The organism is Ruegeria sp. BHSB172 (assembly GCF_059613165.1).
Genome location: NZ_JBXWRZ010000004.1, coordinates 55,879 through 167,476 on the forward strand (window position 1 = coordinate 55,879; position 111,598 = coordinate 167,476).

Below are 111,598 nucleotides of genomic sequence, written 5' to 3' on the forward strand. Positions count from 1 at the left end.
AAATGGAACGAAGAGCGCGGGCATTACGATTTTACTCAGCCCGACTGGTCGGAATTCTTCGACGTGATCAAGGGCAACGGCCCCTGCAACACCGACCGCCTGGCCGCCCGCAACAAGGCCTGGGACGACGGCAAATGGGTGCGTGACGGTCTGCTGGAACATTCCCGCAAGAAACGCGCCCGCAAGGTCGCAGCCGAATAACCCACCCGATAGGAGGACACCTGATGAAAAACGAATGGCCCCTGTGGGAAATCTTCATCCGCGGCCAGCACGGCATGAGCCACCGCCATGTCGGCTCGCTCCACGCGCCCGACGCCGAAATGGCGATCAAGAACGCCCGCGACGTCTATACCCGCCGCAACGAGGGCGTCTCGATCTGGGTGGTCGAGGCAAACAACATCACCGCCAGTTCGCCCAGCGACAAGGGTCCGCTGTACGAGCCCAGCGAAAGCAAGGTCTATCGTCACCCGACCTTTTTCGACATCCCCGAAGAAGTGGGGGCGATGTGATGGCACGCGACGAGGCATTCCTGCAATTCCTGCTGCGGATGGGCGACAACACGCTGATCCTGGGCCATCGCGTCAGCGAATGGTGCGGCCACGCGCCGGTGCTGGAGGAAGACATCGCGCTGGCCAACACCGCGCTGGACCTGATCGGCCAGACGCAGATGTGGCTGGGCCTGGCCGGAGAGGTTCAGGGCGAAGGCAAGTCTGCCGACGATCTGGCCTTTCTGCGCGACGCCTGGGATTTCCGCAACGTGCTGCTGGTCGAGGTGCCCAACGGCGATTTCGGCCGCACCCTGATGCGCCAGTTCCTGTTTGATGCGTGGCACTCGATCATGCTGGGTCGGCTGATGAAATCGTCTGACGACCGGGTCGCGGCGATTGCCGAGAAGGCCAGCAAAGAGGTCGCCTATCACCTGGAAAGGTCCAGCGACACGGTGGTCGGACTGGGCGACGGGACCGAGGAAAGCCACAGGCGCATGCAAGAGGCGCTGGATTACCTCTGGCCCTATGTCGGCGAGATGTTCGCCAGCGACGAGGTTGATGCCGAGATGGCCGCCGCGGGTATCGCACCCGACCCGGCCGGCCTACGCGAGGAATACGACGCGCTGGTTCAGCGCGTACTGACCGAAGCCACCCTGACCATTCCCGACAGCCGCTTTTCCCACAAGGGCGGCCGCGACGGGCGCATGCATACCGAACATCTGGGCCACCTGTTGACCCAGATGCAATGGCTGCAGCGGGCCTATCCGGGCGCAACCTGGTAAAGGCCGATGGATCGCGCCACCGTAGAGCAGGTCTGGGAATGGCTCGACGCCGTGCCCGACCCCGAGATCCCCGTGATCTCGGTCGTCGATCTGGGCATCGTGCGCGATGTGACATGGGAGGGCGACACGCTGAAGGTTGCCGTGACGCCCACCTATTCCGGCTGCCCGGCGACCTCGGTCATTGCTATGGACATCGAAACCGCCCTGCGCGACCACGGCATCGACAAGATCAAGCTGGAGACTCGAATCTCTCCGGCCTGGACGACCGATTGGCTCAGCGACAAGGGCCGCGCGAAGCTCGAAGAATACGGCATCGCACCGCCCCAGCCCGCAGGCGGACCCGACCGCTGCCCGCATTGCGGCAGCACGGCAGTGGAAAAGGTCAGCCAGTTCGGCTCGACCCCGTGCAAGGCGCACTGGCGCTGCACCGAATGCCTGGAACCTTTCGACTATTTCAAGTGCATCTGAGGAGGACCGGATGGCACGTTTTCACGATCTGGAAGTCACCGACATCCACAAGACCATCCGCGACGCGGTCGTGGTCACTCTGAAGCCGGTGAACGGCGCGGCCGAGGCGTTCGACTTTGTCCAGGGCCAGTACCTGACCTTCCGCCGCGAATTTGACGGGGAAGAGCTGCGCCGATCCTACTCGATCTGCGCCGGCAAGGATGACGGGGTGTTGCAGGTGGGCATCAAACGGGTCGAGGGCGGCGCTTTTTCGACCTGGGCCAACACCGAGCTGAAAGTGGGCGACAGGTTGCAGGCGATGCCGCCGATGGGGGCCTTCCACACGCCGCTGGACCCGTCCGCGCACCGGCAGTACCTGGGCTTTGCCGGCGGGTCGGGCATCACGCCGGTTCTGTCGATCCTAAAGACCACGCTGGCACGCGAACCGCATTCGCGCTTCACGCTGGTCTATGCCAACAAGGGCGTGAACACGATCATGTTCCGCGAAGAGCTAGAAGACCTGAAGAACCAGTACATGGGCCGCCTGAACGTGATCCATATCCTGGAAACCGACGCGCAGGAGATCGACCTGTTCACCGGGCTGGTAACCAAAGAGAAATGCGCCGAACTGTTCCAGCATTGGATCGACGTCGAAAACACCGACACCGCCTTCATCTGCGGCCCCGAGCCGATGATGCTGGGCATTGCCGAGGCGTTGCGCGAACACGGGCTGAATGACAGCCAGATCAAGTTCGAGCTGTTTGCCAGCGCCCAACCGGGCCGCGCCAAACGCAAGCAGGGCGATGCCGCCAGCGCCGCGCAGGCCAACCAGACCCAGGCGCGGGTCACGCTGGACGGCGCCACCCAGACCATCACCATGCCCAAGGACCAGACCATTCTGGATGCGGCGCTGGAAAACGCAATGGACGCCCCCTATGCCTGCAAGGCCGGGGTCTGCTCGACCTGCCGCTGCAAGGTGATCGAAGGCGAGGTCGAGATGGTCGCCAACCACGCGCTCGAGGATTACGAGGTCGAGAAAGGCTATGTGCTCAGCTGCCAGGCCTACCCGCTGACCGACAATGTCGTCGTCGATTACGACCAGTAAAGGGAGAGGGACCATGGCCGAAGACATGAGCATCGAAAGCTACCTGGCCGCAGGCGGCGTTCTGACCAACCCGACCAACGTGCCGCCCCGATACCGGGCGGAGCTGATGAAGCTGATGGCGACCTTCGTCGACAGCGAACTGGCCGGTGCGGCTGGGTTTGCCGACATCATCAACCAGGGACCGGGCATCAAGGAATGCATCGCGGCGGCGAAGATCGTTCTGGAAAAAACCGACAATGCCGACCGCGTCCTGAAGATCATGGGCGAGTTCGGCGCGGATACCGACCGATATGCCACGCATCACCCGTGGACCGCACGGCTGGACCGTTCCGCCGATATCGGGGCCACGCGCAGCGAACATGACATGCGCCTTGCGGTCTTCAACTATCCGATCGAAGGCTGGACCGATGCGGTGGTGATGAACCTGCTGATGAGCCGCGCCGTGGGCGTGCAACTGGCCGAGTTCGCGCTGGTGTCCTATCAGCCGCTGGCCGAGGCGTTCCGCGCCATCGCCCCGATCGAGGCGCATCACGGTGAATTGGCCCTGGAAGGCGCGGTCAAGCTGTTGGAACAGGGCGCGGCGCCGGCCATGCAGGACTCGGTCGATTACTGGTGGCCCCGCGTGGCCGAAAGTTTTGGCGCGGGCGACCCCGAGCAGATGGAAAAGCTGCGCCAGATGGGCCTGCGCCGCGCCTCGGGGGTCGAACTGAAAAACCGCTGGCTGGCCGAGGCCGCCGAGGTCGTAACGCGGCTTGGCTTGCGCACCCCGTGATCACCGCCCGCTGGGGCGGCTGATCAGGCCGTATTTAAGGGCAAGCGATCGCAGGCCGCGACGCCGTGGCCGAGCCACCTTGCCCGTGCCCGCGTCAACCGCACCGGCCTTGCGGTTGAACTCATAGACGTCGATGATGCGCTCGGCGCAGCCGCAGGCCTCGCCCATCCCGACCTTGGCGAAATAGAATTCGTCGAACCGTTCGGGTTTTTGCATGGCGCCCTCCGACCGCAAGTAGACGCCGGTTTGGCTCAAAAGCCAAATCACAATGCCGGCAGGGCCGGTGCTACAGCGCCTTGACGCCCGACAGGGTCAGGTTGCTGACCAGCGCGGCATAGTCCCGGCGCGCCTGTGCATCGGCACCGGAATTCCACATGTAGTACCAGTTCAGCATGCCGAAGACCGACATCGTGGCCGAGCGCAGCTTGGACCTGTTGCCGCGAAACACGTCAGGAGCGACTTCGGCAATGATGGAACTGAGGAAATTCACCATGTCGCGCTGATACCCGCGCAGCAGGCGCTGCTGCTCCTCGGGCAGGGCCGACATGCCGCTGGTCTGAACCCGGTGTTCGTCATCCACGCCCTGATAAGCCAACAGGATTTCAGCCACCACGCGGTGCAGCTTGTCGGGCGGGCTGAGGCCTTCAATCTCGAGCCCGCAGATCAGGTCGCGCAATTCCCGCAGATAGGTCTCGAGAATGTCGAACAGGATCGCGTCCTTGCTGTCATAATAGTGATAGATGTTGGCCTTCGAGATCCCGCATTCGCGCGCAAGCTGGGTCATCGAGGCGCGGTCGAAGCCTTCGCGGGCAAAGACCCGCGCCGCCGATTTAAGGATCTGCGCGCGTTTCTGGTCGTGATCTTTTGCAATCGTACGGGCCAAACCTCACTCCTTGTCTCGGTTGTCGACGACGCGCTTGGCCTTGCCCTGGCTGCGCTCGACATCGCCGGGGTCCCCTACAACGATCTCGGTAGAAACGCCAACGATGTCCTTGATCCGCTTGGTCAGCATGCGGGCGGCGGCGGTCTTGCTGAGTTCATCGGCCGCGTCGGGCATCGCCTCGACATAGACGCGCATCGCGTCCATGCGGCCGGATTTGTACAGCTCGATCTGGTAATGCGCGGCAATGCCGCCGGTGGCCATGACCTGTTCCTCGATCTGGCTGGGGAAGACGTTGACCCCGCGCAGGATGATCATGTCGTCGCTGCGGCCGGTGATCTTCTCCATCCGTCGCATCGAGCGCGCGGTGCCCGGCAGCAACCGCGTCAGGTCGCGGGTGCGGTAGCGGATCATCGGCAGGCCTTCTTTGGTCAGCGTGGTAAAGACCAGCTCACCCATTTCGCCGTCGGGCAGAACCTCGCCGGTCTGAGGGTCGATGATCTCGGGATAGAAATGATCCTCCCAGATGACCGGGCCGTCCTTGGTTTCCACGCATTCGTTGGCGACGCCCGGCCCCATGATCTCGGACAGGCCGTAAATGTCGACGGCATGCATGTCAAAGGCCTGCTCGACCTCTCTCCGCATCGCGTCGGTCCAGGGTTCAGCCCCGAACACGCCCACCGACAGCGAGCTTTCGCGCGGGTCCATCCCGACCTTGTGATACTGCTCGAGGATGTTGAGCATGTAGGACGGCGTGACCATGATGCCGTCGGGTTTGAAATCGGTGATCAGGGCTACCTGTTTCTCGGTCTGACCGCCGGACATGGGAACGACCGTAGCGCCCAGTCGCTCGATTCCGTAATGCGCGCCCAGACCGCCAGTAAACAGGCCGTAGCCGTAGGCGTTGTGTATCATGTCGCCCTTGCGCAGACCGCTGGCGCGTAGGCTGCGGGCCACCAGATCCGCCCAGTTGTCGATGTCGTTCTTTGTATAGCCCACCACGGTCGGCTTGCCCGTGGTGCCGGACGACGCATGCAGGCGGATGATCTTTTCGCGCGGCACGGCAAACAGGCCGAACGGATAGTGGTCGCGCAGGTCATTCTTGTAGGTGAAGGGGAACTTGGCCAGATCGTCCAAGGTTTTCAGATCGTCGGGATGCACCCCTGCCTCGTCGAACCGCTGTTTGTACATCGGCACATTGTCATAGGCATGACGCAGCGACCATTTCAGGCGGTCCAGCTGCAAGCTGCGGATTTCATCGATCGACGCGATCTCGATCGGGTCAAGATCCGCTTTGTTCGGGGTCAGATCCTTCATGATGTCCTCCTCACCTCAAGATTCTGGAAACAGGGTCCCTTTGATCGCCCGGGAAAAGCCCCGGAACTCGGCGATCTTGTGGCCATCCTGGTTGGTCACTGTCACGTCATAGATGCCGCTGCGGCCGGTCAGGCTCTGCTCGGTCGCGCGGGCGGTCAGACGGTCGCCCAGCCGGCCCGGCGCGACATAGCTGATCACGTTGTGCTGTGCCACGGTCGACTGGTTGCGGCTGTTGCAGGCAAAGGCAAAGGCGCTGTCGGCCAGCATGAAGGTCACGCCGCCATGGCAGATTCCGTGCCCGTTGCAATGGTGCTGCTGCACGGTCAGCGCCAGCGTCGCGGTGCCCTCGTCGACCTCGACCAGTTCCATCCCCGCCCATTTCGAGGCATGGTCCTGCGCCCACATCGCGGCGGCGGCTTTTTCGGCGCGTTCTTTCGGTGTCATGCTCATTTGCCCCGAAACTCCGGGCTGCGCTTTTCCAGAAAGGCCGCGACGCCTTCGGCATAGTCGGCGGATTCACCGCAGGTCTTCATGGCGTCGGCCTCGATCTCAAGATGATCGGTCAGGCTGTTGGTCGCGGCGGCCTGGATGGTCTGCTTGGTCAGGCCCAGGCCCAGCGTCGGACCGTTCGACAGGCGTTCGGCCAGCGCGCGCGCCTCGCTCATCAGATCGGCATCAGGCAGGGCTTTCCAGATCAGGCCCCAGTCCTCGGCCGTTTTCGCCGCCAAAGGCTCGCCGGTCAGAGCCAGCCCCTTGGCACGCGCCTCGCCCAGCAGATGCGGCAGGTGCCAACTGCCTCCGGTATCGGGGATCAGCCCGACCTTGGCGAAGGATTGGATGAATTTCGCGGACTCGGCGGCCAGCACGATATCGCAGGCCAGCGCAAGATTGGCGCCCGCGCCCGCGGCCACGCCATTGACCGCGCAGATCACCGGAAAGTTCAGCGACCGGATCAACCGCACCAGCGGCGCATAGAAAGTGCGAACCGTGTGGCCCAGATCCGGCGGACCGTCCATTTTCGACGGGTCGCGATCGGCCAGATCCTGCCCGGCGCAGAACCCACGCCCGGCCCCGGTCAGCAGGATCGCCCGCGCGCCCTCATCGCGCGCGCTTTCGATGGCGCGGCGCAGGGCATGATGCATTTCTTCGGTGAAACTGTTCAGGCGATCAGGGCGGTTGAGAGTGATTTCCACATAATTTCCATGCCACTGCGCAAGAATCGTATCGCTCATGGGCCGCTCGCTTTGCATTCGTTTCGATATTCTTCTTGCATTAACCGAACGGTTGGTCAATAAATTTCTCCGACGAAGTGCCGAATCCGGCTTTCGGCCGGTTGATGGTTACAAAAGTGACCATTAACGCATTAATGACTCATGTTTTGGAGGAGGAAACCAGTCATGAAACTCAACGGGATCAAAACGCTGTTGGCGACTGCTGCCCTGGCAGTATCGGGCAGCGTGGCATTTGCAGCGGACTACACCCTGACGATTTCCAGCTGGGCGCCGCCCACCCACGGAATCAACGCCAAGATGTGGCCCAAATTCGTCGAGATGGTTGAAGAGGCCACCGACGGCAAGGTGACCGCCGAGCTGAAGCTGGGCATCGCCCCGCCCCCGGCCCAGATGGACCTGATCATGGATGGTGCGGCGGATGCGTCGATCATCTTCCACGGTTATCAGCCGGGCCGTTTCGTGACGACCAAGCTGATCGAACTGCCGGGTTATGAGGGTTCGGCCGAGGCCGCCTCGGTCGCGTACTGGCGGGCCTATGACAAGTATCTGAAGGCGGCCGACGAACATCGCGGCGTCAAGGTCATCGCACTGCACACCCACGGCCCGGCCCAGCTGCACACCAGCAGCCCGGTGACCTCGATGGACCAGATTTCGGGCCTCAAGGTTCGTATCCCCGGTGGTGTCGGTGGCGACGTAGGCACCGCACTGGGTGCGACCGGCATCCAGGTTCCGGCCCCCAAAGTCTATGAAACGCTGGCCTCAAAGGCCGCCGATGGCGTGGTCATGCCGTTCGAATCGCGCAAGGGCTTCAAGCTGACCGAGGTTGCCCCGAACGTCTATGAAATGCCGGGCGGCCTGTATCGCGGGTCGTTTGCCTTTATCATGAACGAAGACACGTTTGCCGACCTGCCGGAAGACATCCAGCAAGCACTGGAGGAAAACGTGTTCGGCGAGCCGCTGAGCCGCGAAATCGGCAAGATCTGGGACGAGATCGACGCCATCGGCCGGGATGAGACCCAAGCCACCGAAGGCAACGCCATCCAAGAGGCCAGCGCCGAGGACATGGAAAAGTTCGCGACGATCGCCGAGGGCGTCCGCGCCAAGGTCATTGCCGAGGTCAACGAAGCCGGCGTCGATGCGCAAGCCGCCTATGACATGATCAAGTCAGAAATGTCCTCGAACTGATCTTTGATGCGGGGCGGCACTGGCCGCCCCCATCCAGCCCCTTCCGGAGCCACCCGATGACCCCTCTCATCCAGCTTGTACGGCGCGCCAGCGTCCTGCCGGTGATTGTCGCCTGCACGGCCCTGTTCATCCTGATGGTGATGACCTTCTGCGACGTGATCTTGCGGTCGGTCTTCAACGCGCCGATCGAGGCCGCCACCGAACTGACGCGCATCCTGATGGCGATTCTGGTGTTCTCGGTGCTGCCCATCATCTCGGTCACCAACGGGCATATCGCCGTGGACCTGACCGACGGTATCTTCCACCGCCTGCGGCTCAGCCGCCTTCGCGACGCGGTGATCTATATTCTCAGCGGCGTCATGCTGTACTGGCCGGTCCAGCGCGTCTGGGTCCTGGCCGAGCGCGCCCGCGATTACGGCGATGTTACCGAATATCTCAGCATCCCGACCTACCTCGTTGGCTGGTTCATCACTGCATCGGTGGCGATCACCGCCGTGGTGATGATCATCACCGGCCTGCTGCACCTTTTCGCACCCAAAACCCTGACGGAAACCTCCCAATGACCGCTGCACTGATTGGATTTGCCCTTGTCCTGATCCTGGTGCTAATGCGCCTGCCCATTGTCTTTGCCATGGGGCTGGTCGGTACGCTGGGCTTCGCCTATGAACGCGGCGGCTCGATCTTTGACGAGCGCGGGCTGAAGGCCGCGATGTCGATGGTTGGCCGCCAGATCACCGATACCGCGCAGGATTACGGCCTGTCAGTCGTACCGCTGTTCATCCTGATGGGCCTGTTCGTCAACAAGGGCGGCATGGCGCGCGAACTTTATGCGGTTTCCAACGCTTTTCTGGGCCACATGCGCGGCGGTATCGCCATGGCGACCGTGGCGGCCTGCGGCGGGTTCTCGGCGATCTGCGGATCGTCGCTGGCCACCGCTGCGACCATGTCCAAAGTCGCCATGCCGCAGATGCGCCGTTACGGTTATTCCGACGAGCTCTCGACCGCCTCGATCGCAGCCGGCGGAACGCTGGGCATCCTGATCCCGCCCTCGGTCATCCTGGTCATCTATGGGCTGCTGACCGAAACCTCGATCGGCAAGCTGTTCATGGCCGGCATCATTCCCGGCGCACTGGGCATCCTGTTCTATCTGTTCGCCGTGCGCTGGACCGTCTGGCGCAACCCGGAGGCCGGCCCGGCCGGTGCACGCGCCAGCTGGGGCGAGCGCATCAGCGCGCTGGGGTCCGTCTGGGCGGTGCTTCTGCTGTTCTTCTTGGTGATCGGCGGGCTGTATGGCGTGTTCGATTTCGAACCGCTGAACCTGACCTTTTCGCCGACCGAGGCCGCTGGCATGGGCGCCGCCGGCGCCTTTCTGATCGCGCTGTTCCGCGGTGGGCTGACCGTGGGATCGACCTTTGAGGTGCTGAAGGAAACCTGCTTTACCGCAGCCGCGCTGTTCGCGGTGCTGATCGGTGCGCAGATCTTTTCGAACTTCATCAACCTGGCCGGTCTGCCCGAGGCGCTGATCGCCATGGTCACCGCTTATGACGTGGCGCCGTTCGTGGTGATCCTCATGATCCTCGGCATCTACATCATCCTGGGCTGCGTATTCGAATCCCTGTCGATGCTGCTGCTGACGGTTCCGATCTTTTTCCCGCTGGTGACCTCGCTGGGCTATGACCCGATCTGGTTCGGCATCGTCGTGGTGGTGGTAACCGAGATTTCGCTGATCACCCCGCCGGTGGGCCTGAACGTGTTCATCCTGAAAGGCGTGGTGGGGGATGTCTCGACCGGCACGATCTTTCGCGGCGTGACCCCGTTCTGGGTGGCCGACATCTTCCGCCTGGCGCTGATCGTTCTGGTTCCGATCGTGGTTCTGTACCTGCCGCAACAGATGGGCGCGCTGGGTCACTGAGCACATTTCGCCGCGCAAAGCGGCCCCAATACAGGAGCATTTCATGTCTCTGAAACAGATTTCCAGTTTCGCCGCGGGCCAGTGGGTTGCGCCCGGAGCCGGGGCCCGCACCATCGCCTCGGCGATCACCGGAGAGCCCTTTGCCACCGCCGGAAACGACGCGCTGGACGTGCAGGCGATGCTGGCACATGCCCGCGACGTGGGCGGGCCTGCTCTGCGCCGGCTGACTTTCCATGAACGCGCCAAGATGCTCAAGGCGCTGGCGCAGGCGCTGTCGGAACAGAAACAGGCGCTCTATGACCTCAGCTTTGAAACCGGCGCCACGCAGAAGGATCATCTGATCGACATCGACGGCGGCATCGGCACCATGTTCGTCTTTGCCTCGAAAGGGCGGCGCGAGATGCCCGACGGCCATGTCTATCTGGATGGCGATGTCGAGCAGCTGTCGCGGAACGGCACCTTCTTGGGCCAGCACGTCTGCACCCCGTTGCAAGGGGTCGCGGTGCATATCAACGCCTTCAACTTCCCGGTCTGGGGGATGCTTGAGAAACTGGCCCCCACCCTGCTGGCCGGGGTTCCGGCGATCGTCAAGCCGGCCACCAACAGCTGCTACGTCACCGAACTGGCCGTGCGGATCATGCTCGACAGCGGCATCCTGCCCGACGGCGCACTGCAGCTGGTCTCGGGCGGGCTGGGCGACATGCTGGATCATTTGACCTGTCAGGACGTGGTCAGCTTTACCGGCTCGGCCGACACCGCGATGAAGCTGCGGCAGAACCCGGTGATCTTGACCAACTCGGTGCGGTTCGTGGCTGAGCAGGACAGCCTGAACGCCTCGATCCTTGGCCCCGACGCGGCACCCGGCACGCCCGAATTCGACCTGTTCGTCAAGGAAGTCGTACGCGAGATGACGACGAAAGCCGGGCAGAAATGCACCGCCATCCGCCGCATCATCGCACCCCAGGCGCAGGTCGAGCCGCTGATCGCCGCGATCTCGGGCAAGCTGGCGCAGACCACGATCGGCGATCCGCGGCTGGACGGCACGCGCATGGGCGCGCTGGTGTCGAACGGGCAGAAGGCCGATGTTCTGGCCAAGGCCAGCCTCATCGGGCAAGAAGCCGAACGCGTATTCGGCGACCCGGATGCCTTCGAGGTGATCGGCGCCGACGCCACAAAAGGCGCCTTCGTACCGCCGATGCTGTTTCACTGCGCCGATCCCGACGCCGCCAAGCATGTGCATAACACCGAGGCGTTCGGCCCGGTCTCGACCATCATGGGCTACCGCGATCTGGACCACGCCATCGCGCTGGCCAATCGCGGCCAGGGGTCGCTGGTCACCTCGCTGATCACCCATGACCCCGAGGTCGCGCGCCAGGTGGTGATGGGCGCGGCTGCCTTCAACGGGCGGATCTACATCAATGACCGCGACTCGATGCAGGAATCCACCGGCCATGGCTCGCCCCTGCCGCACATGGTCCATGGCGGCCCCGGCCGCGCCGGCGGCGGTGAAGAGATGGGCGGCGTGCGCGGCGTGAAACACTACATGCAGCGCACGGCCTTGCAGGGCTCGCCCCGGATGCTGGCGACGATCGGCCGGAAATGGATCCCCGGCGCGCCCGAGATCCAAGGCCCGGCGCATCCCTTCACCCGCAAGTTCGGGGAACTGCAGATCGGTGAGACGCTGCACACGGCGCCTCGGACCATCACGCTGGACGACATCGAACATTTCGCCCATTTCACAGGCGACACCTTCTATGCCCACATGGACGAGGACGCGGCGGCCAGAAACCCGTTTTTTCCGGGCCGGGTGGCGCATGGCTATCTGCTGCTGAGTTTTGCCGCCGGCCTGTTCGTCGAACCGAACGAGGGGCCGGTGCTGGCCAATACAGGGCTGGACGGCCTGCGCTTCATGAAGCCGGTCGTGGCCGGCGACAGCATCAAGGTCCGCCTGACGGTCAAGCAAAAGACCCGCCGCACCGACGACTATGGCGAGGTGCGCTGGCACGTGACCCTGACCAATCAGGATGACGAGAAGGTCGCCGAATACGAACTGCTGACCATGAACGCCTACTGAGCGCAGGGCAAAGTGTTTTTCTTGCACCGCCAGGCCGGATAGACTGAGTGTATGACCAACGCGCATCCGTGGTTCACCAAGGCCGTGGCCGAATTGGCCGACCCGCAGAATCAGCGGGTCTGGTCGATCATCGTGTCGCTGTTCGGCGACATGGCGCAGGAGCGCGGCGCCAAGATATCGGGTGGGGCGCTGGGCCGCATCATCGAACCGATGGGCATCAAGCCCGAGGCGATCCGCGTCGCCCTGCACCGTCTGCGCAAGGATGGCTGGATCGAAAGCGACCGGATCGGGCGCGTCTCGATGCATTTCCTGACCGAATATGGCCGCACGCAGTCGGCCCGGGTCACCCCGCGCATCTATGCCCGCGACCCTGCGCCAGATGCGCCGTTGCACCTTCTGATCGCCGAGGATGGCACCGGCACCCGGCTGCTCGAGGACATTCTGCTCAGCCACGATTACACGCCGATCGCGCGCAACGCCGCGTTGGGATCGGGGGCACCGCCCGAGGACCAGGACGAGCTGCTGATCCTTGAGGTTACTGCCCGCTCGGTTCCGCAATGGGTGCATGAAAAGCTGTTCCCGTCGGATCTGCGCGCGGCTTGCCGATCCTTGCACGAGACCGTCCGCCACGTGTCCCAAGAGCGCCCGGCCAGTTGGGAGCCCACGCCCTGTCAGATCGGTACCCTGCGCACTTTGATCGTGCACCGGTGGCGGCGCGTCGTTCTGCGTCTGCCCGACTTGCCCGATGGCTTCTGTCCGCCGGACTGGACCGGCCCGGCCTGTCGGGCGCAGGTGTTCCGTCTGCTGGACCAACTGCCGCGCCCCCGGCCCGGCGACCTGAATGACGACTGATCCGGCGGTGGGTTCCTCTTGGTGCCGCTCTTGGCCTATCCTCATGGGCGACACGCCCTGACACGAGGCCCTGCCGATGACCCTGCTGCCGATCGCCGTGACCGCAGTCTGCCTGCTGCTCATCGGGCTGCACCTGTGGACACGCTACCTGACGAAGACAGGCACCAGACGCGTGCCGCAGGCGGGGCGGATCGTGCCGGTTGACGGTGGCAGTATCCACTATGTCGCCGCGGGCGACCCGTCCAGACCGGCCCTTGTGATGATCCACGGGCTGACCGGGCAGTTGCAGCACTTCACCTATGAAATGGCCGACCGGCTGACCGACAGGTTTTACGTGATCGCGCTGGACCGTCCCGGCTGCGGGTATTCGACCCGAGATTGCGCGCGGCTGGCAACCCTGCCCGAACAAGCCCGCATGATCCACGAGTTCCTGCAGGCGATCCACGTCAAAGACCCGCTTCTGGTCGGACACTCCCTTGGCGGAGCGGTTTCGTTGGCCATGGCGCTGGACTACCCCAACCACGTCCGCGGTCTGGCCTTGCTGGCGCCGTTGACGCATCGGGTGCCCGAGACCCCTGCCATCTTCAAGGCGCTGGAGATCCGCAGCGAAAGGGTGCGCCATCTGATCGCCAACACGATCGCGGTGCCGCTGGCCAGACTCACGGCGCCGCATGTCATCGACCAGGCCTTCGCCCCCGAGCCGGCGCCGGATGACTTTCTGGACCGCGCCGGGGGCGCCCTGGGCCTGCGGCCGTCGGCCTATGTGACCGGATCGCAGGATTTGGCCGGTGTGGACGCGAGCATTGACTCGCAGGTCGCGCGCTATGGCGACTTGCGGGTTCCCGGCGGGATCCTGTTCGGCGCCGACGACCCGATCCTGTCGCCGGAATGCCAAGGCGCATCCATGGCTGACTTCGGTCTCGTGTACGAGCGGCTTGCAGGGCGGGGCCACATGATTCCGATGACGGCGCCCGATGAATGCGCAGATTTCGTCCGTCGCGTCGCAAACAATGCTCCGCGAACCGACCCGGCGCCTTCCAAACCGAGACAGGCCTGACCAGAAAGAAATCTGGTGGATTGAGTATTTTTCCCTCTTGACCCTCTCGGGCACCTCCCGTAAATCGCCACTCACCTTGGCGGAGTAGCTCAGTTGGTTAGAGCAGCGGAATCATAATCCGCGTGTCGGGGGTTCAAGTCCCTCCTCCGCTACCACCAAACCCCCCACCTTTTCCGAACGGTTAGAAACCAAGGCGCCGAGGCAGCCCTTGACCTCGACCGGCACGCCGTCTTCGTCGGCCGGAGAGACAACGATCTCCGAGATAAAACTGCGCACGGCTTCACGTGCTTTCGGATTCGGATACCGAAGATAACTTTGTCGCGTTTGTTGCGCTCCGCCTCAGGGTCACATGTTATGTAGTTGACGATCAGCGTCACAACGCTCGCTTAAGCCAGCGTCTGGATCCGCCCCATGCCGGGATCGGCTTTGCCAAGACGCTTTGTTTTGTCATTTAGGGGCCCTTCCTCGAACCCTTAGAGGGCGTTCTCGATCGCAGATTTCGACTGGACCCTGCCGGCCCCGCCGCAGAAACAGGTCCGGCAAAGCTATGGGCTACAGGCGAGAGGTGTATAGATGAATTGCCCTGATCGATACGAAGAAAGCGCCAATGCTGATGTGAAATCGAAGCCGACGCCGTCGATTCTCCGGAACAAATAAACCTTGATTGGAGAAACGCCGACCATCAGCATAGTCTGGGTAACCCCATCGGAGTTGATTGTGCCAGAACGCGAAGCCACAAATCTGCTCAGACCGCCGTACACAGCAAGATGATACGGCCGTCTCCAGAGTTGCTTGCGATTTCGCGCCGGATGCATCAGGCCATCCTCACCCGCAACACCGAAATTCTGCCGGGCTTTTTCTCTACCGCCGAAGAAATGCGCTTCATTGGCACGGCCGAGAACGAATATTGGAACGGTTCGGTTGTAAGCGAAGGGGTTGCCGACTTTTTCAGCGAAGTGCCCGACATACTTGCCGTGGAAGAAATCGAGGCCGAGGCGTTCGAGAACGGCGAAACCGGCTGGGCGTCTTTCGTTTATCGGGTCCACTTTTCAGGTTTGCCCGAACCCAGCCTTCAACGCGAAACACACGTGTTTGTTTTGGATGGGGCCCGGTGGAAAATAGTTCAGCGACATGGTTCTGCACCAGTACCGAACGCTGTTCATATGGGCACGGAACAAACAGCCATACAGCGGCTGGTCGATGCGGCGAGAGACGAAGGTCCGAAGCTGGAACAATCTGAGGGATTGGCTTCGATCCTGTTCACCGATCTGGAAGCCAGCACGGAATTGGCGGCTGAGTTGGGCGATGCACGCTGGTCGAGCCTGATCAATGACCACTTTCGCGATATTGCAGACATCGTGGAGGCGCAGGGCGGTCAGTTCGTGAAATCCCTTGGAGATGGCACGTTGTCGAGCTTCCCTTCGGCACAGCAAGCCTTGAAAGCTGCCGTTGAAATGCAGAAGGCCGTTGTTTCCCAAAATCAGGACCCGCAACTTGGTTTGCGCATCGGCATCCACACCGGAGAAGTCGTTCAGAATCGCGGTGACTTCTTTGGTGCTGTGGTAAACAAGGCTGCCAGGATAACAACCATGGCCTCTGCTGGTCAGATCTTGGTATCCAACGCCACATGCACCATGGCTGAGAACGCTCCGGACATGAAGTTTTCAGAGCCCGTATCTGTGTTTTTCAAAGGTTTTGAAGGAAGGCATTTACTTCATAAGCTGGAGTGGAAACGGTGAATTTGACGTTGCGCAGGCCGAATGTGGTCATCGCCGAATGAACGAAGCGCCAGCACAGCGGTCGTTCATCCGAACTCCGAAAACCATGATTGACCGGCCCCCTGAAAGCCGGAGCAGGGCCGCCTTACAAATCCCTGATCCAGAACTGCAGCGGTTTCAGGGTTTCCGACGCCTCGCCCAGATCCTTCCACGAGAACTGGGCGATCACGCCGGGCAGCGGACTGTACCCGCGCGCGCGCCAGAAATCGTCCAGTGGGCGGTAGGTTGCGGGCCGCATCGGGTGGTCGTCCGGACGCTGCACGCCGCAGAAGGCAGACTTGGCGAAGCCCAAGCCCCGCGCGTGACCCTCGCGCAGATCAAAGAACGCATGTCCGACGCCCTGCCCCCTATAGTCGGGTAGCAGTACGGATTCGGCGCAGTAGAAGATCTGCGACAACTCCAGCCCGGTGCCGTCGAAAGCGGCTGCGAAATCCTCGGCATGGTCGGCAAGCGGCGCGCCGGTCGCGGCCCCCACAAGCCGGTCGCCGTCAAAGGCGCCGACGACGATCGCCCGGTCGCTGTCGCGGTAGGATTGCAGGTATCTGCGCTCATAGTCCAGATCGCCGTCATAGAGATAGGGCCAATCGCGGAACACCGAGATGCGCAGCCGCGCCACGTCGTCCAGCGCCGCCGACAACGCCTCGCCGGTCAGGGCGCGGACGGCAGTGACCTCAGCCACCCGACACCTGCTTCACCCAGTCAGCCAGGTTGTAATAGGTGGTCACACGGGTGATCTTGCCGTCCTCGAGGTCAAAGAACGACCCGGCGGGCAGGCGATAGGTCTGACCCGAGGCCGCAGGCAGGCCGGCATCGGTTTCCAGATAGGTGCCGATAACGATGTATTCGGCGGCGGCGCGGGTGCCGCCCTCTGCCTCGAAGACCACAATGTCGGTCAGGGTCTCGCGATAGCAGCGGTTCATATGCGCGCAGAATTCGGCGAATTTGTCTTTGCCGACGCGGATCTGGCCTTCGTTCACGTGATGGGCCACGTCGTCGGACAGGCAGGTCAGCATGCCGGCCACATCCCCGGCGTTGAAGGCATCGAAATAGGCTTGGACAGTCTGGGTCATGCGATCTCCGTAGGTTCCCCCCAGCGATCCTTCAGGTGCTTGATGATCTGATCGCGGGTCTGACGGTAGTGGTGTAGCTTTTCTTCGCGCGTCTCGCCCAGTCCGGTAGGGTCCATTATTGGCCAGTATTCGACATCCAGGTGAAAAACCCGCGTCAGTTCCAGCGCCTTGCGCTGGCTGGCTGGCGACAGGGCCACGATCTGATCGAAGGAGCTGAGATCGTCGCCCCATTCCTGCATCTCGTCGAACGACCGCGACCGGTGGCGTGACAGTTCCACGTCGATCTCCTGGCAGACGGCGATGCTGAACCCGTCGATTTCCAAGTCGTTGCGCACACCGGCCGACTGCACGTAGGTGCCCGTGCCATAGAATTTCTTCATGATACCTTCGGCCATGGGCGAGCGCACCGCGTTGTGGTCGCAGCAGAACAGGACCGAATGCGGCAGAGGCTTCACCCGTCAACCTCCGAAGTGCAGCACGCAGATCAGCGTGAACAGGCGGCGGGCGGTATCGGCGTCGATCTCGGCCTTGCCCTCCAGCCGTTCCTGCAGGACCCGACTGCCTTCGTTGTGGATGCCGCGCCGGGCCATGTCGATGGTTTCGATCTGGCTGGGCGGCAGGGTCTTGACCGCATCGAAGTAGCTTTCGCAGATCTGGAAGTAGTCCTTGACCACCTGCCGAAACGGGCCCAGCGACAGGTGGAACTCGGCGGCTTTCTGGCTATCTTCGGTGCTGACGTCGAACACCAGCCGCTTGTCGCGGATCGACAGCTGCAGGTGATAGGGGCCATCGGGCACCACTCGGTCGTCGCGCTTGGGCAGCGTGAACGAGTTTTCCTCGAGCAGATCATAGATGGCGACCTTGCGCTCCTGCTCGATTTCCGGCGTGGGCGGCGGCAGGTTTCGATCGTCCAGTTCGATATGCGAAATGCGGGTCATGGTCATCGACTTCCGTTCAGGTCAGGCCAGACCTAGCGCACCTATGCCCGCGGGACAACGCGCGAAACCGGCCGGACGCAAGGTTAGATGGGGTGATCGTTGGGGTCGATGCCGTGCTTGCGCAGCAAGGTGTCAACCAGCGAGCCGGGATTGATGTCGCGGTCCTTGAATATCTTGCGGAACCAGGACCCGTAGAAATGGATCGAAGTTTGGTTCTGCCAGTCCAGGAACTCAAGCTTGTCCTGATCCGGCTCGTTCCACAGTGCCCGGTGGCGCAGCGGAATCGCATACAGCGATTTCCGCGAGACGGCCTTGGCATGTTCCGGCGTCGGAAAAAGGTAGTGAAACAACATCGGCGGGCCAAAGCTGAAGATCGGCAGGCTCCAGTAGGTCGAGCGCCCGAAGATCTGAAGATAGGCGCGCTGCTGTTCCTCGGGCCACCAGGGCGGCACCAGATCGCCGTCAAAGGCAAAGGCGCACATTTCGGCCAGGGCCGGGCTGTCGATCGGCAGGGCAAGAACGCCATTCATGATGCGTTGCCGCCTGCGGTTGGCCGCTGGAAACAAATAGCCCTGATCGGTCTGGAAAGGTTTGACCGCATAGGCGTCGGCATCGACCCATATCTGGTCGGTCTGCTGCAGCAGTTTCAGGCGGAACAGGTCCGCGTGCACGGCGACCGACCGCGTGATCGGATCGCGATAGATCTCGGGCGTATCGAAAATCTCGCGTGCGTCGCGGGCCTCGACGTAACTCGGAATGTCCTGCAACTCGCCATAATGATAGACGATCGGAGTCTGGCCGAGATCGGCAAAGGACTTCAGGCACAGATGCTCCATAAAGCTGAAGCGCTCTCCGATCCAGAGGGTTGCGACACGTTCCAATTTCGGCTCCGGGTTTGTCCTAAGACATCACCGGTAAAAAACGCACGGGTCGGACGACCACCGCAAGTGGTTTTGCGCCGGCCGCGGCAGTCCCGGGCCGGATGTGACCCCACCGCAATTGTCCCTAGATCAGCCGTTCAGCCGCTTGAGCCGCGCCCCCACCGATAGCCCGTGCGCCTCAAGGCTTTCCGACTGCGCAAGCTGCTCGGCCGCCGGGCCAATGGCACGCAGAGCCTCGGGCGTCATGCGGCTGAGCGTGGTTCGCTTGAGGAAATCCATAACCGAAAGGCCCGACGAGAACCGCGCCGAACGCGCGGTGGGCAGCACATGGTTCGGGCCGCCGACATAGTCGCCGATGGCCTCGGGCGTGTACTGGCCCAGGAAAATGGCGCCGGCGTGGATCGTCTTTTGGCTGAGCGCCACCGGATCAGCCACGCACAGTTCCAGGTGTTCCGGCGCGATGCGGTTCGACAGGGCCGCGGCCTCGTCCAGATCGCGCACGGTGATGATGGCGCCATAGTCGCGCCAGCTGGCCCCGGCGATCGCGCGGCGCTCGAGCGTTTCCAGCCGCTTGTCCACCGCCTCGGCCACCGCGCGGCCGAAAGCGGCGTCGTCGGTGATCAGGATGGACTGGGCGCTTTCGTCATGCTCGGCCTGGCTGAGCAGGTCCAGCGCGATCCAGTCGGGATCGTTGTCCTTGTCTGCGATCACCAGGATCTCGGACGGCCCCGCGATCATGTCGATGCCGACCTTGCCGAACACCCGCCGCTTGGCCGCCGCGACAAAAGCGTTGCCCGGCCCGGTGATCTTGTCCACCGGCGCGATGGTTTTGGTGCCATAGGCCAGCGCCGCAATCGCTTGCGCGCCGCCGATGCGGTAGATCTCGTCAACGCCCGACAGGCGCGCGGCCAGCAGGACCAGCGGGTTGACCTGTCCGTCCGGCGTGGGCACCACGATGGCCAGACGTTCGACCCCCGCAACCTTGGCCGGGATCGCGTTCATCAGCACCGACGAGGGGTAAGAGGCCAGCCCGCCCGGCACGTAAAGCCCCGCGGCGGACACCGCCGACCAGCGCCAGCCCAGGGTCGCACCCGCCTCGTCGGTCCATTCCAGATCCTGCGGCATCTGGCGTTCGTGATAGGCCCGGATGCGCCCGGCGGCCAGTTCCAGCGCCGCGCGGTCCTCGACCGCGACATCTTCGATCGCGGCGTCGATTTCCTCGGCCGTGAAGGCCAGGGTTTCCGGCGTCAGCTCCAGCCGGTCGAATTTCGCGGTCAGCTCGATCACGGCGGTATCACCGCGCGACCGAACGTCCGCTATGATCTGCGCGACGACCGCGTCCACGTCCGGGCTGTCCTCGCGCTTGGCCGAGAGCAGGTCGGCGAAGGCGGTTTCGAAGTCGGGCGCAGTGGTATCAAGGAAAACGGGCATGATGGTGTCTCCGGCAGTCCTGCGGGGAATATCCGGGGGCGGCCCGCGCCTCAAGGGCTTAGATCAGGGGTGCAGCGATTTGCGCATCGGGTATCCGACGATCCAGCGCCCGGCGGTCCTGCGTCCACCCACCCGCGCGACAAGTAGAACCGGCGCGCGGTGGCGGTGCTGGTGACACGCGCCTCGGTCACGCCGAGGGCCGAGAGGCGCGATTCGCGATGCGAGAGCATGGCAGAGCTTGCGCCCTGCCCCAGGAAATCCGGGTCAACATAGTTGAGGGTGATCCGCCCGGTGCCCCGCCCCGGCTCAACCTCGCCCAGCGCCCCGACCGAGGCCAGCCTGCCATCCCCCAGCAACAGCCAGACCTCGCCATCCTAGTTCGGCAGGTCGTCCCGCAGCGCCTGCGGGGTCTTGTTCGCCGTCCAGCGGGCAATCACGTCCGGGGCGTTGCCGTGATCCTTGGTACAGAGCCTCTCGATCGAGCGGGTCAGAACCCGGTTCATCTCGAACACGTCGAACACGGTGGCACGGCGAATTTCAGTGCCTTTCGGCGCACCCGAGAAGGTCTGGGATATCCCGCGCTTGTTCCTCACCTAGACCGGGTGCTTGGGCGCATGCCCCGAGGGCGCGCGGTACGGGCGCGTGACGTCCCTGAGCGTGGCCTCGAGCGCCTCGACCGTCAGACGAATCGCGCCATCGCCGGCCAGCGTCAGCAGCACCTCGCCAGCACCGTCCTCGGCCGGGTGGAACTCGATATCCAGCAGCGACAGGATCAGGTCCTTGTCGGACCGGTTGATGCCCTGGCTGGCCACCGCCAGGACCGAATCGAACACCAGCACCGACTGCACCCGCTCGTAGGGGCGGTCGCGGCGCTCGGCGGCCTCCTTGTCTTCCCACCGGAACCGGTTGAGCAGCAGGGCGAAGCGGCGGCGGGCCGGTTGCCAGGTCATCTCGCTGGCCGGAAAGACGGCATCCTGCCCCAGCGCCGCGATCACCCGCAGGTCGTCGGCGTCCAACGCGCCCAGGTTCAGCGGCGCCTCGCGCCCGTCTTCGAATGTTGCGTCTGCCATCAGCCCTTGATCCGTTCGATTTTGGCGCCCACGCCTTCCAGCTTGCGGACCACATGCTCATATCCGCGGTCAAGATGATAGACCCGGCTGACAAGTGTTTCGCCCTCGGCCGCCAGACCGGCCAGGATCAGCGAGACCGAGGCCCGCAGATCGGTGGCCATCACCGGCGCGCCCTTCAGGCGCTCGACCCCGGTCACCGTCGCGGTGCCGCCATGCACCTCGATCTGCGCGCCCATCCGCACCAGTTCGGGGGCGTGCATGAAGCGGTTCTCGAAAATCCGCTCCTCCAGCACCGAAACCCCATCGGCCGTGCACATCAGCGCCATCATCTGCGCCTGCAGATCGGTGGGAAAGCCGGGGAACGGCTCGGTCACCACGTCGACCGCACGCACCCGGCCATTCCTGCGCGAGACCTTCAGGCCCTGTTCGGTTTCCTCGACATCGACCCCGGCGGCAGTCAGCTTTTCCACGAAGGATTCGACCAGCGACAGGCGGCCACCCAGCAGCTCGACTTCGCCGCCGCAGATGGCGGGGGCCAGCATGTAGGTGCCCAGTTCGATCCGGTCGGTCACCACCTGGTGCGTCGCGCCATGCAGCCGGTCGACGCCCTGAATCTCGATGGTCGAGGTCCCCTCGCCCTGAATCTGCGCGCCCATCTTGCGCAGGCATTGCACCAGATCGACGATCTCGGGTTCGCGCGCGGCGTTTTTCAGAACCGTCGTGCCCTTGGCCAGGGTCGCCGCCATGACGATGTTTTCGGTGGCCCCCACCGACGCAAAGCGCATTTCATGCACCGCGCCCTTCAGCCCGTTCGGCGCCTTGGCGTGCAAGTAGCCGTCCTTCAGCTCAATCTCAGCGCCCAGGGCTTCCAGCCCCTCGACATGCAGGTCCATCGGGCGCGCCCCGATGGCGCAGCCGCCCGGCAGCGAAACCACTGCCTGACCGAATCGCGCCAAGAGCGGCCCCAGAACGAGGTTCGAGGCACGCATCTTGCGCACGATCTCGTAATCGGCGGTGTGGCTGGTCAGGTCGTGGCTGGACATCGCCAGAACCTGCCCGTCCTGCAGGGCCGACACCTCGGCCCCCAGCGACTGCAGCAGCGCGGTCATGGTCTTGATGTCGCTCAGACGCGGCGCGTTGGTCAGCGTGAGCGGTTCTTCGCTGAGCAGCGTGGCCGGCATCAGGGTGAGGCAGGCATTCTTTGCCCCCGCGATCGGGATTCGGCCATGAAGCGGCCCGTTGCCCGTTACAAGAATCGAATCCATCTGCTCTAGCCCTTGTCCTGACCGGCCTTGCCGTCCGAACCCGCCCGCGCCTTGGCCTGCGCCTTGCGCCGCGCGAGATTCGCCTTGAGAGCGGCCTTGAGCCGATCCTCGCGCGTATCGCCGGATTTGCCGTGTGTTTTGGGTGAATTTTTGTCTGACATGATCTTTCTCTACAGGAGGTGAAAAAAACCGTCCAGAGACCCTTGCGCCCCGTTTCGTTTGAGTCTAATCACCCGCCCACAGCGCTGCTGTAGCTCAGAGGTAGAGCACTCCCTTGGTAAGGGAGAGGTCGAGAGTTCAATTCTCTCCAGCAGCACCATCTCTCTTGAAATTGCAGGATTTAGACGTGTTGCGGCGTAGCTTGCGCGGCTCGGTGTGGTGCTGTACCCAACCCGCAGCAGAGGTATTTCCATGACTCCGAAACGTCTTGTTTTTCATGTGGGGCTGCCCAAAACGGGCACGACATCCATTCAAAGGTACCTTGTCAGACATGCTCCGCAGCTGCGGGAGGCAGGCATCGCCTTCCCGTTCGATCTGTCCAGGCGCCCGAAAATTGCAGATGAAAACCCGATTGGCGTCCCCCAAATTGACGGGTCCGAATATTTTTTCAAAACGCCCCGGCGGGACGTCCCGGCCACATCGATCGATTGGGCACAGGAACTTCGCGAGTTTGCCGTGTCCGAACACTTGCACTCTTTTCTGATCTCGGATGAGACCCTCTTCAATTCTGTGCAAGGCCTTCGTACCGAAGTATTTTCCGGCCTGCCCAAAAACATCGAAGTTATTTTTCTGGCCTATCTCCGGCATCCTATTGACCTTATCAACTCCAGAACATTGCAAGGCATTGCCGGAAGCGCCGAAGCGTATCCCCAATTCCTGAAGGCTCTGCCGAGAATTGCCAGACGATATGTTCACAAGGGCTATAAGGATTCTCTTGCTGAATTTGCACAGCACGGGACGATGCTGGTTCGCTCCTACGAACAAGCTGCCCGGATCGGCGTCGTGCGCGATTTCTGTCAGGCTTTACATATACCGTACCTTGAAGACGGGCCGGAAAAATACGCAAACACTAGATCATTCGGCTACAAGACCGGGTTGGTGTTGATGGGCTTCCGGAAAGAACTGGGCGTCTTTAGTATCAGGCAGAACCCAACGACACACCCCAAAGTAAAAGGCCTCGGGGAAAAATTTGACGATTCAAATAAAACCTTCCTGCCGAAAAAGGTTTTCGACGATGTGCTTGCAAAATGGGACGAAGAACGCCCCCTGATCGAGGCACGGTTCAACGTCTCGCTGCAGGCGACCACGAAACAGAAACCTGCACCTGACCATCTGAATATTGACCAGCCTTTTGCCCAGGCATTCCAGAATGCCGCCCGAGGTATATTTGACCCCGAAGAAGAAAGGCTTCTGGAAAGCGCCTTGAACACTGCCCAGCAGGGTTTTGAAATCTTCAAGGACTACCAGCCGGCAACCAGCCCCGAACCGATTGCTGCACCTCCGCAGAAAAATAGAGGCTGGTTTACACGGATCTTTGGAAAACGGGCCGCAGACTGACCAATTTCCGCGCCAAAATCGCACGGTTTGCCTCTGCATCCGCCAGACTCAAGCAGCGCGCTGGCCATGACGAACCGAAGCGTCATGTTGACGCGACGTCAGGATGCAAACGGGCAAAATCACAAAATTATGACACCTTTCGGCACCACATATGCCCATATTCGGATACAGGTGGAACTCACCCCTGCTGATCTGTTTTATGGTGTTTTTTTAACGAGGGGGTACTTCGGCAGGGTCAGGGGAAGGACCGATCATCAGGCCCTGTCGCCGAAATGACCGTGTCTTTCCCCGCCTAGCCGCCCCGCAACCTCTGCATCAGATAGACCTCGGCCCCGTCGGGAATGGGTTCGGACAAACCCGCTGCAATGATCCTGCCATTGACGGCAATGGACACGCCCGCATCGATCGGCGCCTGCAATTGCGGATGGAGACGCACCAGTTCGCGCAGCAGCTCGCCGGTTGTCTCGGCCTCAACCTCGACCACCTCCTGACCCCCGGTCAGAGACCGGAGGCCGGACCAGAGATGGACCTCAACCATTGTCCTTGAGCGCGGCCAGAATGCGCGGCGGCGACATCGGCAGTTGCCGCATCCGCACGCCCGCCGCGTTCGAAACCGCATTCGCGATGGCCGCCAGCGGCGGCACGATGCCGGTTTCACCCACACCGCGCACGCCGAACGGGTGGCCGGGGTTGGGCACTTCGACGATCACCGTGTCGATCATCGGCAGGTCGCTGGCCACCGGAATACGATAGTCGAGGAACACCGGATTCTGCAGCCGGCCATCCTCGCCATAGATGTATTCCTCGTTCAGCGCCCAGCCGATGCCCTGCGCCGCGCCGCCCTGGTACTGGCCCTCGACATAAGCGGGGTGGATCGCCTTGCCTGCGTCCTGGATGACCGTGTAGCGGGTGATCGAGGTCTTGCCGGTTTCGGGATCGACCTCGGCATCGACGATATGGGTGCCGAACGACACGCCTGCGCCTTCGGGGGTCGCCTCGAAATGGCCCGAAATCGGGCCGCCGGTGCGCCCCATGTCAGCGGTGATCTCGGCCAGCGGCAGCGGGTCGAAGTCGCCCGCGTTGGGGCCGGATGGCACCGCGCAGCCGTTTTCCCATTTCACCGCGTCCACGGGGATGCCCCATTTGGCCGCCGCGCGTTCGCACAGTTTCTCGACCGCGTGCTGCGCCGCCTTTATCGTGGCCAGACCGCTGGCATAGGTCACGCGCGAGCCGTGGCTGACGTCGTTGTAACCCAGCGTGGCGGTGTCGGCGATGGTCACGCGGATGTTCTCGTACGGGATGCCCAGCACTTCGGCCGCCATCAGCGCCATCGACGCGCGCGAGCCGCCGATATCGGGCGTACCGACCATCAGCTGCGCCGAGCCGTCTTCGGACAGGGCCAGCGACACCGACGTCTCGCCGCCGTGGTTGAACCAAAACCCGCAGGCGATGCCGCGCCCCTGCCCCGGCTTCAGCGGGGCCGAGTAGTGGGGATGCGCCTTGGCCGCCTCGAGCGTTTCGACCAGGCCGATCCGGTCATAGGTGGGGCCGTAGCTGGCCTTGGCGCCCTCGCGCGCTGCGTTCTTGAGGCGCACCTCGATCGGATCGAGGCCCAATTTCTTGCACAGCTCGTCGATGACCGACTCTACCGCAAACGCCCCCATCGGCGCGCCGGGCGCGCGATAGGCGGCCTGTTTCGGGCGGTTGGACATCACGTCATACCCCACCTGGCGCACGTTGGTCAGGTTGTAGGGGGCAAAGGCGCACATCGCGGTCATGTCGCCTGGCGCGCCCGGAAAGGCACCGCCTTGCAGGCGGAACACGCCCTGGGCGGCAGTAATGGTGCCATCCTTTTTCATGCCGATCTTGACGTCCATCGAGGCCGAGGCAGTCGGCCCCGTGGCCCGCAGAACCTCTGACCGGGACATCACGATCTTGACCGGACGGTTGGCCTTGCGCGACAGCGCAAGCGCCACCGGTTCGATGAATACGGTGGTCTTGCCGCCGAACCCGCCGCCGATTTCCGATGCGGTCACGCGCAGCTGCGCGGTTTCGATCCCCAGCAGCGCGGCACAGGTCTTCTGCACGATCCAGTGGCCCTGCGTACAGCACCACAGCTCGCCCTTGCCGTCAGCGCCCAGCGAGGCAAGGCAGGCGTGCGGTTCGATATAGCCCTGGTGGGTGGCCTCGGTGACGAAGTGATCCTCGATCACCAGATCGGCCTCGGCAAAGCCCGCCTCGACATCGCCGTGACCGCTTTCGTGATAGCGCACGACGTTGGGATGCATGCCCTCGGGCACCGAATAATCGGCCGCGCCTTCGCGGATCACCGGTGCGTCGGGCGCCATAGCCTTGTCCACGTCGGTGACATGGGGCAGCACCTCGTATTCGACCTCGATCAGCTTGAGCGCATCCCGCGCCGCCAGCGCCGAACTGGCCGCAACCGCCGCCACGGCATGCCCGTCATAGAGCGCCTTTTCCCCGGCCATGACGTTTTCCAGAACGTTCCAGAATTCGCCCTCAAGCCCCGGCTTGAACGGGACATCGGCGAAATCGGCGCGGGTGACCACGGCCTTCACGTCCCGATGCGCCTCGGCCTTCGAGGTGTCGATCCGGACGATCCGCGCATGGGCGTGGGGCGAGCGCAGGATGGCGCCGAACAGCATGCCCGGCGCGGTCACGTCGGCCCCGAACCGGGCGCGGCCCGTGACCTTGTCCAGCCCGTCGGGGCGGTTCGGGCGGGTGCCCACGAAGGTGAAGTGCGACTTGCGATCGTCGAGTGCCATTACGAAGCCTCCCGCAGCTCGGCGGCCGTGTCCAGAACGGCGCGGATGATCTTGTCATAACCCGTGCAGCGGCACAGGTTGCCGGCCAGCCAATAGCGGGCCTCTTCCTCGGTCGGGTCGGGGTTCTTTTCCAGCAGCGCCTTGGCGGCGACCAGAACGCCCGGCGTGCAGACCCCGCATTGCAGCGCGGCATGTTCGATGAACTTGCGCTGCAGCGGGTGCAGGGTTTCGCCCTCGGCCATGCCTTCGATGGTTTCGATTTGCTTGCCTTCGGCCTCGACCCCCAGCACCAGGCAGGAACAGACCAGCCGCCCGTCCAGCGTGACCGAGCAGGCCCCGCAATCGCCGGTGCCGCAGCCTTCCTTGGCGCCGGTCAGGTTCAACTTGTCGCGCAGACAGTCCAGTAGGGTTTCGCGCGCGTCGCACAGGTATTCGACCGTGTCGCCGTTGACGGTGGTGGTGACGTGATGCTTGGTCATGCGGTCTCTCCCTTGGCGCGGGCATAGGCGATTTTCGCGGCGCGTTTTGCCAGAACGCCGGCCACTTCGGTGCGGAATTCGATCGTGCCGCGTTTGTCGTCGATGGGTTTGCAGGCGGCCGAGGCGGCGGCGGCCAGCGCCGCCAACGCGGCATCGTCCAGCGTGGTGCCGATCAGCGCCCGGGCGCAGTCTTCGACAAGCAGGACGGTAGGCGCCACGGCGCCCAGCGCAACACGGGCCTCGGTGATGGTGTCGCCATCGATGCGCAGGTTCACGCCCACTCCGACCACGGCGATGTCCATCTCGGTGCGCGGTATGAAGCGCAGATAGGCGTCACCGCCGTTCTCGCCCCGCGCCGGGATGTGCAGGGCCGAGATCAGTTCGCCCTGCGCCAGCGAGGTCTTGCCGGGGCCGGTCGGGATGTCCTCGACCGCCACGACCCGATCGCCCGCGGGGCCGGTCACCGTCACGCTCGCCCCCGCAGCAACCATGGCCGGAACGGAATCGGCGGCGGGCGAGCCATTGCACAGGTTGCCAACCGGCGTGGCACGGCCCTGAATCTGGGTCGAGCCGATCATGTCCATCGCCTCGACCACACCAGGCCACTCTCGGCCCAGTTGGGGGTGTTCGTTCATCTCGGCACCGGTGACGGCCACGCCCAGCGTCCAACTTCCGTCGGCGTGGCGGGTGATGTCGCGCACCCCGTCGATGGTCTTGATGTCGATCAGGGTGTCGGGGGTCACGATCTCGGACCGCAGTTGCACCAAGACGTCGGTGCCGCCGGCCAGAAACCGCGTGATGCCCGTTGCATGGGCAGCCAGATCCGAAGCTTCGGCAAAGCTGGCGGGGCGGTGATATTGCATGATTGTACCTCGCGCCTGTTGGTCAGGGTTCACTGGGTTTGGGGCGACGTTAGAGCAGCCGCGCGGCGGCGTCCATGGCCCGCGCGACCTATTTTTTTGCCTGCAAATGTCGCTTTCCGACCGGGGTCAGAGGTCGATCTCGACCACCCCGCCCGGCTCGGCCGCGCGGCTCTGGCACAGAATCAGCGCCGATTCCCGCTGCTTGTTCGACAGGACGAAATCGCGATGCTCGATCTCGCCCCCGATCAGCCCGCATTTGCACACGCCGCAGATGCCATCGGCGCATTTCACGTCGACATGGATGCCGGCCTCGTTCAGCACCTGCGCCGCGTCCTTGTCGACGGGCACCTCAAGGTCACGCCCTGACCGTGCCAACCGCAGGGTGAACGGGTGGTTTTCATAGTCGGGCTGCTCGGGCACCGAGAAATACTCCAGATGCCGGGCCACCTCGGGCCAGCCCTGACGTTCGGCAGCCTGCATCACCGCCTCCATGTACCGGTCGGGACCGCAGGTATAGACATGCCAGCCGTCGCGATAGCCCGCCAGGATCGAGTCCAGATCGGCGCGGGTGCCTTCGTCCGAGACATGCAGATGCACGTGGTCCGCCCAGGGCGCGGCAGCCAGATCGGCCAGATACCCGGCCTTTTCCCGTGAGGGGACGGAATAGTGCAGATCGAAATCGCGCCCCAGCGCGTGCAGGCGATGGGCGAAGGCGATCATTGGGGTAATCCCGATGCCGCCGCCCATCAGCAGGGTGCGGGTGGCGGTTTCGTCCAGTTCGAAATGGTTGATCGGTTTTGACACGAACACCTTGCGGCCCGGCGTGAAGATCCGGTGCAGCAGGGCCGATCCGCCGCGGCCTTCATTCTCGCGCAGCACGCCGATCTGGTATTTCGACCGGTCCGCGGGGTCGCCCGACATAGAATACTGGCGCAGGAACTCGGGGGCCACCAGCACGTCCAGATGCGCGCCCGCCGTCCATTCCGGCAGAGGCGCGCCATCCGGGGCCGAGAACTCGTATTTGCTGACATACGGCGTCATCTTCTCGACCTTCGTCACCTCGACCCGCATGACCGGAGCATCTCCGGCAATCGTGTAGCGATGCACCACCGAGATGTCCCCGGCGGCCAGCCGGGCCTTGTATTCCTCGGCCGTGACCATGGCCTGATAGGCGGCGATCCCGGCCTCGCGATCCATCGCAAAGGGGTAGGGCCAGGGATGCGGCGCAAGCGGGGCGGGATAGACGGCCAGGGTCTGGTCCTCGTATTTCAGGTCCAGATCCTTTTGCAGGCCGCGCCGGTTCAACGGGTGTTTCGTGGGGCGATAAGCGCCGTCGGACTGAAGCTCCAGATCCCACCACCACTTCTTGGTGTCGTTCAGCCCGCCATTGCCCAGCGCATCATCCAACCGTGCCAGCGCGGGCGCAGCGGCGGGGATGTTCATCGCGGCCCAGCGGAAGGGGCGTTCTGCGAACAGCCCTTCCAGATTCCAGGGGCAGGTCTTCATGCAGCGCCCGCACATCGCACCGCCGGGCGTGGTGATCCGGTAGGTGGCGCATTTCTGGCTGTCGGATTTCCAGATCTCGTAGCCGTTGAACATCAGCTTGGGCCCAGCGGTGATCGCCCCCGAGGGGCATTCGCGAGCGCATTTGTTGCAGCTCTCGCAGAATCGCTGCAGGCCGAAGTCGATGGGCTTGTCATGCGCCATCGGCATGTCGGTCGTCACGACGCCCGACTTGAGGCGCGGGCCCAGATAGGGGTTCAGGATCACCTCGCCGATGCGGCTGACCTCGCCCAGCCCCGACAGCAGCAACAGCGGCGGTTGCAGCACCTCGCCATCCATCACCGTATGCGCCTTGGCCTTGTAGCCCAGGTTGCGGATCTGCTGGGCGATCACACCGCCCAGAAGCGAGAACCGCAGATAGGCGCGCATCGACTGGGCGACGCTGATCCAGTCATCGCCCGAGGCGCCCTCCATCGTCTCATAGCCCTGATCGATGATCATGCTGACGGCCTGATCGTGGGGCGGCACGATTTCCTCGCCGGTGGCGTCGTGGGAATACCACGCCCAATCGGGGCACCGGCTGAGGCCCACGGCATCGACGCCAAGGAAATAGCTGGCCGCCTTCAGGTTGGCGGCGTTGCGATCTGCGTCATTGGGTTTGGGGCCATCGGCGCTGTCGCCGTCCTGCAGCAGGACGAACGCCCCCAGCGCACGCCTTTGCGCGAAGCTGGGCGCGGATTTTCGGACGTAATGCCCGCCTTTGGCCGCATCCTGCAGCGGTTTGCCCATATCGCCGAACTGCGCCCGCGCGAACATGTCGGCGCGTTTGGGCACGCGGGCCACGTTTGCCTCGTCGATATAGGTGGTCGGGCTGTCCACGCGTTTGAGCGTTTCGAACGGGTGCGCGCCATCGGCATAGCGGCGGCGGGCGAAAGGGTCGCGGTTCAGCGCGTTTTTGGCAAAGCCAGCGCCCAGCCACCACGCGGGGCCTTGGGTTCTGAACCACGGCTGCCGGTCGCGCGGGGCCAGCGGGCGATCATGGGCGATTTCCATCTCGGTGGTCACAGCGGCCAAGCCAAACCGATGCCCCAGCCAAGGGGCCACGGCGGTGCCACCCTCGGCCCAGACCAACCCGGCTGCGGCGGCAAGGCGCGGCAGGTCCACGTCCGAGGACATCACCGAATGCGCCCGCGCGTCATACCCCAACAGACGGATGTAATTGGCGATCACCACCGCGTTTTCGGTGGCCAGCAGGCAGGCGCGGTGGTCCTGCGCATCCAAGATCCATTCGGCACCGGGCTCGGCCGGGTCCGGGTCGCGGTGATGTTCGTACAGGAACACGATCGCATGGCGATGGGCGGTGATTGGCCCGGGCTGGGCTGCCACGCTGTCGCGCAGGTCGGCCATGATCACGTCGATCCCCGAGGCCAGGGTCTTCGTCTGCCGGGTCTGCAGCGCATGGGCCAGCCGGTCGATATCGGGATTGCGCCGGGGCCGATCCAGCAGCGCCTGCGGCGGCAGAGGCCCGCAGCCCATCATCGAGGCATCGTTGAAATAACCGAATGCCTTCAGGTGGTTGGCGCGCTCGACCGGGTCATGGGGCATCTCGGCTCGGGCCGGATTGACGAAGCCATCTCGGATGGTGTCCAGCATCGCTTGAAACTCGCCCATCGCGTTGACGATGCTGTGGGGCTGCTCGGGGCGGTCAAAACTCAGCACCGACATCGGGGCCAGCGCCGACAGATCGGGCAGCGTATCCTGTCGCCGCAGCCGCTCGAGCGGATAAGGACCCATGTGAACGGGTCGGTTTTTGTCCGAGAAAAAGCGGATCCCCATCGCGTGCCTCCTGTTGCCAAGCTTCCCCTAGCGCGGCATGAACAGCAATACCATTCATGACAGATAATAAACGGTATGAAGAAAATCGATTTCATGGACCTAGACGGCAAGGTCCTGCGCACCTTCCTGACGATCCTCGAGGAAAACTCGGTCTCGAAGGCCGCTGACCGGCTGGGCGTCACGCAATCGGCCATCAGCCACACGCTGGCCAAGCTGCGGCAAGTGCTGGGTGACCCGCTGTTCATACGGTCGGGCCAGGGGCTGCGCGCGACCGAGCGGGCTCTGGCGCTGAAAGACCCGGTACAGCAGGTGCTGGACGGGATGCGCGCCCTGACCGACGAGCGGCCCTTTGACCCTCTGTCCGAAGAGATCACCGTCCAGATCGCCACCAACGACATGCCGCGCGAGCTGATCTTTCCGCAGTTGCTGCGCGGGGCGCGGGTTGATGGGGTGCGGCTGCGGCTGGGGTTCATGCCCTCGGGTGTGCCTGACCCGGAACTGCTGCGCAGCGACCGGTGCCAGCTGATGCTAACCCCACTGCCGCCGGACGGTCCCGACATCTTTCAGAAACTGCTGGTGAGCAGCCGTTTGATGGTGTTCTACGACGCCGAACGGCGCGACCCGCCCGCCGACTGGGCCGATTATTGCGCTTCGGACCATGTCGAGGTGCGGTTTCCCGATGGGCGCAACGCGCGGGCTGTGATGCGCGGCGTGGACCAGAGCCAGATCCGCCCGCCCACCGTGACTCTACCGCATTTCAACGCGATCTCGGCCTTCGTGAAGGGCACCGATCTGATCTCGACCGACACAGCGCTGATGAAACAAGGGCCTTTGGCGGCACTGGACTGTGCGCCCCTGCCCTTCGATTGTCAGCCGGTGTCGATCTACATGGTCTGGCATCAGCGGTTCGCCAACGATCCCGCCCATCGCTGGCTGCGGGGGCGGATCGCGGCGATTGCCGCCACGCTTCAGGCCTGAGCCCGCAGCCAGTCGCGCATCAGCGCCACAAGATCCGGCTGCCGAGGCTTGCGCGGGGTGACGATATGGAACCCCAGACCGTCCAGCAGCACCTGCGCCAGCGGTTGCACCAACCGCCCCGTCGTCAGCTCGGCGGCGACCAGTAGCGCATTGGCCAGCGCAAAGCCCTGCCCGGCCACGGCGGCGTCAATGGCCAGACTGGTCTGATTGAAATTCATCATCCTCGGGCGCCCCTGCACACCGGCGCGATCCAGAAACAGCGGCCAAAGGCCATGAGAATCGCTCAACAGTACATGCGCCAGCAGGTCTTGCGCCGATGTCACCTGCGCGGCCAGGTCGGGGCTGCCGACCACGACGAATTCGGTAGAGAACAGCGGCTCGGCCACCAGGCCATCGCCAAACGGTGCGCGGCCCTGCCGGACCGCGATATCCACCCCGTCCGTCTGAAAATCAGCCAGCCGCTCGCGCGCATCGACCTGCACTAAGACATCCGGATGCCGCGCGGTGAAATCACCCAGCCGCGGCACCAGCCATTTCGAGGCAAAGCTGGGCGTGACCGACAGGGTGATCTGGCGCTGGCCGGACAGATCATCGACCGCCTCTTCGATCAGACGGAAAGCGCGGCGCAGGGGCGCGTGGAACCGCCGTCCGGCCTCGGTCAGGCGCAGGCCGCGCGGCAGGCGGTCGAACAACGGAGTGCCCAGCCGCGCCTCGAGGCCCCGGACCTGCTGTGCCACTGCCCCTTGGGTGACACCCAGTTCCTGCGCCGCCAGCCTGAAGTTCAGGTGGCGGGCCGACGCCTCGAAGGCGCGCAGCGCGTTCAGCGGGGGAAGGGCAGCCATAGCGTCCACACAATAGATTTTCTACAGCCATAGGGCAGAAGAACTGATTGGTCAAACGGTCGGCCACGCTTCATCTTGGCGACAGATGGAAACGGAGTACGAAGATGACGGACAAAGTGGCTCTGATCACCGCCGGCGGCAGCGGAATGGGCGCGGATGCGGCGCGGCGGCTGGCGGCGGACGGGTTCAAGGTGGGCATCCTGTCCTCGTCCGGCAAGGGCGAGGCGTTGGCGGCTCAGCTAGGCGGCGTGGGCGTGACCGGCTCGAACCAGTCGAATGACGACCTGCAGCGGCTGGTGGATGCGGCGATGGCCCATTGGGGGCGGATCGACGTTCTGGTGAACTCGGCCGGGCACGGTCCCCGCGCGCCGGTTCTGGAGCTGACCGACGAGGACTGGCATCGCGGCATGGAGGTCTATTTCCTGAATGCCGTGCGCCCCACCCGGCTGGTGACCCCGATCATGCAGGCGCAGGACGGTGGGTCGATCATCAACATCTCGACCTTCGCGGCCTTCGAGCCCGACCCGGTCTTTCCGACCTCGGGCGTGTTCCGGGCCGGGTTGGCGGCGTTCACCAAGCTTTTCGCCGACAGGTACGCCGCCGAGAACATCCGCATGAACAACGTCCTGCCCGGCTTCATCGACAGCCTGCCGGAAAAGGAGGAGTTCAAGGCCAAGATCCCCATGGGTCGCTATGGGCGCAGCTATGACGAGATCGCCTCGGTCATCGCGTTCCTGGCCTCCGAAGGCGGCGGCTATATCACCGGGCAGAACATCCGGGTGGATGGCGGGATCACCCGCTCGGTCTGATCGGTCAGAACCGCGCCTTAACCAGATGCGTCAGCGTCGCGCCGGTTTCAAAAAAGGCGCGGCGTAGGCCTGTCCAGCTTTCGCTGTGCGCAGGCACCGGCGGCAGCGGCAGGCGGGCGGGGTCGCCCGACAGCAGGCTGTCGGCCATCATGCGGCCGAACACCGTGCCCGGCCCGATGCCGCGCCCGGAATAGCCATGCGCCGACAGCGCGTTCGGCCCGATCTGCACCAGCTTCGGGATATGGTCCGAGGTCATGGCGATACGCCCGTGCCAGCCGTCTTTCAGCGGTTGGTCGGCCAGCGCGGGGTATATCTGCGCCATTTTCCGCGTGATCCAACCGCGATGAGCAAAGCTGCCCGCATGGCCCAGATCGCCCATCGCCCCGATCACCAGCCGCCCGGCCCGATCCATGCGGAACGAGGTCATGATTAGCCCGGTATCCCAGCACCCCTCGCCCCCCGGCAGCAGAGTGGCGCGGATATCCTCGGGCAGCGGGTCGGTGGCGTATTGAAAGTAATAGACCGGCACATAAGCCTGCCGGGTGTCGGACAGCCCCGCGTGATAGGCGTTGGTGGCCTGGATCAGCGCCTTGGCCCGCACCGAACCCTGCGGGGTGTCCAGATGCCAAGTATCACCATCGTGGCGTAGGGCCAGCACCGGGCTGTTGGCGTGGATCGCCGCCCCGGCCTGCTGCGCTGCGCGGGCGAGGCCCTGCACATAGGCCAGAGGCTGGATCGTCCCGGCGCGCGGGTCGAAAATGGCGCCGTGAAACGCCTCGCTGCCAGTGCGGCGGGCGGTCTCCTGCGCGGACAGCAGCTCGACCGGCGCACCATCGGCCGACAGTTGTTGGTGGCGGGCCTGCAGGTCGCGCAGGCCTTTGGGCGAGTGGGCCAGGTGAAGGGTTCCGGCCTGCACCGGCTCGCAATCGATGGCGTGATCACGGATCAGGCGGAACACTTCGGCTGGGGCCTGCGCCAGCAGGGCGATCAGCCGGTCGCCCGCCGCGCGGCCCAGATGGCCCCGGATCTCGGCCGGGGGCAGCCACAGTCCGGCATTGGCAAGCCCGACATTGCGGCCCGACCCGCCATAGCCGATCCGGTGTGCCTCGAGCAGGCAGACCGACGCCCCCGCCTGCGCCGCCTGCAGCGCCGCCGAGCAGCCCGTATAGCCGCCGCCGATCACGGCGAGGTCCACCGTGGCAGACCCGGTCAGGGGCGGGGCGTCCACCCGCTCGCGGCTGGTCTTGGTCCACAGGCTGGTTTCCGGGTCGGTGGTCATGGCGGGATGTCCTTGAATGCGCACGCAGATTTCCCGAGGGCTCAGCCGATGGCAAGAGGTCTTTGATCCTCGCGCCCCAGCGCGATCAGGAACGGGTCTTGCGCTTGCAGGGCCTGAAAGCTCTGCTTGTCGGACGTGCCGCGCCAGTTGGCCAGCACCAGCGACTGCGCCACCGCGCCGCCCAGCGTGGCGCCGGGGCCGGTGACGATGAACAGGTCGGGCGCGAATTCGCGGGCCGCCGTCTGCACCGCACGGGTGAAGTAGTAAGGCTCGGTCACCTGATGGCCCAGCGTGTAATCCCACAGTTCGCCCGTATCGGTGGCGCCGGGCCACCAGATCTTGCCGCGCCCGTCGATCATTGGCAAATCGGGTTGGGTGAACAGCGTGGCGGGCAACTGGCGGCGACCCTCCTGCGCCACCGGGGCCTGCAGGCGCGTGTGAAAGGCCGCGTGGTTGGCCAGCCGCATCGGGAACCGCTCCTGCACCACGGGCTGCGCGGCCCCAAAGGCCTTGAGCCCGGCCTCGTTGCCCGCCAGCACCAGCATCCCACCCAGGTCGATCGACAGGGCGAGGTCATGTTCCGGCAGAGAGTCGATGCGCGCCACCTCGGCCAAAAGCTCGGCCTTGCGGGCCGGGTCGTCGCGCCAGTCGTCGCCGGTGAAGGGATAGACCAGCTGCCCGCCGATCAGGTGAGTCTGCATCAGCGTTCCCATGGTGTTGACCACCCGGAAGCCGTTTTCGGGCGACAGCGCGCCAGCGGCGGCCAGCGCGATATACCAGCCCATCGAGTTGCCTGTGACGGCCACCACCTCGATATCCTCGGCCAGCGCCTGCGCGTCGGCCAGCGATGCGGCGTAGATCAGGGGCGAGGCCACGTCGCCGCGCGAATATTTGCTGACCGAGAAGCGCGACGCGCCGTCCAGTGCGGTCACCGCCTCTTGGCCCGTTTCGGCGCGGATCGCGTCGAATTCGCGGAACAGCTCCATCCGGCCCGCGTGGTGGCGGTGCAGATAGCCCAGCTCGGGCTTGTTGTAGGTGCCCCGGCCGGGGCAGATCACGACGGCGGTACGGGTCATTTCTGGGCTCCGGTCAGGGTCAGGGCGGCGGCCACGATCCCCTCGCGCGAGGGCAGCGGCGCGGCATAGGCGGGGCCGGTGGCGATGAAGCAATCCTCGGCCACCACGCGGGCGGTGGGGAGGTCGGTCTGTTCGACAAACAGCGCCATCAGCGCCTCGGACTGGCTGCCGGTGCGGCGGCATTCATCGACGATCAGGACGTGCCTGCAGCCCCTGGTGGCCTCCAGCAGCGCCTGTTCCGGAAGCGGCGCCAGCCAGCGCATGTCGATGATGCGGGTGTTCAGCCCGGCACCCTCCAGCTCGGGCAGCGCCTGTTTCGCCAGGTAATGGCCGTTGCCGTAGGTGACGATGGCCAGATCGGTGCCGTCGCCATGCACGCCCACCTCGCCCAGCGCGATGCGTTCACCTGGCGCGGGGTAGCGGGTCATCCACGCGCCGTCCTGCCCCTCGTGCAGGTCGCGCATCGGGTAGAGCGCGATGGGTTCCAGGAACACCACCACGCGCTGCTCCTCACGCGCAAGCCGCACGCATTCGCGCAGCATCCGCGCCGCATCTTCCCCGGTCGAGGGGCAGGCAATGATGACGCCCGGAATGTCGCGCAGCACGGCCAGCGAGTTGTCGTTGTGGAAATGCCCGCCAAAGCCCTTCTGGTATCCCAGCCCGGCGATCCGCACGACCATCGGGTTGGTGAACTGCCCCTTCGAGAAGAAGGGTAGCGTGGCGGCCTCGCCCCGGATCTGGTCCTCGGCATTGTGCAGATAGGCCAAGAACTGGATCTCGGGGATCGGGACGAAACCGTTGTGGGCCATGCCGATGGCGAGGCCGAGGATGGACTGTTCATCCAGCAGCGTGTCGATCACTCGGTCGGGGCCAAAGCGCTGCTGCAGCTTCTGCGTCACGCCATAGACGCCGCCCTTGCGTCCCACGTCCTCGCCCATGCAGACGATCTCGCCATGTTCCAGCATCAGGTCGGTCAGCGACCAGTTGATCAGGCGCGCCATCGGCTGCGGGTCGTCCATCGCGCGCAGGTCGCTGCCGAAGGTGGCGCCGCGGGCCTCGGCGCTGGGGCCGTTGGTGGGCTTGCAGAGGCGCTTGGGTGGGATCAGGCTGGCCGCGACCTCGGCGGCGGTAGCCAGATGCGGGCGGGTGGCGGCCTCGGCCGCGATGCGATCGGTGCGGGCGCAGGTCTGCTCATAGATCTTCAGCGCCTGTTCGGGCGACAGCGCCCCGGCCTGATCCAACAGGCGCACCGAATGCAGCAGCGGATCATTGGCCTCGTCGGCCTCGACCTCGGCACGGCTGAGATAGGTGGTGGGCACATCCGCCCCCGCATGGCCGTAAAGCCGCACGGTTTTCAGGTGCAGGAAGGCCGGTTTGCGCCGGGTGCGGACATAGTCGGCCGCCTGCTGCGCCACCGCGAAGGTTTCATAGATGTCCAGCCCGTTGGCCTGAAAATACTTGATGCCCGGTCGATGCTCCATCGAGGCCTGAATCCAGCCCTTGGGCGTCTTGACCGAGATGCCGATGCCGTTGTCCTCGCAGACAAAGAGCAGCGGCAGCGGGATCGACTGGACACTGGTCCAACCGGCGGTGTTGATCGCCCCCTGTGCAGTGGAATGGTTCGAGGACGCATCCCCGAAGGAACACATGGCGATGCCGTCCTCGGGCAGTTGCCGGTGTTCGGGGTCGTGACGCCGCGCCGCGCCCAAGCTATAGGCCGCGCCCACCGCCTTGGGCAGGTGGCTGGCGATGGTCGAGGTCTGCGGCGGGATCATCAGCGCCTTGGAGCCCAGCACTTTGTGCCGCCCGCCCGAGGTCGGGTCCTCTCTGGAACACGCGAAACTCAACAGCATGTCCCAGGCGATCTGCTGGCCGGGCACCTGCTCGGCCCGGGCGATCTGAAAGGCGGCGTCGCGATAGTGCAGAAAGGCGATATCGGTCGGGCGCAGGGCACGGGCCACGGCGGCCATGCCCTCGTGCCCTGAGGATCCGATGGTGTAGAACCCCTGCCCCGCCTTCTGCATCGCCCGGCTGGTGCGGTCCAGCGCGCGGCTGAGCACTTGAGCGCGGAACAGCGACACAGCCTCGGGCGCGCTGAGACCCGGGCGCGGCGGCGCACCCGCGGGCAGGTCGCGATTGGCGACGCGGGTCAGGAAGTTTTCGTGAACGATCTGGGCGCGATCCATCTGATTCCCCCGGTCAGGTCAGAGTTTGGCCGTGGCGTCCGAGATCCGGCGCAGGCCTTGGGTCAGGCTATCGGTGTCATAGGCAAAGGAAAGCCGAAAATGCCCCGGCATGCCAAAGGCCCGCCCCGGTACCACCGCGACGCCCGCGTGATCCAGCAGGTGACGGCAGAACTCGGGGTCCGAGGGCATCGCAGCGGGCGTCTGCGGAAAGACGTAGAAGGCGCCGTCGGGCACCGGGCAGTCCAATCCGGCGGCGTTCAGGCCCGCCACAACCAGATCGCGACGCGTGCGCATGGCCTCGCGGCGTTCGGCCAGCAGGTCCTGCGGGCCGGTCAGCGCGGCCAGAGCTGCCGCCTGCGCGATGGAACAGGCGCCCGAGGTGATCTGCCCCTGCACCGCCGCCATCGCCTTGATAAGCGGCGCGGGGCCGATGCCCCAACCGATGCGCCAGCCGGTCATCGAATAGGCCTTGGACACACCGTTTACCGTCAGTGTGCGGTCTGCCAGCGCCGGAACCGCCTGAACGAAAGGCATGAAGGGAACGTAGGCAAGGTGCTGATAGATCTCATCCGAGATCACCCAGACCTGCGGGTGCTGCTCCAGCACGTCGCCCAGCGCCTGAAGTTCGGATTCGGTGTAAACCGCCCCGGTCGGGTTCGACGGAGTGTTCAGCAGCAGCCAGCGGGTGCGCGGGCTGATCGCGGCCTCGAGCTGTTCGGGGGTCAGCTTGAAACCCTGTTCACGCGGGCAGTCCAGCACCACCGGAGTGCCGCCCGCCAGTTTCACCATGTCGGCATAGCTGGTCCAGAAAGGCGCGGTGGTGATGACTTCATCGCCCGGATCGAGTGTCGCCAGGAACGCGCCCGCCAGAACCTGCTTGGCCCCGGTCGAGACGATGACCTGCGCCGGTTCGACCCCGGCCTGTTCCGCGATGGCGGCACGCAGAGCCGGCGTTCCGGCGGTGGCGGGATATCGGGTCTGGCCATCCAGCGCGGCCCTGTGCGCGGCCTCGACCACATGCGGCGGGGTGGGAAAGTCGGGCTCACCGGTGCTGAGCGCGATCACGTCCACGCCCTGCGCCCGCAACTGCGCGGCCCGTTCCGAGATTTGAACAATCTCGGACAATTCGATCCCGTCGAGCCGCCCCGCCCGGCGAAATCCGCTCAAACTGTTCTGAATAGTCATGGTATTCCCGCTGCACTTTTCTAAGGTTGCGCCTTTTTGCTATTGGATTTGAGGATCCACCAGTGATATTCCCTCCACAAGCCATGAGGAAAAGTCATATGCTGGCGCCGCGTCGATTTCTGCCGTCTATTTCTTCCCTGTTGGCACTCGAAGCCGTCGACCGCTTGGGCAGCGCCTCAGCAGCTGCCGATGAACTCTCGCTGACCCAAAGCGCGGTCAGTCGGCAGTTGAAGGCCGTCGAAGAACAGCTGGGCGTCGCGCTGATCCAGCGCGACCAAATGCGCCTGCAACTCACGCCCGCTGGCAAGGAATACGTGGAAACCGCCAGAACAGCGCTGCAGCAACTGGCGCAGGCCTCACTGAAGCTGAAGGCCAACCCTTCCGGCGGTTCTTTGCAACTGTCGATCCTGCCCGCCTTCGGTATGCACTGGCTAGCGCCACGGCTTCAGGATTTCGCGCAGCGCCACCCCGAAGTGACGATGAACCTCAGCACGCGGCTAAAGCCATTCGACTTCGGCACCGAACCCTTCGACGCGGCCATCCATTTCGGCCAGCGCGACTGGACCGGGGTGAACTATCTGCCGATCATGCGCGAAGCGGTTCTGCCGGTCTGCGCGCCAGCCCTGCTGCCAGCAAAAACCCCGAAGGTTGAATGGCTGGTCGACGCACCACTGCTGCATCTGGATACCCGGCCCGATGCGTGGGAACGCTGGTTCGCCGCGCAAGGCACCCCTGTCGAGGGCGTCCGAGGCATGCTGTTCGACCAGTTCTCGACGATGATCCAGGCCACGATCCATGGGCTGGGCGTAGCACTGCTGCCCAGCTACCTGATTTCAGCCGAGCTGGAAGCCGGCCGGTTGGTTCCGGCCTGCGCAGCTCCGCCGGTCAGCCTGGGCGACTACTATCTTGTCTGGCCGCAAAATCACACCGAACCGGCCCCGCTTGTCTCGTTCCGCGCATGGCTGCAGGAGCAGCTGACTTAGCCGATCCGCCTCGGCCGCGTCCGAGCATCGCTCGGGCGCGGCCGGGCCCAACCGGAGAAGGCGGCCCGCAAGGGCCGTTGACGACGGGCGGGAGCGCCCGGTCAGACGTCGATCGAGCGGGCGATGAGTTCTTTCATCACCTCGTTGGTGCCACCATAGATCATCTGCACCCGCGCATCCGCATAAAGCCGCGCGATCGGGTATTCCATCATGAAGCCATAGCCGCCGAACAGCTGCAGGCATTCATGCATGATCTCGTTTTGCACCTCTGACCCCCAGTATTTCACCATCGAGGCGGTGGCCGCATCCAGTTGGCCGGCCTCCAGCTTGGCGATGCAGTCATTGACAAAGCTGCGCAGCACCTCGGCCTTGGTCTTGCATTCCGCCAACTTGAAGCGGGTGTTCTGAAAGTCCATCACGCGCTGGCCGAACGCCTTGCGCTCTTGGGTGTATTTGACCGTTTCAGCGATGGCGAAGTCGATCGCGCCCAGCGCCATGATACCGATGGTCAAACGTTCCCACGGCAGTTGCTTCATCAGCTGATAGAAACCCTGCCCCTCCTCGGAGCCCAGAAGGTTGGTCATCGGCACCTTCACGTCCTCGAAGAACAGCTCGGCGGTGTCATTGGCCTTCATGCCCAGTTTCTTGAGGTTGCGCCCCCGGCGGAAGCCCTCGGCCCCCTCGGTCTCGACCGCGATCAGCGACACGCCCTTGGCGCCCAGCGACTTGTCAGTCTTGGCAGCCACGATGATCAGGTCCGCGGCCTGGCCGTTGGTGATGAAGATCTTGGACCCGTTCATCCGGTAGGAATTGCCATCCTTCTCGGCTGTGGTGCGGATCGCCTGCACGTCCGAGCCGGTGCCCGGTTCGGTCATGGCCAGCGCACCGACCATCTCGCCCGAGGCCAGCTTGGGCAGCCATTTGCGCTTTTGATCCTCGCTGCCATAGGCGGTGATGTAATGGGTCACGATCGACTGGATGCCATAGCCCCAGCCCGCATCCCCCCGCGAGGTCTGTTCATAGATCGTGACCGCATCAAAACCCATACCGCCACCGACACCGCCGAATTCCTCGGGGATGGCCCCGGCCATCAGCCCAGTTTCCCCGGCCTTCCGCCAGAAGTCGCGATCGACGACGCCCTGCTCGGCCCAGGCCTCGATGTTGGGCACCAGTTCATCATCCATGAACCGCCCGGCCATTTCGGCAAACATGCGGTGTTCGTCAGTGACCCAGGAAGCGGTCGAGGTAAAAAGCGACATGATTGGTTCTCCGGAATTCTGTTGGCGAAAAGGGTAGCTTTTACCACCGATTCCGCCAATCCGGGTGACGCCGCGTCGGTTTGCGCTGCTACGCAACGTCCTTTGGCGTCAATGCCCTACGCGGTGCCGGGCGCCGGGCGGCGGCGGCGTTTCCGGGGCGCCGGCGAAACACTGGGCAATGGCCATCCACTCCTGCGCGACCGGCCCCTGCACCGACAGGCCGGTGTCCGCCACGTTTCGGGTCTGGGTCACCACGCGGGCGAAATCGACGGCCAGCCCTTCGATCAGGTCGGCACCGGGCGCGCCGAACTCCCACAGCTCCCCGGAGGGCGCGGTCAGGCGCAGATGGGGAGGCACCGGTGGCACCGGGCGGCCATGCACCGTGAAGGTCCAGCCAAAGGTGTTCACCCCCAGCACGACGATGTTGCGGATCCGGTCGGTCTCGGGCCGGGTCAGGCCAAGGATGTCGAACACCTCCTGCCCATGCGCCCAGGTCTCCATCTGACGCGCGGTCATCGAGGACCGCACCGACATGTCCGGCCCCACCCATTTGACCCGCGCCTTGGGGTCCAGAAGGGCCCAGTCATAGGCCATGCGGGTGTACAGATCGCGCGAGGCCAGCCGCAGGTCATGGCCCCGCTGGGAGATCGCGGCGTTTTCCGTGGCGCGAAAGCCCTCGGCCTGGATGCGCGGCATCACCCGCTGCACCCTTGCATCGAACGCATCCGGATCGCGCTGTGACAGGTCGGCCATCTGGTTCCAGAAATGCAGGTGCACCAACACATCGTCGATCGTCCAACCCTTGAATTGGGTCACGGTGCGCCAGTCGCTGGCACCAAGACGCTCAAGGGCATGGTCGAGAACCTGGCATTCCTCAAAGAAATCCGCAGCTTGATCCATGGCACTCCCGCTCTCTGCCCATTGGGCCACTAAAGCGGGTTTCGGCCGGTCAGGCCAGCGCGTTCTGCAAAAGGACCTGCGCGGCCTCTTTCGCATCGCGCGCCGGATCACAACTGTGCAGCAGAACGGCGGTGACGATCGCGCCCTCTTTCAGCAGCAGCAGCTGGCAGGCCAGCTTGTCCGGGTCCTGCGCGCCGGCCTTGCGACACAGGTCAGTGAAATATTCCAGCAGCAGGCGCTTGTGCTCGCCCGCCTGCACATGGATCGGGTGGTCGGGGGCCTGATATTCGGCCCCGGCCTTGATGAACATGCAGCCGCGGAAATTGTCTTCGCGGAACCATTCGCCCAGCGCATCGAACGCGGCCAGGAGTTGATCGGCGGGGGTGTCGGCCAGTTCCTCGATCCGGCGCACGAACCAGTTGCGGAAATTCTCGTCCCGTAGGCGCAGCACTGCCAGGATCAGCTCTTCCTTGGTGCGGAAGTGCTTGTACATTGAGGTCTTGGACACGCCGGTTTCGACCACCAGCCGGTCCATTCCGGTGGCGTGAAACCCGTCGCGATAAAACACCTGCAGTGCCTTGCGGACCAGCTCATCCCGTTTGTTCGGACGCATGATTCGGCTCCTTCGCGTACAGATCAGTACATAATCCTTCTGCCGAACGGCTGCAAATCACCAATCTGAATTCTCTGTTTTTAATAAATAAATTTTTCTTCCGGCCACCGCAGGAAAATAAATTCCGCAAAAATGGTTGAAAAAGTTAACCGAACTGTACACCTTATCAGCACAGTTTACTGATCTGTACACCCAAAGGATTTGACCGATGCGACGCCGCGCCAGCCTATTTCCCGCAAGCTATGTTCCCTTCCTTCTGACAGTAGCCCTTCTAGCCGCCACCCTCGCCTGAAAGCCCCCACCATGCCCCGCGCCTTTTCCGAACTGACCTTCACCCCCGCCGTCCGCGCGCACCAAGAGCGGATGGGGTCCGCCGCCTCATACGCCAGGTTCATCGACGGCGGCCCGCAGCAGAGCCACCTGATCGGCCCGGCCGAGCAGGCCTTCATCGAGGGGCGCGACGGATTCTATCAATCCACCGTGTCCGAGACCGGATGGCCCTATGTGCAGTATCGCGGCGGCCCGGCGGGGTTTCTGAAGGTGCTGGACGATCGGACCATCGGCTATGCCGATTTCTCGGGCAACAAGCAGTATATCTCGCGCGGGAACCTGGACGGCAATGACCGGATCGCGCTGATCCTGATGGATTATGCCAACCAGCGCAGGCTCAAGATCCTGGGCCGTGTGGACTTCTGCGAAGGTGCCGAGGCCGCGCGCGATCTGTTTCCCGATGGGGCCGAGGCCGAACGCGCGGCGATCATCCATGTCGCGGCGCTGGACTGGAACTGCCCGCGCCACATCACTCCCCGCTTCACCGAGGCCGAGCTGCGCCCGCATCTGAACGAGCTTGGCCGCCAACTGGCCCAGCTGCAGGCCGAAAACGACCAACTGAAGCAGGCCCTGGCCCGAAAGGCCTGAGCCAAACCCCAAGACCCCGAATAAGCCAGCAACAGGAGTATCAATGCCATGCTACGCGCGATTACTAACACACTTGCCACCCTGATCGCCGGATCGGTCTTTGCCGTCTCGGTCGTGACCGTCGGGTTCTACCTCTCGCCCGAAGCCGTGCGCGCCGCCGAGCCCGACCCGTTCCAGACCCAGTTCCGCGCGCAGACTATCGACGGCATGAAGATCACCTATCGCAAGGCCGGCGACCCGGCCAACCCGACGGTTCTGCTGTTGCACGGCTTTCCGCCCTCGTCGCACATGTTCCGTTACCTGATCCCTGTGATCGCGCAGGATGACCATGTGATCGCGCCCGACTATCCCGGTTTTAGCGCGTCCGATATGCCCCCGGCGGATACATATGACTAAAGCTTTGCCGGAACCGCGCACATGATGGCCGAGCTGCTGGATGCGAAGGGCGTCGATCGCTGTGCCGTCTCCCTGATGGACTACGGCGCGCCGGTGGGATTCCGGATGTTCCCCGAGGCTCCCGACCGCGTGACCGGCTTCATCATCCAAAACGGCAATGCCTATGACGAGGGCCTGCGCGAGTTCTGGGACCCGATCAAGGCCTATTGGGCCGATCCGTCCAAGGAAAACGGCGATGCCCTGCGCGCCTTCCGACCATGGATTCCACCCAGTGGCAGTTCACCCACGGCACCCAGAACCCCGACGCGATCAGCCCGGACAATTTCTGGCACGTCCAGTACCTGCTGGACCGTCCCGGCAATCAGGAAGTGCAGTTGGAGATGTTTCTGGATTAGGGCACCAATGTGGGCGAATACCCCAAATGGCAGGCGCTGTTCCGCGAATACCAGCCACCCGCGCTGCTGATGTGGGGCAAGAATGACGTGATCTTCCCCGAAGCGGGCGCGCATCCCTACAAAAACGACCTGACCGATCTGGAGTTCCACATCCGCGACACCGGGCATTTCGCGCTCGAGGAATTCGGCCCCGAGATCGCCGCCGAGATGCAGGACTTCCTGGCCCGCATCAACTGACCCCCCTGCCCCCCGGGGCTGTCCGGGGGCCCCCTATACCGGAGGACTGACCCATGACCTCGCATGTTGACCGTATCGCCGCCTTTTCCAATGGCCCCGCCGGGGGCAACCCGGCCGGGGTTCTGATCGCGGATACCCTGCCCTCGGATGCCGAAATGCAGAAGATCGCCGCCGTTGTCGGCTATTCCGAAACCGCCTTTGCCGCGCCGCAGGGCGCGGGCTGGCGGGTGCGCTATTTCGCACCGGTGGGCGAGGTCGCCTTTTGCGGCCATGCCACCATCGCGCTGGGGGCGCAGCTGGCGCAGCGGTTCGGCGATGGAGAATACGCGCTGCAGCTGAACGACGCGCAGATCACGGTCGAATGTCGGCGTGACGGCGACAGGGTCGCGGCCACGCTGGTGTCGCCGCCGACCCACAGCCGCGCGGTGACTGACGATGTTCTGGCGCAGGCACTGACCCTATTCGGGCTTGCGCCCAATGACCTGAGCACCGATCTGGCGCCCGCCATCGCCAATGCAGGCAACGACCACCTTATCCTGGCGCTGACGTCCCGCGATCGTCTGGCTCAGATGACTTATGACCTGCCAACCGGGGCCGAGTTCATGCAGGCTCAAGGGTTCACCACGATCAACCTGATCTGGGCCGAAACGCCCCGGCTGTTTCACAGCCGCAACGCCTTTGCCAGCGGCGGGGTGCTGGAAGACCCCGCCACCGGCGCCGCGGCTGCCGCACTGGCCGGGTATCTGCGCGACCTGGATTGGCCGCATGGCGGCGAAATCGACATCGTGCAAGGCGAGGATATGGGCGCGCGATCCCTTCTGCGCGTTCAGATCGGCGCCGCGAAGGGCGACGGCGTGCGCGTCTCGGGAACCACCCGCGCCATCGACTGAGCCGGGTCAGGGCCGTGCGCGGCCCGAGTGTACCATTGCCTCGATCCCCGCAGCGCAGAACTCGACCAGTTGGTCGATCCCGGACAGATCGCCCCCCTGTGACAGCGCCTGCACCCGCCAGGCGCTGTTGAGATGCGCCAGCATCGCTGAAACCGTATAGACTTGGCCCGTAGCCAACAGCGCCCGGTCGGCCTGCGGATACAGCGCGGCGATTTCGCGGATGAATAGCTCAGCGGTGGGGTCGAAACACTCGGCCGCGATATGGCGCCAGCGCGGATCGACCGACACATGCGCCACTAGCCGCCCATAGGCCATCCAGCCCGGGCCGCCCGTTTCCGCAAGGCTGACATAGGGGCGGATGAAACAGTCCAGAATAACCCGTAGGGTCAGCGGGCCTTGCGCGCGCCGATCCTCCAGCGCCTGCATCCGGATCTGCGCAAGCTCGTCAGCGCGGCGCGCGACGGTCTGGAAGAACAGCTCTTCCTTGCCGCCGCCATGGTGGTGGACCAGACCCACCTGTACTCCGGCGCGCGTGGCGATGTCGCGGATCGAGGCGCCCTCGAATCCCCGCTCGGCAAACAGCGCCTCAGCCGCGTCCAAAATCCGCGCCTTGGTTTCCAGCGACCGGGCCGACGGCGCCCTTTGCCTTTGTTTTTCAATGTATTTCGCGCTCATGTTTTTCATCTTGCCTTATTTTGGACGATCGTTCAAGTTAAGCGCCACGAGCAGGGGAGGGTTCATGATACAGGCGCGCAAGGCTTATGCCTTGATCGGCGCAGGTCCGATGGGACTGGCGGCCGCCAAGGTGCTGAAGGAACAGGGCATCCCGTTCCAGGGATTCGAGTTGCATTCCGATGTGGGCGGGCTGTGGGATATCGATGCGCCACGGTCGACCATGTACGAATCCGCGCATCTGATCTCGTCCAAGTCGATGACCGAATTTGCCGATTTTCCGATGGGTGACGACGTGGCCGAATACCCGTCGCACCGGCAGATGCGCGATTATTTCCGGGCCTTTGCCGATTATTTCGGCCTGCGTGATCACTACAGGTTCAATGCCGAGGTGATCGAAGCATCGCCCCTGGGTGCGCCGGGCGATGGCTGGCGGCTAACCTGGCGGGACAGCCAAGGGACTCATAGAGCCGAATTTGCCGGTGTGCTGATCGCCAATGGCACCTTGTCCGAGCCCAACATGCCCGATTTTCCCGGCAGGTTTGACGGCGAGTTGATCCACGCCGCGCAGTACCGCTATCCCAGCCAGTTTCACGGCAAGCGGGTGCTGGTCGTGGGTGCGGGCAATTCCGGGTGCGACATTGCGGTGGACGCCATCCATCACGCCACGCGGTGCGATTTGTCGATGCGGCGGGGATATTATTTCGTGCCGAAATACGTCTTTGGCAAACCCGCCGACACGCTGGGCGGGATGATCCGCCTGCCCATGTGGCTGAAGCGCCGGATCGACGGGATGATCCTGCGCTGGTTCGTGGGCGACCCGCAGAAATACGGCTTTCCCAAGCCTGACTACAAACTCTACGAAAGCCACCCTGTGGTGAATTCGCTGGTCCTTTACCACGCAGGCCACGGCGACCTGCGCATTCGCCCCGATATCGACCGGATCGAGGGGCGCACGGTCCACTTCAAGGACGGCAGCGCCAGCGACTATGACATGATTCTGGCCGCGACCGGGTACAAGCTGCACTATCCGTTCATTGACCCGAACCTGCTGAACTGGCAGGGCGACGCGCCACATTTGTATCTGAACGCCATGCATCCCGAACGCGACGATCTGTTCGTTCTGGGCATGATCGAAGCCACCGGGCTGGGCTGGCAAGGACGCCATGAGCAGGCCGAAATGGTGGCGCGCTATATCAAGGGTCTTCAATCCGGCTGCCCCGTGGCCGCGGCGCTGAAGGCGGAAAAACAAAAAGACTATAAGCGCGCCACCGGAGGCATGCAGTACCTGAACCTGCCCCGAATGGCCTATTACGTGGACAAGGCGACCTATCGCAAGGCGGTGACAGACTGGATCGCGCGGTTCCGGAAAGCCCGCGCATGACCGGCATCGACGAGATTACGCTTAATTTCAGCCCCGGCTCGCTGACCCTGCTGAACGCGATTTTGGCGATCGTGATGTTCTCGATCGCCATCGACCTGTCACCACGCGACTTCGACCGGCTGCGGCGCGCGCCCAAGCCGGTGGTGGTGGGGCTGGCCTCGCAATTCCTGGTACTGCCGGCGCTGACCTTCCTGTTGGTCTGGCTGACCGAGCCGCGCCCCTCGATCGCATTGGGGCTGATCCTGGTGGCGGCCTGTCCGGGGGGCAATATCTCGAATTTCATCACCCATCGGGCGGGCGGGAACGCTGCGCTGTCGGTGTCGATGACCGCCTTCGCCACCATCGGGGCCATCGTGATGACCCCGTTCAACATCGCGCTGTGGGGCGGGCTGTACCCGCCGACCCGCGCCATTCTGCAGCAGACCCAGATCGACCCGGTGCAGATCGCCATCATTGTCGGGCTGATGCTGATCTTGCCGCTGGTTCTGGGCGTGACCCTGAACCAGAAGCGCCCCGCCCTGACGGCGCGGCTGCGCGGGCCGCTGCAGATCCTGTCCATGGCCATTTTCGTGGCCTTCATCGTACTCGCCCTGGCGGCCAACTGGAGTTTCTTCCTGGGCTACGCGGGGGCGGTCGCCGGGCTTGTGATCGCTCACAACGCACTGGCACTGGGGGGCGGTTGGGTCGTGGCCACTCTGACCCGGCTGTCCCCCTATGACCGGCGTGCAATCACGATCGAGACCGGCATCCAGAATTCGGGCCTTGGGCTGGTGCTGATCTTCGCCTTTTTCAACGGGTTGGGCGGCATGGCCGTGGTGGCCGCCTTCTGGGGAATCTGGCATGCCATCTCGGGGCTGGCGCTGGCGCAACTGATGGCCCGGACCGAGGCCGCCCGATGACCCGCATCCTGATCACCGGCGCCGCGGGGCTGGTTGGCCGCGCCCTGATGGACGAGCTGAGCGACCATGAGGTGTTTGCCACCGACCTGCGCCGCCCCGACACGCTGCCGGACGAGGTTCCGTTTCTGCGCATGGATGTCACCACGGGCGACCCCGCGCGGGTGATCGCCAAGGTGAAGCCCGAGGTGATCGTGCATCTGGCCTCGGTCGTCACACCTCCGCCGGGGATGTCGCGGGCCGAGGCCCATGCGGTGGATGTGGGCGGCACGCGCAAGGTGATCGATGCCGCGCTGGCCCATGGCGTGCGGCGGCTGGTCGTCACCTCCTCGGGTGCGGCCTATGGCTATCACGCGGACAACCCGGTGCCGCTGCGCGAAACCGATCCGGTGCGCGGCAACCCCGAGTTTCCCTATTCCGACCACAAGCGGCAGGTCGAAGAATTGCTGGCCGAGGCCCGAACCGCCGCGCCGCAGCTGGAGCAGGTAGTGCTACGGGTGGGCACGGTGCTGGGCGACGACACCGACAACCAGATCACTGCCCTGTTCCGCAAATCCCGCCTGCTGGCGGTGGCGGGTAGCGACAGCCCCTTCGTGTTCATCTGGACCCACGATCTGGCCCGCATCCTGAAACGCGCGGCCACCGACGGGCCGCCGGGAGTGTACAACGTCGCCGGGGACGGCGCGCTGAGTGTCGACGATCTGGCCCGCGCGCTGGACAAATCTGTGCTGCGCCTGCCGGCCTGGGCGCTGAAGGCGGCGCTGGCCGTGGCCCGCCCCCTGCGCCTGTCGCGTTACGGGCCCGAACAGGTGCGGTTCCTGCAATACCGACCGGTTCTGGACAATACGGCGCTGAAAACCGTGTTCGGCTATGTCCCGCAGAAGACCAGCGCCGAGGTGTTCGACCTTTGGAAAAGGAGTGTGGGCCTATGAAAACCGCAGTGATCTCGGGCGGGGCCGGCGGCCTGGGTCAGGCGCTCTCGGCCGCGCTGCAAGAGCGTGGATGGCGTGTGGTCTTGTTGGACCTGAAGGTGGATGGGGTGCAGGACACCGCCACGCAGATGGCGATTACCTGTGATCTTACCGATCCGGCCCAGTTGGCGCGCGCCGTGAACGATACGCTTGCGCACTGCGACAGCATCGATCTGGTCGTCTATAACGCCGGGATCACTCAGATCTGCGGGTTCGATCAGTCCGACGATACCAGCCACCGCAAGGTGTTCGAGATCAACTATTTCGCAGCCGTCTCGATGGCCCGCTCCTTTCTACCGGCGCTGCGCCAGTCGCGCGGGGCGCATCTTGCAATCTCGTCGGTGGCGGGGTTTGCGCCGCTGTATCACCGCACGGCTTATGCGGCCTCGAAACACGCGCTGGAAGGTTTCTTCAAATCGCTGCGATCCGAAGAACGGCCCCATGGCGTGCGGGTGCATATCGCGGCGCCCTCATTCGTGGCGACCAACCCGGGCCGGGCCGAGCGGCAGCCGGACGGCACCGCACGCCCCGGATCGGCCAGCGACGGCATGGACGAGATGACCCCCGAGGCGGCCGCTCGCGTGATCCTGCAAGGGCTGGATCGCGGGCGGCCCGTCATCCCGGTGGGACGGGTGGCGAGGCTGGCCTGGTGGCTGAACCGGCTGGCCCCACGCCTGTACCAGCGCCTGATGGAGCGCAATATCAACGGCGCGTGACGCGCGGCCATTATTTGCGGCCTGTTTCCCGGTGCGGGGTTGCCCTTTGGGCGCGGCTTTGCTTTGTCTTTGACGAACAATCCGGCCAGCGGGCGTTTTCTGCCCCGGACCGGTCACAGGGAGGATCTCGAAAATGGCAAAAGTTGCATTCCTTGGCCTAGGCGTCATGGGCTATCCGATGGCCGGGCATCTGCAGGCGGCCGGGCATGAAGTGACCGTCTACAACCGCACCGCGGCCAAGGCGGAGCAGTGGGTGTCGCAGCATGGTGGCCAGATGGCGACCACGCCGCGCGATGCCGCCGAAGGGGCCGAGTTCGTGATGGCCTGCGTCGGCAACGACGACGATCTGCGCATGGTCTGCACCGGCGAGGACGGCGCGTTCGAAGGCATGGCGGAAGGCTCGGTTTTCGTTGACCACACCACCGTTTCGGCCAAGGTCACACGCGAGCTGTACGCCGCGGCCAAGGCGCGCGGTATCTCCTTTGTCGATGCGCCGATCTCGGGCGGCCAGGCCGGGGCCGAGAATGGGGTTCTGTCGATCATGTGCGGCGGCGATCAGGCAGCCTATGACCGGGCCGAGCCGGTGATGCAGGTCTATGCGAAGATCTGCCGCCGTATCGGGGACAGCGGCGCGGGCCAGATGACCAAGATGTGCAACCAGATCGCCATCGCAGGGCTGGTGCAGGGCCTGAGCGAAGCGCTGCATTTCGCCGAGAAGGCCGGGCTGGACGGGCGCGCGGTGGTTGAGGTGATCAGCCAGGGTGCCGCCGGAAGCTGGCAGATGTCGAACCGATACGAGACCATGCTGGACGACCATTTCGACCACGGCTTTGCGGTGGACTGGATGCGCAAGGACCTTGGCATCTGCCTGGACACGGCGGACGAGACCGGGGCATCGCTGCCGGTGACTGCGCTGGTCGATCAGTTCTACAAGGATGTGCAGAAGATGGGCGGTAGCCGCTGGGACACCTCGTCGTTGATCAAGCGCCTGCGGGCCATGGGGTAACGCGGGGGGGCTGTCTGCCCCCCATCGCGCCAAGGCGCGATTCCCCCCGAGGATATTATTGGCCAGATGAAAAGGGCTCCGGCGGGCGCGGGGCGGAATTTCGAATGAATGATGTCAGTGCTTTTTGGGCGGTCGCGCTGCGGCGGGTCTGGGGGCTGGACGCCCGGCTCTCGCGGCTGGATGGCGAGTATGACCTGAATTTCCTAGTTCAGGCCACCAATGGGCAGGACTATGTTCTGAAGGTCATGCGGGCCGAATGCGACCCGCAGCTGGTGGATCTACAGATCACGGCGTTGGAGCATATCGCGGCCGAGGCCCCCGGGCTACCGTTTCCCAAGGTGATCCCCGGTCTGGACGGTAGCTTGTTGCCGCAGATCGACGACGACGCGGGACGGCCTCGGCTGGCGTGGCTGTTGGAGCGGCTGCCGGGCCGGTGCTATGCCAAGGCGGCGCCGAAAACCGAGGACCTGATCCTGAAACTGGGCCGGGTATTGGGGGCGACCGATCGGGCGCTGGAGCGGTTTTCGCATCCCGGCCTGGAGCGGCCGGATTTCAAATGGGACCTGACCCAGGCTGGCTGGATTGCTGACAAATTAGATGCGGTTGCCGACCCGGATCGTGCAGCCCTTCTGCGCGAGATTTGTACACAGTTCGATGCCGTCTCAAACATGCTGGCGACGCTGCCCCGGCAAGCCCTCCACAATGACGTGAATGACTACAACATCTTGGTCGAAGGAGAGCTGTCGGAGCGCCGGCAGGTTTCGGGCCTGATCGATCTGGGCGACATGTGCGCCGCGCCGCGGGTGTGCGAACTGGCGATCGCCGGGGCGTATGTGGTGCTGGATCACCCGCACCCCGAACGGGCACTGGCCGCGCTGGTGCGGGGCTATCACGCCGCAAACCTACTGCGCCCGCAGGAAGTGGACCTGATCTGGCCTCTGCTGCGGATGCGGCTGGCCGTGTCGGTCGTCAATTCCACGCTGATGGCCGCTGAAAACCCGGACGACCCGTATGTGACCATCAGCCAGGCGCCGGCCTGGCGGTTCCTCGAGGGTGGTTCGGTCAATGGCGAGCTGATGCCGGCGCGGCTGCGCGCGGCCTGCGGGCTGCCCGTCACCGACGGGGCCGAGCGCATTCACGCGTACCTGTCCGAACATCGTGGTCAGTTTGCGCAGCTGTTGGGACAGGATCTGTCGGACGTTCCGATGGGTTCGCTGTCGGTCGAAAACTCGACCTGGCCGCAGAACCCGTTTCACATGCCGCTGGACGAGGCCGCGCGGGTGGGCGCGGAATTCGGCGATGGGTTGTGGCTGGGCTATTACAACGAGCCGCGCCTGATCTATGCCGAGCCGACGTTCCGCAAGGGTCCGTGGAAGGCGTCGGACCGGCGCACGGTACATCTGGCGGTGGATGTGTTTGCTCCCGCGGGGAGGCCTTTGCTGGCGCCGCTGAGCGGTCGGGTCGAGGCGGTCGAGAACCGGGCGAACCATCTGGACTATGGCGGCATGGTGATCCTGCATCACGAAACCCCCGAGGGTGACGCGTTCTATACGCTATATGGACATCTGGATCCCGAGGTCTGTGACCGCTTGAAACCCGGCGATCCGGTGGCGCAGGGGGCGGCGTTCGCGCGGCTGGGCGATGCTGGCCAGAACGGCGGCTGGGCGCCGCATGTGCATTTCCAGCTGGCCCTGACCACGGCCGGCATGCAGGCCGACTGGCCCGGTGTCGCTGACCCGGACGAGCTGGACATGTGGCATGCGGTCTGCCCGAACCCGGCGGCCCTGCTGAACCTGCCGGACGAGAAGGTATATTATCACCCGACCGACAAGGCCGAGATCCTGAACAAACGGCGGGCGAATTTTGGGGGCAACCTGAGTCTGACTTATGACGACCCAGTGATGCTGGTGCGCGGCTGGAAACATCATCTATTCGACGAATGGGGGCGGCCCTATCTGGATGCCTACAACAACGTGCCGCATGTGGGGCACGCGCATCCGCGCATTCAGACCGTAGCGGCGGATCAACTGAAGCGAATGAATTCAAACACCCGCTATCTGCATCCGGCGCAGGTGGAATTTGCCGACAAGCTGCTGTCGAAGCTGCCCGACCACCTGCAGGTGTGCTTCTTCGTCAATTCGGGCACCGAGGCCAACGAGCTGGCCCTGCGCCTTGCCCGGGCGCATAGCGGGGCCAAGGGCATGGTGACGCCCGATCACGGCTATCACGGCAACACCAATGCGGCGGTGGCCATTTCGGCCTACAAGTTCAACAAGCCCGGCGGCGTGGGTCAGGCCGATTGGGTCGAACTGGTCGAGGTGGCCGACGATTATCGCGGCCGGTTCAAACGCGACGACCCCGACCGCGCGCGCAAATATGCCGACCTTGTGGACGACGCGATTGCCGCCCTTCAGCGCAAGGGGCACGGGGTGGCCGGGTTCATCGCCGAGACCTTCCCCTCGGTCGGGGGGCAGATCATACCACCCAAGGGCTATCTTCCCGCGGTTTACGAAAAAATCCGCACCGCCGGCGGCGTCTGCATCGCCGACGAGGTGCAGACGGGCCTGGGCCGGTTGGGCGAGTACTACTTCGGCTTCGAGCATCAGGGCGCGTCACCAGATATCGTGGTTCTGGGCAAGCCCATCGGCAACGGCCACCCTCTGGGCGTGCTGGTCACCACGCGCGAGATCGCCGACAGTTTCGACAACGGGATCGAGTTCTTCTCAACCTTCGGCGGCTCGACCCTGTCCTGCCGGATCGGCAAAGAGGTGCTGGACATCGTCGATGACGAGGGCCTGCAGGAGAATGCCCGCGTGATGGGCGCACGGCTGATGGATGGTCTGCGCGCGATCGAGGTCGAGTTCGCTTGCGTAGGCGACGTGCGGGGCATGGGCCTGTTTCTTGGGGTCGAACTGATCAACCCCGACGGCTCGGAAGGCACCGAGATCTGCCGATACGTCAAGAACCGCATGCGGGACCACCGCATCCTGATCGGCAGCGAGGGGCCGAAGGACAACATTCTGAAGATCCGCCCGCCTCTGACCATCGAGGCCGAGGATGTGGACATGATCCTGTGGGCGCTGCGGTCTGTGTTGGCCGAGGTGGGCGACTATGCCCCTGCCCCGGTTTGTAACCACACCCATCACCATGAAGGGTGCGGCTGCTGCTAAGATACGCCCCGGCCGGATTCGGCCAGGCAGTTGACCGCGCTGTCAATGCAGCACGGCCGAGGGGATCTGATGGCCGGTGGACGGTAGCGGGAAGTCCGCAGTCATACGCCGCAGAGCCAGCCCGAACTGTTCGGACAGCGACGCCAGCGCGGGTGCGAAGTCGGGGCGTACGATCAAGGCCGCCAGCATCATAGCATCCTCGCGCGCCCCTTCCGAAGCCGCGGCGATCATCTGCGCGAAACAGCTTTCGTCCGCGCCTAGACGGGCGCAACCCAACTCGTGCCGGATCAGTGGGCGGCGGCCGTGATGGGCGCACAGGCTGCACAGACGATCCAGCGCCAGCATAGCCAGCTGCCCATGATCGGCGCCCAGCGCGATGTCGAAATCATGCGCCGCGTCGGCACGGCCGGCGGCACCGTCACTCCACATCCGCAGATACATGACGGCGCCAGCCTCGATCGGTGTCAGATCCGCCAGCCGCCCGACCGGGGCGCCGCCCCGGGTGGATGCGCCGCTCATTTCGTCAAGATCAATTTGCCCGCGCGGGTGATGCGCAGGGTGTAAAGTTGGTCGCCCAGCTCGATATGGGCCAGGTTGCCGCCCTGGGTCAGATCCTCGGCCTTGTGGGCCGGCAGCATCGAAACGGCATAGGCTTGGGTCGGATTCGGGTTCTGCGCGTTCATCGGGTCATCTCCGGTTGTGTTCAGGCAAAGCGCCTTTTCCGTTCGGTTTTCATGGATTTGGCTGGCCCGGCGCCGGGTTGGCTATGCGTTTACGCTCTTAATCTGATAAAAATACTAAGGTATGTCAAGAGCCGGTTTTTCAACCGAACCGTTGCGCCCCATCGGCAGGCCCGCTAGGCCGGGGCGGATGACCGACGGAAGGGACAAGGATGACGGCGGCAATCGTGTTTGATCTGGACGGCACGCTGGTGGACAGCCTGGCCGACATCGCGGCGGCGGCAAACCGGATGCTGGCCGATCAGGGCCTTGCGCCCCTGCCCGAAGAAACGATCCGAGGATTCGTCGGCAATGGCCTGCCCAAGCTGGTAGAGCGGGTGATGGTCCATTGCGACATGGACATGAACAGGCACGGTAAACTGACCCAGGCGACCCTGCGCCACTATACAAACGCGTCCAGCGCACGGACGCGTTCCTATCCAGGGGTGCAAGAGGCGTTGGAAGCCCTACGGCAGGCGGGCATGTCCTTGGGTCTGTGCACCAACAAGCCCGAGGCACCGGCACGACACATTCTGCAGGCGCTGAATCTGGAGCCCTACTTCGACGCGGTGATCGGCGGTGACAGCTTGCCCGTGCGCAAGCCCGACCCCGATCATCTGAACGCCGCATTCGACGCTTTGGGCCAGCATCCGGTCAGAATATTCGTCGGCGACAGCGAGGTTGATGCGGAAACCGCGCAGAGGGCAAACGTGCCGTTTCTGCTGTTTTCCCGCGGCTACCGGAAATCGCCAGTCGCTCGGATCCCGCATCATTCCACGTTTGACGAATTTCTCGACCTGCCCCAACTGATCCAGTCGCAACTCACGGCGTAGTCCGAACAAGCCCAACCCTGGGGCACAATCAGATCGCGATCGTCAAGAATTTCGAGGGGCCGGCCGAGGGGGTAGGTAGCCAGCCCCTCGCGGGGAAAGTGGTAGGCCAAGTTCAACCTTGGTTAATCAGAAACTAGCCCGGGCGCAGCCCCGCCGAAATTGGGGGTTTCCCGTAGTCCCGACATTTTTTTGACGCTCCAAGGAATTTTGGCTGCGTCTGACGCATCGGTTCAGGCCGTCCGGGCCGCCGCTTTGTCCAGAAGTGCCTCGTACATGTGGGGATAGACGAACCGCGCGGCCGCACGGGCGATCACCAATTCTTCGTTGGTGGGAATCACCATGACCTGAACCCGCGACAAGGGCGTCGAGATTATCCGCGCATGCTCGGTATTGGCGTCATGGTCCAGTTCGATTCCCAGCCAGCCCATATTGGCGCAGATGCGTTCACGGACCAGCGCCGAATTTTCGCCGATCCCGCCGGTGAACACTACCGCATCCAGCCCGCCCAGAACGGCTGCCAGGGCACCCATCTCGCGCCGGGCGCGAAAGTTGAAATAGCTGATGGCGCGGCGCGCGGCCCCGGTATCCGCCTGCTCGAGGGTGCGCATGTCGTTGGACAGGCCGGACAGGCCAAGCAGACCCGACTTGCAATACAGCAACTCGGTGATTTCGTCCGCAGTCATGCCTTTCTGCTGCATCAGATACAGCACAACGCCCGGGTCAAGCTGGCCGCAGCGGGTCCCCATGGGCAGGCCGTCCAGAGCCGTAAAGCCCATGCTGGACCCCACCGAACGCCCATGGATCAAGCCGCACATCGACGCGCCATTGCCCAGATGGGCCACGATCACCCGCCCACCATGCAAAAGAGGCGCGGTCTTGGCCAGATGGTCCGCGATGTATTCATAGCTGAGCCCGTGGAACCCATAGCGCCGCACGCCCATGTCGTAATATTCGGTCGGCAGTGCAAAGGTATCGTTCACCCACGGATGGTGGCGGTGAAAAGCCGTGTCGAAACAGGCGACCTGAACTGCCTGGGGAAAACGCTCGATCGCGGCGCGCACCCCTTGCAGGTTGTAGGGTTGATGCAGCGGCGCGAAGGGCGCCAGATCTTCCAGCGCGCGCAGGCTGTCTGGTGTCAGCTGAATTGGGCGATCATGCTTTGGTCCGCCATGGACGATACGATGCCCGACGGCCACGATTTCGGCCTTTGGAAACCATTGGGTCAACAGATCCAGAACCCGGTTCATCGCCGCCATGTGATCCGCGATGGGCCCGACCTCGTCGCCTCCGAGGACCCGGCCATCCGATGTCTTGGCTGCGATGGTCGCCTCGGGGCTTCCGATGCGGTCGACCGCGCCGGTGCAGATCGCCACCGGGTCATCCTTGTGCAGCGTGAACAGGCTGAATTTCAGCGAAGACGAGCCGGCGTTCAGGGTGACCACATGGCTCATGTGACAACGCCTCCGGTCCGGGCCGCATGCAGGGCGGCGATGGCGCATGATGCCAAACGGGCCTTGTCGTCGTCGGACCTGCTGTTGAGAATGATCGGCACCCGGGCACCCAAAACGACCCCGGCAGCCTTTCCGTTGGCGACATAGGCCAGTTGCTTGGCCAGCATGTTCCCCGCATCTAGATTGGGCACGACCAGGATCTCGGCCTGCCCGGCCACCGGCGACATGATGCCCTTGGTGCGGGCCGCGTCCAGGCTGACGGCGTTGTCCATGGCCAACGGCCCCTCGACCAGACCACCCGTGATCTGCCCGCGGTCCGCCATCTTCGACAGCAGCGCCGCGTCGACCGAGGACGGAATCGCAGGATTCACCGTCTCGACCGCCGAAAGCACGGCCACCTTGGGCGTCGCGAAGCCCAGCGACCTGGCAAGGTCGATTGCGTTCTGGGTGATGTCCACTTTGGTCTCCAGATCCGGCGCGATGTTGATCGCCGCATCGGTGATCAGGATCGGGTGCGGCTGGCCGGGCACATCCATGACGAAGACATGCGTGAAGCGCCTTCCAGCCCGCAGGCCGCGCTCGCGCCGAAGGGCCGCCCTCAACAGATCGTCGGTATGAAGATGACCTTTCATCAGCGCCCGGGCGCGGCCATCCGCCACCAGGTCAACAGCCAGGCTGGCCGCATGGGCATGCGAGGCGGCCTCGACGATCTCGACGCCGTTCAGCGTGACGCCAAGCTCTTGCGCGGCCGCACGGATCTTGGCCGGGTCGCCGACCAGAATGGGATGGATGATCGTTTCGCGCGCCGCCAGCATGGCCCCGCCCAACGAATTGGCGTCCTCGGGGGCGGCAACCGCCGTCGGAATGGGGTCGAGCGGCCGGGATTTCTGCACCAACGCATCGAAGTGACGGTGACGCAGAACGACAACTCTTGGCGTTTCGATCCCGTCGACCGGCACGGGGCGGTCCGGCGCGACCGCCACGACCTGGCCTGACAGGATCAAGGCGCCATCGCTCGGACGAGTCACGGCGACCTCCAGCAGCACCTCGCGGTTCGGGCGCTTTTCGGCCACGGTCGCTCGGGCCAGCAACGCGTCTCCTGCGGCGGCGGGCGTCGCCAGGTCGAAGGTGCAGGATTTCTGAACCGCACCCAAGCCGGGCAAAAGATTGCCCACGACCGCCGAAACCAGCCCGCCGACAAAGGCCGGAGACGCAACCAGCTTGCCGCTTTCGGGCAAGGCGGAATGCAACGCGCCGTGATCGCCGCAGGCCGCGGCAAAAGCCAACAGATCGTCATCGCTGCACACGCGTTCGAGTTCGGCGGTCTCTCCGACCTGGATCTGGTCATAGGGCTTGGTGTCGTATCGCATCTGATGCTCTCTGCTGCGCCGGTCCGGTGTGAAATGCGGTGTAAGCCGCCGTCAACGGCGCCCGCGGTGTTTCCGACCGGACCCTGAGGGAATGCGGTGGAAAAGTCCAACCTTTCCCGATCTACACCGCCCGACGCGCGTCGTCTTCCGGCAAACCGTCAGAATATCGGCAGAACCCGGCGGGCCATGGTCCGCCGCGGGCGGTTGGTTTCAGACCCGCGACTTTTCGAACGCGGCCCACGCCTGCTGAAAGGCTTCGAAATCGAAGCCCGGTTGGCAGGCTGCATCCAGAATGATGCGTTCGGTTTGAATCAAGCGCCCGACGGCGTCCTCCAGCCGGTCGATGACTTCGGCGGGCACGACCACCGCGCCGTGACGATCCGCATGCACCAAGTCGCCGGGCCGGACCGTCAGGCCGAAAATGGAAACCGGCGTGTCGATCTCGCGGACGTGGACAAAGCCATGGCTGGGGCCAATCGATCCCGCAATCACTGGAAAGCCCGCCGGCAAGTCACCCAGATCGCGCATAACGCCGTTGGTCAACGCTCCTGACAGGCCGAACCCTTTGTGGACCGTGGTGTTGATCTCGCCCCAATAGGCGCCGATGCAATCGGGAAAGTCGAGGTCTTCGATCACCGCGACCGCAGGCGACGGGGCCGCTGCCATGTACTCATAATAGGCCATCCGGCGCTGGCGGATGACCTCGGGCGCCTCGGTCGGCGGATGCACCGCGGCGATTTTTGCGGTGCGGGCAAAGCCCACGACCGGCGGCTCGGTCGGGGCCGAACACACCATGGTGCCGCGCGTGAACCCGTCAAAGCCGCGCTTGCCCTGTGCGAACTCGATCGCGTTGCAGACGGTGGGGGTGTCGACCTGGCGCAGCAGGGTCAAAAGGGACGGTGTCATCATTCCTCCAGCCAGCGGCGCAGGGCCGCCGTTGTTTCGTCGGGTTGCTCGAGCGTCGGCAGATGCCCCGCGCCCTCGATCACCGACAGCGTGCCGTTGGGCAGCAGACCGTGCATCAGCTCGTGCCGCTCGACCGGGCATAACCCGTCCTGCCGCCCGCACAGAACCAGCGAGGGTCCTGCGAAAGACCGCAGCGTCTCGGTCTGATCCGGGCGATCCATCAGGGCGCGGGACTGGCGCAGAAAGACGCCCGGGCCAAGATCCATGGCCATTGCCATGCACAGATCGAGAATCGCGCCCTGACGCGGGCCATCGGCCAAATAGTTCGGCTTCATCTCGTCGCGCATCACGCGCCACAGCTCGCCCCGTTCGACCGCCGCCATCTGGGGGATGCGACGGGCCTTGACTTCGGGCCGTTCGGCCAGCGGGTTGGTGTCGAGCAGCGCCAACCGCGCGACCCGGTCCGGCGCCTGACGCAGGACCTCCATCGCGACGATGCCGCCCATGGACAGGCCGGCCAGCGCAAACCGGCCGGGGGCGCAGGCCAGCACATCGGCGGCCAGCGCCTCAACACTGTCATGGTCCGTCAGCGGCACGCTGATCAGCGGGGTTGTGCCCGACAGCGCCGCGATCTGTGGGGCGAACAGGCGCGCGTCGCACATCATGCCGGGCAGCAAAACCAGCGGGGTCATTTGACCAGCGCCGCCCCCTCGGCCAGGGCGGCCAGTTTGGCATAGGCGATCTGCGGATCGACGGCCCCGAACCCGGCGAAGGTGCCGAACCCGCAATCGCTGCCGGCGATCACGCGGTCGGCGCCCACGATCTCGGTGAAGCGGCGGATCCGCTGCGCGACCAGTTCGGGGTGTTCGACAAAATTGGTGGTGGTGTCCACGACCCCCGGCACCAGGATCTTGTCGTCGGGGATCTCGGCCCTGCGGTCACGGAACACGGTCCATTCATGGGCGTGGCGCGGGTTCGAGGTTTCGAACAGGACATAGCGTGACCTGGTCGCCATCAGCGTCGAGAACACCTTGTCCATGGCGATGTCGCAGCAATGCGGGCCTTCGTAGTTGCCCCAGCAGATATGCACGCGCACGCGGTCCTGTGGTACGTTCTGCAGGGCGTGGTTTAGCGCTTCGACATGCAGGTTGGCGACCTTGACGAACTCATCATCCGACAGGTCGGTGAACAGCATGTGGCGCGACAGGGCCAGGTCGGGGCAATCGAGCTGCAGATCTAGCCCGGCGGCCACGATGGTTTCGTATTCGTCCTTCATCGCATCGGCCAGCGCGGCCAGATATGCCTCGCGCGCGGGGTAATGCGCGTTCTGCAGGAACAGCGAGATCACGCCCGGCGAGGCTGCGTTCATGAACCCACGCTCGACCCCGTGCTGCGCCATGGCCGATTTCAGGTTGGCGATGTCCTTGTTCAGCTCATCCTGCCCCTTGGACCGCACCTCGCCCGTGCATTGCGGACGGGCGTATTGCGGGGTGCCGCCCTCATCCGCCAGCCGTTGCAGAAAGCTGGGGAACATCTTCAGGTCGGCGGGCGCGTTACGCGGGCTGTCCCCGGAAAAGCCGGTGTAGCGATCCTTGACATAGGTCGCGTACGAGATCTTGGAGGTCTCGCCGTCGCTGACGATATCTACCCCCGCCTCGACCTGCTTGCGCACCGTTTCGGAAACGGCCCGGGTCATGCAGGCATCGAAGGCGGCGGCATCATAGGGTTCGCCCCGTTCGCGGGCGAAGATGAAATCCACCACCTCCTGCGTGCGGGGCAACGAGCCCACATGGGTTGTCAGTATCCGTGTCATGCGGGCTCTCCTTTCGTTACTGGCCGGTCCAGGTTGCGCCGGCCGGATCATCGGTGGCCACGATGCGATACAGGCTGGCCTCGCCGGTCATCGAAGGCTCGAGCGTATAGGCCTCGCCTGGGTTCAGCAGGCAGGTGTCGCCGGGGTTCAGGATCGCCTCGGCCTGGTCGGTGCACAGCAGCCAGTGGCCGCGCACGGGCATCAGCACGGTGTGCTTCTCGGGCGTGACCTTCCCTGCCCCCAACGAACCACGGGTCAGGAATTCGACCTCGAAACCGGGGCGGTCCTTCAGTAAGGCATCGGGGCCGATCACCCTGGCCGGTGCCTTGGCGGCCAGCGCCATCAGGTCCCAGTAGCGGGCCACATAGTCGCGCACCACGCTCTGCACCGGAACCTCGGGGAAGGCCTTGAGTTGCTCCTCGGTCAACAAAGGCATGGGTTCGACACCGTCGGGCAGGTTTTCGCCCTTCTTGGTGTCGTACAGCACCCCGTTTTCGCCCAGCACCAGACCATGGGCCGAGGCATCCTGAATGACCTGCGGCGCCCAGGTCACCCCGCCGCCGGCATCATCGCCCCCCAGGATGGCCATGATCATCCCGTAATCTGTGCCGATATTTTCAAAGCCGCGGAAGATACCGGTGGGAATGTTGAAGATGTCGCCTTCCTCCAGCACGACTTCGCCGGCGTCACCCCAGCGGCCCCAGAAGAAGCGCCACCGCCCCTTGAGGACAAAGAACACCTCGGCGGTGGTATGGCTGTGCAGCGAGTTGCGGCATTTGGGCGGCTGGCCCGCGGCGCCGATGTTGAAGCCGGGCGTGTCGCGGATGTGGACATGCTGATCGGGGCTTTCCGAGACGCCGCCGCCGATGATGGTGAAATTTTCCTTCTGATCCGAGCCGGGCGTGTGGGCGTCGATGAAGGCGGTTTTGCAGGGCTTTAGTTCGCCATAGCGGACGATGCGGGTTTCAAGCTGGGTCATTTTTGGGCTCCTGTGATTGGGTTGAACGATGGGAAGAGACCCCGTTCAACCCGGTGGTCGCAGGTTCAGACGCCGCGCCCGCAGCGAGGCGCGATGGGCATGGAACCGCCGCGCAGCCTGGCTGTGGTTCAGCCGGTATGGCCACGGTCTGAGCATCAGGGCTCGCCCGTCTGCAGCAGGATCTGCTTCCACACGGCGGTTTCATCGAACAGCGTGTATTCGCGGCGCAGCTTGGGCTGGCCGGAAATCAACGCGCCGAACTCGGCATGGCTGATGCCCAGCACATAGACCTGCGCCCCGGTCGGCGCGCCGAAAACTCCCCAGCCGTCATGCTTGCCCCACAGGCTCCAGCGGATCGCGGCGCGAGGCGGCATGTTGGGATCGTTGCGGCCGATCTGGTGCTCGATGCGGAACTCCGCATTGGGGAAACTGGCGCGCAGCCCCATCCAGAACCGGTCCACCGCATCCCAGCCGTGCCCCGTCAGGCCGCCGACATATTCGGACTGCACCGCGCGGTCGTATTCGGCCCCGACAACGCCCATGTCGGCGCCCATGATCCGGGTCAGGATGTCGGCATAGCGCTGGCCCCACTCGTTGTCGTTGCCACTGCCCGTGTAAGGGCCTGGCTGGTCGGTGTCGGGCGACAGGGGTTTGACGCAGTTCTGCGGCCCGCCTTCGCGCGCGATGAGGTCGGCAGCGTATTCCTTGGGGTCCCAACCCATCTGGCGCACGATCGCGCCCTGATCGCGGATCAGCCATTCATCGTTGATCTGGTTGTCGATCGCGTGGCAGTCGGCCATAATCCGATAGCGCAGCTTGGTCCCCGTGGCCTTGCCATAGACCCCGTCGCCCAGATGCGTGGCGGTCGAGATGATCCGGTGCGAGCTCAGCATGCCGTCCTCGGGCGTGCCCGACCAGATAACGTCCTCGCCCAGCAGCTGCCGGTCTGGAAACTCGGCCAGGGTCGCCATCGTGGCGCCGATGACGTTCTGGTTGCCCAGCACCACTGAGGCGGGCGACCGCACCACGATGTCGGGGCTGTAATAGTCGTGCAGCGTGGCGATGCCGCGGTCTTCCCAGATCTCCTTGGTGATGCCGATGATATAGTCAGGGAAATCCTTGAACTTGGGATCGAAGCCTTTCATGAGTCAGTCCTTTTGGGGGTCCACCCCTTGGGCAGCCGCGCCGAGGTCCGCACGACGAGAGGTCCGTCGATGGCAACCTTGCGGGGGGCGGCGTCCTTTGGGTTTTCAATGTGATCAAGCAAAGCGGTCACCGTTTCGGCCACCATCAGGTTGGCGCGCTGACGGATCGTGGTCAGGTTGTAGGCCGGCCAGCCAGCGGGCGGCACATCGTCGTAGCCGATGACCGAGACATCCTCGGGGATGCGCAGGCCCAGTTCGAACCGGATTACGTCCATCACCGCCAGCGCCATGTGGTCATTGGCCACGAACACGGCATCCGGGCGCGCCTCGGGCGCCACGTCGAACATGCGGCGGGCGGCTTGCCGGGCGTTTTCGGTGTGGAAATCGCCAGTGTCATGGGCAAACAGGCTTTGGCCGGCGGCGGCCAGCGCGGCGCGGAATCCCGCCTCGCGGTCGCGCTGGGTCGAAGCACCCTGCCAGCCCGCGATGTAGGCGATGCGCTGGTGCCCGCCCGCCAGTAGAAACTCGGCCACCTTGCGGCCGCCGGCATAGTTGTCCGAGGTCACGGTGGTGATGCCCTCGATATCCTGGCTGCGGTTGAACAGCACCACCGGAACGCCCGCCTGCTGGCAGCGGGTGGCGATATCCGACGACATCGGCACCGAGGCCAGAATGACCCCGTCCACCTGATAATCGAGGATCTCTTCCATCACGTCGTCGATGTTTCCGGCCGAGCGCGAGGCCATGAAGATCAGCACGTGATAGCCATGCTCTTGCAGGCGGTTCGACAGTTTCTCCAACGCCTCGGGATAGAAGTAGTTGTCAAGGTAGCCGACCACCAGGCCGATGATCCGGCTTTTGCCCGACACCATCGCCCGGGCCAGCACGTTGGGACGATAGCCCAGTTCGGCCGCCGCCTTGCGCACCTTCTCCTCGGTCTTCTTGCTGACCGAAGCGCCGGGCGTGAACACCCGGCTGACCGCCGACTGGCTGACGCCGGCCAGTTGCGCGACCTGAAGCGATGTGACCTTGTCAGCCATCAGTCTGCCGTCCATCCGCCGTCGATCAGCATCGACGTGCCGGTGACCAGCCCCGAGGCGTCGGACGCAAGATAGAGAACCGCGCCCATGATGTCCTCGACCTCGCCTACGCGGTTCAGCTTGATCTTGTCCATGATCCAGGCCGCGCGTTCGGGGTTGTCGAAGGTCGATTGCGTCAGCGGGGTTCGGATGAAGGTCGGGCAGACCGTGTTGATGCGGACGCCCTGCTTGCCCCATTCGATCGCCATCGCCTTGACCATGCCTTCCAGCCCGTGCTTGGTCGCGCAATACAGCGCCCGGTCGATGCCGCCGACATGGCCCATCTGACTGGAGATATGGATGATCGAACCAGGCCGCCCGGCCGCCATCAGCGCCTTTGCGGCATAGGCCGAAAGGAAATAGGCCGAGCGCAGATTGACACTCGTGACCGCGTCGAAATCCTCGGGCGTGGTTTCGACGGCTGGCCCGTGCCGCGCGGTCCCGGCCGAGTTCACCACCACGTCAAAGGCTTGCGCGGCGAACAGCGCCTGCAACGCGGTCAGGTCGCTCTGATCCAGCACCCGCCCCTCGGCCGACCAGCCCTGAGCCTGCAGAGCGGAAACCGCTTCGTTCAGCCGCTCGGCCCCGCGCGCGGCGCAGACCACATGCGCCTCGGCCTCGGCCAGGGCGACAGCGCACCCCAATCCGATGCCCGAAGATGCGCCGGTGACCAACGCGGTCTTGCCGCTCAGCGAGAACGAAGGGGTGCGGGGCAGTTGGGTCATCAGCTCATTCCATCCGGGATTTCAATGCGCCCCACGTTCCGGGCCTTGTTGAATTCCCGCAGGCGGGCAAAGACGTCAACGCCAAGCTGCGCATAGGCGTCCAGAAGATCGACCAGAACCCAGTTTTCGCGGATCCGTCCGTTCTCCAGCCGCCAGAAATCGAGGCTGCGCATGGTGATCCGCTTGCCCGAAGGCGCGATGCCCATCCACCCGTCATGGGTGACGGTCTGGATCATGTTGGGCCAGCCCGTCACTGCCGCATAGTCGCCATCGCCGAAGAAATGATAGGTGATGTCGTCGACATATTGCCCGCGATCCGGCATTCCGTTCAGGAACGGGATCTGGTGCCAATTACGGAACCCGGCATAGCCGCGCCCGGTGCCGATGCCCGAAGGCCCGTACCAGTTCATGCGCGGATGCCAGAACCGCTCCATCTCCATCACCTCGGGCCCGCCCTGCGAGGGGTGCTTTTTCAGATGTTCCAGCATGTCGATGATGTGCTGGCAGGTGGCGCGGCCCTTGTCGGTGTCGTAGGGCCCCGGCACCAGACCGTCCTGCGTGGCCGGGCCGGGCACATGCCATTCGCGTCCCAGGCTGGGCGCCATCGGCCATGCGCGGGCCTGCATCATTACCTCGGGGATGTCCCACAGGGCCTGCATTTCGACGATCCGGCCGTTCTCGAACCGGTAGAACTCGTGAAACCGCATGGTCACCTGATGGCCGGTGGGCGGGATGTCCAGCCACGGACCGGTGAAGGTTCCGGTATAGTAGCCGCCGCAGCCGACCCAGTCGGCGCCGAACTCGTCCGGTCCGGCCATCACGATATAGTCGCGCCGTTCGAGGTCCGGCCAGGCATCCAGCAGGCCCTTGAAGGCCAGATCGTAGAACGCCTCGCAGCCGGTGCTGTCACCGAAAGGATGGCACAGGCGGAACAGAGCGTCAGGCGCGGTCACCTGCGCCAGCGCGTCCCGCACGCCGGCTTCGTCGAAATCATACATCGCCGCCCGAAGCGGCGCGATCAGCGCCTTGTGCTGCGTATGCTTGTCACTCATTCGGCGGCATCCCGGTATGGGGCCGGTGCGCCATACGGCACGTTGATGCCGCCATAGCGGCGCACCCGTACGTTACATTGTTCGGCATGGCCCACGAACCCTTCCAGCAGACACAGACGCGAGCCGTACTCGCCGATCAGGGTTGCCGCCTCGTCGGTCAGGATTTTCTGATAGCTGTGGGTCTTCAGGAATTTGCCAACCCACAAGCCGCCGGTATAACGCCCGGCCTTCTTGGTCGGCAGAGTGTGGTTGGTGCCGATCACCTTGTCACCGTTCGACACGTTGGTACGCGGCCCCAGGAACAGCGCGCCATAGCAGGTCATGTTGTCCAGGAACCAGTCATCGCGATCGGTCATCACCTGAACATGCTCCGAGGCGATCTCGTCGGCGACCTGCAGCATCTCGTCATAGCTGTCGCACAGGATCACCTCGCCATAATCCTGCCAGCTGACCCGCGCGGTGTCAGCCGTCGGCAGGATGCCCAGCAGGCGGTCGATCTCGGACAGCGTCTCCTCGGCCAGCTTGCGCGAGTTGGTGACCAGAACCGCGGGCGAGTTGTAGCCGTGTTCGGCCTGCCCCAGCAGGTCAGTGGCGCAGATCTCGGCATCGACGGTTTCATCGGCGATCACCATGGTCTCGGTCGGGCCGGCGAACAGGTCGATGCCGACGCGGCCGAACAGCTGGCGCTTGGCCTCGGCCACGAAGGCGTTGCCGGGGCCGACCAGCATGTGCACCGGGTCGATCGTTTCGGTACCCAGCGCCATCGCGCCGATCGCCTGAATACCGCCCATGACATAGATCTCGTGCGCGCCGCCCAGATGCATGGCGGCGATCACCGCCGGATTCGGCTTGCCCTGGAACGGAGGGGTGCAGGCGATGACGCGCGGCACCCCCGCAACGCTGGCCGTGGCCACTGACATATGAGCCGAAGCCACCATCGGGAACTTGCCGCCGGGCACATAGCACCCGACCGACTGCACGGGGATGTTCTTGTGGCCCAGGATCACGCCCGGCAGGGTCTCGACCTCGATATCGGTCATCGAGGCGCGTTGCGCGCGGGCAAAGTTCATCACCTGCTCCTGCGCGAACTTGATGTCGGCCAGCTCACGGTCTGACAGCTGAGCGATCAGGTCGTCGATCTCCTGTTGCGACAGGCGGAACGAGGCGGGCGAATAGTTGTCGAACTTCTCGCTCAGCTCGCGTACGGCGGCGTCGCCACGGGTTTCGATATCCTTCAGGGTTGCCTCGACCACGGCGCGGGTCTTGGCGTCATCCTCGGCCCGGTCTGCGTCGGACTTGCCGCGTTTGAGATACTCGATTGCCATTGTCTTGATCCTCAGTTGTCGGGACGGGGCGGAATTTTCTCGCCCCGGTCATATGCTTCCCAGCCGTGGCCCTGGAAGAGGTCGACGCCCAGCTGCGCGGCGACATGGGCGAAGTCGACGTTCACCCAATTGTCGACGATCTTGCCGTCGACCACTTTCCAGAAATCCATGTAGCGGATCTCGACCCGCTTGCCGGTGGGCGGAATGCCCAGAAATTCACCCGAATGGGTCGCCTCCTGCCGGCCAAAGGCCGCGGCCCATTCGCCCATGTAGAGCCGCGCCTCGTCGATGCAGACCTTGTCGGAAAACGCGGCCTGGAAGGGGCGCTGCCAGTTGTCCTGAAACTCTTGCAGACCGTTCTTCGTGCCGCAGCCTTGGTTGCCCATCCAGCGGAACCCTTCAGCGAAGAACTCGCCAATGTCGTTAATGCGGTGGTCATTCAGGCCGTCGACCATGGCTTCGATCACGCGGCGCGTGTCTTCGGTCTTGGTCAGGTCGGTGTCGCGGGTCAGAACCGCTTGTTCAGGTCGGGAACCTTTCATCGTCTTGTCCTTGTCAGATTGTCAGGGATTGGGGATCGGGGGAGCATGCCCCCAAACCCGGGAAAATCCCTTGGCAACCTGTTTAGCGCCGGGTGGCGCGTCAGGGCGTTATGGCGGAACCGGCGGCTCATCAGCCCTTGACCGCGCCGGCGGTCAGTCCGCTGACGATCTGGCGCTGGAAGATCATGACCAGGAAGAAGAGCGGCGCGGTGATCGACACGGCGGCGGCCACGGCGACGACCTGGTCGGTGGTGGTGGTTTCGCGGTTGAACATGCCGGCGATGGCGGGAACCATGGTCTGGTTCTGCGCGTCCAGCAGCAGCGAGGTCACCAGAAAGTCGTTGTAGGCCAGCAGGAAGCTGAACAGCCCGGTAGTGATGACGCCCGGCCACATCACAGGCATGATCACCCGACGGAAGGCCTGGAAATGGTTGCAGCCATCCACGCGCGCGGCTTCGTCCAGCTCGGCCGGGATGTTCTGGAAGAACGACCGCAGCATCCAGATGGTAAAGGGCTGGTTGATCGCCACCAGAACCGCGATCACGGCAAAGGGCTTGCCATATAGCGTGGGCGCGTTTTCCCCCAGGATCGGGCGCAGCCATTCGGCCGAGTTGATGAAGACCGGCAAATAGCCCGCCACCAGAACCGAGTGCGGCAGCGCGCGGAACACCAACGCGACGATCAGGATCCAGAACGCAAGCGTCGAGCCGGACCGCGCCAGCCCATAGCCCGCCAGCGTGCCCACTGTCAGCGACACGGTCACGACGCCCGCGGTAACGATCAGCGAGTTCTTGAAGTTGTTGGAAAAGCCGCGGTCGATCCAAACGGTCTTGTAGTGCTCTGTCGTCAGACCCAACACGTCGCGCCCCAGCGGGCCGAACAGTGGGTTCAGCACGTTCAGAATGGCCGGCAGAACAATGAAGAACACCAGCAGAAAACCCAGCACCAGAACCAGCCCGCCGATGATCCAGCCGAACCAGGCCTGCCCTGGCCGCGTGTAGGACTTCACCATTTCGGGCAGGGTCTTGGTGGCCAGGCGCGCGGTGGCCCACAGCACTGCGATGCCCATCAGGATATCGAGGATCGAGATCCCCTTTCCGGTCTCGAGCGTAGCCGGACCGAAGATCACGTTCAGCGCATTGCCGTCGAATGCGTCCACCGGCGACTTGAAGCTCATCACCGTGATCCAGAAGATCGGGAAGGCCGCCACCAGGCACCAGAAGGCCAGGAAGAAATTCGATGTCAGCCGCAGACCGAGCGGTTGGCGAAGCGCGCTTGAGGACATGTCAGTGGCCTCCCTTATGGTCGCGCCATGTCCGGCGCAGCGGTGCGATGAGAAGGATGACGATTCCGACCATGGTCAGCATGGCGCTGGCCGAGGCCCGGCTGATCGAACGGTTGCCCGCCTGATCCGGCACGAGGAAGTCATAGGTCAGCCATTGCAGCGAGATGACGTAGCCTTGGCTCGAGAAGCCGACGATTTCTTCGAACACCCGGTATGCGTCCATCAGATGAATCATCGACACGAAGATGATCAGCGGCATCAGGTGCGGAATGACGATGTATTTCAGGCGCTGCCAGCGGCTTGCGCCGTCGATAACTGCGCTTTCAAGGCTGTCCTGGTTCACGGTCTGAAGACCGGCATAGAACACGATCGCGGCAAAGGGCGCGACATGCCAGACGCGGTACAGCATCATCAGCAACTCGATCGTCCAGGCCTGCGCGAACAGGGCGATGTCGCGGTTCAGCCACCATTCCAGCATGGCCGTCAGGATGCCGTCACCGCGAAACAGCCAGTTGATCGACAAGGCACCGATGACCGGCGTGATGATAAAGGGCAGGAGCGACACGAAGATCACCGGCCCCCGGATCGCCTGCGCGGCGTTGTTGATGACGATGGCGATGGCCAAACCGAACCCGATCACAAGCGGCAGGGTGATCAACGTGAAGGTCAGCGTAAAGCGCAGCGCCTTCCAGAAATTGATGGTGGACAGCACGCTCCAGTTGCCTTCGCTGATCGCGCGCCAGGCCCGTTCGGGCTCCAGCACGTTGCGATAGCTTTCCAGCCCGACAAACTGGGTCTGCGTGATGATCTCGCCGTGTTCATCAAGTTTCGGAATAGACTTTTCTTCGGTCACGCAGGTCTGCGTCAGGAAGCCGGGCGTGCAGGTCTCGACCTCGACCGTCTCGTAGATGGGCTGGGTGACATAGAAACTCTGCTTGAACACGCTGACCAGCGGGAACGCGATGAAGAGAAGCATCATAAAGACAGAGGGGCCGACAAAGGCGGCAAATGTCCGGAAATTCATGGCTCTGCCTTTCTCATGGTTCTCGGTGGTGGAAGATGCGGGAGGAGGTCGGCCCCCTCCCGCGTGCGGATCAGTTGCCGACCAGACCTGCTTCTTTTGCGGCGGTCAGATAGTCGGCTTCGATGTCGGCCAGGGTGGTCTGGGCGTCCTTGGCACCGGTCAGATAGTCGGCCAGTCCATTGCCCAGCGCGGTGTGCATGATGCCCATCGGCCCCGACGCCGGGTAGGGCTTGGCGCCTGCTTCGGCCGAGGCGGCAGCACCCGCGGCCAGTTCACCGGGCGTGTAGGCCGGGTTCAGCCAGACTGCGACGTCATTGTTGGCCTGCACCATTTCCGCGTCGATGCCTTCCATCATCACGCGGAAGGCGGCGTCGGCTTCCTCGTCGCTCATGTTCTTGGCCAGAACCATGCCGTCCCACCAGATCGTGGTCGCCGGAGCCGCCGACCCCAACGGAGCCGCCGCCATCGTCACCTTGCCGACCACTTGGCTTTCGGCCTCGTCGTTCATTGCGGCCGCGCGGCTGGCCCACAGGTTGGCCATGGCGATCTTGCCCTGCTGGAACTGCTGCTGAACGTATGTCGAATCCGAGACCAAGTATTCCGGGTCCATATATGCCGTCATCGCCTTGAGCGTTTCCAGCGCGCGAACCCCCTGTTCGTTGTTGATCGCGGGCATGTTGCCTTCGGCAAAGAACTCGCCGCCCTCGCCCAGATACATGTTCACGAATTCCTGACCCAGGTTCCAGCCGGTCTTGAACGTGCCGCCCAGCGGATACTCGACCACGCCGGCTTCCTTGATCTTTTCCGCCGCGGCCAGCACGTCGGCATAGGTCTTGGGCTCGGCAATGCCCAGATCGGCCAGAATGTCGCTGCGGTACATCAGGTGCTGTGCGTTCACCATCATGGCGATGGCCATGGTCTGGCCGTCCACCTTGATCAGCTGGTTCGGCAGCAGGTCCTGGCCGTATTTGGCGACCAGATCATCCAGCGGACGAATGGTGCCCGCGTTCAGCAGCGGCACCAGCGTGGCGTTCGACACGCCGCCGATCTGGTACAGCGCCGGGTTGGCCGCAAAGGCTTCGGGTTGCTTCTCGCGGAATTCCTGATCCAGCGAGGCGCTGAAATTGCCGCATTCGGCCATGGCGTCGGTGGCGGCCTTCCAGGCCTCGAACCCGGCCGAAAGCGATTTAAGCGGAACGGTGTTTTCGAACGAACAGGCGGCCCAAGCGGCGCCCGAGGCCACCGACATCGCGCCGGCCAGTATGAGTGTCTTGAGTTTCATGCGTTTCTCCCTGTCAGGATCGGTCCGTCGTCGACGTCCGGACCGGTGGTTTGCCCTTGCGGGCTGTTGCGGGGTCAATCCCCGATCCGCGCACCGCTTCCAGCTTCGAAGAGATGACAGATTTCGCTTGGCACCGAGAACGAGACGGAATCGCCGATCTCGGCGCGGAAAGACTTGTCGGCCTTGACCGAGACCAGCGCGCCGCCGACCCGGACCGAGATCATCGTGGCGTCGCCCAAAAGCTCGAGCGTATAGATCGGGGCCGTGATCTGACCCTGCTCTGAAGCAAGAGCGGCGTCCTCGGCCCGGAACCCCAGCGTCAGCGGCCCGTCGGGGGCATCTATTCCGGGGATGTCCACGTGCTGCGCGCGGAACACGCCATCTTCGACGCGGCCCTCGATCAGGTTCATGGCGGGTGAGCCGATGAAGCTGGCCACGAAGGTGTTGGCGGGGCGGTCATAAATGTCGGTCGGGCTGCCGACCTGTTGCACGATGCCCTTCTTCATCACCACGACACGGTCGGCCAGGGTCATCGCCTCGATCTGATCGTGGGTGACGTAGATCGTGGTAACGGCCAGTTCGTGGCTGAGGTTCTTGATCTGCGCCCGCGTCGATACCCGCAGCTTGGCATCTAGGTTCGACAGCGGCTCATCCATCAGGAACACGTTCGGTTCGCGCACGATCGCGCGGGCCAGAGCGACCCGCTGGCGCTGACCGCCCGACAGCTCGGCCGGTTTGCGATGCAGAAAGTCGTCCAATTCGACCATCGCGCTGGCGCGGCGCACTTTCTCGTCATGGGTCGCGGGGTCGATGCCGCGAACCTTCAGCGGAAAGCGGATGTTTTCATAGACGTTCATGTTGGGGTACAGGGCATAGCTCTGGAACACCATCGCCACGTCGCGGTCCTTGGGTTCCAGATCGTTGACCACCTTGCCGTCGATCAGGATCTCGCCCTCGGTCACGTCCTCGAGCCCCGCGATCATGCGCATCGTGGTGGTCTTGCCGCATCCGGACGGCCCCAACAGCACAAGGAATTCGCGGTCGGCGATGGTCAGGTCGAAATTGTGGACCCCCACGAACGACCCCCAGCGCTTGCCGACGTTGCGCAGTTGAATTTCCGCCATGGTGCCTCCCGGGAAGGAATCGTTTTGCATACGTTTGCAAAAGAGTAATCCAGCCACATCAATTCTGGCAAGACAATTTTGCAAACGTATGCAAAACTGTCCGAAGCAGGTGATTCACACACTCCTGACCTAAATCGCAACCCTCTGCCAGGAAACGGAAAAACCGTGAGTTTTCAGGACCAGAAAAAACTGATTTTGGCATTCCACGACGCGCTGGATGACACGGATGCCGCCGGCGTCGGCCAGGTCATCGAACAATTCTGCGCACCCGATCTGCTGTGGCGCGGCTTTCACCCCTTCCATGAAATCGTCGGCGCAAAGGCCGTGGCCGAGACGTTCTGGCAACCGATCAAGCACGGCCTGAAGCGCATGCAGAACCGGATGGACATCTTCTTTGCCGGCCGAAACTCGCTGACCCAATCCGATGATGTCTGGGTCGTGTCGATGGGGCATCTGATGAGCCTGTTCGACGCGCCGTGGCTGGGCATTCCGCCCACCGGCAAGCTGGCCTTTGTGCGGTACTGCGCCTTTTACAGGGTCGCAGATGGAAAAATCACCGAAACGGCCATGTATTTCGACATTCCCCACCTCATGGTGCAGGCCGGGCTGAACCCCTTTCCTCCACAAACCGCGGCACACCTCGTGCAGCCCGGCCCCAGAACCCATGACGGGCTTTTGATCGACGACCAGCCCGCAGCCGAAGGCCAAAAGACACTGGCGCTGATCAACGCGATGATTTCGGACCTGGGCCAGTGGAACAGCGGCCTGACGCTGGAGGAGGAACTGGCACGCACCTGGCATGACGACATGCTGTGGTGGGGTCCCGAGGGGATCGGAGCCACCTACACCATCCCGCGCTATGCCAAGCAGCACTCGGGCCCGTTCCGCGCCGGTTTCGCCGAGCGGTCCAAAACGCGACACATCTGCCGCATGGCCGAGGGGCATTATGGCGGGTTCTTCGGATGGCCCAACTTCACTGCCGTTCCGACAGGCGGCTTCATGGGCATGCCCGCAACCGGCAAACCGGGTGAGTTTCGGGTCATCGACATCTATCGGCGCGCGGGCGACAAGCTGGCCGAAAACTGGATTTTCATCGACCTGCTGCACTTCTGGAACCAGCAAGGGGTCGACATCCTGTCGCGCACGCTAAGGACTGCCACGCCATGATGATCGACGCACATCACCATTTGTGGAACCTGAAGGCGGTGCACTATCCTTGGCTGATGGAGACCGGCGCTGTGCGGTTTTTCGGTGACCCCTCAGCGATCCAACGAGACTATCTTCTGGACGAATTCCGCGCAGACGCCGCGGCGCAGGGGTTTTCTGCGTCCGTCCACATTCAGGTGGGCGCGGCGGACCCTTGGGCCGAGGCCGCTTGGGTGCAGTCGGTTGCCGATCAGACACCCGACTGGCCGTTGGTCCAAGTGGCTTTCTGCGATCTGACTGCCCCGGACCTGGGGCACCGGCTGGACAGGCTGCAAACCCTGCCCTCGTTGCGGGGCGTGCGCCAGATCGTCGGCCGCGCACCCGAAGAGGACATGGCATCCGGCACCAATGCCCTGCTGGACGACCCACGTTTTCTGGCCGGCCTGCAGGAACTGGGCGCGCGCGGTCTTTCATTTGATCTGCAACTGCTGCCCGAGCTGATGGAGCAAGCCGCCCGCGTTCTGGAGCGCGCGCCCGAAACGTCGGTTGCCCTGTGTCATGCCGGCTCGCCACATGATAGAACAGAGGGCGGGATCAAATCCTGGTCCAGATCCCTTCGGTCGCTGTCCGCGCTGCCGCATGTGTCGTGCAAACTGTCCGGTCTGGGCATGTTCGACCACGGTTGGACGGCAGACTCCGTCCGCCCGATCGTTCAGGAGTGCCTGAACCAGTTCGGCCCCGCCCGCTGCATGTTCGGGTCCAACTTCCCTGTAGACAGCCTGTCCTCGGACTATGCGGAACTGGTGTCTCGCCACCGTTCGCTGATTCCGGCTGAGATGCAGGCGGATGTGTTCGGGCGCACGGCCCGACGTTTCTATCGGTTTTGACGGGTCGGGGTCAGAAACCACTGACCCGCTCGATCAGCCAATACATCGAAACGGTTCCAATTCCATATCCGGTTACCGTCGTCGCCCAGTCGAGTGCGCCACGGGATTGGAAAGCACCCAGAACACGCAGCACCGCCAAGCCAAGCGCGACGACGGCGACAAATGCCAATTGGCCGGCTTCGACCCCGATATTGAAGGCTAGCAATGCGGCTGGAATGTCACCTGCAGGCAAACCGATCTCGGACAGGGCCCCGGCAAACCCCAAACCGTGCAACAAACCGAAACTGAAGCAGACAATCCACGGATATTGCTCGGACAGTCGCAACTGCCCGTCCTTGTGCCGCAATATCTCAAGGGCAAGAAACACGATGGACAGGGCGATCACCGCTTCGACCGGAGGACCCGGCACTTGCAGCAAGCCAAGTGTGGCCAAGGCCAATGTGATTGAATGTGCGACCGTAAACGCCGTAATCGCCCCGACAAGCCGCCAAGGATCGCGCACCAGAACGATCAGGGCAAACACGAACAACAGGTGATCCCAACCTTCGAGAATGTGTTCGAACCCCAATTGAAAATAGCTGGCGAAAACCGCCCAGGTTGACGGATCGGCCGGGATCGTCAGCTTGGTATTGTCTGGGGTGAAACGCAGCGTTACCGCTTCTGCAGCCAATGGCTGCATCCGCAGCAATACGTCGTTGCGTTGCAACTCAAGCCCATCAATCGCGATCGGTTGATCCGCGATTGGTCCTTGGCATTGCGCCACCCAGACCGAAACCCACGCAGCCCCATCGTTCTGCGGCGCGGGTCCTGATTGCGGCGTACAAATCTTTGGCAAGACCGCCTCGATTGCCATCGGCCGCCCGTTCACATCCGGCAGCCTCCACAGAACCTGCCACGTGTTTTCCGTCAACTGCCGCAGATCGAGAAAACCGGGATCCAAGGCATGGGCTTGGCTTTGCCCGGCCGCCAGCATCAACCAAAAGGCCGAAAGCGCTGCGAGGATCCGCGTCATTCTTGCGGCTCCCACGCGGGCAGCGAGATCTCATAACCTGCAGCCAGGCTCTGGTATTGTGCTTCGGCCAGTTCCTCGGAGGTTTGTCTGCGCCAATCTTGGATCACCATGTCACGAACGTCATCCAGCGGCGGCAGTATGCCCGGCTCCACTGCATTGACCCTCACCAAGTGCTGGCCATAGCCCGACACCACCGGTCCGGCCCATGCTCCGCTGGGCAACGTCGCCAGGATCTCGGAAAAGCCGCGCCCAAACGTGCTATCGATTGCGCGCGCCGACGACAGCGGCACCGTCTTTGGCAACAGCGTGGGCAGACCCACCTGCATAGGGTCATTGCCCACCGCAAGAGCCGATTGAGCCGCCTCAACATCGGCGCTGCCGGGGGTCTCGCCCAAGAAGACTTGTTCAAAGGCGAATTTCGGGGGCGTTCGGAATCTATCTGGATTGTCTTGCAGATACGCCGCAAGTTCCGCATCTTCGGGCACGACAGACGACGCAATCGAGCGAGTCAGGAATTCCATCTTCTGAGCAAGCCGCGCCCGAATGACTGGATCGCCCCGGTCCAGACCAAGATCGCGAGCCTCGCGCACCAATATTTCTTCGCGTACCAAGCCATCCACCAGCCGCCGCAATTCTTCTGGGGTGGGCGCACGATTCCAACTGGCGCTGAACCGGCTTGCCAACATCGATACATCATTGTCGTCAACAACGATTGCTTGCTGCTGAGCCTGCTCCTCGGACGGTGGGGATATCCAGTTGAACCACGCGAAGATTGCCACTCCAATCAGCAGGAAATGTGCCAGTGGTTCTTTCAGAAAACGCATAAAATTACCTGTACTCTCGAAAAGCTTTCGCAGAAAAGTGGCCACGACACCGGGGCAAAGCCCACTCGCCCATCATGACAAAAAAAACCGGGCGTTGTCATCCGCCCGGCTGAAACACTTTCGACAACCGGTCATCCCTCCGGTGTGTACCAGATCGGCGACGAATAGGCGCGCTCCTGATGCACTAGCTGCGCCTCCTCGGGAAGCTCAAGGTCAAAGCGCAGCTTGTCGTACAGAACCCAGCGTGGGGTCGGGATTTCCAATACCCGGACATAGTAGAAAGCCCGGGCTGCCGGATCGAATTCGGGATCGGTCCAGACGGTCACCAGCTCGGACGCGCCGATCGTGTTGGTCCAGCTTGCGGTGTCCAGATCGACCGTATTTCCGACCGGGGGCAGTTTGCCATTTGCGTCCGGCTCTCGATCCCCTGACCAAACAACGTCGAACACCTTTTCCTGCATCTCACCCTCGGCGTCCAACCAGCCCTTGACCACCTGGACACGGTCCAGGTTGGCGCCGATCGGATCGCGCAATGCCCCGATCAGGAAGGTCGGTGCACCCTCACCCTCGCGCGGGCGGAGATCACTGCCCATGGGTACGCCCTTGGTATAGCCTACATCGGCCACCAGACGCGTCAGCAAATCGTCCTCAACAAAATCCCATCCGCCAAAGAACCGCAGCCCGATCCGAGGCCCGGTCGTGGCATAGGTTTCGCGCCGCTTGAACGCGTCGAAAATGGCCGAGCGCGTGTTGTCCGACGCCCAGACCGCCGTGTAGCCCGAGGCCACCAGCGTGTGCCCTTCGAACGCGCCCAACTCGCTTTCGACGAAGGGGTGCAGCACACGGGTCGGCGATGGTTCCGCACTGACGGATTTTCCGAAATAGTTTTCCTCCTCCGCTGTGGTCAACGAAGTATGGCTGTCGGTGGCGCCGCCCATTCCGAACTTGTAGGGGTTTACGCCGAATTTCTCTTCGAGCATCAATCCGCGTTTCAGCGCCTCGCGCGCGTATTCGCCGGCCAACATGTCGTCGGTTTTCAGTTGCGTAATATCCAGATTGCCCACATCCCAATTCTCGTAGTCGGCGAATTCATCATCCGGGCTGAGAAAGGGATGCGCCTCTCCGTCGCCCTTAATCTGCGTCACCTCGTAGTGCGGCTCCCACTTGGCACGGTTCTTGACGTATTCTTCGTCGACCTTGCCACCGTGATAGGTGTCTTCGGTCGGAAACATCCAGCCGTTGGACAGATTGCCATTATGCGCAAAGGCCAAAGCCCGTCCGCCGGTCCGGGCCTGATAGTCTTCCAACCAAGCATAGAGCGCCTTGGGATCCGTATCCCCGTAGGGCGGTTGTGTGACCGGTGGCACCACCTGCAGCGCTCGGATCGGCCCGTCCCGCAGCATGACGTTGCGGTGCAGGTTGAACCCCTTGGGTACCGAAGTCCATTCGAACCCAATGAAAGCGGTGAAATTGCCCGGATCGTTGTGCCGTTCGGCGGCCAGAACGATCTGCTCCCATGTAAAGGCAAATGCATCGGCGCCGGGGCTGTAGGATTCCAGCAGCACCTCGGGCAGGGTCATTTGCGAAAAATTGGTGATGATATCAAAGGCGGCCTTGGCGGCCTCTTCCCCGCCAGCCTTGTAGCCCTGGTACCATTGCAACCCCTTCGGATCAGCCAGCACACCCGGCTTGCCCGCCTGCAGGTCAGGCGCAAACCCCATCAAGTCGGTGTGATCGGTCAGAACCATCCAGTCGAGAGGCCGCGCAAGGCGCACCGGCTGACCTGTCGAAGAGATTACCTGCTCGCCCTTCGCAAAGCGCCAGGCCTCATCCGGACCGAGCGTATTGCCGAAAGCGCCGGCGTCCAATGACAAGGACGTGTGCAGATGTGTATCGCCCCACAAGGGACGTTCGGGAAAAGTACGATTTGCATAAGGCGAAAACGGTGCTTCGGCGAAAGTGCCTTCGGCAGCCTCCTTGCTGGGAACGGCATCCGCAAAACCCGAGGTTGGCAAGGCTATCAATCCGGCGAGTATCGCGGTCACTCTAAACATCTGGTCCCCCACTTCCGTTTTGTGCGACCGGTCTTTGCCGCAGGCTCGACTCACAGAGTATCACAGTGAGGCAGCGCAAGTCTGAGAAACTTGCCTTGGGGCCAGATGACCACCTAAAGACCCTGAAAAGTCGTCAGAAACGGTAAGTCGCCCCGATCACTGGCCCAGATTGGCTGAACGTGAAGTCGTTGCCGTTCAGGACGTGATCAAATGAAATGTAGCGATAGCCACCCCGGATCAGCCACCTTTCGTTCAAAGCATAATCCGCCGTCAGCAGCACCTGCCAGGTTTCGCTGTCACTCTGAAAGCCGCCATAATCGAAAAAGGCGGTGCCGGTCCACCGTTCGGACAGGACGAAACGCGCCCGCGCTGCAATCACCGCATCGGTCCAACTATTGTCGACCGAACTTGTACCACCCGGCGCGGAACCGGGCCGAAGCGTGAAGGTAGTTTCAGTACTGAACCAGCGCAGACCACCCGCCAGATCCAGTTGAACGGTCGGATCCTCGTAGACCCGATAGCCCAGATAGGCGCTGAGGAATTGTGTTGTTGCCGAGGTGTCGAGACCCGAGAAAATCGGTCCGGGCGTATCGGTTCCGAACGACAGGTCCGTGTAGTTGTAGTCCGCCAACAGGGTCCAGCGCCCGTTGGTCGCGGAAAATGTACCCATGAAGGCCAGATCCAAGTTGCTCAGCGCGTCCGAGAAGCTCAACGTGCCCTCTACGCCTCCTGCGGGCGTGTCGAGGCCGGTCTTGGTTTCCGGCATGAACAGGTAGATCGTCGCCTGATAGGACCAATCGCCTTGCTGGGCCCGGGCCGAATCTGCCCCGATGACAAACGCAACCGCACACGTGGCGGTCGCTGCGATCAAATTTCGTGTTGTTCCAAACATCATTTTCCTCCCGCAAACACAAAAATTTTTTTCTTTCGCCCAGAAAGAGGGGCAAGCAGCACTGGTTGCCCAGTTCAACATAAAAACATCTTGATGTCGCCGCCCGAATTGCCGCTCGCCCTGATTAGATCTCGTAAACGCTGCTAAACGGTACGCGTCGTCATGCAGGCCACCGGAAGGAAATCTTCGGCCGGTTTACAGCCACGTTACCCGTCGAATTCGCGGCGCTTCGGCGCCAGTTCCATGTACTGCGAACCGGAGTCTGCGCCGCTCAGCCCGAACGACTTGCAGCAGAAGTGCCCCCCACGAGGATGTGAGCTCTTGCAAAGTGACGGGTCAAATCAAACGGCTATTCACCTGCCCCAGTCCAGATGCAACGCCGCGGGGCAGGCCGGTTCTTCCAGAACCCGGAAGGGCCACCTCCCGTCTGCCAGAAGGCCGCACCGACCGGCGTTTTGGATACCGCAAAGAAATCCGATGCCAGTCCATCACTCTTTGTATTGCTTCCGCCGCACGGCAGGGTCACACCGCGCATTTAAAGTGCATTGCGGCCGGGAGTGTCGGCACCTTCCAGATTGTCTTGGGAGAGAAAGACAGTCGCCGACTTGAAAAGTTTCTCTTGGAAGTCACCGGCTGGATTTTACCAAGTGGCGGACCGAGGAGGATTCGAACCCCCGACCCCTTGATTCGTAGTCAAGTACTCTATCCAGCTGAGCTATCGGTCCGCGTTGGTGAGGCGCTATTTAGACCCGCCGCCCGAGACGTGCAACCCGATTCTTCAAAAATATTTCAAAAACCCGCATCGCCGCGCGGAAGCCTTATTTCAAAGGCCGTGCCATCGGGTCCGGTACGGCTCAGCACCAGTTCGCCGCCATGTCCGCGCACCAATTCCTGCGAAATCGCCAGCCCCAGCCCCGACCCGCCCTTGCGCACGCCGCCCTGAAATGGCGTGAACAGATTCTCCTGCGCGCGGGGCGGCAGTCCCGGACCGGTGTCTTCGATGTCTATGAGCCAGGCGTCGTCGTCCTCGCGCGCGGACACGGTGATCCGGCCCGGCTGCCCTGACGCCACCAGCGCCTGTCGGGCGTTGCGTACGAGGTTCATCAGAACCCGGAACATCTGTTCGGGGTCAGCGCGAATGACCATGTCTTCGGGAACTTCGTTACGAATCTCGATACGCGCGTCGTCTACGGCCAGCGCCTCGCTGCCGACCACATCCGCCGCCACGTTGCGCAGGCGCACCATGGTCAGCGTCGGCGCCGGCTCTTCGGCGCGGCCGAAGGCCAGCGTGCTTTCACACAAGGAAACGGCGCGGGTGATCGAGTTGACCAGCTTGGGCGCCATGCGACGCACCAACGGGTCTTCGCTGGCCTCGAGCCGGTCGGTAAACAGCTGGGCCGAGGTCAGGATGTTGCGAAGATCGTGGCTGACCTTGGCCACCGCACCACCAAGTTGCGCAAGCCTCTCGCGCTGTTTCAGGGCCTGGGTCAGGTCGGTCTGCAACATCTGCAGGGCTTCCTCGGCCTCGCGCAGTTCGGTCACCTTTGACTGGGGCGAAATGATCCCGCGCGCGTCTTCGGGCGCACGCGCATAGCGCTGCATGTAGCCCACCACGCCCTTGATCGGGCGAACAAGGACCACCCGCACAGCCAGAAACAGGAAAAACGCGGTGATGATCGAGATGACGAAGGACAGGCCGAGGATGCGCAGACCATAATCGATCATCGCCATCCGCAGGGGCGCCGTATCCATCGTGACCTCGATCAGCAGGCCGGCGTCTCGGACCGGCTGGCCGATCACGCGGATGATCTCGTTTTCGGGGGTGAACAGCCGCAGCATCGCATCGCGGATCAGAACCCACGGCCCCGCCTCGCGCAGATCAAAGGTCTTGGACACGTCGCCGGGAATGGGCGAGGACAGCATCAGCTGGCGCACCTCGTCCCGGCGCAGCACCACGTTGTAGACCCCGGCATTGGCCAGAAGCTCGGCCTCCAGCTCTTCGGCCAGCATGTCGTCGGCCAGCAGCGCCAGCGAGGCGATCTGGGCGCGTTCTAGCCGGTTCAGAAGGAAATCCTCGCGGAAGCGCGCGATCGACGGCACGAAGATCAGCACCTCGGCCAACATCACGAAGACCGTCGTCAAGATCAGGAAACGACCCGACAGCGAGTTCAAGTGGCGCTCCTTTCCCGATCAGGGGAGCCAACGCTGGACCAGCCTGACCACCCGTTCAACCATCTGATTTTCAAACAGTCTTGGCGAGAAATAGGCGCCCGCCACCCGTTTGTTAAGCTCTCCGATCGTGGGATAGGGCGACACCATCGCCGCGATCTGGCTCATCTTCAGGTTATTGGCCAGCGCCAGAGACCACAAGTTGATCAATTCGCCCGCCTGATGCCCCACGATTGTGGCCCCCACCGGGCGCCCCTTGACGACCATGACCTTGATGAACCCGGTCGTTTTGCGTTCGGCCACGGCACGATCGTTGTGGGCATAGTCGAACCGGGCGATCTCGACCTTGTCGCCGTGGCGGTCGCGCGCCTGCGCCTCGGTCAGACCAACCTGAGCCAGTTCGGGGTCGGTATAGGTCGCCCAGGGGATATGCGACGTCCTGGCCTTGGACGGCAGCCCGAACAGAGCCGACCGGATGATGACCCCGGCATGATACCCCGCCACATGGGTGAACTGCAGCCCGCCCGCGACGTCGCCGATCGCGTAGACCCTGCGGTTGGTGGTGCGCAGGCTGTCATCCACCTTGATGCCCGTGCGCGTCTGGTCGATGCCGGCAGCCTGCAGGTTCAGGCGGTCGATGTTGGCCTTGCGTCCCACCGCCAGCAGCAGGTGTGAGCCCGCGTGGACCGCGCCATCCTCGGTGACGACCTCGACCGCGCCGGCCTTCCCGCGCACCCGGGCCACCATCGCGTGTTCCAGAATTTCGACCCCTTCGGCGCGCAGAGCCTCCAATACCACTGCGGCCGCCTCGGGGTCATCATTGCCCAGCGCCCGCGCGCCTTCGATCACCGTCACCTTGCAGCCCAGCCGGGCATGCGCCTGCGCCATTTCCATGCCGATAGGTCCCCCGCCGATGATCAGCAGGTGGTCGGGCTTGTCGCGCAGGTCGAAGATGGTCTCGTTGGTCTCATACGGCACCTCATCCAGCCCCGGGATCGGCGGCACCAGCGGCGACGAGCCCGTGGCCAGCACCACGCGACGGGGGGTGATGACGAAATGGCCGGCCTGAACCTGCGTGGGCGACAGAAAGCTCCCCCAGTCACGAATGACGCGCACGCCGAATTCCTCGAACCGTTCCTGGCTGTCCATAGGTTCGATCTGCGCGATCACGTCCCGGACATGGTCATTGGCCGCGGCATAGTCCACTTGCGGCGCGTGGTCGGCAACGCCGAACGGCGCGGTATGGCTCTGCGCATGGGCCAGCTTGGCGCTGGCCAGCAGGGCCTTGGACGGGACGCAGCCATAATTCAGGCAGTCGCCACCCATCTTGTGCCCTTCCAGCAGGATCACGTCGGCGCCCATCTGGCTGGCCCCAGCGGCCACCGACAGGCCACCCGACCCGGCCCCGATCACCAGGATGTCGGTCTTGAGGTCTTGCATGGATCAAAGGCCCCTTCGGCCGCGAATGGTTTTGAGGAAAATCGGCAGAGCCGCCAGCGCGCACAACCCCAGGATCGGGCCGATCACGAAGGGCTCGGTCAGCAGCGACAGGTCTGGCGTCTCGCCCCGGTCGAACACGCCGCCCAGGCCGACGCCGATCCAAGTATAGACGATGCCGCCCGGAATGATGCCCAGCGCCGTGGTCAGCAGAAAGTTCCGGAACCTCACCCCCACCAGCGCCGGGATCAGATTGGCAACGAAAAACGGCACCACCGGCACCAGCCGCATCAGGAACAGCACCGGGATCTCGTTCTCGCTCAACCCGTCCTTGATTCGCTTGACGGTGCCTTCCGAGGCCTCCAGCCGCGCTGTCAACGCCTCGCCCAAACCCCAGCGGGCCGCCAGAAAGATCGCCGAGGCACCCAAGGTTGCGGCAAATACGTTGAACACGGTGCCCGCGAACAGCCCGAACAGGAACCCGCCCGTCATCGAGGCCACGGCCGCACCGGGCAAAGAAAAGGTGACGATCAGGACATAGACCAGGATGAAAACCCCCGCCAACGACCAGTAGTTGGCATCACGCCAGGCCAACAGCGCCTCGCGATTGTCGCGCAGGGTTTCAAAAGTCAGGTAGTCGCCCAGCGCAAAGAACCCGACGACGGCAACCGTCAGGATCACGATCAGGGGAGTATGTCGGGCCAGCCCATTGCGCGGCACCTGGGTGGTTTCGGTCATTTCGTGGTCCGGGTTCGAATGCTTCATCAGACCCACAAGATGCGCGCTTGGCCTCCTGTGCAACAGGGTCTTCACGCCGGGTTGAACACGCACCGGTTCAATGTGAGAAATCCGCCGTCCTCGGGCTGATTCTGAAACTTTTGGCTGGTCGCCCGGCAGAATTGTTGCAAAAGGCGCGAAAACCGTTGCGATGGGGTTTGACTTGCCCGCCGGTTCCCAGTAGAGGACGGGCTTCGAACACCACGGGCAGGCGAATCCGCGCCGCACCCGACCGCCAAAGATTGGAGACGGAGCGATGAAACGCACCTATCAGCCTTCGAACCTGGTTCGCAAACGCCGCCACGGTTTCCGCGCGCGCATGGCCACCAAGGCCGGCCGCAAGATCCTGAACGCTCGCCGTGCCCGCGGCCGCAAGTCGCTGAGCGCATAAACCGCGCGACCTTTCAGGTTTAGAACATGACGCCGCCGGAGGCCCCTGTGGATGGCACTGACCACCCCGGGGATATGCCCCCGGCGGTGTCCGTTTGCGCGCCTGCCTTGTCGGTACTGCGCAAGCGCAGCGATTTCCTCAGGGCCGCACGGGCGCGCCGACAGGGCACGCCTTCCATGATGGTGCAAGCCCGCAAGCGCGCACCAGATGAGGCCGAGGGCATCCGTGTCGGGTTCACCTGCTCGAAGAAGGTCGGCAATGCCGTAGCCCGCAACCGGGCCAAGCGCCGGCTGCGCGAGGCGGCCCGCGCCGTTCTTCCGGACCATGGCCGGGACGGGTGGGATTACGTCCTGATCGGTCGGGTCGAGGTGACCGCCGCCCGCCCCTTCGGCGCTCTGCTGGCCGATCTGCGCGAGGCCCTGCGCAAGATCCACAGCCCGCGCAAATGACCCCTCTTGCCCATATCCTCGCGCTGCCAATCCGGGCCTATCGGCTGATCTTCAGTCCCTGGGTGGGGTTCAACTGCCGCTATCAGCCGACCTGCTCGGCCTATGCGCTGGAAGCGCTGGAAAAGCACGGTCCGATCAAGGGCGCTTGGCTGGCCGCGCGCCGTATCGGGCGCTGCCACCCCTGGGGGGGTGACGGCTATGACCCGGTGCCCGACGACACCCACGACGCGCCTTGATCTGACACCCCGTCACGCTTGACCCAAGGGGGGTGCGCCGCTGAACATCGGTTTCATCAACAACCGTCCGAGGCGCCCATGTCCAGATCCAACGCCCGCCAGTCTCTGCCCACGCATGAGGTGACGAACCAACCGCCCGAGCGCGGCGACGTTGACCTGTGGACCTCGGACCCGGTTCTGCGCGATTGCGCCACGCGCGCCGGGGCACGGGCGATCCCACTGGCTGCCTACGGGGCCGCTCTGGGCCGGAGCGAAACCCGCGACGCCGGGCGCGACGCCAACATGCACCCGCCCGAACTCTGCCTCTTCGACCGGGGCGGCCGCCGTCTGGACGAGGTGCGGTTCCACCCGGCCTATCATCACATGATGGATCTGAGCCAATCGGCAGGCTATGCCGCGCTGGCCTGGGACGGAGCACCGGGCGGTCACGCCACTCATGCCGCGATGGTCTATCTGGCCAGCCAGGTCGAGCCGGGCCATTGCTGCCCGCTGACCATGACCTATGCCGCCGTGCCGGCGCTGGCCGCCAACCCCGAACTGGCCGATATCTGGCGCCCGAAACTGACCGCCAACACCTATGACCCAGCCCCCCGCCCGATCGGAGAAAAACGCTCGGCGACCTTGGGCATGGCGATGACCGAGAAACAGGGCGGCTCGGACGTGCGTGGCAATACCACCACCGCCACCCGTGACGGTGAGGCCTGGCGGCTGCGCGGCCACAAATGGTTCTGCTCGGCCCCGATGTCCGACGGGTTCCTCACGCTGGCGCAGGCTCCGGGCGGGCTGACCTGTTTTCTGCTGCCCCGCTGGCTGGAGGGCGAGCGCAACGCCATCCACCTGATGCGCCTCAAGGACAAGCTGGGCAACCGCGCCAACGCCTCGTCCGAAGTCGAGTTCCACGACGCGCTGGCCTATCAACTTGGGGACGAGGGGGCCGGCGTACGCACGATCATCGAGATGGTGCATCACACCCGGCTCGACACCGCGATGGCACCCGCCGGCCTGATGCGTGCGGCCTTGTCCGAAGCGCATCACTGGGTTAGCCACCGCAGCGCCTTTCAGCGCCGCTTGATCGACCAGCCGCTGATGCGTGCCGTTCTGGCCGACCTTGCGCTGGACTGGGAAGGCGCCCTGACCCTGGGCCTGCGCGTGGCACGCGCCTTTGACGGGGACACCGCCGAAGACCGCGCGTTTGCCCGGATCGGGGTGGCGCTGGCCAAGTTCCTGTCGAACAAGCGCTGCCCCGTCGTTGCGGTCGAGGCGATGGAGGTGCTGGGTGGCATGGGCTATGTCGAGGACACGCCGATGCCGATGATCTATCGCGAAGCGCCGCTGAACGGAATCTGGGAGGGGTCCGGCAACGTGATCTGCCTGGACATTCTACGCAGCCTTGCGCGCGACCCGCTGGCCGGCCAGACAGTACAGGCCGAACTGGACGCGGCAACCGGAGCCGACCGCCGCTATGACGCCGCCCTGAAGGCGCATCGCGACCGTTGGCCCACCCTGCCCCCCGAGGCCGAGGCCCGCTGGTTCGCCGAGGCCACCGCGCATCTGCTGACCGCCGCACTGCTGCTGCGCCACGCGCCCGGTGCGGTGGCCGATGGATATATTGCCACGCAGGTTCTGGGCGAAAGCGGGCGCATACCCGGATCGGTCTCGGGGCTGGACACCGACGCCCTGCTGGGCCGGCTGTCCGTCTAGGCGGGCCTTGCTCGGTCGGCGCATCTGCGGTAGGGGCTGCGCATGTTCGACGAAGCCGACGATATCCATCCGCTGTTTGCCGGTGCGCCCTCGACCACCGAGTTCAAGAAGCTGCGCAAACGCATCGTGCGCCAGACGCGCGAGGCGATCGAGCAATACGGCATGGTTGACCCGTCGGCCCATGACAAGGATGGCAAGCCGCCGCGCTGGCTGGTCTGCCTGTCGGGCGGCAAGGACAGCTATACCCTGCTGGCCGTTCTGTATGAGCTGAAGTGGCGCGGCCTGCTGCCCGTGGACCTGCTGGCCTGCAATCTGGATCAGGGGCAGCCGGGCTTTCCGGCCACCGTGCTGCCCGAGTTTCTGGAACGCATGGGCGTGCCGCACCGGATCGAGTACCAGGACACCTATTCCATCGTGGTCGACAAGGTGCCGCAGGGCCGCACCTATTGCGCGCTGTGCTCGCGCTTGCGCCGCGGCAACCTGTACCGGATCGCGCGCGAGGAAGGGTGCTCGGCTGTGGTGCTGGGTCATCACCGCGATGACATCCTGGAAACCTTCTTCATGAACCTGTTCCACGGGGGCCGTCTGGCGACCATGCCCCCGAAACTGGTGAACGAGGATGGCGACCTGTTCGTTTATCGCCCTCTGGCCCATGTGGCCGAGGCCGATTGCGAGAAATTCGCCAAGGCGATGAACTATCCGATTATTCCCTGCGACCTGTGCGGCAGCCAGGACGGCCTGCAACGCCAGCAGGTCAAACAGATTCTAGACCAATGGGAAAAGAACAGTCCCGGCCGCCGGCAGGTGATGTTCCGTGCGCTGACCAATGCGCGTCCGTCCCACTTGCTAGACCCTGATCTCTTCGACTTTGCCGGCCTTTCGCTGAAACCCCGAAAAAACCCGGATGATCAAGGCGAAATACCGCGGTTGCGTTAACTTCTGACTCAGATTGGTTTTCTACCCTCGCCCTGCACGACAACGCCAAGGACGAGGGCCGAAACCCGATGCGGACCCATACTTTCTTCAGACAGATCCGGCACGCGCTGCTGACCGTTCTCTCGATTCCGCAGGGGCTGGCATTCGTTCCCGCACTCAGCCTCGCCGCATTCTGGCTGGGTGGAGAAACCGCGCTGATCGTCGCGGCCCTTGGCCTGCCCTTGGCCTTTCTGATCGCCCTGCGCCTGACTGACAATACCTTGCCCGACGGCCAGAATATCTCGGGCCTGGTTTCCAACGACGCGTTCCGAACCCGGCTGGAGCAGATGCACCTGGCGGCGCGGGAGACCGGGTGCGATGCCGCCTGTCTGGTCGTCGCCGTGGATCAGTTCGACGACCTTCAGGAACTGCACGGTTCCGCCGCCGCCGATTTAATCGCACAGCGATTCGGCGACCGGGTTCTATCGGTCATACGCAGTCAGGACGTCGCGACGCGCATTTCCCGAAATACGTTCCTGATTGGCATGCACCCCTCCACGCAGCTCGGGCTCGAGGCTTGCATTCAGGCATCGGGCCGCATTCAGAGCGTTGTCGAGGAACCCGTTCCGCTCAACAGCGTCAGCGTCTACCTGTCCTGCTCGATCGGGTTCTGCCTGCAGTCAATGGTTCCCGATGGACCGGCATCCGACTGGATCGAGGCCGCACAGGCCGCGCTGTCCGAAGCGCAGCGCAACGGGCCGTCGACGATCCGGGCCTTTTCCACCGAGACCCGGCGCCGGTCTCTGATCCATGTCAATCTCCGCAAAGAGCTTGAGGCGGCGCTGGACAACGGCGAAATCCAGCCGTGTTTCCAGCCACAGGTTTCGACCGATACGGGGGACGTCACCGGTTTCGAGGCTCTGGCGCGCTGGAATCACCCCACCAAAGGGGTACTGCGCCCGCAGGTCTTCCTGCCTTTCGCAGAGCAGGCCAACCTGATGGGAATGCTTGGCCAGGCCATTCGACACCAGGCCTTTTCGGCCATGCGCGATTGGGATCGCGCGGGGGCGGTGGTGCCCAGGATCGGCATCAACTTTTCGTCGGAGGAACTGCGCGACCCCAAGCTGATCGACCGCCTCAAATGGGAACTGGACCAGTACGACCTGACCCCGGAGCGGCTGGCTGTCGAAGTTCTCGAGACAGTGTTCGCTCGGCATCCCGACGATATCATTGCGCGCAACGTGGCGCAGATGTCCGCCATGGGCTGCCATATCGATCTGGATGACTTCGGCACCGGGCATGCGGCCTTCGCGTCGATCAAACGTTTCAACGTGAACCGCATCAAGATCGACCGGTCCTTTGTCACCAACGCCGACAAGGACCCTGAACAGCAACAGCTCGTCGGCGCGATACTGACGATGGCCGAACGCCTGAACCTGGAAACTTTGGCCGAGGGCGTCGAGACCCCCGGCGAGCATGCGCTGATGGCGCAGTTGGGCTGCCACCATGTTCAGGGCTATGGAATTGCCAAACCGATGCCCTGGGAAGAGACCGTGCGGTGGATCACCAACCACCGCAACAGCCTCAAGGGAGCGCCCGCGATCGGACGGAAAATGGGAGGAGAATCCTGAAATCGCCGCCTGCATTGCCGCTGCAACGGGCAAACAGCGGCGATTCCGCTTGACCTTTCGGGCTGCACTCTGTTGAACCCTGCGGTGTCTTTCACTGCTCAAGGTGGCTGTCCCCGATGGACGATCAGAACAAGAATCTCATCCTCGCAACCGCGCTCAGCTTTCTCGTGATCCTCGTGTGGTTCGTGCTGTTCCCTCCGCCGGAACCCGCCACGAACCTCGACCGAACCGAGATCAGTGCGACCGATGGTGACGGGCTCCAAACACCGAGCGCCGCCGGGCCTTCGACCATTGGCGAGACCACCTCGGAAGCCGCTGAAGCGGCCCCCGAGTCCAACGCGCCGCGGCTCGAGATCGACACCCCGCGCCTGACGGGCAGTCTTTCGCTTTCGGGTGGTCGGATCGATGAGCTGTTTCTGAAGGATTACAAGGTCTCGCTCGAAGAAGACGCGCCCATCGTCGAACTTCTGTCGCCGGTCGGATCGGAATCCGCATATTACGCGCTGTATGGTTGGGCCCCCGGCGCCGGACTTGCTGGGGCCGACGTGCCCGGCCCGAATACCTTGTGGGAAATTGAGAGTGGCGAAACGCTGGGCGTGGACAGCCCGGTCACTTTGGTCTGGAACAACGGCAAGGGCCTGACCTTCCGTCGCACGATCGCGGTGGACGAAGACTATATGTTCACGGTGACCCAGTCGGTTGAGAACGCGAGCCAGACCGAGGTCGGCATGGCGCCGTATGGCATCCTTGCCCGGCATGGCATGGGCGAGGATGGCGATCTTCCGGGATTGAAGAATTTCTTCATCCTGCACGAAGGCGTCATTGGCATGGCCGACGGGACGTTGTCCGAAGTCGATTATGGGGATGTCCGAGAATTCGACATCGACCCGAACGAACGCGCCCAGGCTGAGGTCTATCAGGTGAAGGAAAACGGCTGGATCGGCTTTACCGATCACTACTGGATGACCACACTGATCCCCGAGCCGGGCTCGGCCTTCAAGGCCGCCGCGAAATACGACGCCCGCCGCAAGATCTATCAGACCGAAACAGTACTGCCGACCTTGACGGTCGCACCCGGCGAAACCTCCCAGGTTACCACCCGGCTGTTTGCGGGGGCGAAGGAATGGGAAACCATCCGCGAATATCAGGCGCAGGGCGTTCAGAAATTCATCGACAGCATCGATTGGGGCTGGTTCTTCTTCCTGACCAAGCCGATCTTCTGGCTGCTGCACAACATCAACGCCCTGATCGGCAACATGGGTTGGTCGATCATCGGGCTTACGCTGATCATCAAGGCGATTCTGTTCCCGCTGGCCTTCAAGTCCTATGTCTCGATGGCCAAAATGAAAGAGCTTCAGCCGCAGATGGAAGCCCTCAAAGAGGCCGCTGGCGACGACCGCCAAAAGATGCAGCAGGGCATGATGGAGCTGTACAAGAAGGAAAAGGTCAACCCGGCTGCCGGCTGTCTGCCGATACTGCTGCAGATTCCGATCTTCTTCTCGCTGTACAAGGTGATTTTCGTCACCATCGAATTGCGCCACGCGCCCTGGTTCGGCCCGTTCCGCGATCTAAGCGCGCCGGACCCGACCTCGATCATGAACCTGTTTGGGCTGCTGCCCTGGGCCGGTCCCGAGCCGGGAACCCTGATGGCGACCATCTTCATCGGGATCCTGCCGCTGTTGCTGGGGATCTCGATGTGGCTGCAGCAAAAGCTGAACCCGGCGCCCACCGATCCGACCCAGGCCATGATCTTTGCCTGGATGCCTTGGGTCTTCATGTTCATGCTGGGCAGCTTCGCCAGCGGGCTGGTGATTTACTGGATCGCGAACAACACGATCACGTTTACCCAGCAGTACCTGATCATGCGCAGCCAGGGCTACAAGCCTGACGTGTTTGGCAACATCAAGTCCGGCTTCAAGCGAACACCGAAAACGGACGGCAAATGACGGGGGCGGTCACCGAAATCTGGCGGCACCCGATCAAGAGCCACGGCAGGGAAACCCTGTCCGAAGTCACCCTCATCCCCGGGCAGACCATGCCCGGGGATCGTGTTTGGGCGGTGGCGCATGAAATGTCCGAGGCCGACGGATCCGAATGGGCGCCCTGCGCAAATTTCAGCCGCGGTTCGAAGGCACCCCGCCTGATGGCGATCTCGGCCGTTCTGGACGGGGATCGCGTGACACTCAGCCACCCGGATCGGCCAGATCTGACCTTCCACCCAGACACCCAGCAGGATCTGTTTCTGGATTGGGTCCGCCCGCTCATGCCCGCCGACCGCGCGGCCTCGGCCCGGATCGTCCGAGTTCCGGGGCGGGGCATGACCGACAGCGACTACCCCTCGATCAGCCTTTGCAATATGGCCTCGCACCGCGCGGTCGAGCAAAGACTGGGCCGCAAGCTGTCGATCTGCCGCTGGCGGGGCAATATCTGGTTCGACGGCCTTCCTCTGTGGGAAGAATTCGACTGGCTGGATCGCGAGGTCCGGATCGGTGATGCCGTTTTTCACGTCAAGGAGCGGATCACCCGCTGCCTGGCAACCACTGCCAACCCCGAGACCGGCCAGCGCGACGCCGACACGCTGGGCGCGCTACGCAGTTGGGACCACCAGGATTTCGGCGTCTATGCAACTGTGATCCGCGGTGGCACGATCCGGCGCGGAGACGAGGTGCAGGTCCTATGAATACATTGCCTTTCCCTTTGGCCCCCGAGCCCGACGCATTCGCGTTGGAAAAAGGCCGCAAGCTGTTTGCCGGGCCGTCCGAATTCGTCAAGGGCGTCGTGGCGATGAACGGCCTTCCCGCCCCCGACCGGATCGAGGTCTGTTTCGCCGGCCGGTCGAACGTGGGCAAGTCCAGCCTGATCAACGCCCTGACCGGCACCAAGGGGTTGGCCCGCGCCTCGAACACGCCGGGCCGCACGCAAGAGATCAACTTCTTCACCCAGGGCCCCGACCTGTATCTGGTTGACCTGCCCGGCTATGGCTATGCCAACGCTCCGGTCAAGGTGGTCGAGAAGTGGCAGCGCCTTCTGAAACAGTATCTGAGCGGGCGGCAGACCCTGCGCCGGGCCTTCGTACTGATTGATTCCCGCCACGGAGTGAAGCCCGTGGATGACGAGATCATGAAGCTGCTGGACACCAGCGCCGTGACCTTTCAATGCGTGATGACCAAGGCCGACAAGGTCAAGGCCAAGGACCGCGAAAAGGTTCTGGCCCAGGTGCGCGGCGCCTTGTCCAAACACCCCGCCGCCTATCCCGAGATCGTGCTGACCTCGTCCGAGAAGGGCGACGGCATCCCGACGCTGCGTTCGATCATCGCCAATCTGGAATGATGCTGCTGCGCGTCATATCGGTGCTGACGCTGGTTGCTGTGATGGTACCCGGTGCAATCCCGATGGCTGGATGCCCACGCGCAACTCGGACGGGGCGATTCTGATGGTGATCTGCACCGGCGACGGCCTGGTCGAGCGCTGGATCAACCCGGGCGAGGACGCCCCGGACCACGACGAAACCGACGAACGCAGCGCCTGCCCCCGTGGCGGGGTGAATCTGGCAGGCCAATTGCCCGAAGTGGGAGCGGTGCTGCCGGCCGACTGGCCGATTGCCGCGCGTTGGGCGCATGTGGATTTCACCCATCGCAGCGCCGGGTTCCACACCCGGTACGATGCCCCGGGTCCGCCCCACCTCTCTTGAGACCGAGAACAAGACTTGAAACCTCAGCCGCCCGGCCGGCGATGTTCCGAATTTCTGGAGACTGAAATGGTACAAGACGGCCAAACCGGTGGCGCTCAGGCGAGCCGGCGCGAACAGGTGCAAAAATTCTACCTGGCCGCCTGGCGGTGGCACTTCTATGCGGGGCTTTTTGTTGTCCCCTTCCTGATCATCCTGCCGCTGACCGGCCTGATTATGATGTTCATTACCCAAGCCGATGGTCGCGACGGAGAAAAAATCGCACTCGAGATCAAGGGCCAGGCGATGCCCGCATCCGAACTGGCCGATATGGTTCAGGCCCGCGTGCCGGGCCGCGTGGTCGAATGGATCGGCCCCAAGGCGCCGAATCTGGCAACCGTGTTTCGCGTCAAGGCCGAGACCGGTCAGCGCATGGTGGCCATCGACCAGTATTCCCGCGAGGTGATCCAGGTCTGGGACCGTCGCGCGGGGTGGTACGATCCGGCCGGCAACATCTACTCGACCCTACTGATGGGCGATACCGGCGACCGGATTCTGGAAATCGCGGCCGGGATGGCGCTGCTGCTGGCGTTCACCGGCCTTTACAGGTGGTGGCCCCGCGGAAACGTTGTGGCGGCCCTGGTGCCTGACCTGCGGGCGCGGGGCCGGGCCTTTGGGAAATCGCTGCACGCGGTCGCCGGGTTCTGAATGTCGCTGCTGCTGGTCGGGTTCCTCATCTCGGGCATGTCGTGGGCCGGGATCTGGGGCGGCAAGTTCGTGCAGGCCTGGAGCAGCTTTCCGGCCGAGATGCCCGTGTGGAAGGGCGCGGTGCTGATCGGGCTGTGCACGGCCATGGCCTTCCCACTGGTTGGGCTGACGCCGCTTGCGGCGCTGGCCGTCGACCTGCTGGTCGTCAGCAACATACCTACGGTACGGCGCGCATTCAACTGACCGGTTCAGGCGGCGCCGCGTGGCGTTGCCCGGTTGCGTGGCGCGGCAGCGTCCCCCTTTTGGCGCGCCACGCAACAAAACCTGCGGCCTGCCCGTTCCGGGCTTGGCAGGTCCGGCCAAAGGCCCTAACAGGGAAGGCCAGAGGGACGACAGCCATGAAGAAACAGGACATGAACCGGGATTGGATAGCCACCGCCGCCACGCTCAACAGCGCCCTGCCCTATCTGCAGCGCTATGACGGGGCAATCGTCGTGATCAAGCTGGGCGGGCACGCCATGGGCAGCGACGAAGCGATGGAGAGCTTTGCCCGCGACGTGGTGCTGATGCGCCAGGTCGGCGTGAACCCGGTGGTCGTGCATGGCGGCGGGCCGATGATCAACGCGATGCTGGACAAGCTGGAGATCAAGTCGGAATTCGTGAACGGCAAGCGCGTCACCGATGCCGCCACGGTGGAAGTGGTCGAAATGGTCCTGTCCGGCGTGGTGAACAAGCGCATCGTGCAGGCGATCAACGATCAGGGCGGCATGGCCGTCGGCCTTTCCGGCAAGGATGCCAACCTGATGATCTGCGACCAGACCGACGCCTCGTTGGGATATGTGGGCACACCCGCACGGATGAACCCCAAGATCCTGCACGACCTGTTCTCGCATGACGTGATCCCGGTGATCGCCCCGCTGGGGGCGGGCCGCAATGGCGAGACGTTCAACGTGAACGGCGATACAGCCGCCGGGGCGATTGCCTCGGCGCTCAAGGCCGATCGCCTGTTGCTGCTGACGGACGTGTCCGGCGTCAAGAACGCCGCAGGAGAGGTCGTGACCGAGTTGAAAGCGGGCCAGATCCGTGAGATGACCCGCGAAGGCACAATCGCCGGCGGCATGATCCCCAAGACAGAAACCGCGCTGGACGCGCTGCACAGCGGGGTCCGCGCCGTGGTGATCCTGGATGGCCGCGCGCCCAACGCCGTGCTGCTGGAGCTGTTCACCGAACATGGCGCCGGCTCGCTGATCCGTCCCGACTGACGGCTTCTTGGCGCAACTGGGCTTGTGATTCTCAATCGCATGCCCAATTGTGAATGTATGGAGCACGAAGCCACCATTCGCCTGGGCGTTTTCCTGGGGCTGTTTATCATCTTTGCCTGTGCCGAGGCGCTTTTGCCGCGCCGTCCGCGCCAATACGGGCGACCGAAAAGATGGGCCACCAACCTGTCGATCACGATCCTCAACACCGTCGCGCTGCGGCTCATGGCGTTCGGCTTGCCGCTGCTGGCGGTCGGTGCGGCGCTGGATGCGGGCCAAAAGGGCTGGGGCCTGTTCAACCATCTCTCTTGGCCTGCATGGGTCGAGGTGGCGCTGTCCATTCTTATCCTCGACTTTGCCATCTGGGCGCAGCACCTGGTCACGCACAAGGTGCCAATCCTGTGGCGCCTGCACCGGGTCCACCATGCGGACCGTGACATGGACGTGACCACGGCGGTCCGGTTCCATCCGGTGGAAATCGCGCTGTCGATGCTGCTCAAGATCGGCCTCGTCTACCTGCTGGGGCCCAGTGCACTGGCCGTGGTACTGTTCGAAGTCCTTTTGAATGGCACGGCAATGTTCAACCACTCGAACCTGAAACTCCCTCTTGCTCTGGATGCGGTCTTGCGTAGGCTGCTGGTAACGCCCGACATGCACCGGGTGCACCATTCGCGGCTGAGGGAGGAACACGACAGCAATTATGGGTTTGCCCTGTCGATCTGGGACCGCTGGATGGGAACCTATGTGGCGCAGCCCGGAAAGGGGCATGACGGCATGACCATCGGTCTCGAATGGCAAGACGACCGCCCGACAAGACTGGGCTGGAGCCTATCGCTGCCGTTTCGCAAGAAATGATCTATGACGAGGTTGAAAAGGCGGCGCACGAACACGGGCTGATCGTGATGGGCGCCCAGCATCCGCGCCTGAGCGGTGCCAAGGGGCTCGACGGCGGGACCCTGATCCTTTTGGGCGCTGCCGGGGCGTTCTGGCCTGCGCTCAAGGCCGCGCCCGAATGGCGCGACGGCGACCCTGACCCGGTCGATCGCTGGTCAACCCGCGTTGTCAGCGCGATGGCCGAGAGCCTCGGGGCAGAGGCGCATTTCCCGTTCGGCGGACCGCCCTACATGCCATTCATCGACTGGGCACTGAAATCTGGTCGCGCCTTTCTTAGCCCCGTCGGTGCAATGGTGCATGATACGGTGGGCATGATGATCTCTTATCGGGGCGCGCTGCATTTCGCAGAAGAATTTTCGATCCCCGAGGCGACGGCCCCTCCGCCTTGCCTGACCTGTCCTGCCCCCTGCGCCACCGCTTGCCCGGTGAAGGCGCTGAACGCCACGACGTTCTATGATGTTGAGGCCTGCCACGGTTATTTGGACACTGCCGAGGGGCGGTCCTGCATGACCGGAGGCTGCGCCGCCCGGCTGGCTTGCCCCCTCAGCGCAGGCGCCGGGAGAGACCCCGAGCAATCGGCCCACCACATGCAGGCGTTTCATCCACCATGCCCCGCACATTGATCCTGACCCGCCACGCCAAGTCCAGCTGGGACAACCCAGACCTGAGCGACCATGCACGCCCGCTGAACAAGCGGGGCCGAAAATCGGCGGCGGCAATCGGGGCCTGGCTGAAGGAAAAGGGATGGTTGCCGGACGAGTTGCTCTGCTCCTCATCCGTTCGCACCCGCGAAACCTGGGAGCGGATGGGGCTCGAGGCGGAAAAGCTGACCTTTACCGACGAGCTATACCATGCTTCGCCGGATCGGATGTTCCTTCTTCTGTCTTCGGCAACCGGGGAAACCGTGCTGATGTTGGGGCACAATCCGGGAATCGCCGTGTTTGCAGGCGCCATTGTGGAAGAGGCCCCGATGCACGGCCGGTTCTTCGACTACCCGACCGGCGCCACAACCGTGGTCCGCTTTGACATCGACGATTGGCGGGATGTGAACTGGCGCAGCGGCACGGTGAGGGGTTTCGTCATCCCGCGCGAGTTGACGGAATAAAAAAGGGCGGGATGCCCCCGCCCTTTGCTGTTGCCTTTCAGCCCGCGTCAGTGCCCCAGGATCTGGCTGAGGAACAGCTTGGTGCGTTCGCTCTGCGGGTTGTTGAAGAACTCTTCGGGTTCATTCTGTTCGACGATCTGGCCGGCATCCATGAAGATCACGCGGTTCGCCACCTGACGCGCAAAGCCCATCTCGTGCGTCACGCAAAGCATGGTCATGCCTTCCTCGGCCAGCTCGATCATGGTGTCGAGCACCTCTTTGATCATCTCGGGGTCAAGGGCCGAGGTCGGCTCGTCGAACAACATGATCCGCGGCATCATGCACAGGCTTCGCGCAATCGCCACACGCTGTTGCTGACCACCTGACAGTTGGCCGGGATACTTGTTGGCCTGATCCGGAATTTTCACCTTTTCCAGGAAGTGCATAGCGCGTTCTTCGGCCTCTTTCTTGGGCGTCTTGCGCACCCAGATCGGGGCCAACGTGCAGTTTTCCAGAACCGTCAGATGCGGGAACAGGTTGAAGTGCTGGAACACCATCCCGACCTCGGAGCGGATCTTGTCGATGTTCTTGAGGTCGCTGGTCAGCTCGATCCCGTCCACGACGATCTTGCCGGCCTGATGCTCTTCCAGCGCGTTGATGCAGCGGATCAGGGTCGATTTGCCCGAACCCGACGGCCCCGCGATCACGATCCGCTCGCCCTGGTTGACGGTCAGATTGATGTCGCGCAGCACGTGGAAGGACCCGTACCACTTGTTCATGTTGTTGATTTCGATGGCGACCTCGTCGCTCACCTGCATTTTCGAACGATCGATTTCGCGATCAATGGCAAGTTCAGACATGTGTTGAACTCCTTAACGGTGATCGGTGGCAAGGCGACGCTCGAGCCACTGTGAATATTGAGAGATGCCGTAGCAGACGACGAAAAACAGAAGCGCGGCAAAGCCCAAAAGCTCCCAATAGACGCCATTCCACTCGGTCGATGCCAGGATCGGGCCGCGGATCATGCCAACGAGGTCGAACATCGAGATGACCGAAACCAGCGTCGTATCCTTGAACAGGCCCACGGCCACGTTCACGATACCCGGGATCGAGATCTTCAGCGCCTGCGGCAGGATGATCAACCGCATTGCCTGGGCATAGTCCAAGCCAAGACTGTCTGCGGCCTCGTACTGTCCACGAGGAAGCGCTGCCAGACCGCCGCGGATCACCTCGGCGATGTAGGCAGCCGAGAACATGGTGATCATGATCACCACGCGCAGGAACAGGTCGACCGTGCTGTCAGGCGGGAAGAAATACGCCAGCATCACCGAAGCCACGAACAGCAGCGTGATCAGCGGCACGCCCCGGATGAACTCGATGAAAATGACGCAGACCCACTTGATCAAAGGCATGTCGGACTGGCGGCCCAACGCCAAGGCGATGCCAAGGGGCAGTGACAGCGATACACAGGTCACCCCGAGCATAAGGTTCAGCATGAACCCGCCGAGGTCTCGACTGGGAACAGCGGTCAACCAAGCATTTTCCGATGCATCTTCGGGGATCAGCGCGCCGCCGACGTTCCAGACGATCAGCGCGACGACGATCCCACCGAAGAACCCGGCGGCAAAGCTGTTTTTTCCGTATTTCTGGAAAACGACCGCCGCTGCGACGCAGCCCAACAACGCCACCAATGGGACAAGAATGGTGCCACCCCAAATCAGCCAGAAGGCAACAAACGGGTAAACCGCAGTGAACAAAAGCATCTTTCGAGGCAGATCGAAGAACAGAACCGGCGCTGCGGCCACCAGCATCAGCACGAACGCGAGGTTCGGGCGCCAATAGGCTTCCACGGGATACTTGAACCCGTAGATCAACTGGTTCCACCGCTCCGTCAGAACGGCGAAACACGCGCCGGTCTTGCCGTCCAGGATCTCACGGCACTGCGAAAGCGAGTCCGCATTCCAAACTCCGTTGAAGATCCATGGCAGCGTGTTCTTCAGCAAAACATAGATCAGCAGCACGGAGAGAATGGTCAGAATGGTGTTCCCTACGCCCGAGAACAGGTTCTCGCGCAGCCATTTGACCACGCCGGTTTCATTGGCCGGCGGCGGCGAAGGCGGAATCGTACCCTCGGCCACGAATGCGATCGAGTTGGTGGTTTGATCACTCATGGCTCAGCGCTCCTTCAACTTGACGGATGCGTTGTAGATGTTCATCACAGCCGAGATCAGCAGCGAAGCCGTCAGATAGAACAGCATCAGCAGCAGAACACATTCGATCGCACGACCGGTCTGGTTCAGCGAGATCCCACCCAGGGTGGCGGTGATGTCCGCATAGCCCACGGCGATCGCCAGAGACGAGTTCTTGGTGATGTTCAGATATTGCGAGATCAACGGCGGGATGATCACCCGCAGCGCCTGGGGCAGGATCACGAGTTTCATGATGCGCCCCGGACGAAGGCCCAAAGCGGCCGCAGCCTCGGTCTGACCTTTCGAGATTGCCTGGATGCCTGCGCGCACGTTCTCGGCGATGAAGGCCCCCGTGTAGATCGACAGGGCGAACCACAAGGCGATCAAGGGACCGCCCACCTTGATGCCACCGCTGAAGTTGAAGCCTTTCAACGCGGGCACATCCCAGGTCAAGCCCATCAGGACCATCAGGGTCAGGAAGGGTACCAACCACACGGCCAGTTTTACCAGGAAGGTCTTGGGACGTTCACCGGTTTGCTCCTGCTTGAGGGTCGCACGCTTTTCAACTTCGTGCGACGCGAACCAAGAGCCGACCAGACCCGCAAGCACCAGAAGCCAGTTCAAGATCGTGGAGCTGAAAAGACCGTTGCTGAATTCCGGCCGCGGGATGTAAACACCGCGGTTCGTGAAGGCGAACAGGTCGAACAGCATGCTCGAGGTCGGGTTGTCACCCCGGAACGCCCGTGGCCCCGGCAGCACTGCCGTCATGATGGTGAAGATGATGATGATCCAGATCAGAACCGGAATGTTCCGGAAGATCTCGACATAGATCGCCATCAGCTTGGAGACGAGCCAGTTGTTCGACAACCGCAGGACACCTGCGATCACACCGAAAATGGTGGCCGTGACACAGGCAAGAAACGCAACCAGCAGCGTGTTGAGGATACCAACGATCGCCGCGCGTCCATGTGAGGACTGGCTGTCATATTCGACCAGGCGCTGGTTGATGTCGTAACCGGCCGGGTCGCCTAGAAATGCAAATGAGATGTTCAGGCCAGCAGCCCTGAGGTTCTGGATCAGGTTGTTGCCAAGATACCAGATGCTGAGCGCAATAACGATGGCCGCAATCACTTGGAAGGTCAAAGAGCGATAGCGGGTATCGTTTATGAGCATCGACAACCGAAAATCAGCTTTCGGTGGGTCAGTCATAGTCGACATGTTTTGGGATCCCCGTGGCTTGCGGATGCTTCTGATTTGGCAGGGTATTCCCTGCTCCCGAGCTGTCCGCAGCTATTTATGAGAAATGGGCGCAGGAAACCCTGCGCCCTTCTCGGTTTTCTTAACGGAACGGCGGCGAGTACAGCAGGCCACCATCGGTCCACTGGGCGTTCAGCCCGCGTGCCAGACCGATCGGGGTGTCTTCGCCGATGTTCTTGGCAAACACTTCGCCATAGTTGCCGCCCGCCTTGATCGCGCGCATGGCCCACTGGGCGTCCAGACCCAGCATCTCGCCCAGGGTGCCTTCGCTCCCAAGCAGGCGGTTGATTTCCGGGTTCTCGGTGCCGGCGGCCATCTCATCGATATTGGCCGAGGTGATGCCCAGCTCTTCGGCCGAGATCATCGCGTTCAGGGTCCAGCGAACCACGTCGCCCCACTCGTTGTCGCCGTGACGGACCAGCGGGCCCAGCGGCTCTTTCGAGATGATTTCGGGCAGCAGGACATGGTCACCGGGGTTTTCGAAAGTGGCGCGGGTTGCGGCCAGGCCCGATGCGTCGGTGGTGTACACGTCACAGGCACCGGCAAGGTACTGCTGCTGCGCTTCGGCGTTGGTTTCGATCGGCACCGGCTCGTAGCTGATGTTGTTCGAGCGGAAGAAATCCGCCAGGTTCAGCTCGGTGGTGGTGCCGGTCTGGATGCAGACGGTTGCGCCGTCCAGTTCCTTGGCCGAGCTCACGCCCAGCGACTTGGGCACCATGAAGCCCTGACCGTCATAGTAGTTGACGCCGACAAATTCGAACTTCAGGTCAACGTCGCGGCTGAAGGTCCAGGTGGTGTTGCGCGCCAGCATGTCGACCTCGCCCGACGCCAGAGCGGTAAAGCGGGTCTTGCCGGTGGTGGGCACGAATTCGACAGCGTTCGCATCGCCCAGGACGGCGGCGGCAACGGCGCGGCAGACGGCCACGTCAAAGCCTTGCCATTCGCCGTTAGCGTCGGGTGCCGCAAAACCGACCAGACCGGTGGTCACGCCGCAGTTCAGCTTGCCGCGCGCCTTAACATCGTCCATGGTTCCCGCCGCGGCCGCGCCAGCAGCCAGACCAGCAATCGTCGCCGCGCCCAAGATTACGGATTTTTTCATTTTTACCTCTTCCTGATTTCCCGCCCCGATCCGGGACGGGCTTTTATCCGACACGCAAGGTAGCCGGACCGGTTACCCAAAAGGTGTCTCCCCTTTAGTGCGCCCGAGTTTGGGCGCATTCATAAACAAACGTCAAGGGCCGGATCATGGAAATCGATGAGATCAAGCGGGCGGCGTAGGCAAGTCTCTCAAATCGGGACCAAAAAGGCTCAGACCGATAGATCGTAGAACTGTTTGGCGTGCAGGAAGGCGGCCCTTTTGATCTCGGCGGCCTGAACGGCTTCTGCGTCGTCGCCCCATTGCTCGGCCTGCCACGATTCATCCAGCCGCGAAATGCGCCATATATCGTCCGGTTTGCGCCAATTCCGGGCAGCTGCAAAACCCAGAATCAGCGACCCCGACAGGCTCACCAGATCGTGAAAGGCCGCCAGACGGAACGCGTCCAGCGCGTGCACCATGTTGCGCAACCTGTTTACGGCTTCCGCAGGCTGCGGCTGATGCACCACGCCCGCAACCGTCTGCAGACGCGCCCCCAACGTTTCGGCGGCCCAGTCCAGCGCCGGGTCCCATTGTTCGGCCTGACGCTCGGCCAGCTCCCGAGGATGGGTGGCGCGATAGCACAGCAGGTCAGAGTCGCCATAGTCGGCCAGCATGTCGGCCACCTCGGCATGTTGATGCGTCACCTTGTCGATCGCGGCATTGGCCGAGCGGGTAAAGGGCATGGTCGCGGGGTCGACTTCTTTTTCCTGCGCGTCCCATTCCCGCGCGACCGCTTCGGCCATGGCCCGGGTGGGCAGCACCAATGGCGCCTTGGCCGGCGTCTTCACACGGCGCCCGTCCAGCTCGACGGCATAGCCGTCATCGGCTGCGACCACGGCGCTTGATGTCCAGAAGCGTTTCGGTTTCCAGTCACTCATGCTCTTGTCCCCAGAATTCTGTCAGCGCGTCGGGCAGTTGATCGAAACTGTCGATCACCCTGCGCGCGGCCACCAGACGCGACCGGTCGTGATAGCCCCAGGCCACTCCGATCCCGTGAACGCGCGCCGCCTGCGCCATTTCCATGTCGAAACTCGTGTCGCCGATCATCACCGCATCCGCAGGTGTGACGCCAGTCTCGGACAGGGCCGTTTCGATCATCGAGGGATGCGGTTTCGACGGGTGATGGTCGGCCACCTGCCGGGTGACGAAAACGTGCCCGAGGTCGTGCGCCTCAAGCAGCGCGTCCAGCCCGCGCTGTGACTTGCCCGTGGCCACGCCCAGCAGGATCTCGGGGGTGGCGTGCAGCCGATCGATGACGTCGCGGGCGCCGGGGTACAGGGGCGAGCCAGCGGCGCCCTGCTGAAGGCGCTGCGCGTGGTAGGCTTGCTTGTAGCCATCGACCAGCCGGGCCTGCATGCGCGGCGGCTGCTCGGGCACGAGGCGCGCAATCGCAACCGGCAGGGAAAGACCCACGATCGACAGGATCGCGGCGCGATCCGGCACCGGCAGCGACACCGCCTGGAAACTGGCGGTCATGGCCGACACGATGCTGGCCTGGCTGTCCACCAGCGTCCCGTCCACATCGAACAGAACCAGTCGCAGGTGCGCGGTCATCGCAGCGCCTCGAACGGGTCCTCGGCGGCCAGATCCTCGGTCCAGCCCAAGGTGTCCCAACTGTCTTTCATGTGCGGCGGCAGCGGGGCGTTGATCGTGATCTGCTTGCCGGTCACCGGATGCTTGAATGACGCGGTTCGGGCGTGCAGATGCAACTTTTTGCTGATGACCCCACCCAATTGTGCGCCCCAGCCATCGCCCAGATTTTCCTGACCCGAGCCGCCATATTTCCCATCCCCGATGATCGGGTGCCCGATGGCCGCCATATGCGCACGCAGCTGATGCGTGCGACCGGTTACGGGCTCCATCGCCACCCATGATGCACGGCTGGCCACCCGATACAGCGTCGCATAAAGCGTGTGCGCCCGTTTGGCGCCCGGCGTACTGTCGATTTCGTTCAGGTGGACGGCGATCATCTTTTCGCCTTCGCCCTGCTTGCCGTGACCGGGGGCCTTGACCAGCCCGGTCTTGATCTCGCCCAGATACGGGGTCGGCACACCAGCCACCAGCGCCCAGTAGATCTTGCGTGTGTTGCGATGCCGGAAGGCAGCGGTCAGGCCCTTGGCCGCTTCGCGCGTGCGCGCCATCAGCAGCACGCCCGACGTGTCCTTGTCGAGACGGTGCACGAGCCGTGGGTTCTCATCATAGCCAAAGCGCAACGCTTCGGCGAGGCCGTCCACGTGCCGGGCCTGGCCGCTGCCGCCCTGAACGGGCAGGCCTTGGGGCTTGTTCAGCGCCAGCACGTGGTCATCCCGGTAGATCACGCAGGCTTGGATCATTTTCGCATCGGCATCCGTCACGCGGGGGCGGGCCGGGGCAGGTTTGTGATCCGGGTCGGGCAGGGGCGGCACACGCACCACCTGCCCCGCCTGCAGCCGGGTCGAGCCCTTGACCCGCCCGCCGTCCACGCGCAGTTCACCCTTGCGGCACATCTTTTCGATCCGGCCCTGGCTGACATGCGGGAACAGGCGCCGCAACCAGCGGTCCAACCGCTGGTCGCCGTCGCCCGGCTCGACCGTGATCATCTGTACGCCGCTCATGCCAATACCCCTTGCAACCGGATGCTGCGCGCCCGGAAAATCGCCCGTGTCAGTGCCTCAGAAAACATCCGCGTCTGTCGCGCGCCGCAAGGCAAGAGTCAAGCAGGCTGACGGGCTCGCGGGCCAAGGCCGCTCAGATATCGTTGAAATCCCCGTGCCGCCCCGCCCCATCGCGGAACCGAACCGCGCCGGACGTACCCTCGCGGCGGATGGCGTCCAGCCCGTTGGCCCATTCGACCTTCAACGCCTCGCGCAACGGCATCCCCCGGGTTTCGATGATCGAGCGGCGGTCGGCGCCGACGGCCTCCTGCGGGAAGCGGGCAATTTCGTGCGCCATCGCTTCGGCCGCGATGCGGGTTTCACCCTGCGGCACGATTTTCTCGGCCAGCCCGATCCGTTCGCACTCGTCAGCCATGACCGTGCGCCCGGTCAGCGCGATCTCGAGTGCCTTGCCCTGCCCGACCAGCCGCGGCAGCCGCACCGAACCGCCATCCATCAGCGTGATTCCCCAACGGCGGCAATAGACGCCCATATAGGCGTCCTCGGCCATCACCCGGATGTCGCACCAAAGGGCCAACTCCATGCCGCCGGCAACAGCGGCGCCTTCGATCGCGCCAATGACCGGCTTTGACAGCTCCAGCCGCGATGGGCCCATCGGGCCCAGCAGCGACGGCGCGGCCCCGATTGGAAAAGCGTGCCTGTCGAAATAGGGCTCGCGCAGGTCCGGGTCAGACAGCGTGGCTGCCATCTTGAGGTCCCAGCCCGCGCAGAAATTGCCGCCTTTACCCCAGAACACAGCCGTCTTGGCCGCGCTATCCTCGAAGGCAATGAAGGCCTCGGCCAGGGCTGCCGCGTGTTCGGCATCTACGGCGTTTCTGGCCTGGGGCCGGTCGTGGATGATGGTCCACACGTCGTCTGTCTTGTCGATGGAAACGGTCATCTGCGCTCCTCCCTGGCGGCATGTAATCCTAGGGAACCCCGGGCGCGCCTTGAGTGTCCCGCGAAACGCGACGGCACGGTCCGAATTGACCCTGCGTCACGACCCGTTGCGTTGACTGCGCAGTTTCGAAAAGTAGTCCAGACGCTTTTTCAACTCGCGCTCGAACCCGCGTTCGACCGGCTGGTACAGGACCGGGCGCTTCATGGTCTCGGGAAAGTAGTTCTGCCCCGAGAACCCGTCCTCGGCATCATGATCATAGGCATAGCCCGCGCCATAGCCCTGATCCTTCATCAATCCCGTCGGCGCGTTCAGGATGTGTTTGGGCGGCGGCTCGCTGCCCGACTGCTTGGCCAGGCGCATCGCCGCCTTGTAGCCCACATAGGCCCCGTTGGATTTGGGCGCCAGCGCCAGATACACGACCGCCTGCGCCAGCGCCAACTCACCTTCGGGCGACCCGAGCCGCTCGTACACCTCCCAGGCATGCAGGCAGATCGACTGGGCCTGCGGATCGGCCAGGCCGATATCCTCGACCGCCATCCGGGTGATGCGGCGGGCCAGGTATCGCGGATCTTCGCCCCCGGTCAGCATCCGGGCGAACCAGTACAGCGCCGCATCCGGGTCGGACCCGCGCACCGATTTGTGCAGCGCCGAGATCAGATTGTAGTGCTCGTCCCCCGACTTGTCGTATTTCGCGGCACGACGCATCAGGCGCTTGGCCAGCGCGTCGGGGTCCAGCGGCGCGTCCACCGACCAGGCCGCGATTTGCTCGATCAGGTTCAACAGCGCCCGGCCGTCTCCATCCGCCATTTCCTGCAGCGCGTCCCGCGCTGCGGGTGTCAGAGGCAACGCCTTGCCCAGCTCTTTTTCGGCACGCTGCGTCAGGCGTTCCAGATCGGCCAGGCCCAGCCGTTCCAGCACCAGCACCTGCGCGCGGCTGAGTACGGCGGCGTTCAACTCGAACGATGGGTTTTCGGTGGTCGCGCCCACCAGAAGGATCGTCCCGTCCTCCATATGCGGCAGGAACCCGTCCTGCTGGGCCTTGTTGAAACGATGGATCTCGTCCACGAACAACAGCGTCCCCTTGCCGTTCCGCCGCCGCAACTTGGCAGCCTCGAACACCTTCTTGAGGTCGGGAACGCCGGTGAAGATCGCGCTGATCTGTTCGAAATGCAGGTCGGTTTCTTTGGCCAGCAGCCGCGCGATGGTAGTTTTGCCCACCCCCGGCGGCCCCCAGAAGATCAGGCTGGACAGGCTGCCCGACGCCAGCATCACCCCCAGCGGCGCCTCGGGGCCCAGAACCTGTTGCTGCCCGATCACCTCGGACAGCGCTTGGGGCCGCAACCGGTCTGCCAGCGGGCGGTTCGGGGCCGGTTCGGAGGCCTGCCCTTCGGTGTCGAACAGGTCACTCATGCCGTCAGAGCCTGAACCGCAACGACACGGGCTTACCGCCGCGCACCAGATCGATCTGCACCCGCCGGCCCGGGTCGCGCAGCGCCCGAACGACGTCGCGCGGGCGTTCGGCCTGTCGCCCGTTCACGGCATTGATGACATCGCCGGGCCGCAGCCCGGCCCGCGCGCCATAGGGGCCGGGGTCGACAACGACCACACCGGTTTGAGACAGGGGCAGCCCCATCTTGACAATCAAAGCCGGGTTGATTCGCGCAACCGTCATCCCCGGCAGAACCGTGCGGTCGTTCAAAGTGGTTTCCTCGGCCGTCGGCGTTTCAGGCGCAGCCATCAGCGCCACACTGACATCTTTCCTGTCACCACCGCGCAGCCGGGTCAGAACGGATGTCCCACCAACACCCGCCACCGACATGCGAAACTTCATCTCGGCGGGCGAGTTCACCTCTTCACCATCCACATGCGTGACGATGTCGCCCACCCGCAAGCCAGCCTCGGCCAATGGGCTGAGCGGATGGAGGTCCGAGATCACCACGCCCTGCGGCAGCGAAAGCCCAAGCGATTCCGCGATGTCGGCGCTCATGATCTGACCGGCCATGCCGGCCCAGGGGCTGACGAATTCCGTGTTGCCCGCCTTAGCCTGACGCAGGAATTCCGCCACCAGATTGGCCGGAATGGCAAAGCCGATGCCGTTGGACCCGCCCGACCGCGTGAGGATCGAGGTGTTGATGCCGATCAGATCTCCGTTGACGTCGATCAGAGCGCCCCCGGAATTGCCCGGGTTGATGGGCGCATCGGTCTGAATGAAATACCCCCGCGCATTGCCCGTGGCAGTTCCCGACCGCGCCAGCCCCGAGATGATGCCCGACGACACGGTCTGCCCCACGCCGAACGGGTTGCCGATGGCCAGAGCCAACTCGCCAACCTCGACCTGATCCGAATCGCGCAGACGCAGGAAGGGCAGGCCCTGCGCGTCCAGCAGGCGCAGGATGGCGATGTCGCTTTCCTCGTCGCCCAGGACGACCTCGGCGTGAAATTCACGACGATCCGTTGTGACGACCCGGATCTCGGTCGCGGTGCCGACGACGTGGTAGTTCGAAACGACGTAGCCATCCTCGGTCAAGATGACGCCCGACCCCAGAGAGTTCTGCACCCGTGGACGCGGCGTACCGAAGCCGCCACCGAAAAAGTCCTGAAAGAACGGGTCTGCGAAAATCGGGCTGCGGCGTCCGGGCCGGACGATCTTGGCATAGATGTTCACCACCGCCGGGGCCGCCTTTTTGACCACCGGGGCAAATCCCATCGAAATCTCGGCCTGCGATTGCGGAACCCGCGTCTCGGCGCCGGCCTGGGCGGCCAGTGTCATCAGACATACAGCCAGTATCGTGCGTATCATGTCAGCTCCGTTCTTCCTCCGCCGAAGATATGCGGAGCGCGGCGTGCGAATGCAATAGAGCGTGGCGCTCCGCCGCCGGCAGGGTCGTTTCAAAGCCCGCAAAGCAATTAAAAACCCCTGCCCGGACGATCCGGACAGGGGTCAAGAGTTCGGCCATTCAGCCGGGTCTTATTCTTCGTCAGCGGCCGCTTCCTCGGCAGCAACGCGGGCCTTGTCGGCCGCGCCCTTGGCATCGACGTCGCGATCGACGAATTCGATGATCGCCATCGGCGCCATGTCGCCATAGCGGAAGCCGGCCTTCAGGATACGGACATAGCCGCCCTGACGGTCCTTGTAGCGCGGGCCCAGAACCTCGAACAGCTTGGCGACGTCCTTGTCTTCCTTCAGCTGAGCTGCGGCCTGACGGCGGGCGTGCAGGTCGCCGCGCTTGCCCAGTGTGATCAGCTTTTCAACGATCGGGCGCAGCTCTTTTGCCTTGGGCAGCGTCGTCTTGATCTGTTCGTGCTCGATCAGCGAGCCGGCCATGTTCGAAAACAGGGCCTTGCGGTGCTCATGAGTACGGTTCAGGCGGCGGTAACCACGTGCGTGACGCATTTTTCAATTCCTTCTTTCGCGTTTTGCTTTGTCTGGCCGGCGATGCGTGTCACCGGCTCTCCTTGGGGCGGAAATGCCCATACGGTCCCCGGCAGCCCGGGCATTGGCGAAGACGCGCTTAGAACGCGTCTTCGAATTTTTTGGCCAGATCTTCGATGTTGTCGGGCGGCCAATCCTCGACATCCATGCCGAGGTGCAGGCCCATTCCGGACAGCACTTCCTTGATCTCGTTCAGCGACTTGCGGCCGAAGTTCGGGGTGCGCAGCATCTCGGCTTCGGTCTTCTGGATCAGATCGCCGATATAGACGATGTTGTCGTTCTTCAGGCAGTTTGCCGAACGGACCGACAGCTCCAGCTCGTCCACCTTCTTCAGCAGCAGCGGGTTGAACTCCAGACCATCGTCCTCGTCCTGGCGGCCCGCCGATTCCGGCTCGTCGAAGTTGACGAAGATCGACAGCTGATCCTGCAGGATGCGGGCGGCGAAGGCCAGCGCATCCTCGGGCGTGATCGAGCCGTCGGTTTCGATCTTCATGGTCAGCTTGTCATAGTCCAGAACCTGACCTTCGCGGGTCGGCTGAACGTCATAGGCGACCTTCTTGACCGGCGAATAGATCGCGTCGATCGGGATCAGGCCGATAGGCGCGTCTTCGGGCTTGTTCTTCTCGGCCGAGACATAGCCCTTTCCGGTGTTGACGGTCAGTTCCATGAACAGGTCGGCGCCATCGTCCAGGTGGCAGATGACGTGATCGCGGTTCAGAACCTCGATGCCGGCGCTTTCGCTGATGTCGCCTGCGGTGACGACTGCGGGGCCTTTGGCATTGATCGACAGGCGCTTGGGGCCTTCGACTTCCATGCGCAGAGCGACCTGCTTGAGGTTCAGGATGATGTCGGTGACGTCTTCACGCACACCTGCGACCGAGCTGAACTCGTGCAGGACGTTGTCGATCTGGACGCTGGTGATGGCCGCGCCTTGCAGCGAGCTCATCAGCACGCGGCGCAAGGCGTTGCCCAAGGTCAGACCAAAGCCGCGTTCAAGCGGTTCGGCGACGATGGTGGCCTGGCGCGCGGGATCATTGCCCGGCTTGCCGTCAAGCTGGGTCGGCTTGATCAATTCAGCCCAATTCTTGTGGATCATGTAATCCCTCCATTCCTGTCTGCGCCCCATGACCAACAAGGTGCAGACGCCCGAGGTTCAAAATGACGTGCTGGGGCCGTGCGAAAACACAGCCCCAGCTCAATTCCAAATTGCTTAGACGCGGCGGCGCTTCGGCGGGCGGCAGCCGTTGTGGGCAATCGGGGTCACGTCGCGGATCGACGTGATGTTGAAGCCCACGGCAGCCAGCGCGCGCAGCGCCGATTCACGGCCCGAACCGGGGCCCTGAACTTCGACTTCCAGCGTCTTGACGCCATGTTCCTGCGCCTTGCGGCCAGCGTCTTCGGCGGCCATCTGCGCGGCGTAGGGGGTCGACTTCCGAGAACCCTTGAAGCCCATGGTGCCGGCCGACGACCAAGAAATGGCGTTGCCCTGCACGTCCGAGATCAGGATCTTGGTGTTGTTGAAGGTCGAGTTCACATGGGCGACGCCCGATGCGATGTTCTTGCGCTCTTTGCGTTTTACGCGTGTCTTGTCACGTGCCATCGGTCAGACCCTCCTTACTTCTTCTTGCCCGCGATCGGCTTTGCGGGGCCTTTGCGGGTACGAGCGTTGGTGTGGGTGCGCTGACCGCGAACCGGCAGGTTGCGGCGGTGACGCAGACCGCGATAGCAGCCCAGGTCCATCAGGCGCTTGATGTTCATCTGCACTTCACGACGCAGGTCACCTTCAACGGTGTAGTTGGCGTCGATGTGCTCGCGGATGGCCAGAACTTCGGCATCCGACAGTTCGTTCACCCGGCGGCTCTCGTCGATGCCCACGGCTTCGCAGATCGCCTTGGCCGAGGTGTTGCCGATTCCGGTGATATAGGTGAGGGCGATAGGT

The 111,598-nt window shown here is 63.6% G+C and carries 114 protein-coding genes, 3 tRNA genes and 1 pseudogene (2 of these 118 running past the window's edge); 48 read left to right on the top strand and 70 right to left on the bottom strand.

Going from position 1 to position 111,598, the window contains the following annotated elements:
- The 6 genes in view from paaA to AC2FM3_RS03315 are tightly spaced (at most 23 nt apart) and all read left to right on the top strand, a layout consistent with a single transcriptional unit that may run on beyond the window.
- A protein-coding gene (paaA, locus tag AC2FM3_RS03290) for a 1,2-phenylacetyl-CoA epoxidase subunit PaaA (RefSeq protein ID WP_496679029.1) crosses the window boundary here: on the top strand, window positions 1-201 show its 3' end. The gene continues 792 nt to the left of window position 1, outside the view; 201 of the gene's 993 nt are visible here — the last part of the coding sequence; the start codon falls outside the window, past its left edge; it ends in the stop codon at window positions 199-201.
- Between the two features lie 23 nt (window positions 202-224).
- A complete protein-coding gene (gene paaB / locus AC2FM3_RS03295) occupies window positions 225-509 on the top strand; it encodes a 1,2-phenylacetyl-CoA epoxidase subunit PaaB (RefSeq protein WP_005978248.1) in 285 nt (94 codons plus the stop codon).
- Complete coding sequence (gene paaC, locus AC2FM3_RS03300; protein WP_496679030.1) at window positions 509-1,270, top strand: 1,2-phenylacetyl-CoA epoxidase subunit PaaC; 762 nt, start codon at window positions 509-511, stop codon at window positions 1,268-1,270. The genes paaB and paaC overlap by 1 nt, the downstream gene beginning before the upstream one ends.
- 6 nt (window positions 1,271-1,276) lie before the next feature.
- Window positions 1,277-1,738, top strand: coding sequence for a 1,2-phenylacetyl-CoA epoxidase subunit PaaD (gene paaD, locus AC2FM3_RS03305; RefSeq protein ID WP_496679032.1), 462 nt, complete (start codon window positions 1,277-1,279; stop codon window positions 1,736-1,738).
- 10 nt (window positions 1,739-1,748) lie between these two features.
- The gene (locus AC2FM3_RS03310) at window positions 1,749-2,822 is read left to right on the top strand and encodes a 2Fe-2S iron-sulfur cluster-binding protein (protein WP_496679033.1); all 1,074 of its coding nucleotides are present in this window, start codon (window positions 1,749-1,751) and stop codon (window positions 2,820-2,822) included.
- A 13-nt stretch (window positions 2,823-2,835) separates the two neighbouring features.
- Window positions 2,836-3,594, top strand: coding sequence for a Phenylacetic acid catabolic protein (locus AC2FM3_RS03315; RefSeq protein ID WP_496679034.1), 759 nt, complete (start codon window positions 2,836-2,838; stop codon window positions 3,592-3,594).
- On the opposite strand, the gene AC2FM3_RS03320 is transcribed toward AC2FM3_RS03315, so the two are convergent.
- From AC2FM3_RS03320 to paaG, 5 genes are all read right to left on the bottom strand, one after another.
- Window positions 3,595-3,810, bottom strand: coding sequence for a hypothetical protein (locus tag AC2FM3_RS03320; RefSeq protein WP_496679035.1), 216 nt, complete (start codon window positions 3,808-3,810; stop codon window positions 3,595-3,597).
- A gap of 70 nt (window positions 3,811-3,880) precedes the next feature.
- The gene (locus tag AC2FM3_RS03325; protein WP_496679037.1) at window positions 3,881-4,477 is read right to left on the bottom strand and encodes a TetR/AcrR family transcriptional regulator; all 597 of its coding nucleotides are present in this window, start codon (window positions 4,475-4,477) and stop codon (window positions 3,881-3,883) included.
- Window positions 4,478-4,480: 3 nt separating this feature from the next.
- A complete protein-coding gene (gene paaK / locus AC2FM3_RS03330; RefSeq protein ID WP_496679039.1) occupies window positions 4,481-5,791 on the bottom strand; it encodes a phenylacetate--CoA ligase PaaK in 1,311 nt (436 codons plus the stop codon).
- A 15-nt stretch (window positions 5,792-5,806) separates the two neighbouring features.
- Window positions 5,807-6,235, bottom strand: a complete 429-nt coding sequence (gene paaI / locus AC2FM3_RS03335; protein ID WP_496679040.1) for a hydroxyphenylacetyl-CoA thioesterase PaaI — start codon at window positions 6,233-6,235, stop codon at window positions 5,807-5,809.
- A gap of 2 nt (window positions 6,236-6,237) precedes the next feature.
- On the bottom strand, window positions 6,238-7,023 hold the full coding sequence (gene paaG, locus AC2FM3_RS03340) for a 2-(1,2-epoxy-1,2-dihydrophenyl)acetyl-CoA isomerase PaaG (RefSeq protein ID WP_496679042.1): 786 nt from the start codon (window positions 7,021-7,023) through the stop codon (window positions 6,238-6,240).
- A 165-nt stretch (window positions 7,024-7,188) separates the two neighbouring features.
- Here paaG and AC2FM3_RS03345 point away from each other — a divergent pair, with 165 nt between their 5' ends.
- From AC2FM3_RS03345 to AC2FM3_RS03380, 8 genes are all read left to right on the top strand, one after another.
- Window positions 7,189-8,208 (top strand): TRAP transporter substrate-binding protein, encoded by a 1,020-nt coding sequence (locus AC2FM3_RS03345; RefSeq protein WP_496679043.1) that lies wholly within the window; start codon window positions 7,189-7,191, stop codon window positions 8,206-8,208.
- Between the two features lie 56 nt (window positions 8,209-8,264).
- On the top strand, window positions 8,265-8,771 hold the full coding sequence (locus AC2FM3_RS03350; protein WP_170434228.1) for a TRAP transporter small permease: 507 nt from the start codon (window positions 8,265-8,267) through the stop codon (window positions 8,769-8,771).
- Window positions 8,768-10,120 (top strand): TRAP transporter large permease, encoded by a 1,353-nt coding sequence (locus AC2FM3_RS03355; protein WP_496679045.1) that lies wholly within the window; start codon window positions 8,768-8,770, stop codon window positions 10,118-10,120. The genes AC2FM3_RS03350 and AC2FM3_RS03355 overlap by 4 nt, the downstream gene beginning before the upstream one ends.
- A gap of 43 nt (window positions 10,121-10,163) precedes the next feature.
- Window positions 10,164-12,194: a phenylacetic acid degradation bifunctional protein PaaZ gene (paaZ, locus tag AC2FM3_RS03360; protein WP_496679047.1), complete on the top strand. Its 2,031-nt coding sequence runs from the start codon at window positions 10,164-10,166 to the stop codon at window positions 12,192-12,194.
- Window positions 12,195-12,245: 51 nt separating this feature from the next.
- Complete coding sequence (locus AC2FM3_RS03365) at window positions 12,246-13,046, top strand: PaaX family transcriptional regulator C-terminal domain-containing protein (RefSeq protein ID WP_496679049.1); 801 nt, start codon at window positions 12,246-12,248, stop codon at window positions 13,044-13,046.
- Window positions 13,047-13,122: 76 nt separating this feature from the next.
- The gene (locus tag AC2FM3_RS03370; RefSeq protein WP_496679050.1) at window positions 13,123-14,103 is read left to right on the top strand and encodes an alpha/beta fold hydrolase; all 981 of its coding nucleotides are present in this window, start codon (window positions 13,123-13,125) and stop codon (window positions 14,101-14,103) included.
- A 78-nt stretch (window positions 14,104-14,181) separates the two neighbouring features.
- Window positions 14,182-14,258: transfer RNA gene (locus AC2FM3_RS03375), tRNA-Met, on the top strand.
- 612 nt (window positions 14,259-14,870) lie between these two features.
- Window positions 14,871-15,842, top strand: coding sequence for an adenylate/guanylate cyclase domain-containing protein (locus tag AC2FM3_RS03380; RefSeq protein ID WP_496679051.1), 972 nt, complete (start codon window positions 14,871-14,873; stop codon window positions 15,840-15,842).
- 124 nt (window positions 15,843-15,966) lie between these two features.
- On the opposite strand, the gene AC2FM3_RS03385 is transcribed toward AC2FM3_RS03380, so the two are convergent.
- The 11 genes from AC2FM3_RS03385 to AC2FM3_RS03435 all read right to left on the bottom strand — a co-directional run bounded on the left by AC2FM3_RS03385 (window position 15,967) and on the right by AC2FM3_RS03435 (window position 22,697).
- Window positions 15,967-16,560 (bottom strand): GNAT family N-acetyltransferase, encoded by a 594-nt coding sequence (locus tag AC2FM3_RS03385; RefSeq protein WP_496679052.1) that lies wholly within the window; start codon window positions 16,558-16,560, stop codon window positions 15,967-15,969.
- A complete protein-coding gene (locus AC2FM3_RS03390; RefSeq protein WP_496679054.1) occupies window positions 16,553-16,951 on the bottom strand; it encodes a ketosteroid isomerase-related protein in 399 nt (132 codons plus the stop codon). Before AC2FM3_RS03390 ends, AC2FM3_RS03385 begins: the two co-directional genes overlap by 8 nt.
- Window positions 16,948-17,406 carry an arsenate-mycothiol transferase ArsC gene (locus tag AC2FM3_RS03395; RefSeq protein WP_496679055.1) on the bottom strand — a complete coding sequence of 153 codons (459 nt, stop codon included), beginning with the start codon at window positions 17,404-17,406 and terminating at the stop codon, window positions 16,948-16,950. The genes AC2FM3_RS03390 and AC2FM3_RS03395 overlap by 4 nt, the downstream gene beginning before the upstream one ends.
- A gap of 3 nt (window positions 17,407-17,409) precedes the next feature.
- Window positions 17,410-17,889: a UPF0262 family protein gene (locus tag AC2FM3_RS03400; protein WP_496679056.1), complete on the bottom strand. Its 480-nt coding sequence runs from the start codon at window positions 17,887-17,889 to the stop codon at window positions 17,410-17,412.
- A gap of 83 nt (window positions 17,890-17,972) precedes the next feature.
- On the bottom strand, window positions 17,973-18,770 hold the full coding sequence (locus AC2FM3_RS03405; protein ID WP_496679057.1) for a hypothetical protein: 798 nt from the start codon (window positions 18,768-18,770) through the stop codon (window positions 17,973-17,975).
- 129 nt (window positions 18,771-18,899) lie between these two features.
- Window positions 18,900-20,201: a histidinol dehydrogenase gene (gene hisD, locus AC2FM3_RS03410; protein WP_496679058.1), complete on the bottom strand. Its 1,302-nt coding sequence runs from the start codon at window positions 20,199-20,201 to the stop codon at window positions 18,900-18,902.
- A 50-nt stretch (window positions 20,202-20,251) separates the two neighbouring features.
- Complete coding sequence (locus AC2FM3_RS03415; protein ID WP_496679059.1) at window positions 20,252-20,557, bottom strand: GNAT family N-acetyltransferase; 306 nt, start codon at window positions 20,555-20,557, stop codon at window positions 20,252-20,254.
- 18 nt (window positions 20,558-20,575) lie between these two features.
- A complete protein-coding gene (locus AC2FM3_RS03420) occupies window positions 20,576-20,794 on the bottom strand; it encodes a hypothetical protein (RefSeq protein ID WP_496679061.1) in 219 nt (72 codons plus the stop codon).
- Entirely contained in the window at window positions 20,795-21,271 is a 477-nt protein-coding gene (locus AC2FM3_RS03425) for a DUF2948 family protein (RefSeq protein ID WP_496679062.1), read from the bottom strand.
- On the bottom strand, window positions 21,271-22,536 hold the full coding sequence (gene murA / locus AC2FM3_RS03430) for a UDP-N-acetylglucosamine 1-carboxyvinyltransferase (protein WP_496679064.1): 1,266 nt from the start codon (window positions 22,534-22,536) through the stop codon (window positions 21,271-21,273). The genes AC2FM3_RS03425 and murA overlap by 1 nt, the downstream gene beginning before the upstream one ends.
- Window positions 22,537-22,541: 5 nt before the next feature.
- A complete protein-coding gene (locus AC2FM3_RS03435) occupies window positions 22,542-22,697 on the bottom strand; it encodes a hypothetical protein (RefSeq protein WP_496679065.1) in 156 nt (51 codons plus the stop codon).
- A gap of 83 nt (window positions 22,698-22,780) precedes the next feature.
- Between AC2FM3_RS03435 and AC2FM3_RS03440 the strand changes: the two genes are divergently transcribed.
- Together AC2FM3_RS03440 and AC2FM3_RS03445 are read left to right on the top strand one after the other, a co-directional pair.
- Window positions 22,781-22,855 (top strand) — tRNA-Thr (locus AC2FM3_RS03440).
- Window positions 22,856-22,947: 92 nt separating this feature from the next.
- Entirely contained in the window at window positions 22,948-24,093 is a 1,146-nt protein-coding gene (locus AC2FM3_RS03445) for a hypothetical protein (protein ID WP_496679067.1), read from the top strand.
- 292 nt (window positions 24,094-24,385) lie between these two features.
- Here AC2FM3_RS03445 and AC2FM3_RS03450 read toward each other — a convergent pair whose 3' ends face one another.
- The 5 genes from AC2FM3_RS03450 to AC2FM3_RS03470 form a co-directional block, all read right to left on the bottom strand.
- On the bottom strand, window positions 24,386-24,631 hold the full coding sequence (locus AC2FM3_RS03450; protein ID WP_496679068.1) for a MoaD/ThiS family protein: 246 nt from the start codon (window positions 24,629-24,631) through the stop codon (window positions 24,386-24,388).
- Window positions 24,624-26,879: a xanthine dehydrogenase family protein molybdopterin-binding subunit gene (locus AC2FM3_RS03455; protein WP_496679070.1), complete on the bottom strand. Its 2,256-nt coding sequence runs from the start codon at window positions 26,877-26,879 to the stop codon at window positions 24,624-24,626. Before AC2FM3_RS03455 ends, AC2FM3_RS03450 begins: the two co-directional genes overlap by 8 nt.
- A complete protein-coding gene (locus AC2FM3_RS03460) occupies window positions 26,879-27,358 on the bottom strand; it encodes a (2Fe-2S)-binding protein (protein WP_170435415.1) in 480 nt (159 codons plus the stop codon). Before AC2FM3_RS03460 ends, AC2FM3_RS03455 begins: the two co-directional genes overlap by 1 nt.
- Complete coding sequence (locus tag AC2FM3_RS03465; protein WP_496679071.1) at window positions 27,355-28,221, bottom strand: FAD binding domain-containing protein; 867 nt, start codon at window positions 28,219-28,221, stop codon at window positions 27,355-27,357. Before AC2FM3_RS03465 ends, AC2FM3_RS03460 begins: the two co-directional genes overlap by 4 nt.
- 126 nt (window positions 28,222-28,347) lie before the next feature.
- Window positions 28,348-31,560 carry a reductive dehalogenase gene (locus AC2FM3_RS03470; protein ID WP_496679072.1) on the bottom strand — a complete coding sequence of 1,071 codons (3,213 nt, stop codon included), beginning with the start codon at window positions 31,558-31,560 and terminating at the stop codon, window positions 28,348-28,350.
- Between the two features lie 75 nt (window positions 31,561-31,635).
- Between AC2FM3_RS03470 and AC2FM3_RS03475 the strand changes: the two genes are divergently transcribed.
- A complete protein-coding gene (locus tag AC2FM3_RS03475) occupies window positions 31,636-32,538 on the top strand; it encodes a LysR family transcriptional regulator (protein ID WP_496679073.1) in 903 nt (300 codons plus the stop codon).
- Here AC2FM3_RS03475 and AC2FM3_RS03480 read toward each other — a convergent pair.
- Window positions 32,529-33,380: a LysR substrate-binding domain-containing protein gene (locus AC2FM3_RS03480; protein ID WP_496679074.1), complete on the bottom strand. Its 852-nt coding sequence runs from the start codon at window positions 33,378-33,380 to the stop codon at window positions 32,529-32,531. The genes AC2FM3_RS03475 and AC2FM3_RS03480 overlap by 10 nt on opposite strands.
- 104 nt (window positions 33,381-33,484) lie before the next feature.
- Here AC2FM3_RS03480 and AC2FM3_RS03485 point away from each other — a divergent pair, with 104 nt between their 5' ends.
- Entirely contained in the window at window positions 33,485-34,189 is a 705-nt protein-coding gene (locus AC2FM3_RS03485) for an SDR family oxidoreductase (protein ID WP_496679075.1), read from the top strand.
- A gap of 4 nt (window positions 34,190-34,193) precedes the next feature.
- On the opposite strand, the gene AC2FM3_RS03490 is transcribed toward AC2FM3_RS03485, so the two are convergent.
- Genes AC2FM3_RS03490 through AC2FM3_RS03505 form a run of 4 tightly spaced genes read right to left on the bottom strand, consistent with a single transcriptional unit; the run spans window position 34,194 to window position 39,915 of the window.
- Window positions 34,194-35,468, bottom strand: coding sequence for an NAD(P)/FAD-dependent oxidoreductase (locus tag AC2FM3_RS03490; RefSeq protein WP_496679077.1), 1,275 nt, complete (start codon window positions 35,466-35,468; stop codon window positions 34,194-34,196).
- A 41-nt stretch (window positions 35,469-35,509) separates the two neighbouring features.
- Window positions 35,510-36,544, bottom strand: a complete 1,035-nt coding sequence (locus AC2FM3_RS03495) for an ACP S-malonyltransferase (protein ID WP_496679079.1) — start codon at window positions 36,542-36,544, stop codon at window positions 35,510-35,512.
- Window positions 36,541-38,730 carry a dehydrogenase E1 component subunit alpha/beta gene (locus AC2FM3_RS03500; protein ID WP_496679080.1) on the bottom strand — a complete coding sequence of 730 codons (2,190 nt, stop codon included), beginning with the start codon at window positions 38,728-38,730 and terminating at the stop codon, window positions 36,541-36,543. The genes AC2FM3_RS03495 and AC2FM3_RS03500 overlap by 4 nt, the downstream gene beginning before the upstream one ends.
- A gap of 18 nt (window positions 38,731-38,748) precedes the next feature.
- Entirely contained in the window at window positions 38,749-39,915 is a 1,167-nt protein-coding gene (locus tag AC2FM3_RS03505) for a pyridoxal phosphate-dependent aminotransferase (protein ID WP_496679082.1), read from the bottom strand.
- A 98-nt stretch (window positions 39,916-40,013) separates the two neighbouring features.
- Here AC2FM3_RS03505 and AC2FM3_RS03510 point away from each other — a divergent pair, with 98 nt between their 5' ends.
- Window positions 40,014-40,898: a LysR substrate-binding domain-containing protein gene (locus AC2FM3_RS03510; RefSeq protein ID WP_496679226.1), complete on the top strand. Its 885-nt coding sequence runs from the start codon at window positions 40,014-40,016 to the stop codon at window positions 40,896-40,898.
- A gap of 101 nt (window positions 40,899-40,999) precedes the next feature.
- Here AC2FM3_RS03510 and AC2FM3_RS03515 read toward each other — a convergent pair whose 3' ends face one another.
- From AC2FM3_RS03515 to AC2FM3_RS03525, 3 genes are all read right to left on the bottom strand, one after another.
- A complete protein-coding gene (locus tag AC2FM3_RS03515; protein WP_496679083.1) occupies window positions 41,000-42,157 on the bottom strand; it encodes an acyl-CoA dehydrogenase family protein in 1,158 nt (385 codons plus the stop codon).
- A gap of 108 nt (window positions 42,158-42,265) precedes the next feature.
- The gene (locus AC2FM3_RS03520; protein WP_496679085.1) at window positions 42,266-43,057 is read right to left on the bottom strand and encodes a TIGR03084 family metal-binding protein; all 792 of its coding nucleotides are present in this window, start codon (window positions 43,055-43,057) and stop codon (window positions 42,266-42,268) included.
- A 49-nt stretch (window positions 43,058-43,106) separates the two neighbouring features.
- Window positions 43,107-43,670 carry a TetR/AcrR family transcriptional regulator gene (locus AC2FM3_RS03525; RefSeq protein WP_496679087.1) on the bottom strand — a complete coding sequence of 188 codons (564 nt, stop codon included), beginning with the start codon at window positions 43,668-43,670 and terminating at the stop codon, window positions 43,107-43,109.
- Window positions 43,671-43,973: 303 nt separating this feature from the next.
- Here AC2FM3_RS03525 and AC2FM3_RS03530 point away from each other — a divergent pair, with 303 nt between their 5' ends.
- The 5 genes from AC2FM3_RS03530 (at window position 43,974) to AC2FM3_RS03550 (ending at window position 46,506) form a co-directional block, all read left to right on the top strand.
- A complete protein-coding gene (locus AC2FM3_RS03530; protein WP_496679088.1) occupies window positions 43,974-44,588 on the top strand; it encodes a pyridoxamine 5'-phosphate oxidase family protein in 615 nt (204 codons plus the stop codon).
- A 48-nt stretch (window positions 44,589-44,636) separates the two neighbouring features.
- The gene (locus tag AC2FM3_RS03535; protein ID WP_496679089.1) at window positions 44,637-44,984 is read left to right on the top strand and encodes an alpha/beta fold hydrolase; all 348 of its coding nucleotides are present in this window, start codon (window positions 44,637-44,639) and stop codon (window positions 44,982-44,984) included.
- A 257-nt stretch (window positions 44,985-45,241) separates the two neighbouring features.
- Window positions 45,242-45,379 (top strand): hypothetical protein, encoded by a 138-nt coding sequence (locus AC2FM3_RS03540; RefSeq protein WP_496679091.1) that lies wholly within the window; start codon window positions 45,242-45,244, stop codon window positions 45,377-45,379.
- Between the two features lie 9 nt (window positions 45,380-45,388).
- The gene (locus AC2FM3_RS03545; protein WP_496679092.1) at window positions 45,389-45,616 is read left to right on the top strand and encodes an alpha/beta fold hydrolase; all 228 of its coding nucleotides are present in this window, start codon (window positions 45,389-45,391) and stop codon (window positions 45,614-45,616) included.
- Between the two features lie 53 nt (window positions 45,617-45,669).
- Complete coding sequence (locus tag AC2FM3_RS03550) at window positions 45,670-46,506, top strand: PhzF family phenazine biosynthesis protein (protein ID WP_496679093.1); 837 nt, start codon at window positions 45,670-45,672, stop codon at window positions 46,504-46,506.
- 6 nt (window positions 46,507-46,512) lie between these two features.
- On the opposite strand, the gene AC2FM3_RS03555 is transcribed toward AC2FM3_RS03550, so the two are convergent.
- Entirely contained in the window at window positions 46,513-47,181 is a 669-nt protein-coding gene (locus AC2FM3_RS03555) for a TetR/AcrR family transcriptional regulator (protein ID WP_496679094.1), read from the bottom strand.
- Window positions 47,182-47,245: 64 nt separating this feature from the next.
- Between AC2FM3_RS03555 and AC2FM3_RS03560 the strand changes: the two genes are divergently transcribed.
- The 6 genes from AC2FM3_RS03560 (at window position 47,246) to AC2FM3_RS03585 (ending at window position 55,321) form a co-directional block, all read left to right on the top strand.
- Window positions 47,246-48,562, top strand: a complete 1,317-nt coding sequence (locus tag AC2FM3_RS03560) for a flavin-containing monooxygenase (RefSeq protein WP_496679095.1) — start codon at window positions 47,246-47,248, stop codon at window positions 48,560-48,562.
- The gene (locus tag AC2FM3_RS03565; protein ID WP_496679096.1) at window positions 48,559-49,461 is read left to right on the top strand and encodes a bile acid:sodium symporter family protein; all 903 of its coding nucleotides are present in this window, start codon (window positions 48,559-48,561) and stop codon (window positions 49,459-49,461) included. The genes AC2FM3_RS03560 and AC2FM3_RS03565 overlap by 4 nt, the downstream gene beginning before the upstream one ends.
- Window positions 49,458-50,390 carry an SDR family oxidoreductase gene (locus tag AC2FM3_RS03570; RefSeq protein ID WP_496679097.1) on the top strand — a complete coding sequence of 311 codons (933 nt, stop codon included), beginning with the start codon at window positions 49,458-49,460 and terminating at the stop codon, window positions 50,388-50,390. Before AC2FM3_RS03565 ends, AC2FM3_RS03570 begins: the two co-directional genes overlap by 4 nt.
- Entirely contained in the window at window positions 50,387-51,145 is a 759-nt protein-coding gene (locus AC2FM3_RS03575; RefSeq protein ID WP_496679098.1) for an SDR family NAD(P)-dependent oxidoreductase, read from the top strand. Before AC2FM3_RS03570 ends, AC2FM3_RS03575 begins: the two co-directional genes overlap by 4 nt.
- 133 nt (window positions 51,146-51,278) lie before the next feature.
- Window positions 51,279-52,151 carry an NAD(P)-dependent oxidoreductase gene (locus AC2FM3_RS03580; RefSeq protein WP_496679099.1) on the top strand — a complete coding sequence of 291 codons (873 nt, stop codon included), beginning with the start codon at window positions 51,279-51,281 and terminating at the stop codon, window positions 52,149-52,151.
- 104 nt (window positions 52,152-52,255) lie between these two features.
- Window positions 52,256-55,321, top strand: a complete 3,066-nt coding sequence (locus AC2FM3_RS03585) for an aminotransferase class III-fold pyridoxal phosphate-dependent enzyme (RefSeq protein ID WP_496679101.1) — start codon at window positions 52,256-52,258, stop codon at window positions 55,319-55,321.
- 42 nt (window positions 55,322-55,363) lie between these two features.
- On the opposite strand, the gene AC2FM3_RS03590 is transcribed toward AC2FM3_RS03585, so the two are convergent.
- The gene (locus tag AC2FM3_RS03590; protein WP_496679102.1) at window positions 55,364-55,840 is read right to left on the bottom strand and encodes a hypothetical protein; all 477 of its coding nucleotides are present in this window, start codon (window positions 55,838-55,840) and stop codon (window positions 55,364-55,366) included.
- On the bottom strand, window positions 55,837-56,004 hold the full coding sequence (gene hemP / locus AC2FM3_RS03595; RefSeq protein ID WP_005978533.1) for a hemin uptake protein HemP: 168 nt from the start codon (window positions 56,002-56,004) through the stop codon (window positions 55,837-55,839). The genes AC2FM3_RS03590 and hemP overlap by 4 nt, the downstream gene beginning before the upstream one ends.
- A gap of 209 nt (window positions 56,005-56,213) precedes the next feature.
- On the opposite strand from hemP, the gene gph reads away from it, so the two are divergent.
- Window positions 56,214-56,873: a phosphoglycolate phosphatase gene (gene gph / locus AC2FM3_RS03600; RefSeq protein WP_496679103.1), complete on the top strand. Its 660-nt coding sequence runs from the start codon at window positions 56,214-56,216 to the stop codon at window positions 56,871-56,873.
- Window positions 56,874-57,103: 230 nt separating this feature from the next.
- Here gph and AC2FM3_RS03605 read toward each other — a convergent pair whose 3' ends face one another.
- The 16 genes from AC2FM3_RS03605 to AC2FM3_RS03680 all read right to left on the bottom strand — a co-directional run bounded on the left by AC2FM3_RS03605 (window position 57,104) and on the right by AC2FM3_RS03680 (window position 73,975).
- The gene (locus tag AC2FM3_RS03605; protein ID WP_496679104.1) at window positions 57,104-58,324 is read right to left on the bottom strand and encodes an acetate/propionate family kinase; all 1,221 of its coding nucleotides are present in this window, start codon (window positions 58,322-58,324) and stop codon (window positions 57,104-57,106) included.
- Window positions 58,321-59,694: a bifunctional enoyl-CoA hydratase/phosphate acetyltransferase gene (locus AC2FM3_RS03610; protein WP_496679105.1), complete on the bottom strand. Its 1,374-nt coding sequence runs from the start codon at window positions 59,692-59,694 to the stop codon at window positions 58,321-58,323. The genes AC2FM3_RS03605 and AC2FM3_RS03610 overlap by 4 nt, the downstream gene beginning before the upstream one ends.
- A 210-nt stretch (window positions 59,695-59,904) precedes the next feature.
- Window positions 59,905-60,600 (bottom strand): RraA family protein, encoded by a 696-nt coding sequence (locus AC2FM3_RS03615; protein WP_496679106.1) that lies wholly within the window; start codon window positions 60,598-60,600, stop codon window positions 59,905-59,907.
- Window positions 60,600-61,292, bottom strand: coding sequence for an alpha/beta fold hydrolase (locus AC2FM3_RS03620; protein WP_496679107.1), 693 nt, complete (start codon window positions 61,290-61,292; stop codon window positions 60,600-60,602). The genes AC2FM3_RS03615 and AC2FM3_RS03620 overlap by 1 nt, the downstream gene beginning before the upstream one ends.
- Entirely contained in the window at window positions 61,289-62,413 is a 1,125-nt protein-coding gene (locus tag AC2FM3_RS03625; RefSeq protein ID WP_496679108.1) for a cobalamin-independent methionine synthase II family protein, read from the bottom strand. The genes AC2FM3_RS03620 and AC2FM3_RS03625 overlap by 4 nt, the downstream gene beginning before the upstream one ends.
- Before the next feature lie 16 nt (window positions 62,414-62,429).
- Window positions 62,430-63,392, bottom strand: a complete 963-nt coding sequence (locus AC2FM3_RS03630; RefSeq protein WP_496679110.1) for a cupin domain-containing protein — start codon at window positions 63,390-63,392, stop codon at window positions 62,430-62,432.
- A 155-nt stretch (window positions 63,393-63,547) separates the two neighbouring features.
- Window positions 63,548-64,537, bottom strand: a complete 990-nt coding sequence (locus AC2FM3_RS03635; protein ID WP_496679112.1) for a nuclear transport factor 2 family protein — start codon at window positions 64,535-64,537, stop codon at window positions 63,548-63,550.
- Window positions 64,534-65,577: a LacI family DNA-binding transcriptional regulator gene (locus AC2FM3_RS03640; RefSeq protein ID WP_496679113.1), complete on the bottom strand. Its 1,044-nt coding sequence runs from the start codon at window positions 65,575-65,577 to the stop codon at window positions 64,534-64,536. The genes AC2FM3_RS03635 and AC2FM3_RS03640 overlap by 4 nt, the downstream gene beginning before the upstream one ends.
- Window positions 65,577-66,341, bottom strand: a complete 765-nt coding sequence (locus AC2FM3_RS03645) for an SDR family NAD(P)-dependent oxidoreductase (RefSeq protein ID WP_496679114.1) — start codon at window positions 66,339-66,341, stop codon at window positions 65,577-65,579. Before AC2FM3_RS03645 ends, AC2FM3_RS03640 begins: the two co-directional genes overlap by 1 nt.
- Entirely contained in the window at window positions 66,341-67,393 is a 1,053-nt protein-coding gene (locus AC2FM3_RS03650) for an ester cyclase (RefSeq protein WP_496679116.1), read from the bottom strand. The genes AC2FM3_RS03645 and AC2FM3_RS03650 overlap by 1 nt, the downstream gene beginning before the upstream one ends.
- Complete coding sequence (gene hisD, locus AC2FM3_RS03655) at window positions 67,390-68,718, bottom strand: histidinol dehydrogenase (RefSeq protein ID WP_496679117.1); 1,329 nt, start codon at window positions 68,716-68,718, stop codon at window positions 67,390-67,392. The genes AC2FM3_RS03650 and hisD (AC2FM3_RS03655) overlap by 4 nt, the downstream gene beginning before the upstream one ends.
- 11 nt (window positions 68,719-68,729) lie before the next feature.
- Window positions 68,730-69,260, bottom strand: a complete 531-nt coding sequence (locus AC2FM3_RS03660; protein ID WP_496679119.1) for an ester cyclase — start codon at window positions 69,258-69,260, stop codon at window positions 68,730-68,732.
- Window positions 69,261-69,390: 130 nt separating this feature from the next.
- Window positions 69,391-70,545 (bottom strand): carbohydrate ABC transporter permease, encoded by a 1,155-nt coding sequence (locus AC2FM3_RS03665; RefSeq protein WP_496679123.1) that lies wholly within the window; start codon window positions 70,543-70,545, stop codon window positions 69,391-69,393.
- Window position 70,546: 1 nt separating this feature from the next.
- Window positions 70,547-71,569 (bottom strand): carbohydrate ABC transporter permease, encoded by a 1,023-nt coding sequence (locus tag AC2FM3_RS03670; protein WP_496679125.1) that lies wholly within the window; start codon window positions 71,567-71,569, stop codon window positions 70,547-70,549.
- Between the two features lie 70 nt (window positions 71,570-71,639).
- Window positions 71,640-72,851, bottom strand: coding sequence for an ABC transporter substrate-binding protein (locus AC2FM3_RS03675; RefSeq protein WP_496679128.1), 1,212 nt, complete (start codon window positions 72,849-72,851; stop codon window positions 71,640-71,642).
- A 74-nt stretch (window positions 72,852-72,925) separates the two neighbouring features.
- Entirely contained in the window at window positions 72,926-73,975 is a 1,050-nt protein-coding gene (locus AC2FM3_RS03680; protein WP_496679129.1) for an ABC transporter ATP-binding protein, read from the bottom strand.
- 165 nt (window positions 73,976-74,140) lie between these two features.
- Between AC2FM3_RS03680 and AC2FM3_RS03685 the strand changes: the two genes are divergently transcribed.
- Together AC2FM3_RS03685 and AC2FM3_RS03690 are read left to right on the top strand one after the other, a co-directional pair.
- Window positions 74,141-75,142, top strand: coding sequence for an ester cyclase (locus tag AC2FM3_RS03685; protein WP_496679132.1), 1,002 nt, complete (start codon window positions 74,141-74,143; stop codon window positions 75,140-75,142).
- Window positions 75,142-76,008 (top strand): amidohydrolase family protein, encoded by an 867-nt coding sequence (locus tag AC2FM3_RS03690; RefSeq protein ID WP_496679227.1) that lies wholly within the window; start codon window positions 75,142-75,144, stop codon window positions 76,006-76,008. Before AC2FM3_RS03685 ends, AC2FM3_RS03690 begins: the two co-directional genes overlap by 1 nt.
- Window positions 76,009-76,018: 10 nt before the next feature.
- On the opposite strand, the gene AC2FM3_RS03695 is transcribed toward AC2FM3_RS03690, so the two are convergent.
- The 8 genes from AC2FM3_RS03695 to AC2FM3_RS03730 form a co-directional block, all read right to left on the bottom strand.
- Window positions 76,019-76,981, bottom strand: a complete 963-nt coding sequence (locus AC2FM3_RS03695) for a HupE/UreJ family protein (protein WP_496679134.1) — start codon at window positions 76,979-76,981, stop codon at window positions 76,019-76,021.
- A gap of 35 nt (window positions 76,982-77,016) precedes the next feature.
- Window positions 77,017-77,889 (bottom strand): peptidyl-prolyl cis-trans isomerase, encoded by an 873-nt coding sequence (locus tag AC2FM3_RS03700; RefSeq protein ID WP_496679136.1) that lies wholly within the window; start codon window positions 77,887-77,889, stop codon window positions 77,017-77,019.
- Between the two features lie 86 nt (window positions 77,890-77,975).
- Complete coding sequence (locus tag AC2FM3_RS03705; protein WP_496679138.1) at window positions 77,976-79,898, bottom strand: DUF3604 domain-containing protein; 1,923 nt, start codon at window positions 79,896-79,898, stop codon at window positions 77,976-77,978.
- Between the two features lie 133 nt (window positions 79,899-80,031).
- Complete coding sequence (locus tag AC2FM3_RS03710; protein WP_496679139.1) at window positions 80,032-80,790, bottom strand: porin family protein; 759 nt, start codon at window positions 80,788-80,790, stop codon at window positions 80,032-80,034.
- A gap of 648 nt (window positions 80,791-81,438) precedes the next feature.
- Window positions 81,439-81,515, bottom strand: a tRNA-Arg gene (locus AC2FM3_RS03715).
- A gap of 64 nt (window positions 81,516-81,579) precedes the next feature.
- Complete coding sequence (locus tag AC2FM3_RS03720; protein ID WP_496679140.1) at window positions 81,580-82,962, bottom strand: sensor histidine kinase; 1,383 nt, start codon at window positions 82,960-82,962, stop codon at window positions 81,580-81,582.
- An 18-nt stretch (window positions 82,963-82,980) separates the two neighbouring features.
- On the bottom strand, window positions 82,981-84,399 hold the full coding sequence (locus AC2FM3_RS03725; RefSeq protein ID WP_496679143.1) for a dihydrolipoyl dehydrogenase family protein: 1,419 nt from the start codon (window positions 84,397-84,399) through the stop codon (window positions 82,981-82,983).
- Between the two features lie 3 nt (window positions 84,400-84,402).
- On the bottom strand, window positions 84,403-85,161 hold the full coding sequence (locus tag AC2FM3_RS03730) for a TVP38/TMEM64 family protein (protein WP_496679145.1): 759 nt from the start codon (window positions 85,159-85,161) through the stop codon (window positions 84,403-84,405).
- A gap of 268 nt (window positions 85,162-85,429) precedes the next feature.
- Between AC2FM3_RS03730 and rpmH the strand changes: the two genes are divergently transcribed.
- The 15 genes and pseudogenes from rpmH to AC2FM3_RS03805 all read left to right on the top strand — a co-directional run bounded on the left by rpmH (window position 85,430) and on the right by AC2FM3_RS03805 (window position 98,129).
- Entirely contained in the window at window positions 85,430-85,564 is a 135-nt protein-coding gene (rpmH, locus tag AC2FM3_RS03735) for a 50S ribosomal protein L34 (protein WP_005980833.1), read from the top strand.
- Window positions 85,565-85,590: 26 nt separating this feature from the next.
- On the top strand, window positions 85,591-86,013 hold the full coding sequence (gene rnpA, locus AC2FM3_RS03740; protein ID WP_496679147.1) for a ribonuclease P protein component: 423 nt from the start codon (window positions 85,591-85,593) through the stop codon (window positions 86,011-86,013).
- Complete coding sequence (gene yidD, locus AC2FM3_RS03745) at window positions 86,010-86,249, top strand: membrane protein insertion efficiency factor YidD (RefSeq protein ID WP_496679150.1); 240 nt, start codon at window positions 86,010-86,012, stop codon at window positions 86,247-86,249. Before rnpA ends, yidD begins: the two co-directional genes overlap by 4 nt.
- A 78-nt stretch (window positions 86,250-86,327) precedes the next feature.
- Window positions 86,328-87,950, top strand: coding sequence for an acyl-CoA dehydrogenase family protein (locus AC2FM3_RS03750; protein WP_496679151.1), 1,623 nt, complete (start codon window positions 86,328-86,330; stop codon window positions 87,948-87,950).
- Window positions 87,951-87,992: 42 nt separating this feature from the next.
- The gene (gene ttcA / locus AC2FM3_RS03755) at window positions 87,993-88,886 is read left to right on the top strand and encodes a tRNA 2-thiocytidine(32) synthetase TtcA (protein ID WP_496679153.1); all 894 of its coding nucleotides are present in this window, start codon (window positions 87,993-87,995) and stop codon (window positions 88,884-88,886) included.
- A gap of 68 nt (window positions 88,887-88,954) precedes the next feature.
- Entirely contained in the window at window positions 88,955-90,496 is a 1,542-nt protein-coding gene (locus tag AC2FM3_RS03760; protein WP_496679154.1) for a putative bifunctional diguanylate cyclase/phosphodiesterase, read from the top strand.
- Between the two features lie 116 nt (window positions 90,497-90,612).
- A complete protein-coding gene (gene yidC / locus AC2FM3_RS03765) occupies window positions 90,613-92,442 on the top strand; it encodes a membrane protein insertase YidC (RefSeq protein WP_496679156.1) in 1,830 nt (609 codons plus the stop codon).
- Window positions 92,439-93,176: an MOSC domain-containing protein gene (locus tag AC2FM3_RS03770; protein WP_496679158.1), complete on the top strand. Its 738-nt coding sequence runs from the start codon at window positions 92,439-92,441 to the stop codon at window positions 93,174-93,176. The genes yidC and AC2FM3_RS03770 overlap by 4 nt, the downstream gene beginning before the upstream one ends.
- The gene (gene yihA, locus AC2FM3_RS03775) at window positions 93,173-93,826 is read left to right on the top strand and encodes a ribosome biogenesis GTP-binding protein YihA/YsxC (protein ID WP_496679161.1); all 654 of its coding nucleotides are present in this window, start codon (window positions 93,173-93,175) and stop codon (window positions 93,824-93,826) included. Before AC2FM3_RS03770 ends, yihA begins: the two co-directional genes overlap by 4 nt.
- Window positions 93,827-93,896: 70 nt before the next feature.
- Complete coding sequence (locus tag AC2FM3_RS03780) at window positions 93,897-94,187, top strand: DUF2946 domain-containing protein (protein WP_496679163.1); 291 nt, start codon at window positions 93,897-93,899, stop codon at window positions 94,185-94,187.
- A 66-nt stretch (window positions 94,188-94,253) separates the two neighbouring features.
- Window positions 94,254-94,967, top strand: a pseudogene (locus AC2FM3_RS03785) (PepSY-associated TM helix domain-containing protein); the annotation flags it as partial.
- A 302-nt stretch (window positions 94,968-95,269) separates the two neighbouring features.
- Window positions 95,270-96,133 (top strand): acetylglutamate kinase, encoded by an 864-nt coding sequence (argB, locus tag AC2FM3_RS03790; RefSeq protein WP_496679164.1) that lies wholly within the window; start codon window positions 95,270-95,272, stop codon window positions 96,131-96,133.
- Between the two features lie 57 nt (window positions 96,134-96,190).
- Complete coding sequence (locus tag AC2FM3_RS03795) at window positions 96,191-96,985, top strand: sterol desaturase family protein (RefSeq protein WP_496679165.1); 795 nt, start codon at window positions 96,191-96,193, stop codon at window positions 96,983-96,985.
- Complete coding sequence (locus AC2FM3_RS03800; protein WP_496679168.1) at window positions 96,982-97,647, top strand: ferredoxin; 666 nt, start codon at window positions 96,982-96,984, stop codon at window positions 97,645-97,647. Before AC2FM3_RS03795 ends, AC2FM3_RS03800 begins: the two co-directional genes overlap by 4 nt.
- Complete coding sequence (locus AC2FM3_RS03805) at window positions 97,632-98,129, top strand: SixA phosphatase family protein (protein ID WP_496679169.1); 498 nt, start codon at window positions 97,632-97,634, stop codon at window positions 98,127-98,129. The genes AC2FM3_RS03800 and AC2FM3_RS03805 overlap by 16 nt, the downstream gene beginning before the upstream one ends.
- 47 nt (window positions 98,130-98,176) lie before the next feature.
- Here AC2FM3_RS03805 and AC2FM3_RS03810 read toward each other — a convergent pair whose 3' ends face one another.
- The 14 genes from AC2FM3_RS03810 to rpsM form a co-directional block, all read right to left on the bottom strand.
- The gene (locus AC2FM3_RS03810; protein ID WP_496679171.1) at window positions 98,177-98,968 is read right to left on the bottom strand and encodes an amino acid ABC transporter ATP-binding protein; all 792 of its coding nucleotides are present in this window, start codon (window positions 98,966-98,968) and stop codon (window positions 98,177-98,179) included.
- A 12-nt stretch (window positions 98,969-98,980) separates the two neighbouring features.
- A complete protein-coding gene (locus AC2FM3_RS03815; protein ID WP_496679172.1) occupies window positions 98,981-100,279 on the bottom strand; it encodes an amino acid ABC transporter permease in 1,299 nt (432 codons plus the stop codon).
- 3 nt (window positions 100,280-100,282) lie between these two features.
- On the bottom strand, window positions 100,283-101,515 hold the full coding sequence (locus AC2FM3_RS03820; protein WP_496679174.1) for an amino acid ABC transporter permease: 1,233 nt from the start codon (window positions 101,513-101,515) through the stop codon (window positions 100,283-100,285).
- Between the two features lie 121 nt (window positions 101,516-101,636).
- Complete coding sequence (locus AC2FM3_RS03825; protein WP_496679175.1) at window positions 101,637-102,653, bottom strand: amino acid ABC transporter substrate-binding protein; 1,017 nt, start codon at window positions 102,651-102,653, stop codon at window positions 101,637-101,639.
- A 209-nt stretch (window positions 102,654-102,862) separates the two neighbouring features.
- Window positions 102,863-103,570, bottom strand: coding sequence for an ATP12 family chaperone protein (locus AC2FM3_RS03830; protein ID WP_496679177.1), 708 nt, complete (start codon window positions 103,568-103,570; stop codon window positions 102,863-102,865).
- On the bottom strand, window positions 103,563-104,246 hold the full coding sequence (locus AC2FM3_RS03835; RefSeq protein ID WP_496679178.1) for an HAD-IA family hydrolase: 684 nt from the start codon (window positions 104,244-104,246) through the stop codon (window positions 103,563-103,565). Before AC2FM3_RS03835 ends, AC2FM3_RS03830 begins: the two co-directional genes overlap by 8 nt.
- Entirely contained in the window at window positions 104,243-105,286 is a 1,044-nt protein-coding gene (locus tag AC2FM3_RS03840; RefSeq protein WP_496679180.1) for an RluA family pseudouridine synthase, read from the bottom strand. Before AC2FM3_RS03840 ends, AC2FM3_RS03835 begins: the two co-directional genes overlap by 4 nt.
- A gap of 133 nt (window positions 105,287-105,419) precedes the next feature.
- Window positions 105,420-106,226, bottom strand: a complete 807-nt coding sequence (locus tag AC2FM3_RS03845; RefSeq protein WP_496679182.1) for a crotonase/enoyl-CoA hydratase family protein — start codon at window positions 106,224-106,226, stop codon at window positions 105,420-105,422.
- A gap of 96 nt (window positions 106,227-106,322) precedes the next feature.
- Window positions 106,323-107,636 (bottom strand): replication-associated recombination protein A, encoded by a 1,314-nt coding sequence (locus AC2FM3_RS03850; protein WP_496679184.1) that lies wholly within the window; start codon window positions 107,634-107,636, stop codon window positions 106,323-106,325.
- 4 nt (window positions 107,637-107,640) lie between these two features.
- Window positions 107,641-109,026, bottom strand: coding sequence for a trypsin-like peptidase domain-containing protein (locus AC2FM3_RS03855; RefSeq protein WP_496679186.1), 1,386 nt, complete (start codon window positions 109,024-109,026; stop codon window positions 107,641-107,643).
- A gap of 168 nt (window positions 109,027-109,194) precedes the next feature.
- Window positions 109,195-109,620: a 50S ribosomal protein L17 gene (rplQ, locus tag AC2FM3_RS03860; protein WP_496679187.1), complete on the bottom strand. Its 426-nt coding sequence runs from the start codon at window positions 109,618-109,620 to the stop codon at window positions 109,195-109,197.
- Window positions 109,621-109,738: 118 nt separating this feature from the next.
- A complete protein-coding gene (locus AC2FM3_RS03865) occupies window positions 109,739-110,755 on the bottom strand; it encodes a DNA-directed RNA polymerase subunit alpha (protein WP_149775087.1) in 1,017 nt (338 codons plus the stop codon).
- 114 nt (window positions 110,756-110,869) lie between these two features.
- Window positions 110,870-111,259: a 30S ribosomal protein S11 gene (gene rpsK / locus AC2FM3_RS03870; RefSeq protein WP_068344878.1), complete on the bottom strand. Its 390-nt coding sequence runs from the start codon at window positions 111,257-111,259 to the stop codon at window positions 110,870-110,872.
- Window positions 111,260-111,273: 14 nt separating this feature from the next.
- Window positions 111,274-111,598, bottom strand: partial view of a 30S ribosomal protein S13 gene (rpsM, locus tag AC2FM3_RS03875; RefSeq protein WP_068344877.1) — the 3' portion only. 44 nt of this gene lie beyond the right edge of the window; 325 of the gene's 369 nt are visible here — the last part of the coding sequence; its start codon lies off the right edge, out of view; it ends in the stop codon at window positions 111,274-111,276.

Bases quoted from the DNA above. Each gene is read 5' to 3' on its own strand.
- rplQ (WP_496679187.1), bottom strand. From the start codon at position 109,620: ATGCGTCACGCACGTGGTTACCGCCGCCTGAACCGTACTCATGAGCAC.
- ttcA (WP_496679153.1), top strand. From the start codon at position 87,993: ATGTTCGACGAAGCCGACGATATCCATCCGCTGTTTGCCGGTGCGCCC.
- AC2FM3_RS03770 (WP_496679158.1), top strand. From the start codon at position 92,439: ATGACGGGGGCGGTCACCGAAATCTGGCGGCACCCGATCAAGAGCCAC.
- AC2FM3_RS03855 (WP_496679186.1), bottom strand. From the start codon at position 109,026: ATGATACGCACGATACTGGCTGTATGTCTGATGACACTGGCCGCCCAG.
- AC2FM3_RS03380 (WP_496679051.1), top strand. From the start codon at position 14,871: ATGATACGGCCGTCTCCAGAGTTGCTTGCGATTTCGCGCCGGATGCAT.
- AC2FM3_RS03565 (WP_496679096.1), top strand. From the start codon at position 48,559: ATGACCGGCATCGACGAGATTACGCTTAATTTCAGCCCCGGCTCGCTG.
- AC2FM3_RS03310 (WP_496679033.1), top strand. From the start codon at position 1,749: ATGGCACGTTTTCACGATCTGGAAGTCACCGACATCCACAAGACCATC.
- AC2FM3_RS03865 (WP_149775087.1), bottom strand. From the start codon at position 110,755: ATGATCCACAAGAATTGGGCTGAATTGATCAAGCCGACCCAGCTTGAC.
- AC2FM3_RS03805 (WP_496679169.1), top strand. From the start codon at position 97,632: ATGCCCCGCACATTGATCCTGACCCGCCACGCCAAGTCCAGCTGGGAC.
- AC2FM3_RS03760 (WP_496679154.1), top strand. From the start codon at position 88,955: ATGCGGACCCATACTTTCTTCAGACAGATCCGGCACGCGCTGCTGACC.
- AC2FM3_RS03495 (WP_496679079.1), bottom strand. From the start codon at position 36,544: ATGACCCGTACCGCCGTCGTGATCTGCCCCGGCCGGGGCACCTACAAC.
- AC2FM3_RS03705 (WP_496679138.1), bottom strand. From the start codon at position 79,898: ATGTTTAGAGTGACCGCGATACTCGCCGGATTGATAGCCTTGCCAACC.
- AC2FM3_RS03840 (WP_496679180.1), bottom strand. From the start codon at position 105,286: ATGAGCGGCGTACAGATGATCACGGTCGAGCCGGGCGACGGCGACCAG.
- paaB (WP_005978248.1), top strand. From the start codon at position 225: ATGAAAAACGAATGGCCCCTGTGGGAAATCTTCATCCGCGGCCAGCAC.
- gph (WP_496679103.1), top strand. From the start codon at position 56,214: ATGACGGCGGCAATCGTGTTTGATCTGGACGGCACGCTGGTGGACAGC.
- AC2FM3_RS03665 (WP_496679123.1), bottom strand. From the start codon at position 70,545: ATGTCCTCAAGCGCGCTTCGCCAACCGCTCGGTCTGCGGCTGACATCG.
- AC2FM3_RS03425 (WP_496679062.1), bottom strand. From the start codon at position 21,271: ATGGCAGACGCAACATTCGAAGACGGGCGCGAGGCGCCGCTGAACCTG.
- AC2FM3_RS03475 (WP_496679073.1), top strand. From the start codon at position 31,636: ATGAAGAAAATCGATTTCATGGACCTAGACGGCAAGGTCCTGCGCACC.
- AC2FM3_RS03725 (WP_496679143.1), bottom strand. From the start codon at position 84,399: ATGCAAGACCTCAAGACCGACATCCTGGTGATCGGGGCCGGGTCGGGT.
- AC2FM3_RS03780 (WP_496679163.1), top strand. From the start codon at position 93,897: ATGCCCACGCGCAACTCGGACGGGGCGATTCTGATGGTGATCTGCACC.
- AC2FM3_RS03695 (WP_496679134.1), bottom strand. From the start codon at position 76,981: ATGCTGGCGGCCGGGCAAAGCCAAGCCCATGCCTTGGATCCCGGTTTT.
- AC2FM3_RS03815 (WP_496679172.1), bottom strand. From the start codon at position 100,279: ATGAGTGATCAAACCACCAACTCGATCGCATTCGTGGCCGAGGGTACG.
- AC2FM3_RS03645 (WP_496679114.1), bottom strand. From the start codon at position 66,341: ATGACCCAACTGCCCCGCACCCCTTCGTTCTCGCTGAGCGGCAAGACC.
- rnpA (WP_496679147.1), top strand. From the start codon at position 85,591: ATGACGCCGCCGGAGGCCCCTGTGGATGGCACTGACCACCCCGGGGAT.
- AC2FM3_RS03680 (WP_496679129.1), bottom strand. From the start codon at position 73,975: ATGGCGGAAATTCAACTGCGCAACGTCGGCAAGCGCTGGGGGTCGTTC.
- AC2FM3_RS03355 (WP_496679045.1), top strand. From the start codon at position 8,768: ATGACCGCTGCACTGATTGGATTTGCCCTTGTCCTGATCCTGGTGCTA.
- rpsK (WP_068344878.1), bottom strand. From the start codon at position 111,259: ATGGCACGTGACAAGACACGCGTAAAACGCAAAGAGCGCAAGAACATC.
- murA (WP_496679064.1), bottom strand. From the start codon at position 22,536: ATGGATTCGATTCTTGTAACGGGCAACGGGCCGCTTCATGGCCGAATC.
- AC2FM3_RS03690 (WP_496679227.1), top strand. From the start codon at position 75,142: ATGATCGACGCACATCACCATTTGTGGAACCTGAAGGCGGTGCACTAT.
- AC2FM3_RS03615 (WP_496679106.1), bottom strand. From the start codon at position 60,600: ATGACACCGTCCCTTTTGACCCTGCTGCGCCAGGTCGACACCCCCACC.
- AC2FM3_RS03460 (WP_170435415.1), bottom strand. From the start codon at position 27,358: ATGACCAAGCATCACGTCACCACCACCGTCAACGGCGACACGGTCGAA.
- AC2FM3_RS03850 (WP_496679184.1), bottom strand. From the start codon at position 107,636: ATGAGTGACCTGTTCGACACCGAAGGGCAGGCCTCCGAACCGGCCCCG.
- AC2FM3_RS03400 (WP_496679056.1), bottom strand. From the start codon at position 17,889: ATGACCCGCATTTCGCATATCGAACTGGACGATCGAAACCTGCCGCCG.
- AC2FM3_RS03825 (WP_496679175.1), bottom strand. From the start codon at position 102,653: ATGAAAAAATCCGTAATCTTGGGCGCGGCGACGATTGCTGGTCTGGCT.
- AC2FM3_RS03610 (WP_496679105.1), bottom strand. From the start codon at position 59,694: ATGCGATACGACACCAAGCCCTATGACCAGATCCAGGTCGGAGAGACC.
- AC2FM3_RS03590 (WP_496679102.1), bottom strand. From the start codon at position 55,840: ATGAGCGGCGCATCCACCCGGGGCGGCGCCCCGGTCGGGCGGCTGGCG.
- paaI (WP_496679040.1), bottom strand. From the start codon at position 6,235: ATGACACCGAAAGAACGCGCCGAAAAAGCCGCCGCCGCGATGTGGGCG.
- AC2FM3_RS03555 (WP_496679094.1), bottom strand. From the start codon at position 47,181: ATGAGCGCGAAATACATTGAAAAACAAAGGCAAAGGGCGCCGTCGGCC.
- paaK (WP_496679039.1), bottom strand. From the start codon at position 5,791: ATGAAGGATCTGACCCCGAACAAAGCGGATCTTGACCCGATCGAGATC.
- AC2FM3_RS03350 (WP_170434228.1), top strand. From the start codon at position 8,265: ATGACCCCTCTCATCCAGCTTGTACGGCGCGCCAGCGTCCTGCCGGTG.
- AC2FM3_RS03530 (WP_496679088.1), top strand. From the start codon at position 43,974: ATGCCCCGCGCCTTTTCCGAACTGACCTTCACCCCCGCCGTCCGCGCG.
- AC2FM3_RS03450 (WP_496679068.1), bottom strand. From the start codon at position 24,631: ATGGTTGAGGTCCATCTCTGGTCCGGCCTCCGGTCTCTGACCGGGGGT.
- AC2FM3_RS03320 (WP_496679035.1), bottom strand. From the start codon at position 3,810: ATGCAAAAACCCGAACGGTTCGACGAATTCTATTTCGCCAAGGTCGGG.
- AC2FM3_RS03640 (WP_496679113.1), bottom strand. From the start codon at position 65,577: ATGGCTGACAAGGTCACATCGCTTCAGGTCGCGCAACTGGCCGGCGTC.
- AC2FM3_RS03605 (WP_496679104.1), bottom strand. From the start codon at position 58,324: ATGAGCCATGTGGTCACCCTGAACGCCGGCTCGTCTTCGCTGAAATTC.
- AC2FM3_RS03750 (WP_496679151.1), top strand. From the start codon at position 86,328: ATGTCCAGATCCAACGCCCGCCAGTCTCTGCCCACGCATGAGGTGACG.
- AC2FM3_RS03620 (WP_496679107.1), bottom strand. From the start codon at position 61,292: ATGACCCCGCTGGTTTTGCTGCCCGGCATGATGTGCGACGCGCGCCTG.
- AC2FM3_RS03455 (WP_496679070.1), bottom strand. From the start codon at position 26,879: ATGGCACTCGACGATCGCAAGTCGCACTTCACCTTCGTGGGCACCCGC.
- AC2FM3_RS03465 (WP_496679071.1), bottom strand. From the start codon at position 28,221: ATGCAATATCACCGCCCCGCCAGCTTTGCCGAAGCTTCGGATCTGGCT.
- AC2FM3_RS03550 (WP_496679093.1), top strand. From the start codon at position 45,670: ATGACCTCGCATGTTGACCGTATCGCCGCCTTTTCCAATGGCCCCGCC.
- AC2FM3_RS03835 (WP_496679178.1), bottom strand. From the start codon at position 104,246: ATGACCGCGCACCTGCGACTGGTTCTGTTCGATGTGGACGGGACGCTG.
- AC2FM3_RS03845 (WP_496679182.1), bottom strand. From the start codon at position 106,226: ATGACCGTTTCCATCGACAAGACAGACGACGTGTGGACCATCATCCAC.
- AC2FM3_RS03820 (WP_496679174.1), bottom strand. From the start codon at position 101,515: ATGTCGACTATGACTGACCCACCGAAAGCTGATTTTCGGTTGTCGATG.
- AC2FM3_RS03585 (WP_496679101.1), top strand. From the start codon at position 52,256: ATGAATGATGTCAGTGCTTTTTGGGCGGTCGCGCTGCGGCGGGTCTGG.
- AC2FM3_RS03650 (WP_496679116.1), bottom strand. From the start codon at position 67,393: ATGAGTGACAAGCATACGCAGCACAAGGCGCTGATCGCGCCGCTTCGG.
- AC2FM3_RS03485 (WP_496679075.1), top strand. From the start codon at position 33,485: ATGACGGACAAAGTGGCTCTGATCACCGCCGGCGGCAGCGGAATGGGC.
- AC2FM3_RS03525 (WP_496679087.1), bottom strand. From the start codon at position 43,670: ATGCGTCCGAACAAACGGGATGAGCTGGTCCGCAAGGCACTGCAGGTG.
- AC2FM3_RS03810 (WP_496679171.1), bottom strand. From the start codon at position 98,968: ATGTCTGAACTTGCCATTGATCGCGAAATCGATCGTTCGAAAATGCAG.
- AC2FM3_RS03830 (WP_496679177.1), bottom strand. From the start codon at position 103,570: ATGAGTGACTGGAAACCGAAACGCTTCTGGACATCAAGCGCCGTGGTC.
- AC2FM3_RS03660 (WP_496679119.1), bottom strand. From the start codon at position 69,260: ATGAAAGGTTCCCGACCTGAACAAGCGGTTCTGACCCGCGACACCGAC.
- hisD (WP_496679058.1), bottom strand. From the start codon at position 20,201: ATGCCCGTTTTCCTTGATACCACTGCGCCCGACTTCGAAACCGCCTTC.
- AC2FM3_RS03390 (WP_496679054.1), bottom strand. From the start codon at position 16,951: ATGACCCAGACTGTCCAAGCCTATTTCGATGCCTTCAACGCCGGGGAT.
- AC2FM3_RS03500 (WP_496679080.1), bottom strand. From the start codon at position 38,730: ATGGATCGCGCCCAGATCGTTCACGAAAACTTCCTGACCCGCGTCGCC.
- AC2FM3_RS03345 (WP_496679043.1), top strand. From the start codon at position 7,189: ATGAAACTCAACGGGATCAAAACGCTGTTGGCGACTGCTGCCCTGGCA.
- hemP (WP_005978533.1), bottom strand. From the start codon at position 56,004: ATGAACGCGCAGAACCCGAATCCGACCCAAGCCTATGCCGTTTCGATG.
- AC2FM3_RS03315 (WP_496679034.1), top strand. From the start codon at position 2,836: ATGGCCGAAGACATGAGCATCGAAAGCTACCTGGCCGCAGGCGGCGTT.
- AC2FM3_RS03670 (WP_496679125.1), bottom strand. From the start codon at position 71,569: ATGAATTTCCGGACATTTGCCGCCTTTGTCGGCCCCTCTGTCTTTATG.
- AC2FM3_RS03365 (WP_496679049.1), top strand. From the start codon at position 12,246: ATGACCAACGCGCATCCGTGGTTCACCAAGGCCGTGGCCGAATTGGCC.
- AC2FM3_RS03535 (WP_496679089.1), top strand. From the start codon at position 44,637: ATGCTACGCGCGATTACTAACACACTTGCCACCCTGATCGCCGGATCG.
- AC2FM3_RS03710 (WP_496679139.1), bottom strand. From the start codon at position 80,790: ATGTTTGGAACAACACGAAATTTGATCGCAGCGACCGCCACGTGTGCG.
- AC2FM3_RS03505 (WP_496679082.1), bottom strand. From the start codon at position 39,915: ATGACTATTCAGAACAGTTTGAGCGGATTTCGCCGGGCGGGGCGGCTC.
- paaC (WP_496679030.1), top strand. From the start codon at position 509: ATGGCACGCGACGAGGCATTCCTGCAATTCCTGCTGCGGATGGGCGAC.
- AC2FM3_RS03445 (WP_496679067.1), top strand. From the start codon at position 22,948: ATGACTCCGAAACGTCTTGTTTTTCATGTGGGGCTGCCCAAAACGGGC.
- paaD (WP_496679032.1), top strand. From the start codon at position 1,277: ATGGATCGCGCCACCGTAGAGCAGGTCTGGGAATGGCTCGACGCCGTG.
- paaG (WP_496679042.1), bottom strand. From the start codon at position 7,023: ATGAGCGATACGATTCTTGCGCAGTGGCATGGAAATTATGTGGAAATC.
- AC2FM3_RS03580 (WP_496679099.1), top strand. From the start codon at position 51,279: ATGGCAAAAGTTGCATTCCTTGGCCTAGGCGTCATGGGCTATCCGATG.
- AC2FM3_RS03795 (WP_496679165.1), top strand. From the start codon at position 96,191: ATGGAGCACGAAGCCACCATTCGCCTGGGCGTTTTCCTGGGGCTGTTT.
- AC2FM3_RS03630 (WP_496679110.1), bottom strand. From the start codon at position 63,392: ATGACCCAGCTTGAAACCCGCATCGTCCGCTATGGCGAACTAAAGCCC.
- AC2FM3_RS03370 (WP_496679050.1), top strand. From the start codon at position 13,123: ATGACCCTGCTGCCGATCGCCGTGACCGCAGTCTGCCTGCTGCTCATC.
- AC2FM3_RS03510 (WP_496679226.1), top strand. From the start codon at position 40,014: ATGCTGGCGCCGCGTCGATTTCTGCCGTCTATTTCTTCCCTGTTGGCA.
- AC2FM3_RS03480 (WP_496679074.1), bottom strand. From the start codon at position 33,380: ATGGCTGCCCTTCCCCCGCTGAACGCGCTGCGCGCCTTCGAGGCGTCG.
- AC2FM3_RS03435 (WP_496679065.1), bottom strand. From the start codon at position 22,697: ATGTCAGACAAAAATTCACCCAAAACACACGGCAAATCCGGCGATACG.
- AC2FM3_RS03470 (WP_496679072.1), bottom strand. From the start codon at position 31,560: ATGGGGATCCGCTTTTTCTCGGACAAAAACCGACCCGTTCACATGGGT.
- AC2FM3_RS03635 (WP_496679112.1), bottom strand. From the start codon at position 64,537: ATGAAAGGCTTCGATCCCAAGTTCAAGGATTTCCCTGACTATATCATC.
- AC2FM3_RS03540 (WP_496679091.1), top strand. From the start codon at position 45,242: ATGGATTCCACCCAGTGGCAGTTCACCCACGGCACCCAGAACCCCGAC.
- argB (WP_496679164.1), top strand. From the start codon at position 95,270: ATGAAGAAACAGGACATGAACCGGGATTGGATAGCCACCGCCGCCACG.
- yidD (WP_496679150.1), top strand. From the start codon at position 86,010: ATGACCCCTCTTGCCCATATCCTCGCGCTGCCAATCCGGGCCTATCGG.
- yidC (WP_496679156.1), top strand. From the start codon at position 90,613: ATGGACGATCAGAACAAGAATCTCATCCTCGCAACCGCGCTCAGCTTT.
- AC2FM3_RS03730 (WP_496679145.1), bottom strand. From the start codon at position 85,161: ATGAAGCATTCGAACCCGGACCACGAAATGACCGAAACCACCCAGGTG.
- rpmH (WP_005980833.1), top strand. From the start codon at position 85,430: ATGAAACGCACCTATCAGCCTTCGAACCTGGTTCGCAAACGCCGCCAC.
- AC2FM3_RS03675 (WP_496679128.1), bottom strand. From the start codon at position 72,851: ATGAAACTCAAGACACTCATACTGGCCGGCGCGATGTCGGTGGCCTCG.
- AC2FM3_RS03560 (WP_496679095.1), top strand. From the start codon at position 47,246: ATGATACAGGCGCGCAAGGCTTATGCCTTGATCGGCGCAGGTCCGATG.
- AC2FM3_RS03575 (WP_496679098.1), top strand. From the start codon at position 50,387: ATGAAAACCGCAGTGATCTCGGGCGGGGCCGGCGGCCTGGGTCAGGCG.
- hisD (WP_496679117.1), bottom strand. From the start codon at position 68,718: ATGGCAATCGAGTATCTCAAACGCGGCAAGTCCGACGCAGACCGGGCC.
- AC2FM3_RS03800 (WP_496679168.1), top strand. From the start codon at position 96,982: ATGATCTATGACGAGGTTGAAAAGGCGGCGCACGAACACGGGCTGATC.
- paaZ (WP_496679047.1), top strand. From the start codon at position 10,164: ATGTCTCTGAAACAGATTTCCAGTTTCGCCGCGGGCCAGTGGGTTGCG.
- AC2FM3_RS03490 (WP_496679077.1), bottom strand. From the start codon at position 35,468: ATGACCACCGACCCGGAAACCAGCCTGTGGACCAAGACCAGCCGCGAG.
- AC2FM3_RS03570 (WP_496679097.1), top strand. From the start codon at position 49,458: ATGACCCGCATCCTGATCACCGGCGCCGCGGGGCTGGTTGGCCGCGCC.
- AC2FM3_RS03520 (WP_496679085.1), bottom strand. From the start codon at position 43,057: ATGGATCAAGCTGCGGATTTCTTTGAGGAATGCCAGGTTCTCGACCAT.
- AC2FM3_RS03515 (WP_496679083.1), bottom strand. From the start codon at position 42,157: ATGTCGCTTTTTACCTCGACCGCTTCCTGGGTCACTGACGAACACCGC.
- AC2FM3_RS03625 (WP_496679108.1), bottom strand. From the start codon at position 62,413: ATGACACGGATACTGACAACCCATGTGGGCTCGTTGCCCCGCACGCAG.
- yihA (WP_496679161.1), top strand. From the start codon at position 93,173: ATGAATACATTGCCTTTCCCTTTGGCCCCCGAGCCCGACGCATTCGCG.